Below are 115,343 nucleotides of genomic sequence, written 5' to 3'. Positions count from 1 at the left end.
GCGGCCGAAAAGCGACAGATGCACATAGCGCGCCGGATAGGCTTTGACGTCGGCCAGCAGCGCCGACAGGTTGCCCGTGGCCACGGTCAGCGAATCGTACAGCGCCGGGTCTTCGACGAGTTTGCCCAGCGTTCCCTCGCCCTCGCCGATTTTGCGCATCAGCTCGTCGAGCGTGGCCACCGAAGCCGTCAGCTTGCGGGCGAACTGCTCCTCGTCGAGGGTCGTCGCCACCCGGCCCAGGCTGCCCACGATGCTGTCGACGCGCCCGGCATTGTTGCCCAGCATTTCGGAAAAGCGGGTCAGGTTGTCGACCGTCGACTTGAGGTTCCTGCTCTCCGAAGCAAGCAGGTCGTTCATGTTGCCCGACAGCGAATTCAGGTGGCCGAGCGTCCCGTCGATGTTCGCCTTGTTGTCTTCCAGGAGTCGGCTCACGTCGGTCAGCGTGCGCGACAGGTCGGCCGTCACCTGCGAAATCTTCTGCTTCACGAAATCGAGCTCCGACCCCGCCATGTCCATCAGGTCGCGGTCGCGGCCCGAGCGAATCGTGTCGCCCTGCTCGAAATAGGTCGCGGCCGTGCCGAAATTGATTTCGATGGCCTTGGAACCCATCAGCGAGTTGCTCACAATCTTGGCTTCCGAATCGGTCGGAATGCGGTAGGCACGCTTGATGGTGAATTGCAACACCACTTCGTCGCTGCGCGCCGGGTCGAACGTGATAGCCGACACGGTACCGATTTTCACTCCTTTGACAAGGATGGGCGACGCGGTCTGCACCCCCGTCACCTGGTCGTAGACCGCATAGTATTCCGCATTGCGGCTGAAGATGTCGAATCCTTTCAGAAACCGGATTCCGGCCCACGCCGCACCGATCATCGCCACGGCGAACAACCCGATTTTCACTTCTCTTTTCATATTCTTTTCCTGTTTATTTTCCTATTGCTTTTTCCGCCCCGGCATAGCTCGAACAAGCTCTGCGCCCGGCTTATCCCTATTTTGCTATCTTGTCTCCCTTGCAGCGCACGATGAACGCTCCCGGGAATGTCCTGCGCACTTCTTCGATGCGCTGCTGGGCTTCCGCCTTGGTGTCGCATTCGCAGACGCAATATTTGTAGCGGAATTCCCCGTCGGCGGTGTATTCACGCACCTTGCCGCGGTAGTTCTTGAATTCCGGCGAATCCGAAGCCACCGTCTTCTTGCTCGACAGAATCTGTATGGCAAAATGCGCTCCGGTCTTCTTCTCCGGTTTTGCCGCCGCATCGTCCGACGGTGCCGGTGCCGGCTCCGGCTTCGGAGCGGGTTTCGGGGCCGCCTGCGCCGCTTCCTCCTCCGCGCGCCGCCGCGTCTCCAGCACGTAGTCCGAATAGTTCTTCACCGACACGAACAGCGAGCGGGCAATCTCGTCCTGCCCCGCCTCGGATTTCAGATAGACCGCTTCCTTGGGGTTCGACAGAAACCCTATTTCGGTCAGCACGCCCGGCATGTCCGTCGCATAGAGCACCCGCAGCAGCTGGGGCTTTACCCCGCGCGAACGGCGCCCGGTCTTGACGTAGTTGCTCTGAATGAAGCGCGCCATAGCCAGGCTGTACTCGCCGTAGGTGAACTGCAGGTTCTGAATATAAGCCCGCACGATGGCCGCCGTGCGCTCGTCCGACATGTCGATCAGGTCGTCGCGGTTGTTTTCGTAGAGGGCGTCCTCGTTGTAGCGTTGTTCCTTGGTGCTCTCGCCCATGACCAGCGTCTCCACGCCCCGCGCCGCCGCTTCCTTGGCCGCATTGACATGGATGGAGACGAAAAGGTCGCCGCCCGCCCGGTTGGCGATGTCGGCCCGGGCCTGCAAGTCCTCTATCTTCGTCGGGGCCAGCGCCTTGTCGGTCGTGCGCGTGTAGACCACCTTCACCCCCGGCATCCCTTCCTCGATGAGTTGGCCCAGCTTGAGCGCCACCGTCAGCGTCAGCGTCTTCTCATCGGTCCCGAAATAGTGCGCACCGGGGTCGTCGCCCCCGTGTCCCGGGTCGATGACCACCACCCGGATTCCGCAGGGGGTGTTCTGCGCCGTGGCGGCTTCGGTCAGAAAAGCCGCCACCGTTGCAAGCAGTATCGTGAAATATCGCGCGCGCATACTTTGTTTTCGTACTTCGTCTTCGTCTCAGATACTTCGTTCCGGCATAATCGAACCTCCGGCCTATTTCTGCACTCAACGTATCTTTATAGAAGATACTCCCGCCTTGGCAATGCCCAAATAAATTTGGCATTCCGCTTGGCTTATTCGTATCTTTGACTTGGCCGAAGATACTTCCGCTCGGCAAAATGCAAGTAAACTTGCTTTTGCCCTCGCTTATTCGTATCTTTGCCACGCCCGAAAACGGCGCAGGAAAGCCCTGCCACCACGTTCCGGGCGGTTTTGCCGACTTGTCGGCAAAGTTACGGAAATTTTTCGACATTTTGGTCAAACCGAGGGTAAAATATCTGTTGTCGGCAGCCGCCGTGCTGGTCTTCGCGCAGTCGTTTTTCGGCTCCGCGGCCCCGTACCGGGCGGGCTTCTCCGCGGCCGATACCCTCGCGCCCGCCGAAATGTCAGCCGGCAGCCCCCTTTCGGACGAAAGCCCGGCCGAAACGCTCCGCACCCAAGCCGACAGCACCCTGCGGCTTTCAGAGGGTAACGACCCCGTCCCCTCCCGCCGCGAGCGCAGGGCCGCCCGCGAAGAAGCCCGCCGCCGCGGACGCTTCAACGCCCTGCCGCAAGAAGTGCGCGATTCCATCGCCGGGGCGCAGTTCGATTCGCTCGTGGCGTTCAAGGCCGATTCGCTCCGCTCCGCCGACACGCTCCGCCGCCAGTCTGCCGACACCGCCGCCGGGCCGCGTCCGGCCCAGCCGTTCCTCGACGACCCCATCACGGGCCAGAACACCGATTCGCTGGTCTACGACCTGCGCAGCAAAAAGGTCTACATCTACAACCAAGGCGACGTCACCTACCAGAACAGCAACCTCAAGGCCGACTACATGCAGATCGACATGGATTCCAAGCTGATCTACGCCTACGGCAAGCCCGACACGCTGGAAGGGCGGCCCGTCGTCACGAAGCCCGAGTTCACCGAGGGTTCGGCCACCTACCAGATGGACACCATCACCTACAACCTCACCTCCAAGAAGGCCAAAATCAAGGGCGTGGCCACCCAGCAGGGCGACGGCTGGCTTGTGGGCGGAAGCGTCAAGAAGATGGCCGACAACACCGTCAACATCCAGAACGGCAAATACACCACCTGCGACCACACCGACCATCCCCACTTCTACTTAGCCATGACCAAGGCCAAGGTCATCCCCGGCAAGAAGGTCGTCACCGGGCCCGCCTACTTAGTCATGGAGGACGTGCCCATCTACTTCCTCGGCATCCCCGAGGGTTTCTTCCCCATCAACATGGGTCCCAAGTCGGGTCTGCTGATGCCCACCTACGGCGAGGAGTACACCAAGGGTTTCTTCCTGCGCGGGCTGGGCTATTACTTCACCCTGGGCGATTATGCCGACCTGGCCATCCGGGGCGGCATATACAGTTTGGGGTCGTGGGAGGCTTCCGCCGCATCGCGCTACATCAAGCGCTACAAGTACAGCGGCAACCTCGACATGCAGTACTCCAAGGTCCGCATCGGCAGCAAGGGCGAGGCCGACTACCTGCGTCAGAGCAACTTCCAGATCAAGTGGACCCACTCGCAGGACCCCAAGGCCAACCCCGGGTCGACCTTCTCCGCGTCGGTCAACTTCGCCACCAGCGGCTACAACCGCTATTCGGCCACCAACCTCAACGACATGCTCTCGACCCAGACCAACTCCTCGATTTCCTACTCGAAGAACTGGGCCGGCACGCCGTTCTCGCTCTCGGCCAACATGGCCGTGTCGCAGAACTCGCAGAACAAAACCCTCTCCGTCACCCTGCCGACCGTGGTGTTCAACGTCTCGCGCATCTACCCGTTCAAGCGCAAGGAGCGGCAGGGCAAGGAGCGCTGGTACGAGAAGATTTCGATGCAGTATACGGGTAAGATGACCAACTCGGTGACCACCACCGAAAGCAAGATTTTCACCAAGGAGACGCTCGACAACATGCGCAACGGCATCGAGCACACGCTGCCCGTCTCGGCGTCGTTCAACCTTTTCAACTACATCAACATTTCGCCCTCGGTCAACTACTCCGAGAAATGGTTCTTCAAGCGCACGCTGCTCGACTGGAACCCCGTCACGAACCAGACCGACACCACCAAGCAATACGGGTTCTACCGCCTTTACAACTACGGGGCGAGCGTCTCGGCGTCGACCACCGTCTACGGCATGTACGACTTCACCAAGAAGAACCGCAACCGCAAGATCCAGGCGATCCGCCACACCCTCAGCCCGTCGTTCGGCTTCTCCTACGCGCCCGACTTCGGCCATCAGAAATACGGTTACTACCGCACGCGGCAGGTCGACTCCACGGGCCGTTTCACCACCTATTCGCCCTACTCCGGCAACGCCTATCCGGTCCCCTCGTCGGGCCGTTCCATGGCGCTGAGTTTCTCGCTCTCGCAGAACCTCGAAATGAAGGTGCTCTCCAAGCGCGACACCTCGGGCATCCGGAAAATCAAGCTCATCGACGAGCTGCGCATCAGCGGGTCCTATAACTTCCTCGCCGATTCGATGGGGCTGTCGAACATCTCCGTGTCGCTGCGCACCACGCTGTTCAAGAATTTCGGTCTCAACCTCTCGGCCACGCTCGACCCCTACCGGCTCACTCCGCAGGGACAGCATATCAATAAAATCCGCCTCCCGGGCCGCGTCGTCTCGACCGGGTGGTCGTTCGGCTATACGTTCAGGTCGCGGCAGGACAAGTCGCAGCCCGCCATGAACGACATCACCTCCATCCCGCCCGAGTACCAGAACCCCTTCTACGACCCCTACGGGACCATGGACCCCGTGCTCCGGCGGCAGTATATGGCGCAGACCTACTACGATTTTTCGCTTCCCTGGAATTTCGGGTTCAACTACGCGGTCAACTATTCGAGTTCGCCCTACAACAACGGCACCACGGGTTACCGCCGCAACGTCACTCAGACCATCGGGTTCAACGGTTCGATCAATATCGGCGAGAAGACCGGCATCACGTTCAGCGGCGGTTACGACATCATGAACAACAAGCTCACCACGTCGCAGATTTCCATCACGCGCGACCTCCATTGTTGGCAGATGTCTTTCTCCTGGATTCCTTTCGGGCATTACCGCAGTTGGAGTTTCAACATCGGCGTCAAGGCCGCGTCGCTCTCCGACCTCAAGTACGACAAGTCGCAGTCCATGTACGACAACATGTACTAAGGTGAAAGGGGCAAGGTGAAAAGTGAACTTTGCGGTTAAGCGAGAGCAGAGACTGCTTGCAGGATATGCCGAGCGCGAGCAAAGTCAAAAAACGAGCATCCACAAGCGCCTGTTAAAACGGTTTAGCTGCATGATAAATCGTTTTAATAAGCATTCAGCCCCGTTCCTTTGTTATTCTGCCCCCCTCTCTGTCATTCCGAGCACCTCCCGTTATTCTGTGGAGCCCTCCCCTCTGTCATTCTGAGGAGCCCCCCCTCTGTCATCCTGAGGAGCGTAGCGACGAAGAATCTAATACAAGGTCATTCTTCGCTACGCTCAGAATCTGTTCTCCCCAAAACCTTTGCAAGCAACTCGCAGCTCTATTTTCCTTTTCTTGTACTTTCTTGTGCAAGAAAGTACCAAAGAGCTTTTGCACGGTGAAAATGGCGGCATCCGTCTTCGGTCGTTCGCTGAGCGGGCACGGAAGACTTACGCTGTTCCGAACACCCGCTCCGGGCGCTCAGGCCTTCGACGAACGAAACCCCGCCATTTCCACGAGTACGGGATTTCGCAAGAATCATTCGCGGGCCCGGCCGGGGCGGTCGCGCTGCAAGCGCGAGCCGGGCTCCGCGCAGAATCGTTCTGTCATTCTGAACGAAGTGAAGAATCTAATATCCACAGATGTTTCACTACGTTCAACATGACAAATACCCCATTATTCCCTATCCATTAGGAATAAAAAAAGAGAGACTTCCGCGGAAGTCTCTCTTTTTCTCTGGTTGAGCTACCAGGACTCGAACCTGGAATGACAGGACCAGAATCTGTTGTGTTACCATTACACCATAGCTCAATTTTTGTGAGTGCAAAAGTAGCACATTATTTTGCAACTGCAAAGAATTTGTCCGAAATTTTTCATATATTTGTTTTCACGCAGCTTTCCGCAAGCCGCACGCAACCCGAAAAATACTTATAAAACCAATAGCTCATGGGCATCAAATTCCGTCTCATCGTCATGAACTTCCTCCAGTACGCCATCTGGGGGGCCTACCTCACCTCTATGGGGTCTTACTTGGTCAGCGCCGACCTCTCGTCGCACATCGGCATCTTCTACGCCATGCAGGGTATTGTCTCGATCTTCATGCCCGCCGTCATCGGCATCGTCGCCGACCGTTGGATTCCCGCCCAGCGGCTCCTGGGCATGTGCCACCTGCTCGCCGCCGTCTTCATCGGGGCCGCAGGCTATTACGCCCATTCCGCGGGTGCCGGCGTGCAGTTCGGGCCGCTCTTCGCGCTCTATTCGTTCAGCGTCGCTTTCTACATGCCCACCATCGCGCTCTCCAATTCCGTGGCTTACAGCGTCCTCGAAAGCAAAGGATTCGATACCGTCAAGGCGTTCCCGCCCATCCGCGTGTGGGGAACCGTCGGTTTCATCTGTTCGATGCTCGTCTGCGACGCCGCCGGATTCCAGACCACTTACATGCAGTTCGTGCAGTGCGCCGTGCTGGGGTTGACACTCGCCGTCTACGCCATGACGCTGCCCAATTGCCCCGTCAGCCGCGGCAGCGAGAAGAAAAGCGTCGTCGAGGCGCTCGGGCTGCGGGCTTTCGCATTGTTCAAGCAGAAGAAAATGGCCTTGTTCTTCATCTTCTCCATGCTCCTCGGCGTGTCGCTGCAGATTACCAACGGGTTCGCCAATCCGTTCATCACGTCGTTCCGCGACGTGCCCGAGTTCGCGTCCACGTTCGGCGCCAACCATGCCAATGCCTTGATTTCGTTATCGCAGGTCTCCGAGACGCTCTGCATACTCTTGATTCCGTTCTGTCTCAAGCGTTTCGGCATCAAGAACGTCATGTTGATGGCCATGTTCGCATGGGTGCTGCGCTTCGGGCTGTTCGGGCTCGGCAATCCCGGCGGCGGCGTATGGATGTTCATCCTCTCGATGATCGTCTACGGTGTGGCGTTCGACTTCTTCAACATCTCGGGTTCGCTCTTCGTCAACAACGAGACCGACACCGCCATTCGTTCTTCGGCGCAGGGACTTTTCATGATTATGACCAACGGCATCGGCGCCACCATCGGTACGCTCGGCGCACAGGCCGTCGTCGACCGTTTCGTTTATTCGCAGTCGTCGGTCGAAGCCATGACGGCCGGGTGGTCCGCTTCGTGGCTCATCTTCGCCGGATACGCCCTTTGCGTCGCCATCGTCTTCGCCTTGGTCTTCAAGTACAAGCACAATCCCGAAGCTATCGGAGAAATCGGCCATTAGTGCGGTTCCTCTCCGAAACAAAGGTGCGCCGGGTCCTTTCCCCGGCGCACCTTATTTATTAGGTATCCATCCTATTCATAAAAGCAGCCCCGCAGATGCTGGACGCAGCGCACGGATTTGCCGCCTGCCCGCCACCCGTTGTTCAGCGGGTTCACAAGGCCCGACAAGAAGTCCAGAAAGCCCGCGTTCCGGTCGCCGGCCGCATAGGAGGATGACGACCAGCAGAGACCGCGGTCGCCGACTTCCGTCAAGGCTCCCGTCGCCGTGTGGCGCCAGCCCGCAGCAGGCGTGCATAGCGATCGCTCAGCTGAATATACCGAAGAGGCAAACCCGTTTCGGTTTCCGGCTCCGGCATAGACTGGATTCCACAACTGGCAGCGTGCTTTATCGTTTCAACAGCCTGCTAAAACGTTTTAACATTCCGTAAAACACCGCCAGTGGACCGCTGAATCTGCCGACCGCACCGGCGGAAGCCGTGACCTCCGCCGTTCCGGGTCGTACAAGGCTGCAAAAAACCGCGCAGTCCGAAGACCGCGCGATTTTTGCCGAAGGGGACTATCCCCGACTGTGAACTGTGAAATTCAATTCTCTTTCTTCAATCCCATCTTCTCAATCAGCGCCCGGGTTTCGGGTTTGTGGCCGCGGAAACGGACATACAGGTCCATCGGGTCCTCGGTGCCGCCCTTGGAGAGTACGTTGTCGCGGAACGAGCCCGAGACTTCGCGGTTGAAGATGCCTTTTTCCTTGAAGAGCGAGAACGCGTCGGCTTCCAGCACCTCGGCCCATTTGTAGCCGTAGTAGCCCGCCGCATAGCCGCCCGAGAAGATATGGCTGAACGCCGGGGCCATCGCCGTGCCGTCGACCGCAGGCAGTACCTGCGTCGGAGCCATCGACGCCCGCTCGAAAGCCACCACATCGCCCTCGTAGGGTTCCGCAATCGTGTGCCATGCCATGTCGGTCATGCCGAACGACAGCTGGCGGACATTGCCGTAGGCCGCCAGGAAATTCTTCGCCGCCACGATGCTCTCCACGATTTCGGCCGGGATGGGTTCGCCCGTCCGGTAGTGTACGGCCCACAGGTCGAGGAATTCCTTTTCCGTCGCCCAGTTTTCCATGATTTGCGAGGGCAGTTCCACAAAATCGCGGTAGACGCTCGTGCCCGTCTGCGATTCGTAGCGTCCCTCGGCCAGCATGCCGTGCAGCGAGTGGCCGAATTCGTGGAGGAACGTCTCCACTTCGTCGAACGTCAGCAGCGAGGGTTTCTCCCCGGTGGGCTTCGTGAAATTCATCACCAGCGACACCAGCGGCCGCGTCTCCTCGCCGTCCACGATTTTCGTACCGCGGTATTCGGTCATCCACGCGCCCGAACGCTTCGACGCACGCGGGAAGAAGTCGAGGTAGAGCACCGCCATGAAGCGGCCTTTTTCGTCGGTCACGTCGTAGGCCGTCACATCCGGATGGTAGACGTCGATTTCCGGGTTGGGCGTGAAGTTCAGCCCGTAAAGTTTGTTCGCCAGCAGGAAGACCCCTTTCTTCACGTTTTCGAGTTGGAAATAGGGTTTCACCACTTCGTCGTTGAGCGCATATTCGGCATCGCGGTACTTCTGGCTGTAATAGCCCCAGTCCCACGGCATGAGCTCACCCTCGAAGCCGAGTTTCGCGGCATAGTCGCTGACCGTCCGGCACTCGCGGTCGGCATGTTCCTTGGTCGCCGCCAGCAGTTCTTCCAGGAACGCCTCGACCGTCGGGGTGTCCTTGGCCATGCGGCGTTCCAGCACGTAGTCGGCATAGCACTTGTAGCCCAGCAGGTTGGCTATCTTCAGACGCGTGTTGGCTATCTTTCTGACGATTTCCGTGTTGTCGTATTGGCCGCCCAGCGCGCGCGAGTTGTAGGCGCGCCAAAGTTTTTCCTTGAGCGCACGGTTCGACGAGTAGGTGACGAACGGCACATAGCTCGGTGCCTGCAAGGTCACGGTCCAGCCCTTTTCGCCGCGGGCCTTGGCGTCGGCCGCCATCCCCTCCTTGACGAAAGCAGGCAGTTCGGCCACCTGCTTCGGGTCGGTGATGTTGAGCGCGAACGCGTTGGTCGCCGCCAGCGCATTCTGCCCGAACTGAAGCGTCAGGGCCGAAAGTTCGGAGGTATACTGGCGGTAGAGTTCCTTGTCTGCGTCCGACAGCGCCGCGCCGTTGCGGGCGAAGCTCTTGTAGGTGTCTTCCAGCAGTTTCTTGTCGTCTTTCTTCAGGCAGCAGCCCGGGTGTTCGTAGACCGCCTTTACCCGCGCGAACAATTCGGGATTGAGCGAAATGTCGTTCGACAGCTCCGTCAGCTTGGGCTGCACGCGCAGGGCTATTTCCTGCATCTCGTCCGACGTGTCGGCGCTCAGCAGGTTGTAGAACACCCCCTCGATGCGGCCGAGGAGTTCGCCGCTCCGTTCCAGCGCCGCAATCGTGTTGCCGAACGTCGGCTTGGCCGGGTTGTTCACAATGGCGTCGATTTCGGCACGCTGGCACGCGATGGCCGCCTCGAACGCAGGTTCGTAGTGGGCGAGCTCGATTTTCGAGAACGGCGGCGTGGCATGGGGCGTCTCCCACTGGGCCAGCAGCGGGTTGGTGGTGTCCAGTTCGGGCAGCTGGGCCCGCGGAATCGAGTTGTCGGCGCATCCTGCCGCAAAAGCTGCAAGGGTCATTATCCAAAACGTTTTTTTCATCTTTTCAGCAATATTATTCGGATTTCTTCCATTTGTGTTTTCGAGACTCCATCTCTCCCAACGGGGCCCGCCGAGAGCGGGATCAATGAGAAAGGAAACAAGGGGAAACGCTGTCGACTATCCGTACAACAGATTCTTCACTTCGTTCAGAATGACAGAGGAAGTTCAGAATGACAGAGGAAACCTTTGTTGTGTACAAGAATGATTTTTAATTCTTAATTTTTCATTTTTCATTGCAAAGTCGGTACCGCCAGCGAATCGGCCGCAGGACGGGGCCGTTCCATCAAACCGCGGGCCACGAGCATCGCCGTCTTGTCGGGGTCCTTGCCGCGGAACGTACGGTAGAGGGTCATGCCGTCTTCCGAGCCGCCGCGCGACAGCAGGCGGCGGAAGCGTGCGGCGGTCTGCTTGTCGAACAGGTCGCCGCTCTCGCGGAAGGCCTCGAACGCATCCTTGTCCAGCACCTCGGCCCACGTATAGAAATAATAGCCCGCCGAGTAGCCGCCGTCGAAGATGTGGCTGAAGTAGGGATAGCGGTAGCGGGGTTCGATTTGCGGAATCAGCCCGCGCTTTTCGTTGAGCGCCCGGCGCTCGAATTCCGCCGCGTCGAACGGCTCGTACTCCTCGACCGAATGGATGTCCATGTCCGAGAGCGACGCGGCAATCAGCTCGGTCGTCTGGAACCCTTGGTTGAAAAGCGAGCTGCGGCGCATCTTCTCGACCAGGTGCTGCGGCATCACTTCGTCGCTGCGGTAGTGTACGGCATAGTGGCGCAGCATCTCGGGCTCGAAAGCCCAGTTTTCCATCACCTGCGAGGGCAGTTCCACGAAATCGCCCTCCACTTCGGTCAGCCCGCGGTACTTCACGTCGTGGAACAGGAAGTGCAGCGCATGGCCGAATTCGTGGAAAAGGGTCGCCGCTTCGTCCATCGTCAGCAGGGCCGGGGTGTTGCGCGTCGGGCGGGTGAAGTTTGCCACGATGGAGACCACGGGCGCGATGCGCTTGCCCTCGTCGTCGTAGCTCTGTTCCACATAGTTGCCGCACCACGCGCCCTGGCTCTTGCCCTCGCGGGGAAAGTAGTCGAAATAGAGCACTCCGAGGTGCGATTCGTCGGCATCGAGCACTTCGTAGGCCGTCACCTCCGGATGATAGACCGGCACGGCGATGGGGCGGAACGTGATTCCGTAGAGCCTGTTGGCCAGAAAGAAGACGCCCGTCTGCACGTTCGCCAGCGAGAAATAGGGGGTCAGCATCTCCTCGTCGAGCGCATAGTTTTTCTTGCGCAGTTTCTCAGCATAGTACCACCAGTCCCACGAAGCGAACGTCTCCCCGGGATAATCGGCCTTGAACAGGGTCTCCATTTCGGCCAGTTCCTCCCGGGCCTTTTTCAGCGCCGGGGTCCATATCTCGTCGAGCAGTGCGTAGACCGCCGCCGGGGTCCCGGCCATCTCCCCGTCGGTCACATAGGCCGCATAGGAGGGATAGCCCAGCAGGTGCGCCTTTTCGGTCCGCAGGCGGATGAAGTCGTTGATAAGTTGGTTGTTGTCGTGTTCATCGCCGTTGCTGCCGCGGTTCAGATAGGCTTTGTAGGCCTGTTCGCGCAGGTCGCGGCGCTTCGAGTAGGTCAGCAGCGGAATCAGGCTGGGTTTGTGGAGCGTGAAGACGTACTTGCCGCCGCGGCCCAGTTCCTGCGCCTTGTCGCGCGCCAGTTCGCGGGCGTTGTTCGGAATCCCTTCGAGGTCTTCGGCCGTGAGTTCAAGCACGAACTTGTTGTTCTCGGCCAGCAGGTTGGCGCTGAACTTCACCGACACGAGGGCCAGGTCTTCGTTGATGGCCTTGAGCCGCGCTTTCTCTTCCTCGCCGAGCAGCGCGCCCGAGCGGACGAACGCGCGGTAGGTCTCTTCCAGCAGGCGGGTTTCGTCGGCTCCCAGCCCGAATTCGGCACGGCGGTCGTAGACCGCCTTGACCTTGGCGAAAAGCCGTTCGTTCATCCCTATCTTGTCGTCGTGGGCCGTCAGCAGCGGCATCGCCTGCTCTTGCAGCGCGCGCAGCTGTTCGCTGCTCTCGGCCTCGCACAGCATGCCGAACACCAGCCCCACCTGTTCGAGCATCCGCCCCGAACGGTCGTAGGCCGCGATTACGTTCTCGAACGTCGGTTCGTCGTGGTTCGAGACGATGGCGTCGATTTCGGCGTCGTGCAGCGACATCGCACGCTCGAAAGCGGGCATGAAGTGCTCGGGCCGGATCTTGTCGAAAGGCGGTACGCCGTAGGGCGTCTCCCAGGCGGAGAAAAAGGGATTCTCCGCCGTCTTGTTTTGCGTGTTGCACGATGCGGACATAAGCAGGATGAATGTGAAGAAGAGCATGCGTTTCATCGGGTCGGAAGTTTTATGCGTTTTTTCGTTCCTTATTACCTATATAATGTATACCTTTGCGGCCGCGCGCGGTTATGCGTGCCAAATATACGAAATCCGACAGAGCCATGCAACTTTTTTACGATCCCGATTTCGTTCCGCCCCTCCACACGCTCGGCGAGGAGGAGTCGCGCCATTGCGTGCGGGTGCTGCGGCTCGCCGAGGGCGACTCTCTCCACCTGACCGACGGGCGGGGTACGCTCTACCGCTGCCGCATCGTCAGCGCCGACCCGCGCCGCTGCACGGTCGAGGCGGTCGAAACGGTGCACGATTTCGAGCCCCTGCCCTACCGGCTCGTCATGGGCGTCGCGCCGACCAAGAACGCCGACCGCTTCGAGTGGTTCCTCGAAAAGGCCACCGAGGTGGGGGTCACGGCCATCGTGCCGCTCGAAACCGACCACAGCGAGCGGCGGGTCTTCCGGCCGCAGCGGGGCGAAAAGGTCATCACGGCGGCCATCAAGCAGTCGCTCAAGGCGTTCCGGCCCGAGCTCCGGCCCCTCGCACCCCTGCGGGAGGTGCTTGAAGCGCCGTTCGAGGGGCGCAGGTTCATCGCCCACTGCGACCAGGCTCGCAGCGAAGCAGGCAAACAATATCTGCCCGCGGCGCTGCATCCCGGCGAAGCGGCCTTGGTGCTCATCGGTCCCGAGGGCGATTTCTCGCCCCGCGAAATCGACGCCGCAATAGCCTGCGGGTTCGAGGAGATCACCCTCGGCACCCAGCGCCTGCGCACCGAAACCGCCGCCCTCACGGCCGTGGTCATGGCGTCGGTGGTCAATACAATTCACAATTCATAATTAAGAATTCACAATTGAATGATTTCAACCGGACGCTTTCTCTGCCATATTTGAAAAGACGAGCAGCAATTATGAATTGTGAATTCTGAATTATGCATTGAATAACAAACTTTCACCTCGCAACAGATGTTCTTCCTCTACACCCTTTTCGCCCTCGCAGGCATCGCGGCGGCCATCTGCGCCGCCCCGCTCCGGACCAAGGTCTGGACGGCGCTGGCTTTCACCGCTGCCGGAGCCGTCGCGCTCTCGGCCTGCGCCGTGGGCGTGTTGGCCGGCGGTGAGCCCCGGCCGCTCTGGGCATTCGACAGCTTGGTGCTGGGGCGCGACAGCGGGTCGCTCGACCCCCTGTCGGCGTTCTTCGTGCTCCTCATCGCTGTCGGCGCCGTGGCCGCCGTGCTCTATTCGCGCGGTTATCTGAGCCACGCCCTCGACCGCAAGTCCCCGGCCCACGTCTCGCTCCACTATACCGCTCTGACCGTCATGTCGCTCTCCATGTTGGGCGTCGTGGCTTCCGACGGCGGCTATTCGTTCCTCTTCTTCTGGGAGTTGATGACCGTCGCTTCGTTCATCCTGATTCTTTTCGACGCCGAGCGGCGCGAGGTCCGGCGCGCGGCCTTGTCCTACCTCATCATGATGCACATCGGGTTCGTGCTGCTCGTCGTCGGGTTCGTCCGGCTCCACGCCGCCACCGGGTCTGCTTCGTTCGCCGCGCTGGTTCCCTACTTCGCCGAACATCGGTTTCTGCCGCTCTTTGTGGCCTTCCTCGCCGGGTTCGGCATGAAGGCCGGGCTTTTCCCCATGCACGTCTGGCTGCCCGAAGCGCACCCTGCCGCTCCGTCGCACGTCTCGGCGCTGATGTCGGGCGTCATGATAAAAACGGGGGTCTATGGCATTCTGCGCGTCGTGGCCGCTCTCGATACCTCTGCCGCGCTCCACACCGCGGGAGTGATCGTCCTCGTCGCCGGTATCGCCACCGGGCTGTGGGGCGTCATCCTCGCCGCTTCGCAGAACGATGTCAAGCGCCTGCTGGCCTATTCGTCCATCGAGAACGTCGGCGTCATCCTCATCGGTGCGGGCGTCGCGCTCCTCGGCAAGGCGTCGGGTCACCCCTCCGTCGCCCTCTGCGGCATGGCCGGAGCGCTGCTCCACACCCTCAACCACTCGTTCTTCAAGTCGCTGCTGTTCTTCGGCGCGGGCAACGTGCTGACGCAGACCCACACCACTTCGCTCGACGCGCTGGGCGGGCTCGCCAAGCACATGCCCCTCACGGCCCTGCTCTTTCTGGTCGGCGCCGCCGCCATCTGCGCCCTGCCGCCCCTCAACGGATTCGTCTCCGAGCTGTTGATTTACCTCGGGCTGTTCAAGGGCATCGCCGCAGGCGGCAGCGTCCTCGCATCAGTGGCCGGAGTGGTCGCGCTGGCCCTTATCGGCGGCATCGTCGTGCTCGCCTTCACCAAGCTCTACGGCACCGTCTTTCTCGGGTCGCCCCGCACCCACGAGGTGGCCGAAGCCGCCGAGGCCGACAGCTTCCGCATCGCCGCCATGGCCCTGCCGCTCGCAGGCATCCTTTTCGTGGGTTTCTTCCCCGCGACCGCCGTGGGTATCGTCGGCCGTGCCGCCGGGTTCTTCCTCGCCGCCCCGCCCGCCGTCTCCGATTTTCTCCTCTCGCCCGTCCTCTCGGCCGTAGGCCGCACGGCGTGGCTGCTCGTCGGGGTCATCGGCCTGCTGGCATGGCTCCGCGCCCGCACCCTGCGCAGCCGGACCGTCGCGCAGGGGCCTACCTGGGGCTGCGGCTTCACTTCGCCCAACGTGCGGATGCAGTACACGGGCGAATCCTTTTCCGAGGGACTGCAATCCATCGTTCCGTCGCTCACCCAGCAGAAAGGCGAGGGCGACGCCGTGGCCAAAAGCGAGATTTTCCCCTCCGCCCACCGCTACGACATCCGCCGCAAGGACCGCATCGACCGGCTTTTCGCCGCCTGGTGGGTCGAAGCCCTGCGGCTGCTGAACCAGCGCGCCATGCGTCTGCGCACGGGTAAAATCAACAGCTATATCCTCTTCGCGCTGGCGTTCCTCGTGTTGGTATTCCTCTTGTCCGTTCTTCATCTGCTCTGACCATGACCTTGCTCAATACTTTTCTGCTCTTGGCGGTCGCGCTCGCCACGCCGGGCCTTATCAACCGCATCCGGGCCCGGCTCGCAGGCCGCCGCGGCATCCGTTTCATGCAGCACCTCTACGACCTGCGCCTGCATCTGCGCAAGGGGGCCGTCTATTCGTCCACGACTACCGCGCTGTTCCGCACCGCGCCGTCGGTCTACCTGGGGGCGGCCATCGTCGCCGCGCTGACGATTCCCGTCGGCGACCTCCGGCCCCAGCTCGCGTTCGAGGGCGACCTCGTCTGCATGGCCTACACGCTCGCCCTCGGGCGCTTCGCCCTGATTCTCGCCGCCATGGACACGGGCAGTGCGTTCGAGGGCATGGGCGCCAGCCGCGAAGCGCTCTACGGCGCGTTGGTCGAGCCCGCGCTGATGCTTGCAGGCGGTACGCTCGCCCTCCTGACGGGCTGCACGTCATTCGCCCGCATCTTCGACCCCGCCGTCATGCCCGGCGCGCAGTTCGTCATCGTCCTGCTGCTCACGGCCTACGTCCTCGTCAAAATCGTCTTCACCGAGAGCGGCCGCGTGCCCGTCGACGACCCGCGCACCCACCTCGAACTGACCATGATCCACGAGGTCATGTGTCTGGACTACTGCGGCGTCGACCTGGCGATGATCAAGATGGCCGGCTGGCTCAAAACGGCCCTCTTCTCGCTCCTGGCCGCCGACACGCTCGCCGCGGCGTTCTGCCTGCGCTGGTGGGTCGCCGCTCCGCTGGCTCTCCTGCTGACCGGGGTTTCGGTCGGCGTGGTCGAATCGACGCAGGCGCGCAACAAACTCGTCCGCAACACCACTTTCATACTCACCGTCGCAGCGCTGGCCGCGCTGGCTTTCTTCACGGCCTACCTGCTGCAACTCAACATCGGACTGGCATGATTCTCCCGCTCGTAATCCTCTACGTCGTTTCGCTCGTCTACCTCTCCATCACCGAGCGGTTCCGCAACTTCGCGTCCATCATGATGCTGCAAGGGTGGCTGCTGTTCGCCATCGCCCTGCTGCGGCTGCACACCATCGCGCCCGCCGAGCTCGGGTTCATAGCCCTGGAAACCTTGATTTTCAAGGCCATAGTCGTCCCGGCCATCTTGTTCCGCATCATCCGCAAAACCAAAATCAACCGCGTCCGCACGTCGGGCACCTCGCAGTTCCACGCCCTGCTGCTCTCGCTCGCGGCGCTCGTCGTCAGCGCATCGGTGACCTATTACATCGCCGATTCGACCGTCGACCTCGTCTTCTTCGGCGTGGCGCTCTACGCCCTGCTGAGCGGGTTGATTCTCATCGTCCTGCGGCAGCGGCTCTTCTCGCATCTGGTCGGGTTCCTCGTCATCGAGAACGGCGTGTTCCTCTTTTCCACGGCCATCGGGGTCGAAATGCCGTTCCTTATCGGCATCGCCATCCTGCTCGACATCCTCATGTCGGTGCTCATGTTAGGGGTCTTCTTCACCAAGATCGACGGCAAGATCCACGCCGACGACGCCGACGCCCTCACCCACGTAAAAGACTGACGCCATGACCATTCCCATACTCACGTTTCTGCTTTCGGGGCTCGCCGCCGCTTCGGCGCTGGCAGCCCGCAGCCGCCGCGCCGTCCACTTCGCAGGGCTCGTCTTCTACCTCGTCCAGGCCGCTTTCGCCGCGTGGCTCTTCGCCGCCGGAGGTTACGGTTCGGCGGTCGGGACGCTCTTCGCGTTCGACGCCGCAGGGTCGTTGTTCTACCTGTTGCTCGTCGTCGTTTCGTTCTGGGTCTTCCACCATTCCGAGACTTACCTCTCCGAGTGCGACCTGCGGCAGACCCGCACCTACTTCGCCCTCGTGATGCTGCTCACCGTGGCCATCGCTGGCGCTTACTTCGCCGCCAACATGGCCGTGACCTGGATTTTCCTCGAAGCCACCACCCTCTGTTCGGCAGGCATCATCTACCACCGCCGCACGGCGCAGACGCTCGAAGCGGCCTGGAAATACGTCTTCGTCTGCTCCACGGGCATCGCCATGGCCTACCTCGGCATCCTGCTGCTGGCCGCCGCCACCAAGTGCGAGTCGCTCTCCTACGGGGCGGTCGCCGCCGTCGCCGCGCAGGGCAATCCGCTCTACCTCAAAATCGCGTTCCTGCTCATCCTCTGCGGTTACAGCTGCAAGATGGAGTTTTTCCCGCTCTACACCGTGGGCGTCGACGCCAATTTCGCCGCTCCGGCTCCCGCCGCCGCGCTGATTTCGACCGGGCTCGTCAACGCCGGCTTCCTGGCCATCCTGCGCGTCTACCGCCTGTTGGCCGGAACCGAAGTCTTCGGGTGGGCGAAGTCCGTGCTGCTGTTGGTGGGCGTCCTGTCGCTCGCCATCGGGGCCCTGTTCCTGCGCCGCACCAACAACTACAAGCGCTTCCTCTCCTACTCCACGGTCGAGAACATGGGCATCGCCGCCATCGGACTGGGCATCGGCGGCGCCGGGGTCTGGGCCGCCGTGTTCCATGTAGTCTGCCACACCTTCGTCAAGAGCAGTCTTTTCCTCCAGATGGGGGTCGTGCGACAGGTCTACAACGGCTACCGCATCAACCGCATCGGCGACTACATCCGCATCAACCGCGTCGGGGCCGTCGGGCTGCTCGTCGGCATGGTCGTCGTGATGGCCTTTCCGCCCTCGCCGCTCTTCATCTCGGAGCTGATGATTCTGCGCGAAAGCATCGCCGCCGGCAAATGGTGGCTCGTGGGGTGCATGCTGCTGCTCCTTTGTATCGTCATCTATTCGTTCTGCCTGCGCATGCTGCGGCTCTGCTACCAGCCCAACCAGGACGAGCTGCACCCCTCCAAGGCCGACAAGGCCCTTTCGTGGTCGGCTCTCCTGCTGCTGCTGGCTGCCGTGGTGCTGGGGCTCTGGCAGCCCGAAGCACTGCGCACGCTCATCGACCAAATCGCCCTCCTATGAACTGGCTTATAACCGACAACACCGCTCCGGCCGCAGCCCTCGGCAAGATTCCCGAGGTGAGCTATGCCGACTTTTATAACGACCTGGCCGCCAAACTCGCCGACGTGCGCTACCACGTGGCCCATTATTTTGCCCTGCCGTCCGGCGACCGGCTGCGTTTCTTCTGCCTGCTGCTCGATGACAACACGGGACAGGTGCTCCTCGCTTCGCACGCGATGGGGTATCACGACGAAACGGCATTGCCGTCGCTCACGGCCCTGCACCCGGCGCTCCATCCCTTCGAGCGCGACATCGCCGAGCGCTACGGCGTGCGGTTCGACAGCATGCCGTGGCCCAAGCCGCTGCGTTTTCCGTTCGACCGCTTCGACCGCAGCAGTTCGATGGACAACTATCCGTTCTACACCATGAAGGGCGGTTCGCTCCACGAAGTCAACGTCGGGCCTATCCACGCGGGCATCATCGAGCCCGGAGCGTTCCGCTTCATCTGCAACGGCGAGCAGGTGCTCCACCTCGAAATCGCCTTGGGCTACCAGCACCGCGGCGTCGAACATCTGTTCGAGCACACCGACAACCTCCTGCGCCGGATGTGCCTGGCCGAGACGGTCGCGGGCGACAGCGCCGTAGCACACGCCACCGCTTTCGCCGAGGCCGTCGAAAAGCTCACCAAGCGCGAGCGGCCCGCCGAGCTGGAGCGCGAACGCACCGTAGCCCTCGAACTCGAACGCATGGCCATGCAAATTGCCGACACGGGCGCCCTTTCGATGGACGTCGGCTACCAGCTGGGGCAGGTGGCCTGCGAAGCGCTGCGCACCCTCACCATCAACACCACGCAGGCGTGGTGCGGCAACCGGTTCGGCAAAGGGCTCGTCCGGCCCCACGGCACCGACCACCCGCTCACCCCCGAAAAAGCCCGCATGATTCGCCGCAACGTCGGCGAAATCGCCCGCCGCTACGCCGAGGTGTGCCGCGACATCGAGTCGTCGCCCACCCTTTTGGCGCGGTTCGAGCAGTGCGGCATCGTGCCGCGCGAGGAGATGCAGCGCATCGGCGGCGTGGGCCAGGCCGCCCGCGCCAGCGGCCTCGCGCGCGACATCCGCACCTCCCACCCGTGGGCTTCGTTCGCCAAGTGCCTGCACCACCGGAGCATCGTCCAGCAGCAAGGCGACGTCATGGCCCGCCTGACGGAGCGCTGCCGCGAAGCGGCCCAGTCGGCCGGCTACATCGACCGCCTGCTGGAACTCTACGAACAGAAATACGCCGCAGGGCCCACCCCCTGCCCGGCTCCCGACTACACCGCCGCGCTGGCCCCGTCGTCGCTTTCGTTCGGGCTGGTCGAGGGCTGGCGCGGCGAGACCTGCCACGTCGCCGTCACCGACCCCGAGGGGCGCATCGCCGCCGTCCGCATCAAGGACCCGAGCCTCCACAACTGGCTGGCCCTCGCGCTGGCCGTGCGCGGCGAGGGGATTTCCGATTTCCCCATCTGCAACAAGAGTTTCAACCTCTCCTACTGCGGTCACGACCTATGACAACCCCGGATTTCAGCCGTTGGAACGACGAGCTCGACTGCGCCGTCACCGTGTGCGACACCGAAGGCGTCGTCCTCTATCAGAACCGGCGTTCGCGCGAGGTCAACGGCGATGTGCAGGGCCGCTCGCTCATCCCCTGCCACAACGAACGGTCGCAGGCCATCATCCGCCGGCTTCTGGACGAGGGCGGCCGCAACGTCTACACCATCCAGAAGCGCGGCGTGCGCAAGCTGATCTACCAGACCGCTTGGCGTCAGAACGGTGTCGTGGGCGGATTGGTGGAGTATTCGATGGAGCTTCCCGACCCGATGCCGCACTACGTTCGGGAATGATTCCGAAAGATTCTTCGCTCCGCTCAGAATGACAATGAAAGCGGGGAATAATCGGCCGATTATTCCCCGCTCTTGCTATTGGGCACTCTTCGTTACTCCGTCCACTGGGCTTTCTTGGTGTAGCCGCTCAGCACCGTCGCGCGGTCCTTGTAGTGGCTCTCCACATCTTCGGCCGTCAGTGCGTAGGCACACGACAGACGCGACGTCAGGTCGTAGGCACCGCCGCTGAGCGTCGTTGTGCCGTACTCCTTCAGTCCGTGCTCGGCCGTCATGGGCAACGGCGTGAACTTCAGTTCGTCGTTCTTGTACCAGCCCTCCTTGGCAATATGGTCGTCCATCTTGCAGTCGACGAACGTCACATTGTCGTTGCTCTTGTCCTCGCCGTGACGCGCCAGCCACGAGGAACCCGCGCCCACTCCGGCGTCCTTGGTCAGCCGGCAGCCCAGGAAGACGAATCCTTTGCGGTAACCGTTTGCCTGGTTGACACGCGCGTTGACAATGTAGGCACCGCTGTTCATCACCCGGATTTCGCATTGCTCGAACAGGGCCGCCGTGGCACCGCCCCAGATGAAGTCGACGTCGCCCGCCACCAAGCAGTTGTAGAACCAGCAGTAACCTTTCAGATTGAGCGTGTCCTGATAGCCCAGGAACTTGCAGTTCACGGCCACCAGCCCGCAGTCGCCGCTGTTGTCGTTGTTGTAGAGCGCTTCGGCCTGCGCACCGGCGCCGCGGGTGTTTTCGAGCGTCAGATTCTCGAAGCGCAGGTTGTCGCACGATTCCACGAGCATCACCCCGCGGCCTCCGGCGTAGCCTATCGCGTCGCCGACCTTGGGCTTGTCGGCATCGTTGCCCGCCACGCTGGTCGAACCGCCGACACCGCCGTTGAGGTCGTCGCCGTTGTAATAGAAAATCCGCACGTCATCGGGTCCGGCGCCCATACCCTTGAGCGTGATGTTGTTGTTATAGCGCATGAACAGCTGTTCCTCGTATTGGCCCGGCAGAATCCGGATTTCGAGCGCCGCATCCTTGCCCAGCCCGTAGCCGTAGTCGAGCGCGGCCTGCACCGTGCGGAAATCGGCATTCTCAGCGCCCACGGTAACCACGGCGCCCCGCGGCTTGGCCTTGGTCGAGAAGCTCCATTCCTTGGCCGCGATTCCGGCGAATCCCTCGGCCGTCAGCGCGCCCTTGTCGATGGTCACATAGTACTCCGTGCCGTACTCCAACACGTCGTAGTGGGGACGAATCGTCACGGTGTTGCCGTCGAGCGTCACAGGTTCGTAGTTGACGATGCGGTAGCGCTTCAGCCCCTTGGGACCTATCACGTCGTGCATCGTATTGATGATTTGGTTTTTCTCCATCCGTTCGTGCCCCTTGGCCACTTCCGCCATATCGATGCGGTCAACCTCCGTATCGTCGTCGGCCCGGAAAATCCGGATTTCACCGCTCGTGCCCAGCGTCGGGGCAGCCTCGAATTCGAGCGTCAGATAAGCGTCCTTGAACGCCCCCGCACCTACCGGGGAGACCGTACACGGGCCCAAATCGCCGGGTTCCGTGAGGGGGGGGGTAGCAGGGTCGTCCTTATCGGCGCACGAGACTGCGCCCGCACCGACGAACAACGACAAAAGCAAGGTCAGAAGTTTGAAACGTTTCATGGTTAAATAAGTATTGAATTAGGTTGTCCGATATGGGTTTCGGTTATCGGTTTACAAAATTAAACCCGGCCCGCTCTCCCGACTTGGACAAATTATTAAAAGGCAGGGATTTTTTCTCCGCACGGCCCGTCAATTACCCGCCGTATCGGTTCCGTCTCCAACCAAAAAGGGCGGGACGCCCTGCGCGCCCCGCCCCGACCGGAAATCCAGCCTTTTATTTCACCAGCTCCTGCCAAATCAGCGCCGAAGCGCCGAGGATGGCGGCGTTCTTGCTCTGAATGCCGCTCGGGAGCAGTTTGACCTTGTTCTTGAAGGTGAACATCATATTCTCCTCCATGTACCACTGCGTAGGCTCGAAAATCAGCTTGCCCGCTTTCGACAGACCGCCGAACAGGAAAATCGCTTCGGGCGAAGTGATGGTCACCACGTCGGCCAGCGCCCGGCCCAGCATTTCGCCCGTGTAGCGGAACGCCTCCTTGGCCACGGCATCGCCCTGCTCGGCCGCCACCGAAATCATCGAAGCGTCGAGGTCGGTGAACGCGATGTCGCGCAGCTTGCTCGGCTCGCTCATCGTAGCCATGAGCTCGAAAACCGTGCGCTTGATACCCGTGGCCGACACGTAGGCTTCCAGACAGCCGCGGCGCCCGCAGCCGCACTGACGGCCGTTGCGCTCGACGCACACATGGCCGAACTCTCCGGCAAAACCGTCGTGGCCGTAAATCATCTCGCCGTTGGAGACGAACCCCGACCCCAGACCCGTGCCGAGCGTAATCATGACGAAATCGCGCATGCCCCGGGCGTTGCCGTAGACCATCTCGCCGATAGTCGCGGCGTTCGCATCGTTGGTCATCAGCGTGCGCACCCCGTTGAAGCACTTGGCAATATCGTCGACCAGCGGGAACACGCGGCGGCTCTCGTCGGGGTTCTTCTCGCCCTCGCGGAACTTCCACAGGTTGGCCGGATTCTCGATCGTGCCGCGGTGGTAGTTGGCGTTGGGGGCTCCGATGCCGATACCCGTGAGCTCATATTCGAACGACAGGCTGTCGGCCAGCGCCCGCATCGCTTCGCAGAGGTCGCGCACGTAGGCGGGATAGTCGTCGAAATAAGGGTATTTTTTAGTTGAAATGACCGATTCGGCGTAGAGGTCGCCCTGCTCGTCGACAAGTCCGAAAGCCGTGTTGATGCCCCCGATGTCGATTCCGATAGCCAGTTTTTTCATGGGAAAGATAAGGTTGTGTTTGGATTTGCTATTTCAAAGGTAAGCAAAAATTCGGGAACTTCAAACTTTTTCGCTATTTTTGGAGCCGATTATGAACGTTTTCGATAAGCCGAGGGCAGAGACCGCTGGCGGGCTTTGCCGAGGCGAGAAAACCTGCATGTAAATGAACCTACGGAAACATGTACACGAACGAGCAGCTGCAAACCCTTATCGAGAATTACCTGGCGCAAACCGAGTTTCCCGCCGAACCGGAACTTCTCTACGCCCCCATCGCCTATTCGCTCTCCGGCGGGGGCAAGCGCCTGCGCCCCATGCTGGTGCTGCTGGCGCACGCCGTTTTCGCCGACAACGTCCAGCAGGCCCTCCCGGCCGCAGGGGCCGTCGAGGTGTTCCACAACTTCACCCTGCTGCACGACGACATCATGGACAACGCCGCCATCCGCCGCGGCAAGCCCTCGGTCTTCGCCAGGTGGGGGCAGAACGTGGCCATCCTCTCGGGCGACGCCATGCTGATCTACGCCTACCGGCTGCTGTGCGGACTGCCCGCCGACAAGCTCCCGCAGGTGCTTGCCACGTTCGACGACATGGCGCTCGAAGTATGCGAGGGACAGCAGTACGACATGGATTTCGAGAAGAAGCAGAAAGTTTCGGTCGTCGAATACATGCACATGATCGAACTGAAGACCTCCGCCCTGCTCGCCGGGTCGGTGCTCATCGGGGCCCTGCTGGGCGGCGCTTCGGAGAACGACTGCCGCAAGCTCCGGCGTTTCGCCATCGAGCTGGGACTCGCGTTCCAGCTGCAGGACGACCTGCTGGACAGCTACGGCGACGAACGCCTGGGCAAGGCCATCGGCGGCGACATCCTGGAGGGCAAGAAAACCTATCTGATGGTCACGGCCATGAGCCGCGCCGACGAAGCCACGCGCAACGAGCTGCGCAACCTGCTGGACGACAGCAAGATGCCGGCCGAGCGGAAAATCGCCGCCGTGAAAGCCATCTACGACCGGCTCGACGTGCCCCATCTGACCGAACAGCAAATCGAACTGCGTTTCGAGCGGGCGCTGGCCCAGCTGGAGACCCTTTCGGCCGACCCGGCCCGCACCGCGCCCCTGCGCGAATTCGCCGCCGGACTGATGGGCAGAAACAAATAATTCATAATTAAAAATTCATAATTCACAATCGGAAGCCTGCAATTAAAACGTTTTAGCAAAGTCCGTCCCGCTAAATCATGAATTCTGAATTGTGAATTCCACATTGAACGCAATGCTGCGCAGCGACATCGAAATCATGGCCCCGGTAGGCTCCTACGAGGCCCTGGCGGCCGCCATCCAGGCGGGCGCCGACTCGGTCTACTTCGGCATCGGACAGCTCAACATGCGGTCGGCCTCGGCGGCCAACTTCACCCCCGACGACCTGGCCCGCATCGTCGCTATCGCCCATGAAGCCGGGCTGAAAGCCTATCTGACGGTCAACACCGTCGTCTACGAGGAGGAGATAGCCACCGTCCACGAGGTCATCGACCGCGCCAAGGCCGAGGGGGTCGATGCCATCATCGCCACCGACATGGCCGCCATCCTCTATGCCCGCCGCGTGGGGGTCGAGGTCCACATTTCGACCCAGAGCAACATCTCCAACTCCGAAGCCGTCAAGTTCTTTTCGCAGTGGGCCGACACGGTGGTGCTGGCGCGCGAACTGACGCTGGAGCAGGTGGCGCGCATCCACCGCGAAATCGCCGAGAACGACATCCGCGGCCCGCGGGGCGAACTGGTCGAAATCGAAATGTTCGCCCACGGAGCGCTCTGCATGTCGATTTCGGGCAAGTGCTACCTTTCGCTCTACGAAACGGGCTGCTCGGCCAACCGCGGCGCCTGCCGCCAGCTGTGCCGCCGCAAATATACCGTCACCGACCAGGAGACCGGAGCGGCGCTGGACGTCGACGGGCAATACGTGCTCTCGCCCAAGGACCTCTGCACCATCGACTTCCTCGACCGCTTCGTCGCCGCGGGGGTCCGGGTCCTCAAAATCGAAGGACGCGCCCGCGGCGCCGAATACGTCAAGCGCGTGGTCGAGTACTACGACCGGGCCCTGCGCGCCATCGAAGCAGGAACTTATACGCCCGAATTCGCCGCCGGGCTCAAGGAGCGGCTGCAAACGGTTTTCAACCGCGGATTCTGGGAGGGCTACTACGCCGGGCGCCCCGTCGCCGAACACAGCACCCACTACGGTTCGGCCGCCACACGGCGCAAGGTCTATGTGGGCAAGGTGACGAACTTCTTCAAGAAACTCTCCGTGGCCGAAGTCCTTGTCGAAGCGGCCCCGCTGCATGCAGGCGAAGAAATCTTCTTCATGGGACCGACTACGGGCGTAGCCGAACAGCGGCTCGACGAACTCCACGGCCCCGACGGCACGCCCGTGCCCTCCGTCGTGCAGGGACAGCTGTGCGCCATCCATACGCCCGGACTAATCCGCCGCGGCGACCGGCTCTACAAGTTCGAGAAGTCCGCCGAAGACTGACAATCAGAGAGTAACATAATTTTCCACCTGTCTGCCGACCTCCGCAACCGAAGTTGGCACAAAATTGCCTGTGCCTGCTTGGCGGTTTGAAAAGAAATCACTACTTTTGTAAGATTTCGTACTCCGGAAACTTCCGCAAACAGAACAACCTATGGATATAGTTGCCAGTCTTATCAAGATGGTCTTCGGCTCGAAAGCCGACAAGGACCGCAAGGAAATCGAGCCTTACATTCAGAAAATCAAGGCCGTATACCCCGAAATCGAGGCACTCTCGAACGACGGGCTGCGCGCCCGCAGCGAGGAGCTGAAGCGCCGCATCGCCGACTACATCGCCGCTGACGAAGCCCGCATCGCCGAACTGCGCGCCCAGCTCGAAAAACCGGAGACGACGCTCGGCGAAAAGGAGAAGATTTCCAAGGAAATCGACGAGCTGACCAAGCGCATCGACGCCCGCATCGAAGAGAAGCTCGACGAGATTCTGCCCGAAGCGTTCGCCATCATGAAAGACACGGCGCGCCGCTTCGCCCAGAACGAGACGGTCGAGGTGACGGCCAACGACTTCGACCGCGAACTGGCCGCAACGAAAGATTTCGTGCGCATCGAGGGCGACAAGGCCGTCTATGCGACCCACTGGCTTGCGGGCGGCAACGACGTGAAGTGGGACATGATCCACTACGACGTGCAGCTCTTCGGCGGCGTGGTGCTCCACAAGGGCAAAATCGCCGAGATGGCCACGGGCGAGGGCAAGACCCTTGTCGCGACGCTCCCCGTGTTCCTCAACGCGCTGGCCAAGAAAGGCGTACACTTAGTGACGGTCAACAACTACCTGGCCAAGCGAGACAGCGAGTGGATGGGCCCCATGTACGAGTTCCACGGCCTGTCGGTGGCCTGCATCGACGACACGCAGCCCAACTCCGACGCCCGCCGCGACGCCTACATGGCCGACATCACCTTCGGCACCAACAACGAATACGGCTTCGACTACCTGCGCGACAACATGGCTTCGTCGCCCAAAGACCTCGTGCAGCGCAAGCACCACTTCGCCATTGTCGACGAGGTCGACTCGGTGCTCATCGACGACGCCCGCACGCCGCTCATCATCTCGGGCCCCGTGCCCAAGGGCGAGGACCAGATGTTCGAGCAGTACCGCCCGGCCATCGAGAACCTCTACAACCTCCAGAAGAACTTGGTCACGGCGCTGCTGGCCGAAGCGCGCCAGCTTATCGCCGAGGGCAAGAACGACGAAGGCGGCGTGAAGCTCTACCGCACGCACAAGGGTCTGCCCAAGTACAAGCCGCTCATCAAATACCTCTCGGAACAGGGCATCAAGGCGCTGATGCAGAAGACCGAAAACGTCTACATGCAGGACAACAACCGCCGCATGCCCGAGATCACGGACGACCTCTACTTCGTCATCGACGAGAAGCTCAACTCCGTGGAACTCACCGACAAAGGCCACGAAGCGCTCTCGAAATACTTCAACGAAGACGGGTTCTTCGTCCTGCCCGACATCGGGTCGGAGGTCGCCGAGTTGGAAAAGAGCGACCTCACGGCCGAGGAGCGGGCGCAGAAGCGCGACGCGGTCATCAACGACTACTCGGTCAAGTCCGAACGCGTCCACACCGTCCACCAGCTTCTGAAAGCCTACGCCATGTTCGAGAAGGACATCGAATATGTGGTGATGGACAACAAGGTGAAGATCGTCGACGAACAGACGGGCCGCATTCTCGAAGGGCGCCGCTACTCCGACGGCCTGCACCAGGCCATCGAAGCCAAGGAACATGTCAAGGTCGAAGCCGCGACGCAGACTTTCGCGACCATCACCTTGCAGAACTACTTCCGCATGTACCACAAGCTGGGCGGCATGACGGGTACGGCCGAGACCGAAGCCTCGGAATTCTGGTCCATCTACAAACTCGACGTCGTAGTCATCCCCACGAACCGCCCGGTCATCCGCGACGACCGTGAGGACCTGATCTACAAGACCAAACGCGAAAAGTACAACGCCGTCATCGAAGAAATCGTGCGGCTCGTCGGCGAGGGCCGCCCGGTGCTGGTCGGCACCACCTCGGTCGAAATTTCGGAGCTGCTGAGCCGCATGCTCAAGCTCCGCGGCATCAAACACAACGTACTGAACGCCAAACAACACCAGTTAGAAGCCCAGGTCGTGGCCGAAGCCGGACGCGCCGGGCAGGTGACCATCGCCACCAACATGGCGGGCCGCGGTACCGACATCAAGCTCACGCCCGAAGTCAAGCAGGCCGGAGGTCTGGCCATCATCGGCACCGAACGCCACGAAAGCCGCCGTGTCGACCGCCAGCTGCGCGGACGCGCCGGACGCCAGGGCGACCCGGGTTCGTCGCAGTTCTTCGTCTCGCTCGAAGACGATCTGATGCGTCTGTTCGGCTCGGGCCGCATCGCCGCCATGATGGACCGCATGGGGCTCAAGGAGGGCGAAGTGATCCAGGCGGGCATGATGACGCGCGCCATCGAACGGGCCCAGAAAAAGGTCGAGGAGAACAACTTCGGCATCCGCAAGCGCCTGCTGGAGTACGACGACGTGATGAACTCGCAGCGCGAGGTGATCTACACGCGCCGCCGCCACGCACTCTACGGCGAGCGGGTGGAGATCGACCTGAACAACATCATGTACGACTACGCCGAGAACTTTGTCGAGGAGCACCGCGGCATCGAGTTCGAGGAGTTCCGCTTCGAGCTCATCCGCGAGGTGGCCGTCGAGCCCACGCTGGACGAGGCGGCCTACGCGGCGGCCAAGCCCGAGGAGCTGGTCGAGGCGATCGTCGCCGACCTCAAGGCGGCTTACGCGCGCCGCGCCAAGGCCGTGGCCGACACCGTGCGGCCCGTCATGGAGCGCATCTACGAGGAGCGCAAGGAGCAGCTCGACTCGAACATCTACTTCCCGATCACCGACGGCCACCTGGGCTTCAACGTGCCGGTGAACCTGCGCCGCTGCCAGCAGACCGACGGGGCCGAGATCTACAAGGTCTTCTCCAAGGTGGTGATGTTCACCTCGATCGACGATGCCTGGCGCGAGCACCTGCGCGAGATGGACGACCTGCGCCAGAGCGTGCAGAACGCCTCCTACGAGCAGAAGGACCCGCTGCTGATCTACAAATTCGAGTCGTTCGGGCTCTTCTCGAAAATGCTCGTGAAGGTCAACCGCGAGGTGCTCTCGATCCTGGGCAAGGCCTACATCCCCGTGCGCGACCAGAACGCCGAGGCTGTGCAGCGCCAGCGCGAGCAGCAGGCCAAGGTCGACGTCAACAAGCTCCAGGCTTCGCGCATGCAGGCCGCGGCGCAGGCCGGGCAGGGCGAGCGTCAGAAGCCCATGCCGATGCAGGCCGAGAAGAAGATCGGCCGCAACGACCCCTGCCCCTGCGGTTCGGGCAAGAAGTACAAGAACTGCCACGGAAAAGGGATGTAAGGTGGGTTACAACGAAGAAAAACAGCGGCAGCTGGACATGCGTTACCTGCGCATGGCGCGCATCTGGGCCGAGAATTCCTATTGCGTGCGGCGGCAGGTCGGGGCGCTGATCGTCAAGGACAAGATGATTATCTCCGACGGCTACAACGGCACCCCCTCGGGTTTCGAGAACATCTGCGAAGACGAGGAGGGAAGGACCAAGCCCTATGTCCTCCACGCCGAAGCCAACGCCATCACCAAGGTGGCCAAAAGCGCCAACAACTGCGACGGCTCGACGCTCTACATCACCGCCGCACCGTGTCTCGAATGCTCGAAGCTCATCATTCAGGCCGGCATCCGGCGCGTCGTCTACAGCGAGGATTACCGTTCGGAAGAAGGGTTGAACCTGCTGCGCAAGGTCGGCATCGAATGCGTGCAGTATTCCGCCGACACACTTTGACAAATTCCGCATCCATGAAGCGTATCGTCATCGTCGGGGCTACCTCGGGGCTGGGGCAGGAAGTGGCCCGGCTCTGCATCGGCGCAGGCTGGCGCGTGGGTGCCGCAGGCCGGAACGCCGAGGCCCTCGCACAGCTCAAGGCACTGGCACCCGCCCAGGTCGAAACCACAGTCATCGACATCACACGCGACGATGCCCCGCAGCAGCTCGGTGAACTGGCCGGGCGTTTGGGCGGCATGGACATCTACTTCCACACCTCCGGCATCGGCAAGCGCAACACCGAGCTGACGCCCGACATCGAGCTGGCCACGCTCCGCACCAACGGCGAAGGCTTCGTGCGCATGGTGACTGCCGCGTTCGGCTGGTTCCGCTCGCACGGCGGCGGTCATATCGCCGTCGTCAGTTCGGTCGCAGGCACCCGCGGGCTGGGTTCGGCCCCGGCCTACTCCGCTACCAAACGGATGCAGAACACCTACATCGACGCCCTCGCGCAGCTCGCGCGCATGGAAAAGCTGCCCATCCGTTTCACCGACATCCGCCCCGGATTCGTTGCTACACCGTTGCTTTCGGGCGACGACTATCCGCTGCTCATGCAGCCCGGACCGGTCGCCCGGCGCATTTTCCGCGCCATCCGGCAGCGCCGGCGCCGCATTGTCATCGACAGGCGTTATGCCGTGCTCGTATTTTTCTGGAGGTTGATTCCCGCCTGGCTGTGGGAGCGGCTTCCGGTTCGCAAAAACGCCTGATTTCCGTTGGACGGAAGATAGAAAAACGAGATGTGCCGGAGTACATCTCGTTTTCAGTTGTGCGGCCGGTCCGGATTCAGCCGTTCTTCTCAGCCCATTCGAGCAGCTGCCGCAGCAGCGGCACCAGCGAACCGCCTTTCGGCGTCAGCGCATACTCCACCCGCGGCGGCACCTCGGGATAGACCGTGCGCGCCACCAATCCCGCCTGCTCCAGATCGCGTACCGTGGCGGCCAGCATCCGCTCCGAGATTCCGCCCGGCACGGACCGCGTCAGTTCGCCGAACCGCAGCACTTCATGCTCGTGCAAGGTCAGCAGGACCAGCAATGCCCAGCGGCTACCGAAACGCTCGAACAGCGCGCACGCAGGCGACAATGCAGAATTGTTTTCCATTTTTTTCATCCATGCAACCGCTTCGGATTCAGCGAAACTATCCTCCGCGTAAGTAGCTGATACGCAGGTGCGTTCTTGTTTCGCACGCCAAATCGGCCTATCTTGCAGCCTACAAAATTACAAAAATTATGACCGAATCGGAACAACAGCATTTCACGGGCACCGTCTGGCGTCCGCCCTACGAAGCCCACTCCGTCTTGTTGCAGGCGACGGTCGGCTGCACGCACCACGCCTGCAAATTCTGTTCGCTCTACGGCGACCTGCGTTTCCGCCTTTCGCCCCCGGAGGAAATCGAGGCCGACCTGCGGAGCATCGCACGCTGTCAGCCGCGCGCCCGGCGCGTCTTCCTGGTCGGCGCCAACCCGTTTGTGCTCAGCTACAACCGGCTTGTCCGGCTGGCCGATACCATCCGTGACTACCTGCCCAAGGTGCAGACCATCGGCATGTTCGCCCGAATAACGGACATCAAAACAAAAAGCGACGAGGAACTGCGGGAACTCCGCGCCCGCGGCATCACGGGACTGACGATCGGCACCGAAACGGGCGATGAACCGTCTCTGGAGTTCATGCACAAGGGGCACACGGCGGCCGAAACCATGGCGCAATGCCGGCGGCTCGACGAGGCGGGCATCGAATACTATTTCACCTACATGACGGGGCTGGCGGGCGCCGGAAACGGACTGCGGGCGGCCGATGCAACGGCGGCGCTTTTCAACCGCCTGCATCCTTATATAATAGGCATCGTCTCGCTGACGCTCTTTCCCGAAGCTCCGCTGGCCGCCGACGTCGCCGCTGGGCGGTTCGTCGAAGCCGGAGAGCGGGAGCGGCTCGAAGAACTCCGCGCATTCATCGCCGCCCTCACCATTCCCGCCACCTTGATGGGCCACACCGTGTCGAACACCGTGCCGCTGCTCGGGCGCCTGCCCGAAGACCGTGCCCGCCTGCTGAGCGAGCTCGACGACGCACTCGCCCGCTTCTCCGAAAACGAGCTCGCCGCCTACCGCCGCGGCATCGTTCACCTGTGACCGCGGCACAAAAAGCGCTCCCGACGGTCCGGAGCGCTTTTTCAAACTACATGTTCAGGTATTCCTTCAAGGTCTCCACATACTCCTCGAAAGCCCGGCGCCCGGCCGCGGTCACCCGGCAGAGCGTCCGCGTCTTCTTGCCGACGAATCCTTTTTCCACCTCGATATACCCGGCTGCCGCGAGTTTGTCGAGCTGGACGCTGAGGTTTCCGGCGGTGGCGCCGGTCTTCTCCTTGAGGTACACGAAGTCCGCTTCGGCAAGGTTCATCAGCACGGACATGACCGCCAGCCGCAGCTGCGAATGAAGCAGCGGGTCAAGCTCTTTCATTGCCTTTGCGCGCCAGCCGCCGCATTTCCAGACCGGGAATGATCATCATCAGCACGAAACAATGGATAAAGCACGGCATGACCCACGTCATCGAGAGCTTCACCCCGGAAAAGATGCAGCCCAGCAGCACCATGCCGAAAGCGACGCTGAGGATTCCTCCGGCCACCATGCTGCGGACTTTCAGAGCTGCGCCCGAACCGATAATGCCGAACCCCACCACGAACAGCGCATAAAAGAACATGACCATCCACGGCGAATTGCCCGTTGTCAGATGGAGAATCGCGCAAACGACGACCCCGGCCGCACCGAGAATCCCGACCGACTTCCAGATGGCGGCGCAGAGCTTGTCGGTATAGGAGAGGCAGCCGCGGCTGCTTTGCTTCACGGCCAGCCTGCGATTGAAAAACCAACCGAAGGCCATCAGCGCCCACAGGCCGTTGAATGCAGGATTGCCGGTCGCGGCAACCGCTGCCCACACTATGGTGGCGATGGTCGCCGTGAGGATGCCCCAGCTCAAAAGGATATTGCCGTCGCCGACCTCGAAACGGCTTTTGGTCTCGGAAATCATACGGGCTATCAGCTCGATGCTCTCCTTTTCGTTGAGTTTCCCGCCTTGGCTGAGTTCGTGCAAACTCGGCTCTGCGCTCGGACTCCCTAAAGCGTTTGTTCTACGATCGTTCATAATGATAATTTTTAATCGGTTTATAATATAAACTTCATTCGGAAAAGGAAAGGGCAAACCCGCGCGACGTTGCCCCAGCCCAATCTGTACTGCAAATATAAATCGGTTTATTCAATAAACCAAATATTCCGGCAACTTTTTTCATGCGGATGTCCGTTCCACGCCAGAATAGCAACGGCATAAGAACGAGTTCATAGGGCACAATCCTCCCTTGCGACCGCTCCGGAACGGCTTTTGCCGCTCACACATCAAAAATATCATCCCGAAGTGTCAGTTGCAGCCACTCGAACAGGCGAAATGGTTGTTCCGTACTCGTGGAAATGGCGGGGTTTCGTTCGTCGAGGGAGCGAGCGCCCGAAGCGGGTGTTCGGAACAGCGTAAGTCTTCCGTGCCCGCTCAGCGAACGACCGAAGACGGATGCCGCCATTTTCACCGTGCAAAAGCTCTTTGGTACTTTCTTGCACAAGAAAGTACAAGAAAAAAGAGACTTGCAAGTTGTTCGTAAAGGTTTCGGTGCAGGAATAGATTCTTCGCTACGCTCAGAATGACGGGGATGGGGGGGGGTTGTTCAGATTGCTGCGCTCGTTGTACTCGCTCGCAATGACGATGCTGTGAAACAGATTCTTAACTGCACTGCCTTGTTGACCTCCTCCTTGCATGACATAGCCTGCAAGCACTCTCTGCCCATGCTGCGAGCGTCGGTTCGCTGACGCTCAGAATGACAAAGACTGCACAAAAGGTAAGGCGAGCACATCGGGATGACGCAACAACAACTTTGCGCGGAGCCCGGCTCGCGCTTACAGCGCGACCGCCCCAGCCGGGCCCGCGAATGACTGCCGCATATTTCTTGTTGAACGCAGCGAACCGACGCTCAGAATGACAGAGGAGAGACCCTCGGAATAACAAAGCGGATGCTTGAAATAACAAAATGGGAACAGCCCTGCGATGAAGAAACAAAAGAGCGCTTTTCTGCCCGGCGACGAAGAATCGCTATTGTGAATTGTGAATTATGAATTAATTTTGCCCTATGGATTTCCAACTCGTATCGGACTACGCCCCCACGGGCGACCAGCCGGAGGCCATCGCGCAGCTGCTCGGGGCCATCCGCGACGGGTCGCAGCACAACACGCTGCTGGGCATCACCGGTTCGGGCAAGACGTTCACGGTGGCCAACGTCATCGCCGGGCTCAACCGCCCGACGCTCGTACTGAGCCACAACAAGACCCTCGCGGCGCAACTCTACGGCGAATTCCGCAACTTCTTCCCCCACAACGCCGTCGAGTACTTCGTATCGTACTACGACTATTACCAGCCCGAAGCCTATCTGCCGGCGTCGGACACCTATATAGAAAAGGACCTTTCGATCAACGACGAAATCGAGAAGATGCGGCTTCAGACCGTGGCCACGCTCCTCTCCGGACGCCGCGACGTCATCGTCGTGTCGAGCGTCTCGTGTCTCTACGGCGCGGGCAACCCCGCCGACTTCCACGCCACGGCCATCCACATCGAAGTCGGCCAGACGGTCAACTACAAACAGTTCCTTTACAAGCTCGTCGAAGCGCTCTACACCCGTACCGAGCGCGGGCTGGAACCTGCCACGTTCCGCGTCAACGGCGACACGGTCGACATCATGGCGGCGTTCGGCGAGTTCGGCAACCAGTGTTTCCGGGTCATGTTCTTCGACGACGAGGTGGAGGCCATCTACGCCATCGACCCCGTATCCGGCCAGCGCATCCACGCGCTCGATTCGCTGACGCTCTACCCCACCAGCCTGTTCGTCACCACCAAGGAGCGCATCGCCGCGGCCGTGCAGCAGATTTACCTCGACCTCGGCAAGCAAATCGAGGTCTTCGAGCACGAGGGGCGCACGATGGAGGCGCAACGCATCAAACAGCGAGTCGAGTACGACGTCGAAATGATTAAGGAACTGGGCTACTGCCCTGGCATCGAGAACTATTCGCGCTACTTCGACGGGCGCGCCGCGGGGACCCGGCCGTTCTGCCTGCTGGACTATTTTCCGCAGGATTATCTGATGGTCGTCGACGAAAGCCACGTCACCATTCCGCAGGTACACGCCATGTTCGGCGGTGACCGCGCGCGCAAGGCGAACCTGGTCGAATACGGCTTCCGGCTCCCGGCGGCCAAGGACAACCGGCCGCTGACATTCAACGAATTCGAGCAATTGCAGGGCACGACCATCTACGTCAGCGCCACCCCTGCCGACTGGGAGCTGGCCAAAAGCGAAGGGGTCATCGTCGAACAGCTGATTCGTCCCACGGGGCTGGTCGACCCGCCGCTGGAAGTGCGTGTGACGCTCAACCAGATCGACGACCTCATCGAGGAAATCGACAAGCGGGTCAAGAACGACGACAAGATGCTGGTCACGACCATCACCAAGCGCATGGCCGAGGAGCTCTCCAAATATTTCGACCGCGTGGGGGTCCGCAACCGCTACATCCATTCGGACGTCGATACGCTCGAACGCATCCAGATTCTGGACGACCTGCGCGCCGGCATGTTCGACGTGCTGGTCGGGGTCAACCTCCTGCGCGAGGGGCTCGACCTGCCGGAAGTGGCCCTGGTCGCCATTCTCGACGCCGACAAGGAAGGCTTCCTGCGCAACGTGCGTTCGCTCACCCAGATTGCCGGGCGCGCCGCGCGCCATTCGCAGGGCCATGTCATCCTCTACGCCGACACCTGCACCGAATCCATGCGCACGACCATCGCGCAGAGCAACCGCCGCCGCGAAATCCAAGTGCGCTACAACATGGAGCACGGCATTCTGCCCCACCAGGCCCGGCGGAGCGGCACGGGACAAAGCGCGCTGCTGGCCGCCAAAGCCGCCGCCGAAAGTACCGCCTACCCGTTGGAAGAAAAGTACTACATGATAGCCGCCGACGTCGAGAAACCTTTCAACGCCGACACGGAGCCCTCCCTCGACCAGCAGATCGACCGCGCACGCGAGGATATGGAACGCGCCGCCAAGTCGCTCGACTTCCTCGCCGCCGCCCGTTTCCGCGACCGCATGTACGAACTGCAGAAGCTCCGCGACGGAAAATCCAAGAAATAAAAGCAGCCCGCAGATGCTGGACGCAGCGCACGGAGAAGGCGTTTGCCCGGTTGCTGTTGTCCAAGGGGTTCACGAGGCCCGAGTGGAACCACATGAGCCCCGCGTTGCGGTTGCCTGCGTAGTTGGACGACGAAGACCAAACGTGGCCGCGCTCGCCGACGTAACCCAAGGCTCCCGTCGAATTGGCGCGGTAGCCCGCAGCAGGCATTCCAAAGCAATCGCTGGAATGAATGGCAAAAAAAATGAATAATGAATAGTTAATAAGGAATAATCGGCAAAGACATAAGAAAACCAATTATTCACTATTCATTCTTAATTATTCATTAAACTAAGTTTTCTGCCAGACTGGGATGAATAACTGACGGCGTATTGAAACGTTTTCGATAAGCCGAGTGCAAAGCCAAGTTTACTTGAGCTATGCCGAGGCGAGAAAACCTGCCTGAAAAGGAACGTTTTAGCGGCTTGTTAAAACGTTTTAACATCCGGTAACCGCCGCCAGCGGACTGCTGAATCTGCCTTGCCGCGCTGGCGGGAGCCGTAACCCACCGCCACTCCGGGCCCGGCTGCTTTTATTCCATCGGATAAATATAAGACGTGCGCAGCGCAGCGGCCTTCTGCGGGTCGTCGAAAAGCCCGAACACCGCCGAGCCGCTGCCCGACATCGAAGCGTAGAGCGCCCCGGCGGCCAACAGCTCCTCCTTGGCGGCCCGGACGGACGGATGGGCCGCGAAGACCGTCGGCTCGAAATCGTTGGTCACCAGCCCCTGCCACTCGCTCACGGGCCGCCGAAGCCGTTCGGAGAGCGGCACCGCAGGCACCCGCGGCGTCACTCCGGCGTAGGCTTCGCGGGTCGAAACGCCCTCGGAGGGCTTCACGATGGCCAGCCACAACCCCTGCAAATCGAGGGCGACGGGCGACATGATTTCCCCGCGTCCGGTGCACAGCTGCGGAACGTTCCGCACGAAGAACGCCGTATCGCTGCCCAGCGCGGCGGCGCAGGCAATCCGTTCCTCCTCCGGCAGCCGGAGCCCGAACAGCTCGTCGAGCGCCAGCACGACCGCCGTAGCATCGGACGAACCGCCGCCCAGCCCGGCACCGAACGGCACCCGCTTGTCAAGCCGGATTTCCACCCCGTCGACCCCATAGCGCTCCCGCATCAGCCGGAAAGCCTTGATACACAGATTGTCTTCGGGGTCGCAGTCCACCGCCAGCCCTTCGGCCCGGAACCCGACGCCCGGAACCTCGCGGCACGTCACCTCCACCTCGTCGGCCAGTCCCCTGACCGGGACCATGACCGTCTCCAGCTCGTGGTAGCCGTCATCGCGGCGGCGCAGCACGTCGAGCCCCAGATTTATCTTGCAGTTCGCACGCAGAATCATACTGCAAATTAAAAATTAAAAATCAGAAATTAAAAATTTTCGGCCGAATTTCCCCTACCTTTGCCCCATGAAATTCCGCACCGAAATCAACGTCGCGCCGCTGGGTCTCGGGCTCGGCTACGCCGACACCGTGCTGCTGTTCGGCTCGTGCTTCGCCGACGAAATGCGCCGCCGGATGCAGGAGCTGAAGTTCCGCGCCGAGGGTAACTTCACCGGGCCGCTCTTCAACCCTGCGTCGGTCGCCGCCCTGCTGCGCCGCGCACAGGACCCCGCACCCGCCACCCTCGCCGAACTCCGGCAGGACGCCGACGGCTGGTGGTTCCACTACGACGCCAACACTTTGCTGAGCGGCCCCGACCCGGCCGCGGTTCTCGGGCGTTACAACGACGCGCTCGACCGCCTGCGCAGGCTCCTGCCCGCCGCCCGCTGTCTTGTCGTCACCTTCGGCACGGCATGGGTCTACCGGCTCAGGGAGACCGGCCGCGTCGTCGCCAACTGCCACAAGCAACCTCAGACGCTTTTCGACCGTACACGGCTCTCGGTCGAAGAAATCGCAGCCGAATGGTCGCAGCTCCTCGCCGGGCCGCTGGCCGGCAAAGAAGTCGTCTTCACGGTCAGCCCGGTGCGCCACCTCGGCGACGGCGCGGAGGGCAATTCGCTTAGCAAAGCTACCCTGCGGGTTGCTGTCGGCGAACTGACCGAACGGTTCGGCCATGCGCACTATTTCCCCGCCTGCGAACTGCTCGCCGACGACCTGCGCGACTACCGTTTCTATGCCGACGACCTGGTCCACCCCTCGCCGCAGGCGGTCGGTTACATCTGGGAGAAGTTCGCCGGAGCAGCTCTCTCGGACGAAGCGCAGGCACTCCTGCCCGAAGTGGAACGCCTTGTGGCCCAATCCCTCCATCGTCCCCGCCGCACCGACAGCGACGCGTGGCAGGAACTGTGCCGCCGGACCGTCGGGCGGATGGAGGCCCTGCGACGAAGCGCCGGAATCGACTTTTCGCAGGAAATAGCCCGTCTGAACAGCGGAAATTCCCGTTAAATTTCGTAACTTCGGCCTTTCGGAACGACATCGAACGATGAAAAAACTGCTTCTGCTTCTTTTGGGGGCGCTCTGCTCCCTACCCATACAGGCGGCCCGCCCGCGGCTGATCGTCCAGATCGTCGTGGGGTCGATGCGCGCCGAGGACCTCGACCGCTACGCCGGCCACTTCGGCGAAGGCGGGTTCAAGCGGCTTGCCGAAGGGGGCGTCCGCTACGCCGGGGCGCGCTACGATTTCCAGCAGACCACCACGCCCGTGGCGCTGGCCACCCTCACCACCGGAGCCATGCCCTCGACCCACGGGGTCATCGGCTCGCGCTGGCACGACTACACCGACAACAAGACCGTCTGGCTGACCGAAGGGCGCCAGGGCCCCGGGCCCTACCAGCTCATCGCCCCCACGCTCGGCGAAGCGCTGCTGCGCTGCCTGCCCGGCAGCCGCTGCATGACCGTCGCCGCCGAAGCCGAATCGGCCGTCGTCATGGGCGGCCGCACCGGACAAGTCTACTGGCTCGACCCGCAGCACGCCGGCTGGGCCACCTCCTACCACTATGCGCCCGAACTCCCCGAATGGATCGCCCGCACCAACCGCGAACGCTATAACCTCGCGCTGCTCGCCCCCGAGTGGCGGATGCTCTACGACCGCAACAGCTACCGCAACACCCGCCACTGGGACATTCTCCCGCTGGGCCGCGGCCGCAAGGACGCCGCATCGTCGGGCGCGCGGCGCCTCACGCCCGACAACGACTACGAACGGCTGCTCTACACCCCGGCAGGCAATACGGCGGTGCTGGCTTTCGCCAAGCAGGCCATCGCCCAATGCAAGCTCGGCAGCGACGCGGCGCCCGACCTGCTGAACATCTGTCTCGACGCATCGCGCCGCATCGCGGAGGTCTACGGCCCCGAATCGGTCGAGGTGGAAGACATGTACTGCCGGCTCGACCGCGACCTGGCCGACTTTCTGACCTACCTCTTCGCGCAGGCCGACGAGCAGGAAGTGCTGGTCGTGCTGACCTCCGACCACGGCACGAGCCCGTCCTACGACCTGGCCGCCCCGGCCGCCGACCGCTTCAATGCACGGCAGTTCGAGGTCATTGTCAACGGCTTTCTCAACGTCCGCTACGGCGTGGGCGACTGGGTCTGCGACTACAATGAAAACTGCATCTGGCTCAACCACAATCTGATATACGAACGAGGACTGAACCTGGCCGATGTGCAGAACGAAGTGGCGATTTTCGCCATGCAGTTCGGCGGCGTGTCGCACGCGCTGGCCGCCACGGCCATGCGGACCAGCTACTTCGGCAGCGGCTACGCCCGGCGGCTGCAAAACAGCTTCTCCCCCCGCCGCTCGGGCGACGTGGTGCTCAACCTGATGCCCGGCTGGATCGAGGAACGCAACCGCTGCCACTCGTCGTCGGGCTCGATGTACGGCTACGACACCGAAGTGCCCCTGCTTTTCTACGGCGCCGGGATTCCGCCGCAGCGCATCCGCCGCCCGGTCGACATGACCTGTGTGGCCCCCACCGTGGCACGATTGCTGGAAATTTCCGAACCCGCCGCTTCCGAGGGCGAGGTGCTGGAAGAAATCGCAGAATAAAACGGCCCGACTCCCGGCCGACCCGGCAAAAAAGATTCGATTTCTGTCGGAATATTTGCATTTTTGAACCCAATAAGGTACATTTGCGGCATGAAAAATGAAGAACCGACCCTAAAACCCTTACGCTCCGTTTACCTGACGGAAGAATTCGTGCGGTTCTACGATTCGCTTCCACCGGAAGTGCAGAAGAAATACGACTATACGCTCGACATCGTACAGCGGATTTACGTGCTGCCCACCAAATTCGTCAAGCATCTGGCCGGGACGCGGCTCCACGAAATACGGGTCGCCGTCGGGTCCAATGCCTACCGCACGGTGCTCTTTGCAGCCAATGCCGAAAATATCATGCAGGCGACCGAAATCTACCTGCTGAACAGTTTTCTGAAGAAATCCGAAAAGGACTACCGGAAACAGATAACGATTGCCGAAAAAATACTAAACGCTCTGGAACGATGATGAACAAGACGCAACTGAAGACCGCGGAACAACTTTTCACCGAGAAATACGGCCGGCCCGGCACTCCCGCCCGGGAGGAGTTCCACGCCAAATCGACAGCCTGGTTCTACGGCGAAATCCTGCGCGACCGTCGCAAGGCGCTCAAGATGACCCAACAGCAGCTGGCCGACAGAATGAAAGTGCCGCGCACGTACATCTCCAAAGTCGAACGCGGCGAAAACGACCTGCGGCTGAGCTCGTTCCTTCGTATCGTCAACGAACTGGGACTGAATTTCCAGCTGCGGCAACCGTCGAATTCCATATAGACCCAACAAAAAACATCATGGACAAGATACAAGACGAAATCATCGAAGAATTTTCGGTTTTCGACGACTGGCTCGACCGCTACGACTATCTGATCGGGCTGGGCGAAGGGCTTCCGGCCATCGCCCCGGAACACCGGACCGAACAATACCAGATCGCGGGCTGCCAATCGCGGGTGTGGGTCGATGCCCGGCTCGACGGCCAAGGGCGCGTGCACTTCGCGGCCGACAGCGACGCCATCATCACCAAGGGCATCATCGCCCTGCTGGTACGCGTGCTGAACGGCCGCACGCCGCAGGAGATTCTCGACACCGAACTCTACTTCATCGACGCCATCGGGCTGAGCGCCAACCTCTCGCCCACGCGGGCCAACGGCCTTGCGGCGATGGTCAAGCAGATGCGGCTCTACGCCCTGGCCTACGCCAACCGGACCGAACCCCGAAACGACTGAGCCATGACACCCGAAGAGATATTGAAAGTCGAGCAGGAGATAGTCCTGACGCTCAAAAACATCTACGACCCCGAAATTCCGGTCAACATCTACGACCTGGGGCTTATCTACGAAATCGACTACACGCCCGACGGCACGGCCGAAATCCGCATGACCCTCACGGCGCCCAACTGCCCGATGGCCGACATGCTGGTCGAGGACGTCAACGTCCAGGTGGGCAAGGTTCCGGGAGTGAAGTCGGTCAACGTCGTGCTGACGTTCGACCCCGTGTGGGACCGCAGCATGATGTCGGAAGAAGCGCTTCTGGAACTCAACATGCTGTAGGATGGCGCCACGCATTGCGGAAGCCTTGGAACGGTTGCAGGCGGGCGCCTGCAAATATGCCTGCGGCGGTTATCTGACGGGGCTGGAGCCGCTCGCGCGCCACGAAGTCTGCACGGCGCTGGTCTTCGACCGGCTCGGGCGCAAGATGCGCATGGTCGGCGAACTCCACGCCGCGGCGGGCGAGAACTGGAACGAAACGTTCTACCGGCTCTATTTCCGCACCTTGGGCGACCGGCTCAACCTCAGGGCCTACCTGCGGCTGGCCGGGCTGGTACCCTACAAGGCCATCCTGCGCGAACGGCTGACGCCCCATGCCGTCGAAGCGCTGCTGCTGGGAGCGTCGGGACTGCTGGCACTCTGCCCCGACGACGAATACACCTCGGACCTCCGCGCGACGTTCGCCCATCTGAGCGCCAAATACGGCATCGACGCGATGCAACCCGGCGAATGGACGCTCGACGGTCTGCGTCCCGCCAACCACCCGGTGCTGCGGCTGGCGCAGGCCGCGGCATTCTTCGCGCAGGACCAGTTCGTCATGGCGCGGACCCTGGCCTGCCGCACGGAAGCCGACATCCGCAAACTTTTCTGCATCGACGCCCCCGACTACTGGCAGAAACATTGCGCGACGAACGAGGGGCCCCGACGTCTCGGCGCGTTCAAGGCCCATATCATCGGCATCAACTTGGTGGCGATCCTCCAATTCGCCTACGGCAGCTATACGGGCAAGGAAGCCATGCGCGACAATGCGCTGACGCTGCTGGAACAATTGCCCGCCGAGGAAAACCGCTATGTCTCGGCCTGGAGCAACCGCGGATTCAACCCCCGCAACGCGTTCGAGACGCAGGCGCTGCTGCAACTGGCCACCGAATTCTGCATGCCGGGCGCCAACGACCCTGCCGCCCGCCGTTCCGAACCGCCCCGCTGCAACGTCTGCCCCGTCGGGCGGCGGATTCTTCATGCCGTCCGGCTGTCGCTTCCTACGGAAGTGTAGGTCCGAACAAAGAAACGTCGGCCACCTAACAAACAATCGGCCCTGCCGCCCGCAAAAAAACAATCGGCCCCTTTGGAGCCGACTGCACGATTTTTCATCCGGAAACTACCTGCAAGCCATCTTCCCGATGCGCCGCTCGTGACGCCCGCCCTCGAACGGTGTGCGGAGGAAAAGGTCGAGCATGGCCACGGCCTCGTCGTTGCTGATGAACCGCGCCGGGAAAACGATGACGTTGGCGTCGTTGTGCTGGCGCGTCAGCGTTGCCACCTCCGTATTCCAACACAGCGCGGCCCGGATACCCTGATGCTTGTTGAGCGTCATGGCCATCCCCTCGCCGGAACCGCACAACCCTATGCCGCGCTCCAATTCACCCTTTTCGATGGCTACGGCCAACGGGTGACCGAAATCGGCGTAATCGACGCTCTCGGGCGAATGGGTGCCGAAGTCGAGCACCTCGTAACCCATGGCGTCGAGGTAACCGACCAAAAACTCCTTCATTTCGTAGCCCGCATGGTCGCAGGCGATTCCTATTTTTTTCATAGTTTTCGGTTTTGGTACGAACTACTGCAAAAAACGTTCATTTCAAACAGATTTCCTACGTCTTAGCTACAGGAAACGCTCGGCGACGGCAATCAACAAGCCGAACAACAGCGCATTGAACAGCACCACGGGAGCGGCCTTGCGCTCCTTTCCAGCGAAGGTAAGCACCACCGGAAGCGCCATCATCAGCGTCACGGCCATGCCGTCGGCCCACCAAGGCAGATAAGGCAGGTCGCTGTAAAAGATGATGACAGCGGCGAACAGATAAGTACAGAACGCCGAGAGACACGAGCGGAACGAAAGCCGCCGCGCGACCATCGGGATGACGTCGAGTGCGCCTGCCACGGCGCCGACGCAAAGCGAAAGCATGAAAGTTGTCATAGGTTCGGGTCTATTTGGAGGCTCGTTTGCGGTCGACTTCGTGCAACAGAATCTTGCGCAGGCGCATGGCGTGCGGCGTGACCTCCACGTATTCGTCCTCCTTGATGTATTCGAGCGCCTCTTCGAGCGTGAAGACCTTGGGCGGCACGATGACGGCCTTGTCGTCGGAGCCCGAAGCGCGCATGTTCGTAAGTTGTTTCGACTTGGTCACGTTGACCGTGATGTCGTTCTGGCGCGTATGTTCGCCGATGACCTGCCCCTCGTAGACCTGGTCCATCGGGCTGATGAAGAAACGCCCGCGGTCCTGCAACTTGTCGATCGAATAAGCGTAGGCCGTGCCCGTCTCGCCCGAGATGATCGAACCGTTGGTGCGCATCTCGATTTCGCCGATCCACGGCTCGAAGCCCTTCAGCCGGTGGGTCATGATGGCCTCGCCCGCCGTTGCGGTCAGCATGTTGGAACGCAGACCGATGATGCCGCGCGAGGGAATCGAGAATTCCAGCCGCACGCGGTCGCCGTTGGCTTCCATGTTCGTCAAGGTGCCCTTGCGCTTGGTCGCCAACTCGATGACCGTGCCCGAATGTTCCTCGGGGCAGTCGACGGTCATCTCCTCGATAGGCTCGCACTTCTTGCCGTCGATTTCCTTGACGATGACCCGCGGCTGTCCCACCTGCAACTCGTAGCCCTCGCGGCGCATGGTCTCGATGAGCACCGAGAGGTGCAGCACGCCGCGGCCGAAGACGTTGAAGCTGTCGGCCGACGGTCCGGGCGTCACGCGCAGCGCGAGATTCTTCTCCAGCTCGCGGTCGAGCCGGTCCTTGATATGGCGCGAAGTGACGAACTTGCCGTCCTTGCCGAAGAAAGGCGAATTGTTGATGGTGAAAAGCATCGACATAGTAGGCTCGTCGATGGCGATGGGGGGCAGCGGTTCGGGGTTCTCGTAGTCGCAGACGGTGTCGCCGATCTCGAAACCCTCGATGCCCGTGATGGCGCAGATTTCGCCGCACGGCACTTCGTCGACCTTCTTTTTGCCGAGCCCCTCGAAAATCATCAGCTCCTTGATTTTGGTCTTCTGCATCGTCGCGCCGTCGCGCTTGGCGAGCGTCACGTTCTGCCCGGCCCGCAGCGAACCGCGCGTCACCTTGCCCACGGCTATGCGGCCTGTGTAGGCCGAATATTCGAGCGAGGTGACCAACATCTGCGGCGTTCCCCCGACGATGGCCGGTTCGGGAATCTCGTCGATGATGGCGTCCAGCAGCGGCACGAGCGAATCGGTCGGCTCGTTCCACTTGTGCGACATCCAACCCTGCTTGGCCGAGCCGTAAATCGTCTTGTAATCGAGCTGCTCCTCAGTGGCGTCGAGCGAGAACATCAGGTCGAAGACCTGCTCGTTGACCACCTCGGGGCGGCAGTTGGGCTTGTCGACCTTGTTGACCACCACGATGGGTTTCTTGCCCAGCGCGAGCGCCTTTTGCAGCACGAACCGCGTCTGCGGCATCGTACCCTCGAACGCGTCGACGAGCAGCAGCACGCCGTCGCACATGTTGAGCACGCGCTCCACCTCGCCGCCGAAATCGGCGTGGCCCGGGGTGTCGATGATGTTGATTTTGTAGTCCTTATAGAGGACCGAAACGTTCTTGGAGAGAATCGTGATGCCCCGTTCGCGTTCCAGGTCGTTGTTGTCGAGTATGAGTTCGCCGCTCTGTTTGGCGTTGTCGCGCAGGATGTTGCCTGCCAGAATCATCTTGTCGACGAGCGTGGTTTTGCCATGGTCGACGTGGGCGATGATGGCGATGTTGCGCAGTTTCTGCATGGAATGGATTTTTATTCCGCAAAGGTAGGAAAAACAGAATTAAGAATGGAAAAAATCGGGAACTAAAAATTCGGGCGCCGGATTTCGCTTCCGCCCGAACACCCCATTCGTCCGGCCGTTTGCGCTACGCTCCGGTGTTGCAGATAAGCGCGAATTGTCCTACATTTGTGCATTGCTGTCATTCCGATTCGAGAACCCATGAAACCCGCGTTCACCATCCGCCAACAGAGCCCCATCTATGTCGGCCCGGCGGCCGACCTGCTGCCGGGGCTGCTGCCCGAGGGGCGGGTCGTCGTCGTGTGCGATGCCACCATCGACCGGCTCTACGGCCCGCTGTTCCAGGGCTGCGACCGCATGCTCATCGGTTCGGGCGAGAGTATCAAGACCCTGCAGACGGTCGAGACGCTCTACCGCCGGTTCATCGAAGCGGGCGTCGACCGCCGGACCTTCATCCTGGCCGTCGGCGGGGGCATCGTCACCGACGTCGCCGGATTCGCCGCTTCGACCTACATGCGCGGTCTGTCGTTCGGATTCGTGCCCACGACCCTGCTGGGGCAGGTCGACGCAGCCGTCGGCGGCAAGAACGGCGTCAACGTCGACGGCTACAAGAACATGGCCGGGACTTTCACCCAGCCGCGCTTCGTCATCTGCGACCCCGCCCTGCTCCGGTCATTGCCCGACCGCGAATTCCGCGCCGGGCTCGCCGAGGTGGTCAAAACCGCCGTCATCGAGGATGCCGGGCTCTTCGCGCGGCTGGAGAACACGTCGTTCGGCGCCCTGCGCACCGACACCGACCTGCTTTCCGACGCGATTTCGGCTTCGATTCGTGTCAAGGCGGGCATCGTCGAGCGCGACGAACGCGAAACAGGCGAACGGCGCAAGCTCAACTTAGGCCATACCCTTGCCCACGCCATCGAGAAATGCTCCGCCCGGATGAACCACGGCGAAGCGGTGGCCGTCGGCACGGCCATGATTGCCGACGTCGCCGTGAAGCTGGGGCTGCTCTCGCCCGCCGACCGCGACCGCATCGTAGCCCTGCTGCTCGCCCTCGGGTTCGAGCTGGCCCCTCCCGTCGACGTCCGGCGCCTTTTGAAAGAGGTAGGCAAGGACAAGAAAAGCGAGGACGGCCTGCTCCGCATCGTCCTGCCCGTCGGCATCGGCGACTGCATCGTGCGGCCGATACGGGTCGAAGAGTTCGCGGCGCTGGTTCTGCCATAAAACGCAGCGGCACCTATCGCTGCGGGCGGAGCACGGAGATCAGCTCGGAACGGCTTTCCAATTTACCCCTTTTGTTCAGTTTCTCGGCGCGGACGCTGCCGATGCCCGGTGCATACCATGTTCTGGTCTGCGCCGCAGCTCCGACCACCGACCATTTGACATGGACCGTCTCGGTCAGACACACCGTTTCGTATGTCCCGGCCGGCACGGTCGTCGTTTCCTGCGCCACGACCCGGCGATCGGCAATACGTATCGACACCTGAGTCCTGAATCCGTTTTCGGTGCGGATGTGCAATGTCATCGCCAACTCGGGAAGCAGCTGGCCGGCATGCAGGACGGCAGGTATGAGATATTTGTCGCCCCGACATTCGACCGAAGCCTTCCAATCGTCTCCGGAAACCATATCGAGCCAGTCGTCCGGACGCAGACAGATTCCCTCGGCACTCACGACAAGCCGGTCGGTCTGCAACGCGCTGCGTCCTTCGGCGGGTTCGACCGGCCGACGGTCCGCATCCAACATGACGGTGCGGGTCTCGACGATGAGCCCGTCGGGACCGGATTCGCTCGCAACAACGACCGTCTGCGTGTAACCCGTCAACGCGCCCCGGGAATCGTAGTCGGCATATTCGAGCTGCGTTCCTACTTCGGTGCAGGCAAGCGGAAGCGACTGGGCGCCGGCGGATGCCGCAGCACCGAAGCCGGCGAAAACAAGGCAAAGGATTTTCTTCATGGGACTCGGAAATTGGAACCTTGCAAATATAAGCAAACTTTCCGACCCTGCATCCCTTCGCCTCGATTCGGGGTACGGAAACCCGCCACCCACGCTACATCGGATTCATCCGGCGCAACGCTTCGGCATAAGCATCCCAATCGTCGACAGGCTGCCGGGCCACGCCCGATTCGACGGCAGCCCGGGCCACGGCGGTCGAGACCGTACAGAGCAGCCGCGGGTCGAGCGGCTTGGGTATCAGATACTCGCGGCCGAATTCGAGCCTTTCGAGCCCGTAGGCGCGCAGCACGCTCTCCGACACCGGACGGCGGGCCAGGTCGGCCAGCGCGCGGGCCGCGGCCAGCTTCATGGCATCGTTGATTTGCGCAGCCCGCACATCGAGCGCCCCGCGAAACAGAAACGGGAACCCCAGCACGTTATTGACCTGGTTGGGATAGTCCGACCGCCCCGTGGCGAAGATGATGTCGGGGCGCGAACGCATCGCCGCGCCGTAGGCGATTTCGGGGTCGGGGTTGGCCAGCGCGAGCACCATGGGATTTTCGGCCATCGTGCGGACCATCGAGGGGGTCAGCGCATCGGCGACCGAAACCCCCACGAAGAGGTCGGCGCCGTGCAGCGCTTCGGCCAGCGAGGCCAGCCGCCGCGACGTGGCGAACTCCTCCTTTTGCGGAGTGAGCCCCTCGCGGTAACGGGTGACGACACCCCGGCTGTCGCACAGCACGATCTGGCCGCGCGGAATGCCGAGCGTCAGGAACATGCGCGCGCAGGCGATGGCCGCAGCGCCCGCGCCGTTGACCACCACCCGCAATTTAGCCACCTCCTTGCCTGCGATTTTCGCCCCGTTGATGACCGCCGCCGAGACGATGATGGCCGTGCCGTGCTGGTCGTCGTGAATCACGGGAATATCCAGCTCCTCACGCAAACGGCGGTCTATCTCGAAGCACTCGGGCGCCTTGATGTCCTCCAGGTTGATGCCCCCGAAAGTCGGGGCGATAGCCTTGACCACGCCGATGATTTTTTCGGGGTCGGTCTCGTCGACCTCGATGTCGAAAGCGTCGATTCCGGCGAAGCGCTTGAACAACATGCTCTTGCCCTCCATGACGGGCTTGGCCGCCAGCGGCCCGATATTGCCCAGCCCAAGCACCGCCGACCCGTTGGAGACGACGGCCACCAAATTGCCCTTGCCCGTGTAACGGTAGGCATCGGCCGGGTCGGCCGCAATGGCGCGCGCCGGAGCCGCCACGCCGGGCGAATAGGCCAGCGCCAGGTCCTGCTGGGTCTGTGCGGGTTTGGTGGGTTCTATCCCTATTTTGCCGGGACGCCCCTCGCTGTGATAGCGAAGGGCATCCGAATCGAGTGTATCGAACTGTCGTGCCATCTCTGCATCGGTTTTCGGTGCAGAACGATGCAATTATTACGCCGCGGCCGTTCAGAACAGCGACCCCTCGCCGCCGCCGGGCGACCTGAAACCCAGATGACTGTAAGCCAGCTCGGTAGCCTCCCGGCCCCGGGGCGTGCGCTTGAGAAATCCCTCCTTGATGAGGAACGGTTCGTAGACTTCCTCGACCGTTCCGGCTTCCTCGCCCACGGCCGTGGCAATGGTGTTCAACCCCACAGGGCCGCCGCCGAATTTCTCGATGATCGTGCCCAGAATCTTGTTGTCCATGCGGTCCAGCCCACGCGAGTCGATATTCAGCGCCGCGAGTGCGAAACGCGTGATTTCCAGGTCGATATGACCCTCGCCCTTGACCATGGCGAAATCGCGCACCCGGCGCAGCAGCGCATTGGCGATGCGGGGCGTACCGCGCGAACGCAGCGCCACCTCGTGGGCCGCATCGTCGTCTATCGAGACGTCGAGAATGCGGGCCGAGCGGCGGACTATCCCTGCCAGCACGGGCGCATCGTAATATTCCAAGTGGCACTGTATGCCGAAGCGCGCCCGCAGGGGCGAGGTCAGCAGACCGCTGCGGGTCGTGGCACCGACAAGCGTAAAGGGTGCCAGCTCGATCTGAATCGACCGCGCCGAAGGCCCCTTGTCCAACACGATGTCTATCTTGTAGTCCTCCATCGCCGAATAGAGGTACTCCTCCACGATGGGGCTCAGCCGATGGATTTCGTCGATGAACAGCACGTCGCCCGGACTGAGGTTGGTGAGCAGACCCGCCAGGTCGCCCGGCTTGTCGAGCACCGGACCCGAAGTAACCCGCAGCTGCGCCCCCATCTCGTTGGCGATGATGTTGGCCAGCGTAGTCTTGCCCAGCCCCGGAGGGCCGTGCAGCAGCACGTGGTCGAGCGAATCGCCCCGCATGAGCGCCGCCTTGATGAAGACGCGCAGATTCTCGACGATCTTGTCCTGCCCCGAGAAGTTTTCAAGCTCCTGGGGGCGGATTTTGTTCTCGAATTCGAGGTCGCTCTCGGTATTGCGTACGACAGACATCGGTATTAAGAAAAGAAAGTAACCGCGTGCGTCAGAACGTTTTCTCCGTCTCCGAAGTCATGCGGTCGAGCTTGACGTAGTCGACGTCGGAACCGTCCTTGTAACGGATACGGATGCCCTTTTTCCCGCCGAGCAGCTCTTCGAGGTCCTGCATGTCGAACGACACGTAGCTCTCATAGAGGTTCCACTGGGCATCGCCGCCGTTGTCGTGGCGCAGTTCGACGTCCAGATATTCTCCGTCGGTCTCGGCCGCCTCGCTGACCTTGTTGACGATCATCGCGAACTTGTGTTTCGAGGCGTCCGAAGCGGTATAGCGGACAACGAGCGTCGTCCAGCTGCCCAGCAGACGGCCGTCGCGAACCAGCACGGCATCGTCCTTCAACTCTTCGAGCTCCGTTTCGCTGGTCACCACACGCGCAACCGACGAATAGATATTGGCAATGCCGTAAAGCGCCACGTTGTAATCGTAGCCGGGCGCGGGGTTTTCCAGCACGTTGAACGTTATCAGCGCCCGCTGTCCGTCCTTGGCCACATACGAGCCGACGCGGCTCTTGTCGCCGGGATAGACCCGCTTGTCGGTGTCGGTCACAAAATAATAATCGCTCGTCGACAGCGTACGGACCGTCACGAAGCTCATGTTGCCCGGCTGGTCCACCTTGGTGTCGTTGCACGACGACAGCCCCGCCGCCGCAACCGCTGCAAGCAGCAGCAAACCGATTTTTTTCATCTGTTCGAGTTTTTCAATATATGGTTTTTTCATCTTACAAACGTGCGAAGACAAAAATACGGTATTTATCGTTCAAAAAAAAATAGCGGCCCGCATTTTCTTTCGGACAGCGCCCGAAACGCCGGACGGTCAAGGACCCCGCACTTACTCCCGTGCATGCCGAAAGGTGAAATACTTGGCGGCGAGATAGCTGTATACGGTCGTCATGCAGGTCGTGAGGATTTTGGCCGGAGTGGGCCAGACGCCGCAGAACTCGACGAAGAATTTCAGCCCTGCGTAAGTCAGCACCACCGAGCCCCCCACCGAGAGCGCATAGCGGAACAACTGCGTGCGGGTCCGCAGGGGCGACTGACGGAACGCCACATGGCGGTTGAGCCAGAAGCCGACAAAGAACGTCAGCGGGAACGTCAGCGCCAGCGCCGCAATATGGGGCGAGAGCACGGCAAAGCCCAAGCCGACAAACCGATGGGCGATGATGTAATTATAAACTAAGAAGTAGCACGCCGGGTCGAACAACCCGTAAGTCAACCCTCCGCAAGCCGCATAGCGGAACGTCTGGCGCGGCACCACGGCCGCCACCGGCCCGATGTAGAAGCGGTCTATCGCCCGCCCGATGGCTTCGGCCGGCCGCATCAGCGGGCGGTATAGATCCACGCGTCGCGCCAGCGGACCCGGTGGTCGCGCACGAAGCGCCGGCAGGCTTCCGGGTCGGCCGACTGGAACGGCGAGACCATCAGCTTGCTGCCGAAACGGTAGACCGCGCATTGCAGCGCCGGGTCCTGGCGGTTGATTTCCTCCGCCGTGCGGTCGGCGTTCTCGGGCGAAGCGAAGACCCCGGCTACGACATAATGATGACCCGATACCAGCGAAGCGGGAGCCTGCGCGGTCCCAAGCAGCCCCGGGGCAGGCGCGGCAGGAGCCGCCGTCGGTTCGGGCGTCGGAATCTGACCGACAGCAGGCGCTATCGGCTGTCCGTCGTCCGGAGCGGAGGTCGTCCGGTTATCGGCAGGCTCCGAAACAGCGGGCTGTCCTGCCACCGCCGAATCGTCGCCCAGCGCGGGAGCTGCGACCTCGGAAGCCGCGGGTTCGTATTGTTCTTCGTCCGGATTCAACCCGAAACGTTCCAGGAAAGCAGGCTTCTGCACGAACATCATATAACCAATGCCCAACGCCGCCACAATAGCCAGCAGGCCGACCCACACCGCCCAGTCGCGGCCGCCCGACCTCATCTTGACCGGGGCATGGCCCTGCGGGTTGAGCAGCAGGTCGAATTCTTCGTCGGGCGTGAAGTTGCGGAACCGCAGCTCGCCCACCCCGTCGATAGTCAGCGTATTCTCGCCCAGCACGTTATCGAGCCAGCGGTCGTAAATCGACTGCGCCCGGTCCACGTCGCAGCGGGCCGCTCCGGCGATTTCGTCCACCAACGACGCACCCCGCTCCTGCGGCGTGAAAAGCACCACGCGGCACGGCGGTTCGACCATCCGCTTCGACACACGGCGGGCGCCCCGCTGGTCGGTATAGAGGGAGCCGACGCCCGGCAGAAAAAGTTCGCATCCCGCCGCCAGGCGGTTGCCTATCAGACGGTTGACCTGTTCGGTCATCGGATTCTCGTTCATCGCTTCTGTTTTTTGGTCGTTGCGGCGGGCACGGGAGCCGGAACCTCGGCCGGACGGGTCATGCCGCGCCATATCATATACACGCCCAGCACGATAAAGGGTATGCTGAGCCACTGGCCCATGTCGAGCGCCCATCCTATCTCGAACGCCTCCTGCTCGGTCTTGATGAACTCGATCAGGAAACGCGTGAGGAATATCCCCTCCAAACCGATGCCGAACAGCACGCCGGGCCTGCGACGCGCGAGGTCACGACCGAAGTAGAGCCAGCACAACACGCCGAAAGTGGCCAAGTAGCACAGCGCTTCGTAAATCTGCGTCGGGTGGACCGCCGCCGGAGCGAATTCATGCAGCCACTTGTACGACCGCACGAACTCGAAGCCCCACGGCAGGGTTGTCGCCATACCGAAGATTTCCGAGTTGAACAGGTTGCCTAAACGCACGAACGCACCGCCGATACCGACGGCGATCATGATACGGTCCAGCGACCAGATGTAGGGCAGCTTGTTCTTGCGCGAAAAGAGCCACAGCCCGATCAGCAGGCCGATGGCAGCGCCGTGGCTGGCCAATCCACCGTCGCGGAATCCGGTAATGATGGTCCACGGGGCGCGCAGGTATTCCATCGTATCGTAGAACAGGCAATGACCCAGCCGCGCACCGATGATGGTGGCCAGCGTACCGTAGACGAAGATGGACTCCGACACCTTTTCGGGCAATCCCTCGCGCTTGCAGAAGCAGTCGAAAAGTTTGGCGCCGACGAAAATCGCCAGCACCCACATGAGCCCGTAGTAGCGGATGTCGAGCGACCCGATGCTGAAAAGCACGGGGTCGAAATTCCAGACGATGCTGAGCGGTCGTATCATTTGTCGGGATAGGGTTTACTTGATTTCCTGCAAGGGTACTTTCTTGAGCGTGAACGAGAAAGTGCTGCCCACGCCCGGCTCGCTGCGCACGCTGATGCGCTCGCCGTGGGCCTCGACGATGTGCTTCACGATGGCCAGACCCAGCCCTGTGCCGCCCTGCTCGCGCGAACGGCCCTTGTCGGTGCGGTAGAAACGCTCGAAGACGCGCGGCAGATCCTCCTTGCCGATGCCCTGTCCGTTGTCCTCGATTTCGACGAGTATCTTGTCCAACATGTCGCGGAAGCGCAGACGGGTCGTCCCGCCCTCCTTGCCGTAGCGTATCGAATTGATAATCAGATTGACGAATACTTGGCCGATGAAATGCTTGTCGGCCAACACCCAGAACTGCGACGGCAGGTTCTCCGCCCCCTTGACCGAAATCTTGATGCCTTTCCTGTCGGCCTCCATCTCGGCCTGCTCGGCGATTTCCTTGGCCAGCGCCACCACGTCGAACTTCTCCATGTCGAGCCGGTTCATGTTGCTTTCGAGCTTGGAAATCGTGTCGAGGTCGTTGACTATGTTTATCAGCCGGTCGATGCTCTTTTCGGCCCGTTCGAGGAACTTGCGGTTGATGAGTTCGTCCTCCAGCCCTCCGTCCAACAGGGTCGAAATATAACCCTGGATATTGAAAATCGGCGTCTTCAACTCGTGCGCCACGTTGCCCAGGTATTGTTTGCGGAAGTGTTCCGCCTCCTTGAGCCGGGCGATTTCCTTGTCGTTGGTGTCGGCCCACGCCGTGAGCTCCTCGCCGATGTTCTCGACCCGCTTGTCGCGCAGTTCCGAGAAGATTTCGTTGGTATGGACGTCGCGCGACAGCACAATCGAGTAGATGGGCTTGAGCTTGTAGGCCACATACTTGCGGATGATGAAGAGCGCCGCGAGCGCCATCACGACGAACACCCCGCCGGCCACGCTCAGCGTCAGCCACCACACCGCGCGGAACAGCCACATGCCCACCGCAACGATGACCGCCGCCAACAATGCTATCCACAGCGAAGCCCCTTCCTTGGTCTTGATATTTACCATAAAAACTACCTATATTGCTCCATCAGCCGGGCGATGTACTTGCCCACAATGTCGAATTCCAGGTTGACCACCGAACCCGTTTCCAGGCGGCAGAAATTGGTGTGCTCCATCGTGTAGGGGATGATGGCCACCCGAAAACTGCCCGCTTTCGAGTCGCAGACCGTCAGGCTCACGCCGTTCACCGCCACCGAACCCTTCTCGACCGTGCAAAGCCCGCCGCCCTGGGGTTCGTACTCGAACGTGAAGTACCAACTGCCGTCGGCGTCTTCCTTGGCCGTGCACCGGGCCGTCTGGTCCACATGCCCCTGCACGATATGGCCGTCCAACAGCGCATCGGGCTTCATGGACCGTTCGAGGTTGACCAGGTCGCCGACCTTGAGCAACCCCAAATTACTCCGGTCGAGGGTCTCTTTCATAGCCGTCACCGTGTAGGTGTCGCCCTCGATGCCCACGACCGTCAGACATACGCCGTTATGGGCTATGCTCTGGTCGATTTTCAACTCCTGCGCGAAGTCCGCGCGGAGTGTGAAGTCCCTGTTCTGACGGTCCGTGCGGATTCCTACGACTTCCGCCGTCCGCTCCACGATGCCTGAAAACATCCCTGCTACCTGTTGATTATCAACTTGCCATTCACTTTGTAGACCGCCATTATGTCGCTGACATTGAGAATCATATCGTCGAACTTCTCCTTATCTCCCGGCACCAGGCGGAACTGTGCCTCGTTCTCCGTGGCACGAACTATACGCAAAGTTACAATTTTTCGGCTGACAATTACATATTCTCCACCCGGAATAATTGCATCCAGGTCAATATTTTTCAGCAGCACCACCGTACCCGGAGGCACCAGCGCACCCATGGCACGCCCTTCGTAGACCATCGCCAGGTCGCACTGGGCCACCCGGGGAACAATCATATCGTCGTCAGGCTGAAGACGTTCGAGGTCGGAGATTCCCTGCTCCACGTCCACGTCGTAAAACGGAATCCGCGTCCCCTGCGGCCGGTCTTCCGCCAGCATCTTGCCCTCGCCTGTGAGCAGCCACAGCAGGTCGATCTGCGGAAATTTCGTTACGATCCGCCGCGCCACGTCGCGCGAAATACCGTTGTTGCCCCGCTTGATCTGGTAGAGGTTTTCGCCCCGCGCCAAACCGATATGGCGGGCAAAATAGTTGGTGGACATGTGCGCCCACTTGATTACGGCCTCGAGCCGCTGCCAATTATTCTGCTTTTCTCGCATTTCGGTTTCAAAGTTAAAAAAAATTCGTATATTTGCACTCCCGGTCCCGTAGTTCAATGGATAGAATATAAGATTCCGGTTCTTACGATATGGGTTCGATTCCCGTCGGGACTACTTCGGCAGGCACTGCGCAAGCGGCGCCTGTCTTTTTTTTGCGATGCCCGTGCCTTTCGCCGCATTGAGTTCGTTTTTCGTCGTTATCCTTTCTCCACGGCCGTTTTCCGGCGGCCGACTGCGCTGCAACCTTCTCCCCGCCGCACGTTCCGGCGCGCTTACAATAGGACAAAAATAATAACAAAATTCTTGACGGCAACAAAAAATAACATTTTTAAGCCTTTTCATAGCAGATTCGGGTTTCGGCAGCTTTTCCACGCTCGCTCAACGCACACCTTGCGCCTTTGCGAAGACTTTGCCACTCCGGGTGTGTCGGCTGTCTTTTATCCGTGTTGTTCCGCGATACCTATATTATATATAAGGACACAAAAAAGTGTGCGGCGTCATCGAAACCCCGCACACTATCCATCGACGCCCCGCAAAGGCTACTCCTCCTGCGGGCTCTTTTCGTTGAAATTACGGACGAAATCGCGGACACCGAGAATCCACCCCGAAGCCAGCACGCCGCCCAGGAAAATGAATCCCGCCAATATCAGCATCTTCGAGGGCTTCGCCGCCCGCAACGGTACTGTGGCAGGCTGTACCACCGCATAGACCGGCGTGCTCTCCTGCACCTTGGCCTTGGCCAACTGAAGCTGCTGGGCCATCTGGTTATAGACGTTGTAAGCCAGCGTCACTTCGTTTTGCAGCCGCTCCTGTTCGGTCCGCACCGAACGCCGCACCACATTCTGGTTGGCGTCCATATAGCGGGCGTAGCGCTGCTGGGCGTGGTAGTACTTCTGCTGTGCTTCGTCGAAAAGTTGCTGCGTGAACGCCAGGTCGAGCCGCGCCTTGTTCGTGCGGTAGTCGGTCACGTAGTTCTGCAAGTTGCGCATCACCGTATCGGCCAGCGTCGCCGAAATCAGCGGGTCCTGCATCGTCACCGAGAGGGTCACCAGCGACGTTTTCTTGTCGATGACCACGACCACGCGCTTCGCGAGATTCTCCGCCACCCTGCTTTGGTCGGGCGTCAGCCGGAACGGGTCCACCGGACCCTCCGTTTCCGCATCGCCGCGCAGCCGCTCAGCCACCCAGCCCAGCGCCTTGAACGGAGCCGAAAGCACCGCGCTCCACCACGGCGCACGCTGGTGGTCGAGCAGATAGTCGTAGAGGTCGGTCCGCAGCTTGCCGTTCCTGGTCTCCACCACCACCGGGAAAAGTTCCGTCACGAACGGCAGCGATTCCACGATTTCGGGGTATACGTCGGGATTGATGGCGTCCGCATCGGTCATGTTGCCCATGTTGATTCCCGCCAGGCTCGCCAGCGAACTCAACCCGCCCAACGACCCTTTGCCCGACGAGGTTTCGGGCGCCAGCACAGTCTCCGTAGTGTACTCCTTGGGAATGCTGAATCCGATCACCAGCCCTGCGAGCGCCGCCATGGCGCACCAGCGCATGATGAGTTTGCGTTCGGCCCACAGCTTCCGGGCCACGGCCAGCAGGTCGATCTGCTCGTCGTCCGGCCGTGCGGGTGTTTCCTGCATGTCGTTTTTCATCTTCAAAGTTACTTCGCCAGGTTGGCTATCGTCGCGGCCATCGTGCCCAGCGACGCGGCCGAAGTGGCAAGGCCCATTATCTGCGTCACGCCCAGCGGAGTGCGCTCGCGCTTGCGGGGCACGATGATTTCGCAGCCCGGCTCGATGCGGTTCTTCTTGCGCGAAATCGTGCCGTTCATGTAAATGATATAGGTCCGGCAGCGCTTGGCCCGGTTGGCATAGCCGCCCGCCTGGTCGATATAGTCCTTGTATTTCTTGCCCTGCGAGTAGAGCACCGTATTGGGGCGCATGACTTCGCCCATGATGCGTACCGTGCTCACATATTCCGGCACGAACAACTCGTCGCCCTCACGCAGGACCATGTCGTAGTCCGAACCCGGATTGGCCAGCGCCTTGTCCAACTCGATACCCACCGTGTAGGTTTCGTTCTGACGCAGTTTCTCCACCGACACCGAATCGGTCCCGCCGTCGAGCTGGGCCATGCGGATCACATCTTCCAGCACGGCCTTTTCCTCCTTGTTCATCCGGCGGATCAGTCGGCCGCCACGCACATAGGCATCGCGGGTCACGCCCCCGGCCCGGTTCACCAGGTCCGAGATGCGTTCGTTCTTGTGCAACAGAGCATAGCCGCCCGAAAAAACTACCTCGCCCGACACCGAGACCATGCGCTGCTCCTGGTAGCCCGGGCTCTTGCGCACGGCCACCACGTCGAACGGTTCCAGCACGAACCGCTCCTCGCCGTCGACCACGAATCCGTCCTTGAGCGAGAAGGTGTAGACCTTGCCCAATTGGTTGTCGGCCGTCGTGCTCTTGGGGTCCTTCAGCCGGCGGGCCACTTCCACGCGCACCACCGAAGCTCCGTCAAGCAGGCCGCCCGCTTGCAGAATGAGGTCTTCGAGCGTCATGTTCTCGACATAGGGATAGGTGCCCGGCCGGGCCACCTGTCCGTTGATGGTGAAGTCGCCCATCTCCGTCAGGTCATGACGGCTCGGGATGACCAGCACGTCGTTGCGCTGCAACACCACGTCGGGCGAAGTGCCCGCCACGATGCCCGCCAGGTCGACCGAGACCATCCGCAGCAGCAGGTCGTCGCATTCGCGGTAGAGGAGCGCCCGGGCCAGGAACGCATCGTCCTTGAGCCCCTCGGCGCGGGCCACTAACTGCCCCACGGTATTCATGTCGTCGCTCAGTTCGTACATCCCGGGGCGATAGACCGCACCGCGCACTTCCACCCGGTTGGCGAATCGGTCCAGCACCGGGTCGGCTTCGATCACGTCGCCGTCTTTAAGCACGAACGTATCGAACTTGGCGGCCGGAACGCTGAAAAATTCGTGTTCGCGGCCCGAACGGCGCGTCACCCGCACTTCGCGGTCGTAGGCGTCGCCCGCAAATCCGCCCGCATAGCCGAGCAGCTGCTGCATCGTCTCGCCCTCCCTGAGCTCGTAGAGCATCGGGCGTTTGAACGAACCCTTCACCTCGACCATCGTCCGGTAGGGATGCACCAAGATGACATCGCCCTCCTCCAGCCGCAAATCCTTGTCCGACCGGCCCGAGAACAGATAGTCGTAGAGGTCCAACACCGCGTGGCGGCGGCCGCCGCGCAAGATTTCGACGTTGCGGAGCGTACCGATGTCGGTCACGCCGCCCGCCCGGTAGAGGGCATGGAACAGCGACGCGAACGACGAGAGCCGATAGGTACCCGGCACCTCCACTTCGCCCATGACATTGATAAGTATCGTGCGTATCTGGCCCAGCGTCACACGCACCTGTGAAGCGGGCTCCTCGCCCGAAATCCCCGCATACTTGCGGGCGATGGCTCCGCGGATGCGGCGCTCGGCTTCGGCGACGGTCAGTCCGTTCAGATAGACCGGACCTATCTCCTCCACCATGATGCTCCCCTCGGGCGAAATCAAGGCGTTCACCGTGTCTTCGTTGGCACCCCATACCTCGACGATCACTTCGTCGCCCGGGCCCAGGCGATAGTCTTTCGGCGTAGCCATGTTGCCGTTGGGCTCGAAAGTGAGGGTCCGGCCCGTGAACACGCTCCGGCCGAAAACCCGGCGGCGGCCCACGGTATCGCGGATTTCACCGTAATAACCGGGATTCATCTGCCCATAGGGGCCGTTCATCGTGGGAGCGGCCATGCCGTTCTGCATGGGCATCTGCCCCGCCACCGCGGCCGCATCGCCCGTCACGCCGTTCGGCTGGCTGTCGGTTCCCCGGCCCGTGGCCGCGGTTCCCTCGCCGTCCGATACGTCGCGGAAGACGTCGCTGCGCGACGAAGTGCTGTAAGCCGACCGTCCCTTGGCCGACTGCGAACCTTTGGCTCCCGTGGCCGACATGTCCAGTTCGCCTTGTTCGTACTGCGTTTTGAGCCGCAGAAGCTGCTGCTGCGTAGCTCCGCGCAACAGCAGCTCCCGGCCCAGCTGCTGCTGGTTCTTGCCCGAGGAGACACCCTGCTGCACATACTCGATGATCTGCTCGTCGGTCATCTGCGCCTGCACGGGTCCGCACAGGGCCACCAGCGCCGCCAGAACAATCAGAAACTTATGGTTCATCGTCCGAATGATTTTTCTCGTGTCGTACCGCAGCGTCCCGGCGGCGCATCCGCACCCCGGAACGCACGTATTCCGAATTTCACAAAAATAGGTCAATTTCTCTTTCCGGCCAAATATTTCCCCACAATTTGCGACCCGGCGACCTTCGGGAAAACGTTTCTGCCGTTCCTACCCGGAGAACCCGCCCTCAAAAAGATAAAAAGCAGCCGCAGATGCTGGACGCAGCGCACGGAGAGGGCGTTCGCCCGGTTCGCGCTGTTCAAGGGGTTCACCTCGCCCGAACCGAATGCCAAGTGGCTGGCGTTCGGATTGCCGGCAGCGAAAGACGACGAACCGTAGTAGGCGCCCCACGTGCCGACGTTAGTCAAGGCTCCCGACGAGGGGTGGCGGAGACCCGTAGCAACAGCCATAATGAGCAATCGCTGGAATGAATGGCAGAAAAAAAATACTCAATGAATAATTGATAATGAACAGTGAATAATTGGTTTTCCGAATCTCGGATAACTATTCCCCATTAACTATTCATTATTCACTAAAGTTTGTTTTCTGTCAGACTGGGGTACACAGCCGACGGCAGTTAAAACGTTTCAGCATGTTGCTAAAACGTTTTAGCACTCCGGTGGAAATTCCGAAGCGCCACTGCGCCGGCGGATTGCTGAATCTGCGGCCGCACTGGCGGGAACCGTAATCCACCGCCACTCCGGACCGAAGCTGCCTTTTATCTATAACTTGATGTCGTAAATCTGAATCACGCCCTGCAACTTTCCGGCGTCGTCGGTCACCAGCAACGAAGTCACCTTGTTGCCGGTCATCATCTTCTCGGCTTCGATGAGCTTCTCGGACGCGGCAATGGTCTTGGGGTTCGGCGTCGCGATGTCGGCCGCCACGATTCCGAAGAAGTCGGCACGGCGGCGCTCCATGGCGCGGCGCACGTCGCCGTCGGTGACGATTCCTTCGATGCGGTCGCCGTCGCACACCACGATCAGCCCCAGGCCGCCTTTCGAGATGGCGTGTATCATCTCGACCGCCGGGCAGTCGGGCGCCACCACCGGCAGGTCGTGCGAACGCATCACGTTACCCACGGTCATGAGCAGCCGCCGGCCCAGGCTGCCGCCCGGGTGCAGGCGCGCGAAGTCCACGCTCGTGAAACCGCGCATGCGCATCAGCGACACGGCCAACGCATCGCCCATGGCAATCTGCGCCGTGGTCGAAGTCGTGGGCGCCAGGTGCAGGATGCAGGCCTCCTCTTTCACGCCGACGTCCAGATGCACGTCCGAATTTTTGGCCAGCGCCGATTCGGGATTGCCCGTCATCGAAATCAGCTTGTTGCCGTTGGCGTGGATGAACGGCACGATTTTGAGTATCTCGTCCGTCTCGCCCGAATAGGAGAGCGCCACCACCACGTCGTCGGGCGAAATCATCCCCAAGTCGCCGTGGAACGCTTCGCCCGGATGCAGAAAGAAACTCGGGGTTCCGGTCGAAGCCAGCGTCGCCGCGATTTTGCGGCCCACCAACCCCGATTTGCCCATGCCCGTGACGATGCACTTGCCGCGGCAGGCCAGCACCGTCTCCACGGCGCGCGCGAATTCGTCGCCCAAAGTCTCCTCCATGCGGCCCAGGGCCAGCATTTCGGTGTGAATCGCCTTGCGGGCGGCTTCCAGGATTTGCGTTTTTTGGGATTCGCTCATAACTCCTAAAATTTACAGCAGGCTTTCTATCAGGGATTCCAGGTCGTCGAGCCGCAGCATGTTGGGGCCGTCGCTCTTGGCATGGTCGGGGTCGGGATGCACCTCGAAGAAGTAACCGTTCGCACCGAACGCCTTGGCGGCACGGGCCATCGCAGGCACGAACTCGCGGTTGCCGCCCGTCGTGCCGTTGGCTGCCCCGGGGCGCTGGACCGAGTGGGTGCAGTCCATGATGACCGTCGGGGCGATTTGCAACATGTCGGGGATGTTCCGGAAGTCGACCACCAAATTATTGTAACCGAAGCTGTTGCCACGCTCGGTAAGCCAGATTTCCGGTGCGCCCGATTCGCGCGCCTTGTCGTAGGGATAGCGCATGTCGGCGCCCGACAGGAACTGCGCTTTCTTGATATTCACCGTCTTGCCCGTCTTCGCCGCGGCGACCAACAAATCGGTCTGACGGCACAGGAACGCCGGAATTTGCAGCACGTCGACCACTTGGCCCGCAGGCGCGGCCTGCCACGCTTCGTGGATGTCGGTCAGCAGGTTCAACCCCCACTTCGACCGCACGTCGGCGAGCATTTGCAACCCCCTGTCGATACCCGGTCCGCGGAACGACCCCAGCGACGTGCGGTTGGCCTTGTCGAACGAAGCCTTGAAGATAATCTCCGTACCCAACCGGCGGTTGATGGCCGCCAGGCGTTCGGCCACGGCGTCGAGCAACTCGACCGATTCGATGACGCAGGGACCAGCGATGAACTTCATAAAATCGAGAATTAAAAATTAAGAATTAAAAATCGCTCTCTGACAGATTCTTCGCTACGCTCAGAATGACGCTCTTTCAAATAAGGAACCGACCGGATCGCAGAAACGAATCCCGCAAAAAAACGATTTTTAATTTTTCATTCTTCATTTTTCATTAACCATCTTTCGGCCCGCGCGAGGTCCTCGGGGGTGTCGATGCCGATGGTTTCCAACTCGGAAATCCCCACGCCGATCCGATAACCGTTTTCGAGCCAGCGAAGCTGTTCGAGCGATTCGGCCTGTTCGAGCGGCGACTGCGGCAACGCTGTCACGGCCCGCAGCACTTCGGTCCGAAAAGCATAGAGACCGATGTGTTTATAATAGGTATGGCGCGAGAGCCATTCTTCGCGCGGCACGCCCCGCAGGTAGGGAATCACCGAACGCGAAAAGTAGAGCGCCCGCATCTGCGTGTCGACCACGACCTTGGGCGAATTGGGATTCTCCAGCGCAGCCAGTCCGTCGGCCGGCACAAAAGGTTTCACCAGCGTCGCGATGTCGGTCGCCGGGTCGTCGAAACAGCGTTTCACGGTCTCGATCTGCGCCGGGTGGATGAAAGGCTCGTCGCCCTGCACGTTCACCACCACGTCGTATTCCCGACCTTCGCGCGCACAAACCTTCTCGTAGGCTTCCCGGCAACGGTCCGTGCCGCTCCGGTGGTCGGGCGAGGTCATTTCGACCTTGCCGCCGAACGCCAGCACGGCATCGCGGATACGCTCGTCGTCCGTAGCGACCACAGCGTCGTCCAACACTCCGGCGACCTGCTCGTACACGCGCTGAACGACGGGCTTACCGCCCAGCAGGGCCAGCGGTTTGCCCGGGAAGCGCGTCGAAGCATAACGCGCAGGAATGACTGCTAAAAAATTCATAATTCAGAATTCACGATTCAGAATTGCGGCTTTTCCATGGCTCCGGCGAATGCCTTTCACTTTTCACCTTTCACCTTTCACTTTTCACCTTTCACCTTTCACCTTGGTTCCAGCGCCAGGTCCAGCACCTCGTCGTTGCTGCGGATATAGTGGAACGTCAGCCCCTCGATGTACTCGGGCTTGATGTCGGCGATTTCCTTGCGGTTTTCCTCCGAGAGAATCAGCGTTTCGATACCGGCGCGCTTGGCGGCCAGAATCTTCTCCTTGATACCGCCCACGGGCATTACCCGACCGCGGAGCGTCGTCTCGCCCGTCATCGCCACCCGCTCGCGGACCTTGCGGCCCGTGTAGGTCGAGACGATGGAGGTGACCATCGTGATACCCGCCGAAGGTCCGTCCTTGGGGATGGCACCCTCGGGCACGTGGATGTTGATGTCGTTCTTCTCGAAGACGGCCGGGTCGATGCCCAGCTCCTTATAATGGGCCATGACCCACTCGTGGGCGATGGTCGCCGATTCCTTCATCACGTCGCCCAGGTTGCCCGTCAGGCTCACCTTGCCCTTGCCGGGCGTCAGGCACGACTCGATATAGAGGATGTCGCCGCCCACTTCGGTCCACGCCAGTCCTGTCACCACGCCTGTCAGCCCGCTGACGTCGTACTCCTCGCGCAGGAACTTCGGGATGCCCAGCATCTTCTCGACATCGGCTTCCGTGAGCTGAGGTGCGAACGCCTCCTCGAAAGCAATCTGCTTGGCCCGCGCACGGGCAATCTTGGCCAGCTGTTTGTCGAGCGTGCGGACGCCCGCTTCGCGCGTGTAGCCCGTGATGATTTTCTCCACCAGCTCGGGGCTCAGTATCAACTCCTGCTCGCGGATTCCGTGCGCTTCGCACTGCTTGGGCAGCAGGTGTTCGAGCGCGATGCGGACCTTCTCCTCGGGCAGATAGCCCGGGATGTTGATCATCTCCATGCGGTCGCGCAGCGCCGGGGCGATGTTGGCGATGTTGTTGGCCGTGGCGATGAACAACACTTTCGAGAGGTCGTACTCCATGTCGAGGTAGTTGTCATGGAACGTGGTGTTCTGCTCGGGGTCGAGCACTTCCAGCAAGGCGCTCGACGGGTCGCCGTGGTTCGAGGCCGTCACCTTGTCGACCTCGTCGAGGATAATGACGGGATTCGACGAACCGCAACGACGGATGGTCTGGATAATCCGGCCCGGCATCGCGCCGATGTAGGTGCGGCGGTGTCCGCGGATTTCCGACTCGTCGTGCAGACCTCCCAGCGAAATGCGGCCGAACTTGCGGTCCAAGGCGGCGGCCACCGACTTGCCCAACGAGGTCTTGCCCACACCCGGAGGGCCGTACAGACAGAGTATCGGCGACTTGAGGTCGCCCTTGAGTTTGATGACAGCCAGGTGTTCCAGGATGCGCTCCTTGACTTCGTCGAGCCCGAAATGGTCGTGGTCGAGCTGCTCGCGGGCGCACCGCATGTCGAGGTTGTCGGAGGTGAGGGTGTTCCACGGCAACTCCAGCAACAGCTGCAGATAATTCATCTGGACCGAGTATTCGGCGACCGAGGGGCTCAACCGCTCGATTTTCTGCAACTCCTTCTCGAAGGTCTCGGCCACTTCGCGGGGCCAGTTCTTCTTCTTGGCCGTTTCGCGCATCTTGTCCACATCGGCGTCCGAACCGTCGCCCAGCTCGTCCTGGATGGTGCGCATCTGCTGCTGGAGATAATAGTCGCGCTGCTGCTTGTCGATCTCCTGCTTCACACGCTCCTGAATCTGGTTCTTCAGGTCGACGAGCTGCTGCTCGCGGATGAGGATTTCGAGCAGCTTGCGGGCCCGGGCCAACAGGCCGGGAGCTTCGAGCAACGACTGGCGGTCTTCGTCGGTGAGCTCCATGTTGGAGCAGATGAAGTTGATGATGCCGCGGCGCGAGTCGATGTTCTTGATGGCGAACGCCGCCTCCTTGGGCATCGTCGGCGAGACATTGATGATGTTGAGCGCCACGTCGCGAATCGAATCGACCAACGCCTCGAACTCGATGGTCGTCATGTCGGGCGGAGTGTCGCGCAGGGCCGTCACCCGGGCCTTGAAATAAGGCTCGGTGGCCACGTACTCGCAGATTTCGATCTTCTCCAACCCGTTCAGTATCACGGTCAGATTGCCGTTGGGCATCTCGAGTATCTTGATGATGCGCGCCGCCGTACCGACCTTGTACATGTCCGAGGGCGAAGGGTCCTCCACCTCGCTCTCGCGCTGAAGCACGGCGCCCAGGATACCGCCCTCGGCGTTGACCGCCCGCACGAGCGATATGCTCTTGTCGCGGCCCACCGTAATGGGCGTGATGGCCCCCGGAAAGAGCACCGACGAACGCAGCGTCAGAATCGGAATGACCTCCGGAACTTCGGTTTCCTCCTGCGGCTCGTCGCCGCCTGTCACAATGGGGATGACCTTGTGCTTGCCGTCGAAAATTTCGGGAAAGAGGCCGGCATCGTCCGCCTCGCCCGTCAGGTTCTTATCTTTTTCGTCCATGATTCCGTTGTTTCGTATGTGTATATCGGTGCAAAGGTAACGATTTTTTACGAATATTTATTTCATTTTAACGGATTCTTAATAACTTTGCGCTTCCCGATAACACTGTCAAATATCCGCATCATGCAAATCGCAGACAAATACGCCCCGCAGCAAATCGAGGCCAAATGGTACGACTACTGGACCGCCCGCCGGCTATTCCACTCGGAGCCCGATGCCCGCGAACCCTATACGATTGTCATCCCCCCGCCCAACGTCACGGGCATGCTCCACATGGGCCACATGCTCAACAACACGCTGCAGGACGTGCTGGTGCGCCGCGCCCGCATGTCGGGCCGCAACGCCTGCTGGGTGCCGGGCATGGACCACGCGTCGATCGCCACGGAGGCCAAGGTGGTGGCCATGCTCCGCGAGCGGGGCATCGAGAAGTCGCAGCTCACGCGCGAGGAGTTCCTCCGCTACGCCTGGGAGTGGAAGGAGCAGTACGGCGGCGTGATCCTCCGCCAGCTGCGCAAGCTGGGCGCCTCGTGCGACTGGGAGCGCACCTGCTTCACCATGGACGAGGCGCGCACCGAGAGCGTGCTGCGCGTCTTCTGCGACCTCTACGACAAGGGCAAGATCTACCGCGGCGTGAGGATGGTCAACTGGGACCCCGCGGCTCAGACCGCCCTCTCGGACGAGGAGGTGATCTTCAAGGAGTCGCACGGCAAGCTCTACTACCTGCGCTACAAGGTCGAGGGCACCGAGAAGCACATCATCGTGGCCACGACGCGCCCCGAGACGATCCTGGGCGACACGGCGCTCTGCGTCAACCCCGAGGACCCGCGCTACGCCGATCTGCCGGCCGACGCGCGCGTCATCGTGCCGCTCGTGGGCCGCTCGATCCCGGTCATCCGCGACACCTACGTCGACATCGAGTTCGGCACGGGCGCCCTGAAGGTGACCCCGGCCCACGACGTGAACGACTACATGCTGGGCGAAAAGTACGGCCTGGAGACCATCGACATCTTCAACGACGACGGCACGATCAACGACAAGGTGGGCATGTACGTGGGCGAGGACCGCTTCGACGTGCGCCGCCGCATCGAGGGCGACCTGGCGGCCGCCGGCCTTCTGGAGAAGACCGAGGAGTACACCAACAACGTGGGCTACTCCGAGCGCACGGGCGTGGCGATCGAGCCCAAGCTCTCGATGCAGTGGTTCCTCTCGATGCAGGAGCTCGCCGAGCCCGCCACGCGGGCCGTCATGGAGGACACGATCCGCTTCGTGCCCGAGAAATACAAGAACACCTACCGCCACTGGATGGAGAACATCAAGGACTGGTGCATCTCGCGCCAGCTGTGGTGGGGCCAGCGCATCCCGGCCTACTACCTGCCCAAGGGCGGTTTCGTCGTGGCGCTCACGCCCGAAGAAGCGCTCGAAAAGGCGCGCGCCAAGTCGGGCGACGCGTCGCTGCAACTCAGCGACCTGCGGCAGGACGACGACGTGCTGGACACGTGGTTCTCGTCGTGGCTGTGGCCGATCTCGGTGTTCGACGGCATCCGCAACCCCGACAACGACGAAATCCGCTACTACTACCCCACCGACGATCTGGTGACGGGCCCCGACATCATCTTCTTCTGGGTGGCCCGCATGATTATGGCGGGCTACGAATACCGCGGCGACAAACCGTTCGCCAACGTCTACTTCACGGGCATCGTGCGCGACAAAATCGGCCGCAAGATGTCCAAACAGCTGGGCAACTCGCCCGACCCGCTCGACCTGATCGACAAATACGGCGCCGACGGCGTGCGGCTGGCGATGCTGATGTCCTCGTCGGCGGGCAACGACGTGATGTTCGACGAAGCGCTCTGCGAACAGGGCCGCAACTTCGGCAACAAGATATGGAACGCCTACCGCCTGGTCAACGGCTGGACGGCCGACGAAACTGCCCCGCAGAGCGAGAACAACCGCCTTGCCGCCCAATGGTTCCGGCAGGTGCTCGGCCGCACGCTCCGCGAAGTGGCCGACGACTTCCGCTCGTACCGCATTTCGGAAGCCTGCACCACGGTTTACCGCCTTTTCTGGGACGACTTCAGCGCCCAGTACCTCGAAATGGTCAAGCCCGCGTTCGGACAGCCCGTCGACCGCCGCACGCTGGACGAGACGCGCGGGTTCTTCGACGCCCTGATGCGGATGCTCCACCCCTACATGCCGTTCATCACGGAGGAGATATGGCAGGACCTCGCGCCCCGTGCCGAGGGCGAATCCATCTGCGTGGCTCCGATGCCCGAAGCCGAAGCCGCCGACAGCGCCCTGCTGGCCCGCTTCGAGCTGGTCCGCGAAATCGTCTCGGCCGTGCGCAACATCCGCAATCAGAAGAACCTGCCGCAGAAAGAACAACTGACGCTGCAAGTCATCGCCGACGACAACTACCCGGCCGAATATGCCCCCGTGCTGATGAAGATGGCCAACCTTTCGGCCATCGAAACCGTTGCCGGGAAAGACCCGGCCGCGGCGGCGTTCATCGTCAAGACGACGCAGTACTTCGTACCGCTGGCCGGAATGATCGACACCGACGCCGAACGCAAGAAACTCACCGACGACCTGGCCTACTACGAAGGATTCCTTGCGTCGGTGATGAAAAAGCTCTCCAACGAACGGTTCGTCAGCTCCGCGCCCGAAAAGGTCGTTGCCAACGAACGCGCCAAGCAGGCCGACGCCGAAGCGAAGATCGCGGCTATCAAGGAACAACTGAAAGCCTTGGGCAATTAAGAATTAAAAATGAAAAATTAAGAATTTTGCGATTAAGCGAAAGCAGAGACTGCCTGCAAGCTCCGCCCATGCAGCGAGTAAAGGAAACAAACGCATCGAAGAAACGATTTTTAATTCTTCATTCTTAATTTTTCATTGATTGGAATTGTGCCGACAATTACAATATATACCGACGGCTCGTCGCTCGGCAATCCCGGGCCGGGAGGCTATGGCGTCGTCATGATTTCGGGGCCCCACCGCAAGGAGATGTCGCAGGGGTTCCGGCTCACGACCAACAACCGCATGGAACTGCTGGCCGTGTGCGTCGCCCTCGAGGCCCTCAAATTCCCGGGGTCCGAAGTCACCGTCTTCTCCGACTCGCGCTATGTGGTCGACGCCGTCGCGAAAGGCTGGGTCTTCGGGTGGGAGAAGAAAGGGTTCGCCAACAAGAAGAACCCCGACCTCTGGATGCGGTTCCTGCGCGTCTTCCGCCGCCACCGCGTCCGTTTCGTCTGGGTCAAGGGCCACGCCGAGACGGCCGAGAACAACCGCTGCGACATGCTGGCCGTCGCCGCCGCCAACGGCACCGATCTGCCCGACGACGCGGGCTATCAGCCCGAATAACAAACCGAAGCGATAATTCCACGGATTCCGTACCCGGCGCCGGACCCTCCATTGCGGCCCGAACGCGGCATTTGCTTTTGCGCTTGGCTTTTCGTACCTTCGCGTCGGCTTAAACATTCGTCTGCATGTTCAAAACATACCTCCGGCTCCTGGGTTTCGCCCGGCCCATCGGGCGCTATGCCGTCCCCTACTTCTTCTACTCGCTGCTTTACGCGCTGTTCAATTCCTGCACGTTCCTGCTCATCATACCCATCCTCAACACCATGTTCCGGCCCGACTTCACGTTCCGGACCGTGGAGAAGCTGCCGCCCCTGACCTTCGACGCGGCCTACCTCGAAACCCTGTTCAACTACGGCTATTCACACATTTTCAACGAATACCGCATCGAGAACGTGCTGATTCTGCTGGCCGCCATCGCCATTGTGTCGAGCCTGCTGAGCAACCTGTTCCGCTACCTGGGCGCATGGACCGTCGAGAAACTCCGCACCACGACCCTCCAACGCATCCGCAACGAGATGTTCACGCGCGTGGTCGACATGCACGCCGCCTACTTCAGCGACCAGCGCAAGGGCGACATCATTTCCAAAATCACCTCCGACGTCAACGTCGTGCAGTTCTGCATAACCAACACCTTGCAGGTGGCGTTCCGCGAACCGTTCCTTATCATCTTCTACCTCATCATGATGGTCGGCATTTCGTGGGAGCTGTCGCTTTTTTCGCTTTTCTACCTCCCCATCGTCGCCCTGCTGATAGGCAGCATCGTCAAGCGGCTGCGCCACCCCGCGCTCACGAACCAACAACGCATGGGCGAACTGGTCTCGGCCCTCGACGAATCGCTCGCAGGCATCAAGGTCATCAAGAGCTACAACGCCACCGGCTACGTCAAACGCAAGTTCTACGAACTCAATGCCGACCTCTCGCGCATCACGCTGTCGATGGCGCGGCGCCAGCAACTGGCTTCGCCTATGAGCGAATTTCTCGGCATCACGGCCGTCGGCATCATGCTTGTGTTCGGCGGCGCACTCGTCGTGCGGGGCTCGCTCAACCCCGGCGGATTCATCGCCTTCATCGCCATGTTCTCGCAGATTACGCGTCCGGTCCGCACCTTCATCGACCAGTTCGCCAACATCAACCAGGGTATCGCCGCAGGCGAACGCATCTTCTCCATCATCGACACCCGCAGCGAAATCGAAGACAAGCCCGAAGCCCTCACGCTCAGCGGTCTGAAAGAGAAAATCGAATTCCGCGACACCCATTTCTCCTACGACGGCAGCCGCGAGGTCATCGACGGCGTGTCGTTCGAGATCCGGCGCGGCGAGACCGTCGCGCTGGTGGGTCCCTCGGGCGGCGGCAAATCGACCCTCAGCGAACTGATTCCCCGCTTCTACGACCCCACGGCAGGCGACGTGCTGATCGACGGCGTATCGCTGCGCGACTACTCGCAGGAGAGCCTCCGGGCCCACATGAGCGTCGTTTCGCAGGACACGGTCCTGTTCAACGACACCATCGAGGGCAACATCGCCATGGGACGCCCCGGCGCCACGCACGAAGAAATCGTCGAAGCGGCCCGCATCGCCAACGCCGACGACTTCATCCTCGAAGCCCCCGAGGGCTACGCGACCAACATCGGCGACCGCGGCGCCAAACTCTCCGGCGGACAGCGCCAACGGCTCTCCATTGCCCGCGCCGTGCTGAAAAACCCCGACATCCTCATCCTCGACGAAGCGACTTCGGCCCTCGACACCGAGAGCGAAAAGCTCGTGCAGGAAGCCCTCAACAAACTGCTCGTCGGGCGCACCTCCATCGTCATCGCCCATCGGCTTTCGACCATTCACAACGCCGACCGCATCGTTGTCATCGACCACGGGCGTGTCGCCGAACAAGGCACCCATGCCGAACTGATGGCCAAGGGCGGCATCTACGCGAAACTTATCGAAATGCAGTCGTTCGAGTAAATTCACAATGCACAATTCAGAATTCACAATTATTCAAGGAGGGTCATGCTCTCCTTTTTTTGTACCGACTTTTGCGATGCTTGCGAAACGTTTGTCATCCGAAAAGAACGCGAATCTATCGCCCGCTCCGACAAGAAATTGTGAATTGTGCATTGTGAATTCTGAATTCCTTTTCCTATCTTTGCATTTTCGAGCAAAACAGCAACACGCGATATGAAGTTCAAGGAGTACAAGGGTCTCGACCTGGCAGGGCTGGCCGCCGAGGTCCTGGGCGAATGGGACGCCCGCGACACATTCCACAAAAGCATCTCCACGCGCGAGGGACATCCTACGTTCGTCTTCTACGAAGGTCCCCCGTCGGCCAACGGCCTGCCGGGCATCCACCACGTCATGGCCCGCACGATCAAGGACGTATTCTGCCGCTACAAGACGCAGCAGGGCTACCTCGTCCACCGCAAGGCCGGGTGGGACACCCACGGACTTCCCGTCGAACTGGGCGTCGAAAAGAAATTAGGCATCACCAAGGAAGACATCGGGCGCAAGATTTCCATCGAGGAATACAACCGCACTTGCCGCGAAGCCGTCATGGAGTTCACGGGCGTGTGGGAGAACCTCACCCGCAAGATGGGCTACTGGGTCAACATGGACCACCCCTACATCACCTACGACAACAAGTACATCGAAACCCTTTGGTGGCTTCTCAAACAGCTGTTCGACAAAGGGCTGCTTTACAAGGGCTACACCATTCAGCCCTATTCGCCCGCAGCAGGCACCGGGCTTTCGACCCACGAACTGAACCAGCCCGGGTGCTACCGCGACGTCAAGGACACGACCTGCACGGCCCAGTTCGCCGTCGTCCGCGACAAACTGAGCGAAAAACTCTTCGGCAACGACGACTGCCCGCTCTACTTCCTGGCCTGGACCACCACTCCGTGGACCCTGCCCTCCAACACCGCGCTTGCCGTCGGTCCGTCGGTCGAATACGTCAAGGTGCTGTGCACCAACCCCTATACCGAGACGCAGCAAGCCGTCATTCTCGCCCGCGACCTCGTTCCCGCCTACTTCACCAAGAAGATGGAAGGCACCTACGAAGTCACCGGACAGAGCTGGCGCGGCGACGAACTCGTCGGCATCCGCTACGAACAGCTGATTCCATGGGTCCGCCCCGACGGCGATGCGTTCCGCGTCATCGCGGGCGACTACGTCACCACCTCCGACGGTACGGGCATCGTACACATCGCCCCCACGTTCGGTGCCGACGACGCACGCGTGGCCCGCGCCGCTGACATTCCGCCGCTGTTCATGGTCGACAAGGCCGGCAAGAACCAGCCGATGGTCGACAGGCAGGGCCGCTTCTTCCTCCTCGAAGACCTCGACCCCGAATTCGTCCGCACGCACGTCGACCGGAAGCACTACACCGAATATGCCGGCCGCTATGTCAAGAACGCTTACGACGACAAACTCACCGACGCCGATTCGACCCTCGACATCGACCTTTCCGTCATGCTCAAGGCCGAAAACAAGGTCTTCAAAATCGAGAAGCACACCCACTCCTACCCCCACTGCTGGCGTACCGACAAACCCGTGCTTTACTACCCGCTCGACTCGTGGTTCATCCGCACCACGGCCCTGCGCGACCGGATGATCGAACTGAACAAGACCATCCGCTGGCGTCCCGAATCCACCGGGTCGGGGCGTTTCGGCAAGTGGCTCGAAGGGCTGGTCGACTGGAACCTGTCGCGCTCGCGCTTCTGGGGCACGCCGCTGCCCGTATGGGCCACGGAGGACCACGCCGAACTGAAGTGCATCGGTTCGGTCGCCGAACTGATGGCCGAAATCGACAAGTCCATCGCCGCAGGGCTGATGCAGGAAAACCCCTACAAGAATTTCAAGGTCGGCGACATGTCGGCCGAGAACTATTCGACGGCCAACATCGACCTCCACCGTCCCTACGTCGACCAAATCGTACTTGTCGCGCCCGACGGACGGCCCATGTACCGCGAACCCGACCTCATCGACGTGTGGTTCGATTCGGGCGCGATGCCCTATGCGCAGGTCCACTACCCGTTCGAGCACAAGGAAGAATTCGGCCAGGTCTACCCCGCCGACTTCATCGCCGAGGGAGTCGACCAGACGCGCGGCTGGTTCTTCACGCTGCACGCCATCGCTTCGATGCTCTTCGATTCGGTTGCGTTCAAGAACATCATCTCCAACGGGCTGGTACTCGACAAGAACGGCAACAAGATGTCCAAGCGACTGGGCAACGCCGTCGACCCATTCGAGATTCTCGACACCTACGGCGCCGACGCCACGCGCTGGTACATGATTTCCAACTCGCAGCCGTGGGACAACCTCAAGTTCGACCGCGAGGGGGTGGACGAAGTGCGCCGCAAGTTCTTCGGCACGCTCTACAACACCTATTCGTTCTTCGCCCTCTATGCCAACGTTGACGGCTTCACCGGCCGCGAAGAGACGATACCCGTCGAGAAACGGCCCGAAATCGACCGCTGGATCATTTCGCTCCTGAACACGCTTGTCGCCGACGTCACCCGCTGCCTGGAGGACTACGACCCGACGCCGGCAGCACGCGCCATCCAGGAGTTCGTCTGCGAGAACCTCTCCAACTGGTACGTGCGGCTGAACCGCAAACGTTTCTGGGGCGGTGAAATGACCGCCAACAAACTGGCCGCCTACCAGACGCTCTACACCTGCCTGGAAACCGTGGCCTTGCTCGCCGCACCGTTCGCACCGTTCATCGCCGACCGGATTTTCTGCGACCTGAACGCCGTCAGCGGCCGCCACAGCGACGAATCGGTCCACCTCGCGGCATTCCCCAAAGCCAGCCCCGCCGACATCGACACCGGGCTGGAGGAGATGATGGCACTGGCCCAGCAACTCTCGTCGATGGTCCTGGCACTGCGCCGCAAGGTCTCCATCAAGGTGCGCCAGCCGCTGCAAAAAATCGTCGTTCCCGTCCTCGACCCCGCCATGGCCGCCCATATCGAAGCGGTCCGCGAACTGGTCATGGGCGAAGTCAACGTCAAGGAAATCGAACTTATCCAAAACACCGCCGGCGTCATCACCAAGCGTATCAAACCCAATTTCAAGACCCTCGGGCCCCGCTACGGCAAGTACATGAAACAGATTGCCGCCATGACCGCGGAATTCACGCAGGAACAGATCGCCGCCATCGAGACCTCGCCCGAAACGGTGCTCGACATGGGCGGCGAACGCATCAGCGTCACCGCGGCCGACTTCGAGATTTCGTCGGAGGACATGCCCGGGTGGCTCGTAGCGTCCGAAGGCAAGCTGACCGTGGCGCTCGACATCACGCTCACCGACGACCTGCGCGCCGAGGGCGTGGCACGCGAGTTGATAAACCGCATCCAGAATATCCGCAAGGATTCGGGATTCGAGGTCACCGACCGCATCCGGGTCGAAATCGCCGACTGCGAGTTGGTGGCCGACGCCGTGGCCCGGCACGCGGGTTACATCGCCTCGCAGACGCTGGCCGTGGAGGTCCGCACCGCCGCCGAACCCGCAGGAGCCGTTGTCGCCGATGCCGAAATCGACGAACAGCCCCTGCGCATCGCCGTGACCCGAGTGTAGGCGGATGCAGTTTCGGTGCGAAATGCTTGCATTATCGGAATATAATGCTTAATTTTACACTAAACCTAACGCGAAAAGCCATGGCAGACGAAAGAAGCAGATACAGCGACGCCGAATTGGAGGAGTTCAAACAGGTAATCCTCAAGAAGTTGGAAAACGCACGGGCCGACTACGAGCTTCTGCGCGCCACCATCACCCACACGGCCGACAACGACACGGAAGACACTTCGCCCACCTACAAGGTGCTCGAAGAAGGCGCCGCCACCCTCTCCAAGGAGGAGAACGGACGGCTGGCCACCCACCAGATGAAGTTCATCCGCAACCTCGAAATGGCCTTGGTCCGCATCGAGAACAAGACCTACGGCATCTGCAAGACCACCGGGAAACTGATTCCCAAGGAACGGCTGATGAAAGTTCCCCACGCCACCGAGTGTATCGAGGCCAAGGAAAGCCGCCGCTGAGCCGCAGGCCCCTGTCTTAGGAAATTCCTTGGTCGGGAACTCTGGTCCATATTTGCCGCGCTTTTGCGCGGCTTTTTTTGTTACGTCGGGCTCTTCTTGGTACCGCCGGTATGCCCGCTATCAACTCTTCGGCAGCCTTTGAAACCCCGTCCGGCGCGGCTTGGCATACGATTTTCAAGGAAAAAATCGTTATATTCGCGGAATATTATACCATTTTTCGACCCATGTCCGGCCGGCTGTGCATCTTGTTGTTCGTGCTTGCGGCAGTGCTGCCCCTCACCCGGGCGACAGCCGCATGGCCCGGCACGTACCACCCCGACCGCATCCCACGCGACAGCCTGTCGAAAATCAGCGAACAGCGCAACCAACGCCTCTATGACAGCATCCGCGTGAAATCGAGCCGCCGCGCCGTGCCACGTCTGCTTTACGGCTGGTTCTTCGTGCGGCCGCGCACCGACACGGCGCAAAACGGCCGCGTGCTCGACGAAAACCGCGCGCTGGCCGCCTACGCGGGCAAAACCATCGGCGATATCCACGTCGAACGGCAGCAGGTGTTCCGCTCCGACGGCAACTGGCTCCGGCGCACCGGCAACAAGCTCCACGCCCTGACCGAAGAACGCGTCGTGCGCCGCGACCTGCTTTTCAAATCGGGCAACACGTTCGACCCGCAACTTATCGTCCGGACTAAACAACTGCTGCGCTCGCGCCGCTACATCTCGGGCGTAGAAATCGCCGTGCGCCCCGACACGCTCGACACCACGCGTGTCGACCTGCTTATCCGCACCCGCGACAGCTGGACGATCACTGTCGACGGCGGCGCCTATTCGGAGGGCCGCACGATGGTGGCGCTCGAAGACGCCAACATTCTCGGCACGGGCAACATGCTCAAGGTCAAGACCAACTTCAGCCGCCGCGACTTCTCCTACGGCGGCAACGAAGTGGAGTACGAAATTCCCAACGTGCTGGGAACGTTCTTCACGGCGGAATTCGCCGCAGGGCGCGCATTCTACAACTCGACCCTCGATGCGAAGCTGTGCAAGGAATTTCTGCGGCCCACGGACTACGAAGCGGGCGTGAGCTACAACAATCTGAAGTTCAAGGAATACATGATCGAACAGGACACGTCGCTGCTGGTACGCGCCCGCAATTTCGATGCGTGGGGCGGCTACTCGCACTTCCTGCCCTCGGTCTCGTCAAGCGTATACCTCACGGGCCGCTACAACCACCGCCGTTTCCTCCTGCGCCCGAACGACGTGACCGCCAACCATCACCCGTCGCTGCACGGCCACGACGCGGCGCTTTTCGGAGCGGGCATCTACCGCGAAAAATTCCTCACGGCCAACATGATATACGGATTCGGCTCGGACGAGTATCTGGCGACGGGCTACAAGGCCGAAATCGTCAGCGGCTACTCGTGGGGCGAATTCAACGACGAAGTCTACCTCGGTCTGAGCTACCGCACCGGCGGATTCCGGCGAGCGGGCTACATCATGGGCGGCCTCACCCTGGGCAGCTACATCGAACCCCTCACCGGCAAATGGAACCACAGCGCCGTCGACATCGACCTGCGGTGGTTCTCCCACCTGTTCATCGCCGGACGCAGCCGCCTGCGCCAATTCCTGATGCTCAACTACACCCACGGCTGGAACCGCGGCACGGGCAACGACGAAAGCATCCGCTTCACGCGCCGCAACGGCTTACAGGCGCTCAAGGAACGGGTTCTGGGCACCAACCGCGCGGTGCTGAACACCGAAACGGTGCTCTTCACCCCGTGGCAGCCGCTGGGTTTCCGCATCGCCTTTTTCGGATTCGCCGACCTGGGGCTGATCGGCTACTCGCCCAACGCGTTCAAGAACGACTTCTTCGCGTCGCTCGGCGGCGGCATCCGCATCAAGAACGAACGGCTTATCTTCAGCACCGTACAGATTCGGCTGGGCGTTGCGTTCAACAAGAACGGACTTGCCGACAGCGAATATTTCCGGCTGTCGAATTCCACCCGCCTGGAACAATACCGCTATCGCCCCACCCGCCCCGAAATCGTAGGATTCGAGTAAGTGTCAGCCGATACGCTGCACCTCGGTCGATTGCTGTCCCTGCGTATAGCGCTGTTTATGACCGCCGTTCGTCCTCCGCAGCAGGTCGTGCCCGAACAGCGAGAGCTGCAACCGCCCTATATTGCGCGATTCCGACCTACGGGACGGCGACACGAAAATAAACCACGAACCGGGAAAAAATTTTGCAGAACGGCGCGAACGCACTAATTTTGTAAAGAAGACGCGAAAATTTATCAAGAGAAATGAAACCGCTGTTCACGGAGAGGGAGATACGAGGAGTGGCGATATTCCTGCCGCTGGCCCTGCTGGCACTGGGAGTGGCTCTGCTTGCGCGCCCAAGAACGGACGCGGGCGCGGCACGGGAAGCGGAAACGAACCAACGCCACGCAACCCGGCGGGACACGCTGCGCCCGAAACCTTTCGACCCGAACACGGTGAGCTACGAACAACTGCGCGAAATGGGCCTGACGCAAACCGAAGCGGCGAGCCTGGTCCGCTACCGCTCCTATGACAAGATATTCCGCATACCGGAAGACGTGGCGGCATGCTACGGAATCGACGATTCGCTCTACCGGGTGCTGAAACCCCACATCCGCATAGCCCGCCGCTACACCACTGCGCCGCAGGGATACCGCCCGGGCCGGATGGTGGCGGAACCGCTGCCGCCGGAACAATTCCGCATAGACACGGTGAGCGCCCGCTACCTGGAAGCCATCGGCGCGCTGACGCGCCAACAAGCCCGGACCTTCGTGAAGTGGCGCGACACCCACCCCATCTGCGACATGGCGGAACTGCGCAAATGCTATGCGGTGAGCGATTCGGTAGCGACGGCGCTGGAACCCTACATCATTTTCAGCGAACGCGAACCGGCCGCCCCGCGCTATCCGATCGAGCTGAACGACGCGGATTCGGCGACCCTGCTGCTGGTAAACGGCATCGGCGAAAAGACCGCGGGCCGGATTGTCCGCTACCGCGAACGCCTGGGCGGCTACTGGCGGACGGAACAGCTGACCGAAGTGGAAGGCGTGACGGAGAGCAACTACGAAAAGATTTCGGCACAAATTTGCTGCGACAGTTGCAGAATTCGGAAAATTCATATTAACTTTGCGCCCGCTCCGGAGTTGCAGCGGCATCCCTATCTGACGCCGCAGCTGCTACGGAGAATACTCAAAACAAGGCAGTTGAAAGGAGGTTGGAGCACCCCGGAAGCATTTAACGAAGACAACAGACTCAAACCCGGAGAAGCCGCGAGGCTGGCTCCCTACCTGAGTTTTGCGCCTCCCGGCGGTGACGACGACGAGTAAACGACCGACGAAAGGGACGCGGAGGAACGCAGATTCCCCGGCCCGAAGAACCCCACGGCGGGAAGACCCGCAAAAAACAAAAGAACGAAAGTTCTCGATAAACCGAGAGCAGAGCCGAATTTATTCGGGCTATGCCGAGGCGAGAAAAGGTAAAAAAATTGAACTAAAAAAAACGAATATCATGATTATCATGCAGGTAAAAGAGGGCGAAAACATCGAACGCGCCCTGAAGAAATTCAAACGCAAATACGAACGCACGGGCGTACTGAAAGAACTGCGCCGCCGCCAGTATTTCACCAAGCCGTCGGTACAGAAGCGCGAGGCGATGATGCACGCCGTCTATGTAGCCCACATGGACCGCGACGACGACTAAAAACCGCATGCGCAACAACGCAAAGGGACCCTTGCAAGGGTCCCTTTTTCGTTACGAAAACGTCCCGAAACCAAAGAAATTCCTTACAATATGATATGGCAACGAATGTCCCGGGGCGAAAACTGAAAGCGAAAGCCCGGACGGAATATTTGGAAAACTCGAATATATTTCATTTCTTTGCAACCTAACTATGTTCTAAGAATCGCACTAATGCAAAAAACCAAACTTTTACTCACGGTTCTTGCTCTTGCACTGTGCTTCGGCCCGGTAACGGCCGCCGCGCAGGGGGGGGGTAAAATCCAGGTGAGCGGCACGGTCACTGCGGCCGAGGACAAACAGCCTCTGATCGGAGTGAACGTGATCGCAGGAGCCACGACGGGCGTCTCGACGCTTATCGACGGCACCTACACCATTTCCGTGCCCGCAGGAACCCGACTGCTGTTCCAGTACATCGGCTACAAGGACGTAGAATTCGTGGTACCCGGCGGAAGCCCGGCCGTCCGCTACGACGTAGCGATGGAAAACGATTCGCAGGCTCTTGAAGACGTGGTGGTGATCGCCTACGGCGTCCGCAAGAAAGGCACGGTAGCGGGCTCGGTCGCGACCATCAAGGCCGAGAACATCGAAAACACGCCGACGGCGGCTTTCGACCAAGCGCTGCAAGGCCAGGTACCGGGTCTGTCGGTGATGGCCGTATCGGGCGAACCGAGCGAATCGACGATCATGAAAATCCGCGGCGTGAACTCGATAAACTCGGGCACGGCACCGCTCTATATTCTTGACGGCGTAGCGATTTCGAGCGCCGACTTCAACACGGTCAATCCGGCCGACATCGAATCGCTGTCGGTACTCAAGGACGCCTCGTCGACCTCGATCTACGGCGCCCGCGCCGCGAACGGCGTAATCGTCATCACGACCAAACGCGGCCGCATGGCCGACCATCCGACCATCAACTACCGGATGCAACTGGGTTTCTCGCAGATAAACCAGCAAAACTGGAATATCATGAACACCGAGGAACGCATCCGCTATGAAAAGGAAATCGGCCAGACGGCGGGCAAGAACTACGACCTGCTGAGCAAGACCGACATAAACTGGCTGGATGCGGTCTACAACGATGCGGCACTGCTCCAGAACTACGAACTCTCGGTATCGGGCGCCACGGAAAAGACCAACTACTATGTTTCGGGCGGCTACTACAACCAGGAAGGTACGGCCATCGGCTCGGGATTCGAGCGCTACTCGATACGTGCGAACGTAGAACAGCGCGCGGCGAAGTGGCTGAAAATCGGCACCAACACGGCACTGAACTACCAGGAAATACAACGTGCCGACGACGGGGTGATGACCTTGGTGACGCCGATTTCGGCGGCGCAGTTCATGATGCCCTACTGGAACCCCTACCGCAAAGACGGCTCGGTGGCCTCCATCGAAGACGGCAGCTGGAAAGGCCAGGGACAGAACCCGCTGGAATGGACGGCGAACAACCCGCTGACATTCAAGAAATACAAAATATTCTCGTCGCTCTTTGCCGAAGCGACCATCATCGAAGGACTGACCGTCCGCTCGCAATTCGGCATCGACTACTCCCACACGACGGGATTCGGCGTATCGTACCCCGAATACTCGCCCAATCTGAACGACGGCACGGCGCAGCGCAGCTCGACCGACGGACTGAACCTCCAAATCACCAACACGATCAACTACGCACTGAAGCTGAACGACAAACACTCGTTCAACTTCCTGCTGGGACACGAGGGAATCAACTACCACTACGAAGATTTCTCGCTGATAGCCAAAGGCCAGACGAACAACAAACTGACCAACATCAGCAACGCGACGCGAGTGACGAGCTGGAACGACATGACGGACGACGACTACGGCTACCTGTCGTTCTTCGCCCGTGCGGAATACAACTATGACAACCGCTACATGGTCGAACTGGCGGCCCGTACCGACGCCTCGTCGCGCTTCGGCAAGGACAACCGCTGGGGCCGCTTCTGGTCGGTGGGCTTCATGTGGAACATGCGCAACGAACGCTTCATGGACAACGTGGGCCACTGGCTGACGAACGCCCAAATCCAATTCTCGACCGGAACCTCGGGCAACTCGGCCATACCCAACTACGAACATCTGGCCCTTATCGGCGGCGGTGCGAACTACGCGGGCAATGCGGGCGTAGCGCCCATCCAACAAAGCACCGACGGACTGAAGTGGGAAAAACCCTGGACGACGAACCTGGGTCTGCACTTCGGATTCTGGAACCGCCTGGAAGTAGACCTCGAACTCTACAACAAGAAGACCACGGACATGCTGATGGAAGTACCCCAGTCGTACTCGGACAACGGCTACGGATTCCGCTGGGACAACGTAGGCGGCATGGTGAACCGAGGTGTGGAACTTACCCTCTCGGGAACGCTGATTGCCCACAAGGACTTCCTGTGGACGGCCAACGCGACGGTCTCTTACACGAAGAACAAAATCACGGAACTCTACAACGGAGTACGGGAATACGAACTCGCCAACACGAGCAAGAAACTGGTGGTGGGCCACGACGTAGGCGAATTCTACATCAACCGCTTTGCGGGTGTGAACCCTGCGAACGGCGACGCCCTGTGGTACACGAAAGACGGCGCGCTGACGACCGAACTGCGCGACGAAGACAAGGTGATGATCGGCAAGAGCATGTATGCCCCGTGGGAAGGCGGCTTCGGCACGTCGCTCTCGTGGAAAGGGCTCTCGCTGACGGCCCAGTTCAGCTGGGTGGCCGACCGCTGGATGATCAACAACGACCGCTACTTCAACGAATCGAACGGCCGCTTTGCGTCGAACAACCAGTCGCGCCGCCTGCTGGAACGCTGGAAAAAACCGGGCGACGTGACCGACATCCCGCGCCACGGAGTATACACCGAATTCGACTCGCGCCTGCTGGAAGATGCGTCGTTCCTGCGACTGAAGAACCTGATGCTGAGCTACTCGCTGCCGAAGAACCTGCTACAGAAGACGCGCGTACTGAACGGAGTGAGAATCTATGCGCAGGCGCAGAACCTTTTCACTTTCACGAAATTCTCGGGTCTGGACCCCGAAAGCCCGTCGAACATCTACATCGCCCAATACCCTGCGGCGCGCCAGTTCACGTTCGGGCTCGACCTAACTTTCTAAACAGCGGACCACAACAAGATAATGAAAAGAATAGAACACCATATCAAAATCTGCTTCGCGGCGTTCGCTCTGCTGATGGGTGCGGTCTCCTGCCTGGACAAGTTTCCGGGGCAGTCGATACCCGAAAACGGCGGGATGCAGAACTACAACGATGCCGAACAGCACGTGGTCGGCATCTACTCCAGTCTGAAGAGCGCGGCCCTCTACACGGGCTATCTGACGCTGCTGCCGGACATCCAGAGCGACCTGGTATATGCGGTGGAAGGCAACAGCAACATCTACGGCAACCACTACCTGTGGACCGTGCGCTCGACCAACTCCGAAATCGAAGCGGTCTACGGCTCGCTCTACACGACCATCGGCGACTGCAACTTCTATCTGGACCGCATCGACGCGGTGAAAGCCAAGGAAACCGACGACGAGAAACTCGACGAACTGGACATCTACACGGGCGAAGTGTACGCCATCCGTGCGCTCTGCTACTCGGAACTGCTGAAATGCTTCTGCAAAGCCTACGACCCGGCGACGGCCGAAAATGAACTGGGAGTGGTACTCCGCACGAAATACTTCGAGAAAGAACCCGTGCGCCGTGCATCGCTCTACGATTCGTATGCGCTTGTGCTGGAAGACCTGGCGAAAGCCGAAGCCCTGCTCTCCGATGAAGAAAAGAACAACGAAGCCAACTCGATCTACTTCACCCTTGCGGCGGCCCAAGCGCTCCATGCGCGTGTAGCCCTCTACATGCAGGACTGGGAGACGGCCATCGAATACTCGTCGAAACTTATCGACGAACACAACTTCACGCTGGCCAATGCGAAAACCGCCATCACGTCGGACGGCTTGACATGGTTCGACTACATGTGGTTCTACGACCAAAGCCCCGAAGTGATTTTCCGCATAGGTCTTCTCGTAACCGACAAGACGGGCGACCTGGGTGCAGCGTTTCTGAACTTCACCCGCGACTACCGCTACTTCTACCCGGACTTCGCTCCGGCGCAATGGGTACTCAGCGCCTACGGCCAAAACGACCTGCGCTATGCGAGTTACTTTGCCGACAAGAGCAACGGCATTGTCATCGGCTATGACAACGGCATGAATTCACCGGTGCTGGTGAAGTACTACGGCAACCGGACGTTCGTGGAAAGCAACATATTCCACCGCTGCATGCCCAAACCGTTCCGGCTGGCAGAACAATATCTGATTCGTGCGGAAGCCTACTGCAACCTGCCGACGCCCAACTACTCGGCGGCGAGCAAGGACCTGACGACTCTGAGCCAGAGCCGCCACCAGACAGGCGGCACGCTGAACGTCACGCAGGCCAACTGGAAAGAACAAATCTCCAACGAACGGGTGCGCGAACTCTACATGGAGGGATTCCGCCTGCACGACCTCAAACGCTGGAAGATGGGTTTCGAGCGCAAGAAACAGAGCTACGCGATGGAAGAAGGAAGCACGCTGAAAATCGAGGGCGACGACCCGCGCATGGTCTGGCCGATTCCGCAGCACGAACTGGACGCCCCAGGCTCGGAAATCCTGCCCAACGAAAGCAACAAATAAAAGAAGACGAAACATGAAACGAATCATAACGGTCATATCGGCTGCCACGCTCCTTGCTGCACTCGTACCGGGCTGCAACCAGGAACGCACGACCTACTCCGACGCCGAATATGTGATGTTCGCCGACACGATGTCGCTGCACATGATACCCGACGATGCGGAACACTACTTTGCGGTGCAAGTAGCCTCGACGAAGTCGTGCGACTACGACCGCACGTTCGGCGTAGAGGTAATCGACAAGGGAAGCAAAGCCATCGAAGGGCTACACTACCGACTGAAGAGCAACACGATAACCATACCGGCGGGCAAGCTGGCGACGGAAATCCTGGTCCACGGCAACTATGCGGCGCTGGAAATCGCCGACACGGTGAACTTCAACCTGCGCCTGGTGATGCCGGAACAACTGGAATGGGAATTCTACGGCAACGGCACGAACGTGAAGATGGTCAAGAGCTGCCCCTTTGCATTGGAAAACTACACGGGCTGGTGTGTGGTCACCTCGACGTTCCTGCAAGACTACCCGGGAGTGGACAACAAGAGCATACAGAGACTGATCCGCACAGAAAAACACCCGACGGAAGAAAACCTTGTCATTCTGCATGACTGGCTGTTCAACGGCTACGACGTAACTCTGCGCTTCGACCCCACGGACCCTGCCGAACCGAAAGTGTCGATGGATTCGGACCAGGTGATCTCCGACGAAGCATCGGTATTCGGAATCATCCGCGGCGACAACAAAATCCTGACGGAAAGCGCCCAGAACTATGTATCGTACTACAGCGCGTGCGAAAACTTCGCAACGCTCTGGTCCCACATGTATGTGGAGAACCTGGGCACGCCTGTGGGCTCGGTAGGCAACTTCTACACGATACTGGAATGGGTCAGCGACGAAGAAGCGGACCGTCTGCAACGAGAAGAAGGCATGTAATACGGGAAACGGCGAAAAGCGTTCTCTTTAATTATAGCGTTTAACGAAAAGTCAAAAATCATGAAAAAGAACTTTTTGCATTGGGCGATGCTTCTGACCGCAGGTCTGAGCCTTGCACTGGTGTCCTGCTCGGAGACGGGTGAAGACGGCCCCGCAGGAACCCCCGTATTCCCCGAAGCCATAGAAACCGCGATCATACCCGGCGAAAGCCATACCCTCGCATTCGAGGCCAACATGAAATGGGAAGTCTCGATTCCGGAAAACGCGTCCCAGTCGTTCTACATTGCGGACGGCGAACACAAGGTGCTGACGCAATACGGCGAAGCCGGAAAGGCGGAAGTGACTATCGGAACCTATGAAATAGAGAACTTCGACGACGCACCCAAGTGCGAAGTGACGCTGACCATGGGCGGCCAGTCGAAAGTAATTGCGACGCTGAGCATCGAACAACAAGAACGCGCTCTGACGCTCTACACGAGCAAGATGGAAGACGGCAGCTTTGTTTATGCTTCGGAAGGAGAACTGGGCTACATATACAATGAAACCCCGGCGCAGACCATCGAACTGGCATGGCCGTCGGGGCTCTCGGGCTACATGTACCCGATTCTGGTGGAAGCCAACTTCGCATGGCGCCTGGCCGAGAAATCGGAATGGCTGTCCGAAGCCGACTACAAAGGCGAAGCGGGCGAACAAGTGGAAATCCTGCTGAAAGCCGACCCGACGAAATACCCGCTGGACGGTGACCAGGAAGGCAAATTCGTATTGTGCGCCCGCAACAACCCGGACCTGAAATACGCCTACACGGTCAAGATACCCGCCTGCCGCAACCACTACGAAATGACGGGATTCGTGGCCGAAAGCCGCTTCAACGCCAAAGGACAATTCTTCAATAGCGGCAATTCGTCTTGGGTTGACCAAGGGATGCATGGCTACATTGTGAGCATAGACGAACCCAAGATTTTCAAGTTCGCAGAAGTGGCGGGAACGCTGAGCGCAGCCGCATCCCAAACCGGGTGGATCAAAGTCGAAACCCCGGAACCCGAATCGGATAGCAACAATGTACTCAAAGAACGCCGCTATTCGATTTCGGTAACAGAAAACGCAGGCGAAGCCCGCAAAGGTGTAGTTGTGGCTCTGCTTGCCTCGGTCGCAATCAACGACCCCGTCGAACTGCTGGCAGAGAACGAAATCAAGGAAGAATACAAAAAATATATTGTTACGACACTGAGCCAGTCGTCTGACGCAGCCGGAGAATTTGTAGAATTCTATGAACCGTCCATGGCCGACTACACGCTTACCAAAATGCCGAAGGGCACATTCCCCTACGAAGACAAGTGGGCTGCTGTACCTGCAATCTACAACCTCACCTACACGACGGAGCAGGACGGAGATATGGCCGAACTGAAATTCAACACGGCATACGATTCCTACGAAGTCTATGGAGAGGACGGCCCCTATGCCGAATCGCAACTGACGCCGCGCTGGGTCGATCTGGCCAACGGCTACAATGAAAACTGCAAACTGATCAAGATTGCCGGCTCCTACGAAAAAGACGGCTCGTTCACCTGGACCTATGAAAAACCCGTCAACCCGACGGCCTACTTCGTATTCAAGAACGGAACCGAAATCGTAGGCATCATCGAATTCAAGTTCGAGGGAAAACAACAGGGCGGCGGCACGGACATCTCGCTGGCACAAGAAAGCGAGGGTGTTACGCTTGTTCAGCTTGCCAACGGAGACACCGACTACGATAATGATTTCGGTTCGATGGGCGTTCCGCAGTACAAACTGACGCTCACCGGAACGACCATGGCATACTTGAATCTGCCGGAATACGATGAATCCACATATTATGAAAACCAAAGCTTAATCAACATATTTCCAGCAGGCACCTCGTACATTTTGATGTATAGTGCTGAGGAAGCGGGAAAAACTCAAATTGTATTCAAGAGCAACTGGTCGAACAAAGCCAGTCTTATAGTCGAATACAAACCGGAATAACCGACCTGCGAAACGAAGGCCCCGTCCCACGGGGCGGGGCCTTTATACCGAAAGAACGATAATTAACAGAGAACACAGCACAAGGTTTTGAACATGAAACTTTTCAAACTCATCCTGCTTGCGACGGCGACGTGCATGGCGATGACCCTGCTGGGCGGATGCTCCGAAGACGGCACCGACAACCGGGAACTCGACTACGGCCATGTACAGTTCAAACTCTACAAGGAGGCCTCCTACGAAAAAACGACGCTGGCGGGCCGTGCGGTACAAACGCAGCTGGACTACCTGTCGGACGCGACGAAAGTGACGGTACGTCTGGACTACAACGGCACCATGCTTGCCCAGACCCTGACGCTGGATGCGGCGGACAAGGACGCGGCGGAATACGGCCTGCGAAGCACCAAACTCAAACTACTGACGGGAAACTACCGGGTAGTGGCGTTCTCGCTCTATGACAAGCACGACGAACTGCTCTACAACGGCCTGCCGCAACAGAACGAACTGACCGTGGCAGCGGGCGGACTGACGACCCACGACCTGACGGTGAACGTGACGCCGCGCGGCAAAGTACGCGTCACGCTGCTGAAAGACATGTCGGACTTTGTCCGGACCCGCGCCGGCAACGTAAACCGCCAATACACGTTCGACGAAATCAAACACACGGACCTGACGGTACAGAACACCGAAACGAACGACCTGACGACGTTCGAGAAACTGCCGATGGAATTTGCCATCCACTTCGACGAACAGAACGAAGCAAACGGCACGTTCGGCTACCAGACCTCGTCGAGCAAATGCGACTCGCTGCTGTCGCTGCCTGCGGGCGAATACCGCATAGTCTCGTATGTGACCTACGACAAGAACAAGACCGCCCTTGAGACGAACGACCGGCCTGCCGCGGCGAACTTCACGGTGGAAGACAACGAAACGACCGAAATCAAAGCCAAAATCGCGCTCTACGAAAGCGACGAATATATCAAGGACTACTACGCACTGAAAGCCATTTGGGAAGCCCTCGACGGCCCGCGCTGGTCCTATGCGGGCGAAAGCTACAACCCGGGAGCCAACTGGGACTTCAACAAAGACCCCGACCTGTGGGGCGCCCAACCGGGCGTGCAGCTCCACGACAACGGCCGCGTAGCGCGTCTGGACCTGAGCGGATTCGGATTCCGCGGCGACATGCCTGCGGCCATCGGCCAACTGACGGAAATGATCGAACTCTACTTAGGTACGCAGAACGACAAAAACTACTATGACCCGACGGAAGACCTGGCGACGAGCATGGCGAACCGTGCGCGCAACCGGATGGCCAACCACAAGGCATACTACGAAAAACACCACCCGGCGACGCAGATGTCGTGGCCCTGTGCCCTTGCCCTGCGCGAACACGACATCCACACGCCCTCGACGGCACTCTATGATGAGGGCTACACGGAAAACCAGATATTCGACACCCAGGGCAACCAACTCAACATCCGCCCGGCGGCCAACCTCCACGGCAAAATCTGCAACGGTCTCAAATCGCTGCCCAAGGAGATCGGCAACCTGAAGAAACTGGAAATCCTCAACATAGCCAACAGCGAAATCAAGGAACTGCCGGCCGAAATGGTCCAACTGGAGAGCTGCACCGACCTGGAACTCTACAACTGCCCGAAGATGGAACAATTCCCGCAAGTGCTGGCCGAAATGCCGAAACTTGTGTCGCTGAACATCTCGGAAAACAAACAATGGAGCGAACACGACCCGGACGGACTGGCCGCGGGCCTGGAAGCGATAGGCAACGGAAAATCGCAGAACGTACTGCAACTCTTCTACTGCCGCAACAACAACGTGACGGCCATACCGGACTCGTTCCGCAATCTGAAGAAACTGGGCGCGCTGGACATGTGCGAAAACAAAATCAGCAAACTGCCCGCGGGAGGTCTGGGAGAAGTGGCCCCGACGGAGATACGCCTGGACCACAACCTGATCGAAGAATTCCCGACGACGAACGGAAAATTCTGCCCGATGGAAGACATGGAGACCTTCTCGGCGACCTACAACAAACTGAAGGTATTCCCCAACATCTTCTCCTCGAAAGGCAAGTATGTGATAAAGACCGTAGACTTCTCCTACAACGAAATCGAAAAACTGCCGGACGACTTCAACGGAATTCTGGTCAACACGCTGACGCTGGCGAACAACAAGATAAAGGTATTCCCCAAGGAACTGCTGAGCGGAACGAACTCCTATGTGAGCTACATCATCCTGCGCGGAAACGGCATGACCGAGATACCGGAAGGCTCGTTCAAAGGCGAATTCGCGGCCTCGCTGGCCTCGCTGGACCTGACCTACAACCGACTGAAGGAACTGCCGAAGGACTTCACGGCTGAAGATCTGCCCTATCTGTACGGAGTGGACCTGTCGTACAACGCCTTTGCGTCGTTCCCCTACAAACCGCTCAACTCATCGGGACTGACGGTATTCGCCGTACGCGGACAACGCGACGACAACGGAGCCCGCTGCCTGCGCGAATGGCCGACGGGAATCTACAAACACACGGGACTGCGAGGGCTGTTTCTGGGGTCGAACGACCTGCGCAAGGTAGACGACAAGATTTCGTATCTGATCTACAACCTTGACATCAGCGACAACCCGAACATAGTATTCGATGCGTCGGACATCTGCATCTACTGGCGGAACGGAGCCTACATGCTTGTGTACGACAAGACGCAGAAGATCATCAACTGCGACGAAATGCTGCAATAAACAGAGCGACGAACATGAAACATCTGACATACATAAGCATCCTGCTCGGAACGATGGCCCTGGCCGCCTGTACCGACGACAAGACGAACGCCCCGTTCGGACCGGACAGCAAGGAAATAACCATCGGAGCCGACGGAGGAACCCGCACGGTCCGCATAGCGTCGGACGATGCGTGGATCGCCACGACCGACGCGCCGTGGATCACCGTATCGCCTGCCAACGGCCGCGGAACAACGACCTGCCAACTGCTCATCGACTCGGCGCTGGTGGAGACGCCGCGCCAGGGCGTCATCCGCTTTCAGAACCAACAATCGCGCGACAACCAGGAAATAACGGTGAAGCAAGACGGCTACGCCTATGCCATCACGCTGGAAGAACCGGAAATATCGGTCGAAAACTTCGCGACGCTGGACGAACGCTACTTCGACGTGAAGGTGAAAACCAACGTAGACTTCAATGTAGCCATCCCCGACACGACGGGCTGGCTCCAATATGACAGCTACAAGGTGAACATCGACCGCGGAATCCGCCCGCGCGAAGTGACCGTACGCTTCAAATGGAACATCAGCTCGATTCCGAGAATCCGCAAAGCCGAAATCTCGTTCCTGCCGAAAGGGAACGTGACGCTCGACCAACAGGACAAACTGCGCGTAGAACAGAAAGCGGCGGAGAAAATCAAAGAAAACACCCGCGAAGGCGACTCGGTGGCGCTGCTGGGCGTAAACCGCTCGCTGAACTCGTGGCGCAACGTATGGGACGCCTCCGAAAGCATGGACAACTGGGAAGGCGTGGTCCTGTGGGAAGAAAACATGGAAGGCTACACTCCTGAAAAAGCCGGACGTGTAAAATCGGCCTCTTTCTCGTTCTTCACCACCAAGGAAGGCATACCGTTTGAAATACAATACCTGACGGCGGCCGAAGAAATCACCTTCTTCAGCAACTCTAACACCCACATGCTGAGCCTGAACACGGGCGATGCGATTACGAAACTGCCGCAACTCAAACGCCTGACCATCTCGGGCTACGGATTGACGGAGCTGCACCCGGACTTCAAGAACCTGAAGAGCCTTGAATATCTGGACCTGAGCAGCAACTCCTTCCAAAAACTGCCCTCGATACTGACGAAAGAAAACATGCCCAAGCTGCATACGCTGATCATGAACGCCAATCAACGCAGCTTGGTTTACGACCTGAGCAACTCGGTGACGACCGACATCGGAGGTCTGATCGAAGAACCGGGATTCCCGCGCCATCTGCTTGAATGGGAACTCGACACGCTGAGGCTGTCGGTAAACTACCTGCAAGGCTCGCTCCCGTCGTTCGGCACGGCCGACGCACCACAGAACGGCTGGACGGAATTCTACACGGAAGCCGACATCGACAACTCGGCCAACGACAAAGGTGTGGACACGCTGCCGAGAAGCCTGATAGGCACTCCGAAAGTGATGGCCCGCACGAAATTCTTTGCCATCAACCTGAACCGCATGACCGGAGAACTGCCCTACTGGCTGCTCTACCATCCGGCGCTGAACTGGTGGGTGCCTGAAATCCTGATATTCAACCAGGAAGGAATCGACGCGAACGGCCGGACCGCCGGATTCAGCAACGAACCGGTCAACATGAACTACTACTATGATTTCTACCCGACGAAAACCCGGCCCTCGGACGAACGGGAAGAAACAAACACGACACGATGATGAAAAACACGCTATACGGAATGATGGCGGGCCTGCTGCTGGTGCTGGCGGCCTGCACGACCGACCCGCATACGGACCCGAACACGCAAGGCCCGGGAACACAACCGGCGACGGCGGGCGAACTGCTGGTCAAATTCGACCCCTATGTGAGCGAAATCCTGGAACGCGCGACGGCGAAAACCCGCAACGGCGAAGCCGCGACGCGCTCGGGAATCCTCACGGTAGACGAAGTGCTGGAGCTCGCGGGCGGCTATGAAATCGAACGCGTATTCCCGGTGAACGCACGCACCGAAGCCAAGACCCGGAATGCGGGCCTGCATCTGTGGTACGTAATCCGCTTCGACGGCGACCGCACGGAGAAAGAAGTGGCGGAACAACTCGCGCAACTGGGCGAAGTGCAGAAAGTGAGCCTGAACCACACGATCAAACGAGCCTACGACGCCAAGAAAAAAGCCAAGCCGCTGGACCTTGAAACCCTCCGCGCGATGGCGCTGAAGACCCGGGCGGCGGACTTCCCCTACAACGACCCGCAGCTGCCGGCCCAATGGCACCTGATAAACCATGGCGACCTGTTCCAGAAAGACGGCGTGAGCAAGTCGATAGCGGGAGCCGACGTACAATGCGAAGAAGCGTGGGACCTCTCGACGGGCGACCCGTCGATCATCGTCGCGATACTGGACGAAGGAGTATGTCTGACCCACCCCGACCTGAAGGAGAACCTGTGGGTGAACGAAGACGAAATCGAAAACTCCAACGAAGACAACGACGGCAACGGCTATGCGGGAGACCGCCACGGCTACAACTTTGTGACTGGCTCGGGCCGCATCACGTGGGACGACGCCTATGACACGGGCCACGGCTCGCATGTGGCGGGCGTAATAGCGGCCCGGAACAACAACGGCGAAGGCATCAGCTCGATAGCGGGCGGCACGGCCGAAAAACCGGGCGTGAAAATCATGAGCTGCCAGATATTCTCGGGCAACACGGAACCCAACGCCCTGGCGACGGTACGCGCAATCAAATACGCCGCCGACAACGGAGCCGTCATCCTGCAATGCAGCTGGGGCTACACCTCGGGCCTTGCCAACGGCTACGAATGGCAGCCGGCCTTCACGACCGAAGAACAATGGGCCGAAAACCGCCCCCTGGAACAAGAAGCCCTGGACTACTTCGTCCACAACGCGGGCTCGCCCAACGGCCCCATCGACGGAGGTCTTGCGATTTTTGCGGGCGGCAACGAAACCGCACCGATGGCGGGATTCCCGGGAGCGGCCGAAATGTGTATCGCCGTATCGGCCACGGCGGCCGACTACACCCCGGCTGTCTACACGAACTACGGCCCCGGCACCACGATAGCAGCCCCGGGCGGCGACCAAGACTACTACTATGAATACGGCGAGGGCGCAGACCGCGGAAAAACGGGCAGCGTACTGTCGGCGCTCCCCTACACCGTGAGCGAAAGCGGCTACGGCTACATGGAAGGCACCTCGATGGCCTGCCCCCATGTGTCGGGCGTAGCGGCGCTGGGCCTGTCGTATGCGTTCCAACTGCGCAAACATTTCACGGCCGAAGAATTCAAGCAGCTGCTCTACGAAACGGTGACCCCCATCGACCAATACATGACGGGCCGCAAGCTCTACTGCCGCTACACGACGGACTTGGGCACGGTACACCCCAGCCAGATGCTCCTCTCGGACTACCACAAACAAATGGGAGCCGGGCAAGTCAACGCCACGAAACTGCTGAACGCGATTAACGGCAAAGGCACGCAGGTGAAGTTCCCCAACCTTTATGTACCGCTGGACGGAAACGTGACGGTAACACCGGGCAACTACTTCATAGGCGGCGAACAACTGACCTACACGGTGACCATCGACGACACGACGGTGGCGACGGCGACCGCAGAGGGCAACAAACTGGTTGTCAAAGGAACGAAAGCAGGCGCGACGACGGCGAAGATTGCTACGTCGAACGGCGAAACGCAGACTTTCCGCATCACGGTCCGCAAGGGCGCGAACGGCAACGGCTGGCTCTAAAAACGAAGATGCTCCGGAACGGCCGCATAATGTATCTGTGTCTGGCGACACTCTGGCTGGCACTGCCGGCGCAGCTGCAAGCCCAATGGGTGACGCACCTTACGCGGGAAAAACTGGACAGCCTGGCGAACCCGGCAACGGCGGCGGGCGGCGAGACGATGCGCTTCGACACGCGCCGAATCGAAACGCCCGAACTGCACGAAGACGGCGCGCCGACGACCTACACCTACCGCTGGCGCAACGACGGAAAAGAGCCGTTGGTGGTGACGCGGATACAGACGAGCTGCGGCTGCGCGAAAGCGAAGCACGACAAACGCCCCGTACCGGCGGGCGGGCAAGGCGAAATAAAAGTAACCTACCACCCCAAAGGCCACCCGGGCGACTTCCAACGGAAGATATTCGTTTACACGCAACTTTCGGACACCCGGCCGACGGCCGTACTGGAACTGACGGGCCATGTGGAACCCTCGGCGCTGCCGACCCACGACTATGCCCATGCGATGGGCCCGCTGCTGCTGAAGCAACGGACGGTGCGGCTGGCGGGAGACCGGAAACAGACGGAACGGATAGAATGTCTCAATGCGGGCGAAAAACCGCTGAGACCGAGAGCCGACGGAGGACTGCTGCCGAAATACCTGACGTTCGGATGCGAACCGGAAATACTGGAACCCGGCAAAACGGGAGACCTGGTAATCCGGCTCGACCCGGAACAAGCCCCGAAAACGCTGCCGGAACGGATTCCGATACTGCTTGAGGGACTGACGCTGCCGCCGAGCCAACGGATGCTTGAGGTAAGAATCGGAACGGGCACGGCGGAGTGAGCCGCGGGAAATCGGTATCGAATGCCGACGAACCGAAACGGGAATGAAACCGGAAACAGATTCTTCGCTTCGCTCAGAATGACAAGGCTTTGAGCGACGAGACTTGCTCGAAATGGGAGACATGCGAATGAACGGCAGTCGAAGCGGGAAGAAGACGTTCAGACGAAGTTTGGTGCAGAAAGAGAGAATAGAATGACGGAACTCTGCCCGAAATGGCAAGGCTTCGTTTTGAATGACGACCCTCCGACGGACAATCGGGCACCCTACCGAGCAACCGGACATCGGCCCCGGGCAAAAGGAAACGACAAAAACAAAAAACAGATAGAAGACAAATGAAAAATCTTTGGAAAATCGCCCTCCTCTCGCTGGCGCTGGCCATCTGCGGAGCCTGCAACGATGACGACGAGGCAGACACCCCGCTGACACCCAATGCCAACAACATAGCAGGAACGTGGCAACTGACGCAATTCGACGGCGCGACGCTGGCCGAAGGGAGTTACGTCTATATCGAATTCATCCGCAAGGACACGAAGTTCGAGATGTATGACAATTTGGACGCTTTCCAATTGCGCGTGCGAACGGGCGAATTCAACATCCTGGAAGAAGAAGGCCAAGGCACGGTTATCCGCGGCAAATACGACCACGCTGTGGGCGACTGGCAACATGTCTACCGAATCGACGAATTCACGGCCGAACGGATGGTTTGGACGGCGGTGGACGACCCGCAAGATGTATCGGTATACGAACGGTGCGCGGGAATACCGGAAGACCTGGAATAACAAACGAAAACCGTCCATATACAAAACTTCATCCGGCATTTTGTTGAGAGCTTCCTCTTAAATGCCGGATGAAGTTTTGACTATTTTACTTGGACTATTACTATCAATTCTACGTGATTGCCCTCCAGGGCGGCAATGGCACTTTCATAGTACCCGTCGTCCGTAAAATCTCGGGTTGCTCAAGATAGTGTAACCGTCCACCGCTCTTAATCGCTACTTGCCGTTTCCCTCCAGCCATTGAGCCCTGCGCAAATCGGGCAAATGCCTGATCGAAAAACTCTCGAAATCAGCGTCGAAGCCGTCGCCGTCGGGGCTGGCTCCCATTACCCCGACCATGACAGGGCGATTGTCCTGCAACCAAGCGTTGCGCATCATTGCGTACTCCTTGTCATCAAAAGAATAGAAAATTTCCACCGCATCGAGCCTACGGACAGCCTTTATCCATACGAACGGCACGGGCTTGTCCAAAGGTATGATGCTCCAGTCGCTCGTGTGATGCGTCACGACGGTGCTGAGGTTGTATTTGCCGTCCACGAACTCGATACCGGCCTTGATATAATTTTCGTGGTCGATACGCAACATCAGCCCCGACTGGTCGAAACGGGTCTTATAGTCACCCGATATTTTCACCTTGACCTCAAACTCCCCGCCGCGCAAGGTGTACAAAAACGGGGCATCGTCCACGGTAAACCCATAATGGGATATGCGCCAGTAATCGGTTCGGGGAGTGACACGCATCGAAAGCGAACCGTCTTCGATTTCCCATTGTTCCGGCTCATTGAACCACTGCATTTTTTCCAATGACTGCGCCATGCAGGCGGCCGAAGCGGCAATCATCGCTCCGCTCAAAAACAACTTTTTCATTTCCAAATATTTAATAACACCCAAAGGACCCGGCAGGAATTTCCGACAACCAACGAACCGGCCGGAATATCTATGTTCACGACGCTTTCAACCCGGGCTTCGGACGGCATTTTACTTTTCGCTTATGATGAATAACCATTCCCAATATTTATCTTTGCAAAGCTAAAGTATTGTTGCATACCATGCAATGATTACAAATAACCATTTTATTGCCGGCGAATGGACCCCAAAGATAGATTGAACAAGGAATTTTCCGCCCAGAACTTTGCGGCAAAACACCCCTATGCGGAAATGCTGGACCGATACAAGGAAATGGCTCGCAACTATGCGCGCATGGAAAATGCCGTTGCCGTATTGAGCGATTTACGCACCGATGCAAGCTACATCTATTACGGCGGATTTTCACGAATGCTGAGAACGGGCAAATGCGAAAAAGAAGGCGAAGTACCTTCCATCTGGGAAGAGGAAATCTTCAAACTTATTCATCCAGATGACCTGGCCGACAAACACTTGCAAGAACTCCGCTTTTTCCATTTTGTCAAACGCCAGCCCAAAAAGAAACGCAGCGACTATTATTTGACAAGCAAACTCCGCATGAAAAACGATACGAATAACTATATACCCGTACTGCATCGAATGTTCTATGTTCCTGCACCCTCCGACGAGACTTTGTGGCTGGCTTTATGCCTTTATAGCCCTCTGCCATTCGACATTCCATCCAAATGTCTGATAATCAATTCTGTCAATGGACAGACGACCGCACTGGGCAAACAACATGACACAAAAATACTGTCCGTCAGAGAAAAACAAGTTTTGAACCTCATAGACAAAGGTTCGACGAGCAAAGAAATAGCCGGAACGCTCTCTATCAGCATCCATACGGTCAGCCGGCATCGACAAGGGATTTTAGCCAAATTACAGGTGAAGAACTCCATCGAAGCCTGTCGGATAGCAAAAGATTTGAAACTGATATGACAGGCCGACAAAAAAAGGAAAGACTTCGCTGAAAGTCTTTCCTTAATATATAGGTATAAGCGCAACCGAATCAGAACGGCAAATCGTCGGGATCGTCGGCAGGCATGGACGGAGCCGGAGCAGGCTGGGGCTGAGGTGCGGCCTGCGGAGCGGTGGACTGAACCGGAGCCGCTGCGGCGGGAGCGGCCTGCGACTGAGTGTAGGGTGCGGACGCGGGAGCCTGCCCGTAAGAAGCGCTGTCGGAAGCGGAATTGTCGCTGCGCCGCCCGAGCAGATTCATGGTATCGGCGAGAATCTCGGTAGTGAACCGCTTGTTATTGTCCTTGTCCATCCAATCGCGGGTACGCAAACGCCCCTCGATATAAATCTGAGACCCCTTGTGGACGTAACGGTCGACGACGTCGGCCAAACCGCGCCACAAAGTGACGGTATGCCACTCGGTATGCTCGCGCGTCTCGTTGGCCTGGCGGTCGAAGAGCCGCTCGGTGGTGGCGAGCCGCAAACGGGCGACCTTGACACCGCCCTCCGTAGTACGGACCTCGGGGTCCATACCGACGTTACCGATAAGAATGACCTTATTGACCATGGCTACAACTCTTTAATCATACGACGGAACAACAACTGCATCTTGACCCCGGCCTTCTTGCCCTGCAACTGCACGTCCTCGTGGTCGCCGATCTCGTCGGAGAGCCCGCAATTGGTGATGACGGAGACACCGAAGACGGGGATGGACATGTGCCGGGCGACGATGACTTCGGGCACGGTGGACATACCGGCAGCATCGCCGCCGATGGCCTTGAAATAACGATACTCGGCCTGGGTCTCGAACGTAGGACCCGTGCCGCCGACGTAGACGCCGTACTGGAGCTTGATACCCTCCTGCTCGGCGATGGCGGTGGCGCGGGCGATGAGCCCCTTGTCGTAACAATTGTGCATATCGGGAAAACGCGGCCCGAGCTCGGCGAGGTTAGGCCCGATGAGAGGGTTGGGCATGAGGTTGATATGGTCGGTGATGACCATCAAATCGCCGACGCGGAACGAAGTGTTGATACCGCCGGAAGCGTTGGAGACGAACAACACGCGGATACCCAACTGCTGCATGACGCGCACGGGAAAGGTGACCTGCTGCATGGAATACCCCTCGTAAAAATGGAACCTGCCCTGCATGGCGACGACGCGCCGCCCCTCGAGCAAGCCGAAAATCATCCGCCCCTTGTGCCCCTCGACCGTAGAGACGGGAAAACCGGGAATCTGCTTGTAATCGAGCGAAAACCGAGCGTCGATCTGCTCGGCGAAATCCCCGAGTCCGGTACCCAGAATAATCCCTGCCTCGGGCTGGAAACCGGAAGTCTGCTCCCGGATCCAAGCGGCTGTCTGTTTAATTTCCTCGAACATCTTCTTCTAACTTTTGGAGAAAATCCGTTGCCGAATCCTCTATGAATGAAATATTGATAGGCTGGTAATAAAGAGCGCAACGCACCTCGGACGGAATCTTGGCCCGGTTGACCAACTTGACGGCATCTTTCTCGGTGGTGACGATGACGGCGCCGGGATGCTTGGCGAGCAACGACGCGAGCAACCGGATGTCGCGGACACGATAGACATGGTGGTCGTCGAGCGTGACCTCGGCGACGACCTTATAACGCTCGTGGAGCGTCTTGAGGAACGGCTCGGGGTTGCCGATACCCGACAAAGCAATAACCTTGCAACCCTGCACCAAAGGCTCGCGCGAAGCCTCGTCGGCGAAAAGGGGCTGGGGAATGAAACTCTCGAAACGGGTATAGTAGACCTGCTGGTAAGCGATCTGAATCAAGACCTTACGCAAGATACGTCTGTCGATGGGCGCCATCTTCTCGGGACACTTGGTGACGATGAAATAATGGGCCCGGTAAATCTGAGACGGCAAATCGCGCAGAGAACCGACGGGCAACATCCTATCGTGCTGGATAGGCCGCGTAGCGTCGATCATGAGGACATTGATTTTAGGCTCGACGTAACGATGCTGGAACCCGTCGTCCATGACGATGAGGTCGACCTCGGGATGCTCGGAACGAATCCGCCGGATGGCCTCGGACCGCTTCTCGCAGACCACGACGACCGTATCGGGAAACTTGAGCTTGATCTGGAGCGGCTCGTCGCCGACCTCGCGGTAATGCGACGAAAGCGAAACCTCGCGGTAACCCTTGGTTTTACGCCCGTACCCGCGCGAGAGGAGCGCGATATTATGCTTCTGGGACATGTAGGCGATAATCATCTCGGCCATAGGGGTCTTGCCGGTACCGCCGACGGTGATGTTGCCGATGCAGATGATGGGGATGTCGAACCGCTCGCTTTTGAGGAAGCCCCAATCGAAGAGGCGGTGACGGAATGTCACCCCCATCTTGTAGAAAAAGGCTATCGGAGCAAGCAACGCTTTCGACATGGCAATCAACCGCAAGTATATGGAATTTCCAAAGATAACGAAATTTTTCGACCCTCCAAAATAAAACACGAAAAACCCCGAACACGAGGGAAAACACACCCAACCGAGAGACCGAGCCGGACCACGGAGCGGGCATGACGAAAAAAAACGGCACAAAGCGTTCCAAACGGGAATTTCGGGGCGGAAAGGAACATATCCGAACCCGGATACAGGAGGGAACAAATCGGGGAAAGGGAGGAACTACACAACAAAAAAGCCGCCCGCTTTTCGCGGACGGCCTACAAACAGACAAGAACTGCGGGAACTACTCCTCGGCAGTCTCCTCTTTCTTGGACTTCTTGGCGGGAGCCTTCTTGGCCTCGGCGGCCTCCATAGCGCTCTTGAGAGCAGCGAGACCGGCGATGTCACCGAGCGTAGTTTTCTCGACAGAAGCGTTGATCTTCTTGACGGTCGACTTGGTAGCGTCGGCAGCGGCACGCTTTTCAGCCTTCTCGGCAGCGGCCTCGGCCTTACGCACATCGTCGTAAGTACGCAAGTGCGACAGAGTGATACGCTTCGTAGCCTTGGAGAACTCAAGAATCTTGAACTCGATCTTGTCGCCGACCTTCGGCACGGAACCGTCCTCCTTGGTGAGCTGACGCGTGGGGCAGAAACCCTCGACGTTCTCGTCGAGCGAAACGACAGCACCCTTGTCGGTCATCTCGGTGATGGTACCCTCGTGTACGGAATCGAGCGGGAACTTGCTTTCGATACCGGCCCAGGGATTCTCCTCCAACTGCTTGTGACCCAACGACAGACGACGGTTGTCCTTGTCGATTTCGAGCACGACGACCTCGATGTCGGCACCCACCTGCGTGAACTCGCCGGGATGCTTGACCTTCTTGGTCCAAGAGAGGTCGGAAATATGGATCAGACCGTCGATGCCCTCCTCGATTTCGACGAAGACGCCGAAATTGGTGAAGTTGCGCACCTTGGCCGTGGTCTTGGTACCGACGGGATACTTGGTCTCGATTTCAGCCCACGGATCGGCCGAAAGCTGCTTGATACCGAGCGACATCTTGCGCTCGTCGCGGTCGAGCGTGAGGATGACGGCCTCGACCTCGTCGCCGACCTTCATGAACTCCTGAGCCGAACGCAGGTGCTGGCTCCACGACATTTCGGAAACGTGGATGAGACCCTCGACACCGGTGGCAATCTCGACGAAAGCACCGTAATCGGCCATGACAACGACCTTACCCTTGACCTTGTCACCGACCTTGAGGTTCTGGTCGAGCGCTTCCCAGGGATGGGGCGTAAGCTGCTTGAGACCCAAGGCGATGCGCTTCTTGGCATCGTCGAAGTCGAGGATGACGACCTGAATCTTCTGGTCGAGAGCGACGACCTCTTCGGGATGGCTGACGCGGCCCCACGAAAGGTCGGTGATGTGGATCAGACCGTCGACACCGCCCAAATCGACGAAGACGCCGTAGGAAGTGATGTTCTTGACCGTACCCTCGAGAATCTGGCCCTTTTCGAGCTTGGACATGATGACCTGCTTCTGGGCCTCGAGTTCGGCCTCGATGAGTGCCTTATGCGACACGACGACGTTGCGGAACTCCTGGTTGATTTTGACGACCTTGAACTCCATGGTCTTGTCGACGTAGACGTCGTAATCGCGGATGGGCTTGACGTCGATTTGCGAACCGGGCAGGAACGCCTCGATACCGAAGACATCGACGATCATACCGCCCTTGGTGCGGCACTTGATGTAACCCTTGATGATTTCGTCGTTCTCCAACGCCTCGTTGACGCGGTCCCACGACTTGAGCTGGCGCGCCTTCTTGTGCGAAAGGGCCAGCTGACCGTTGCGGTCCTCGGCGGATTCGACGTAAACCTCGATTTTGTCGCCGACCTTGAGGTCGGGATTGTAACGGAACTCGGAGACGGGGATGATAGCCTCGCTCTTGTAACCGACGTTGACGATGACCTCGCGCTTGGAAAGGCCCGTCACCGTACCCTCGACGACCTCGCCCACGTTGACGTTGGACAAAGTCTTGTCATAAGCCGCAGCGATTTCGTCCTTGGACTGGCTGTAAACACCCAAATCGTTCTCGAATGCGTTCCAATCGAAATTCTCGTTGGCGACCACGTTGTTGTTTGCTTCCATAGATGGAATGATGTGCGATACAATCGCTCGTTAAAAGGTTGATAATGTTATACATCCGCCGCTACGCGCACAAAGCGCCCGCGCGAAATGCCTGCAAAGATACGAAAAGCCGAGCGCAATGCCAAATTTATTTTGAGCATGCCGAGGGGGGGGGTATCTAAGACGAAGTCAGAGTACGTACTTTCCCGAAAAAAACAAAATCAATCGGTCACAACGAGAATCTGGTGGCGCAAACGGTTGTCGGGACGCAACGGGCTGTCGTCCTCCAACTCGTCGATGAGGACGTCGGCGACCTCGTCGTCGAGGATGGCCCCGCCGTCATATTCGAGCCCCTGGTAATTCTTGAAAATATAATCGCTCGAAGCGAGCCTGTAAACCCTGCCCTCGCGCAGCTCGGGAAACCGCACGTCGAAAGCCCGGTCGGATTCGTCGACGAGGATGGTGTAAGGCGTGGTGAGAATCAAATCGAGCCGGTGCCCCTCGCGGGTGGGCTCGTTATACTTGGTGACGATCATGCGCCGAATCTGCCCGGGGGTCATCTTCATGGTGGCGATGCGGGTGCCGAAAGGCTCCAAATCGTAGATACGCGCCCGGCTGACGTCGCCCGCGGGAATGGCGTCGAGCCGCACGCCGCCGACATGGTACACGCCTATGTCGGCGTCGGCCTCGTCGGCAATGGCTTCGGCCATCCAGTTGGCAAGCCCGGCCTTGTCGGCCCTGGCAGCGAAACTGCCGATGGACCTGTTGAGTTCGGCATCGGCGTAATAACCCTCGACTTGGGCAGCGAACGCAGCGTCGGGCGCATAATCGTCCAGCGACACCACGCGGAAATCAACACTCTGGACCTTATGTCCCCGCAGCCGGACGGTGGAGACGCCGAGGTTCTTCAGATTCTTGCCGGTCTGGGTGAGCAAAGTACCGTTGATAAGCGTATCGAGAACGACGTGGGTATGACCTCCTATAACCAAATCGAACAACTGGGTCTTGCCGAGCAGTTCCATGTCGCGGTCGTCGCCCATATGGGAAAGGAGAATCAGCACATCGACCTTGGGCCGCAGGATAGCGGCATACTTGACGGCTTCGGCCTGCGGGTCAGGAAAGGCGAGCCCGACGAACGACGAACGGTTGCCGGCAGGATGGCCGGGCCCCTCGTAATTGGTGACGGCGCCGATGACCCCGATACGGACCCCGCCGCGCCGGAAAACGGCATAGGGAGCGGGCTGGGGAAAAGTGAGGGTATCGGAGAAGATGTTGGCGCTGACGACCTCGAACTCCATACTGTCGAGCATCCGGCCGAGGTAAGCCTGCCCGTGGTCGAACTCGTGGTTGCCGAACGTAGCGACGTCATAATGCAGGCGGTTCATCAACTCGATGATAGGCTTGCCGGGAGCGGGAACCTTATCGACGAAAGCGTTGCCGGTCCAACGGTCGCCCGCGTCGACGAGCAAAACCAAATCGGTCGTATCGCGGCATGCCTGGACGGCGGCGGCCAACAACGGGAAACGCTGGATTTTGGCGTGCATGTCGTTGGTAGAGAGGACGACGAGCGTCCGCTCGCGCGGAGCGCAAGCCGCCGCGAAAAAGAAGACCGCGAAAAAAACCGAACGGAAGAAATGTCTCATATTTGCAGTATTGTGGTCAATATTGGTTTGCGATGGCCAAAATTACGAAATAATTTCTATCTTTACATGCTGTAACAATGAATAATCCGCACCCACCCATGGCCGACACCATCCGCATAGTCTGCGACAACCTCGGCGGCGAAACCGAAGTCGCGGCGGGCACCCCGCTCTCGGAACTGGCCGCACGCCTCGCCCCGGGCCGCCACCCGTTTCTGGCGGCCGAAGTGAACAACCGCATCAAGGAACTCGACTACCGGATATACACCCCGGTGACGGTGCGGTTCGTAGACGTCACATCGTTCGCAGGCATAAGGGTCTACCAACGCACGGCGTGGTTCATCCTGCAAAAAGCCGTGGGCGACCTCTACCCGGGCCGCACGCTCCACATCCGCCACTCGCTGGGCCGCAGCGGATTCTACTGCGAAATCGAAGGCACGGACGAAATCGGGACGGAAGAAGCCGAAGCGCTGCGCCGCCGGATGCACGAAATCGTCAGGGCCGACCTGCCGATACGCCGCACGCGGGCCCTGACGACGGAAGTGCGCAACCGCTATGCCGAATCGGGCTATGCGGACAAAATAGAACTGCTGGACACGCGCCCGCGGCTTTACAGCGAATACTACACGCTGGACGAAACGGTGGGCTACTTCTACGGAGCGCTGGCCCCCTCGACGGGCTACATAGGCCTGTTCGGGATAGAACCCTACTACAACGGATTCTACCTGGCGCTGCCGCTCCGCACGGCCCCGGACCGCATACACACGGACTACTACCAGGAAAAGATGTTCGGCATATTCCGCGAGTACCAATCGTGGGTGGAAATCATGGGCGTGCCGACCGTGGGAGCCGTGAACTCGAAAGTACTGGCGGGCGATGCGGGAGGCATGATCAAACTGGCCGAAGCGTTCCATGAACGCAAATTTGCGTGGGTGGCCGACGAAATCTACGAAGCGAACCTAAGGCGCGGAACGCGGATGGTACTGATTTCGGGCCCCTCGTCGAGCGGCAAGACGACCTCGGCCAAGCGGCTGGGCATCCAATTAGGCGTACTGGGACTGAAACCGGTAATGATTTCGCTGGACGACTACTTTGTGGAACGCGAAAAGACCCCGCGCGACGAAAACGGCGAATACGACTACGAAGCGCTGGAAGCCATCGACCTGGGACTCTTCAACAACCATCTGCGCCGTCTGATGGCGGGCGAGAGCATCGACATTCCGCGCTACGACTTCATCACGGGCAAGCGGACGAAACACGAAACGCCGCTGACGCTGGACGAGAGGTCGATACTGATTATCGAAGGCATACACGGACTGAACCCGCGGCTGACCCCCTCGATACCGGACGCGCAGAAATTCCGCATCTACATCTCGTGCTTCACGTCGGTGGCGATGGACAACCTGACGCGCATATCGACGACGGACAACCGCCTGCTGCGCCGCCTGGTCCGTGACCACGAACAACGCGGCGCCGACGCGCTGGCGACCCTGGGCCGCTGGGCGAGCGTGAGACGCGGCGAAGAAAAACACATATTCCCGTACCAAGAAAACGCGGACGTGATGCTGAACTCGTCGCTGTTCTACGAAATATCGGTTCTGCGCCCCTATGCGGAGAAGATGCTGCGCGAAGTACCGGACACGGTGGCGGAATACGACGAAGCACGGCGGATGCTGAAATTCCTGGACAACTTCATCCCGATACCGCCCGACGAAATCCCGCCGACGTCGATTCTGCGGGAATTCATCGGCGGGAGCAGCTTCAAATACTAAGCGAAACATGCAAAGCGAAAGGTGAAAAGTATGGCAAGCGCCGATGAAAGCCCTCCCACCTTTCACCTTTAACTTTTCACCTTGATTATGACATCAAACCCTTGCTAAAATATGTTCGACAATTTTTCCGCACGCCACATCGGCGTCAGCAATGAAAAGGAACTGAGCGAAATGCTCCGGACCATAGGAGTGAAGACGGTAGACGAACTGATCGGACAGGTCATACCCTCCTCGATCCGCCTGAAGAAACCGCTGGCCCTGCCCGAGGGGATGAGCGAATACGAATTTGCGGCCCACATCCGGGCGCTGGCCGACCGCAACCGCCCGCTGCGCTCGTTCATCGGCATGGGCTACTACCCGACGGCCGTGCCGGCGGCGATAACGCGCAACGTATTCGAGAACCCGGCGTGGTACACCTCGTACACCCCCTATCAAGCGGAAATCTCGCAGGGCCGCTTAGAAGCGCTGCTGAACTTCCAAACCGCGGTCATCTCGCTGACGGGCATGGAAATCGGCAACTGCTCGCTGCTGGACGAAGGCACGGCGGCGGCCGAAGCGATGGCGATGATGTACTCGCTGCGCACGCGCGAAGCGGTGAAAGAAGGCCGCAACCAACTGTTCGTAGACCGCAACATATTCCCGCAGACGCTGGACCTGCTGCTGACGCGCAGCGAACCGTTCGGCATCGAACTGATCGTAGACGACTACGACCAATATGAATTCACGGGCCGCGAATTCGGCGCGATAATACAATACCCTGCGGCCGACGGTTCGCTGCGCGATTACACGGACTTCGCGGCGGCGGCCCATGCCAAGGGAGCGCTGGTGACGGCCGTGGCGGACCTGCTGGCGCTGGCGCTGCTGAAAGCCCCGGGCGAATGGGGCGCCGACATCGCGGTAGGCTCGGCCCAGAGACTGGGACTGCCGATGGGGCTGGGCGGCCCGGGCGCGGGCTACATGACCACGCGCGAAGCCTACAAGCGCAACATGCCGGGCCGGATAATCGGCGTATCGGTAGACCGCCTGGGCAACAAGGCCCTGCGCATGGCGCTCCAGATGCGCGAACAGCACATCAAACGCGAACGCGCGACGTCGAACATCTGCACGGCGTCGGCGCTGATGGCCTCGATGGCGGGCTTCTACTGCGTGTACAACGGACCGGAGGGACTGCGCCGAGCAGCGGAAACGGCCCACCGGGCCGCGGTGACGGCAGCCCGGGCGCTGGAAGCGCTGGACTACAAACTGACGTCGCAGGAATTCTTCGACACGCTGGAAACGGAAGCGGAAGCGGCCGTAGTACAATCGCTGGCGCTGGAATGCGGCATCAACTTCTACTATCCGACGGAAGGAACGGTGCGCATGTCGTTCGACGAAGTGACGACGGCGGCGGAAATCGAGGAAGTGGTGCGCATCTTTGCCGCAGCCAAGGGCAAACGGATCAAGGCGGTAAAACCCGCCACGGATAACGCCCTGCCGCCGACGCTGCGCCGCGCGACCGCCTATCTGCAAGAACCCGTCTTCAACAGCTACCGCTCGGAGAGCGCACTGATGCGCTACATCAAGAAGCTGGAACTGCGCGACATATCGCTGGCGAACTCGATGATTTCGCTGGGCTCGTGCACGATGAAACTCAACGCGGCGGCGCTGATGCAACCGCTGTCGCTGGCGGGATTCCAGAACATGCACCCATTTGCCCCGGCGGACCAAGCCGAGGGCTACATGCAGCTGATCCGCGAACTGGAACAAGACCTGGCGACGATAACGGGGCTGGCGGCCTGCTCGCTGCAGCCCAACTCGGGCGCGGCGGGCGAATACGCGGGACTGATGGTCATCCGGGCCTACCACCAAAGCCGCGGCCAAGGCTACCGCAACATCGTACTCATACCGGCCTCGGCCCACGGCACGAACCCGGCGTCGGCGGCGATGGCGGGAATGAAAATAGTGACGGTAGCTTGCGACGAAAAAGGCAACATCGACGTAACGGACCTGGAAGCCAAGGCGAAAGAACACGCCTCGGAACTATGCGGCCTGATGGTGACCTACCCCTCGACGCACGGCGTATTCGAGAGCCGCATCCGCGACATCGTGGAAATCGTACACGATGCGGGCGGCCAAGTTTACATGGACGGGGCGAACATGAACGCGCAGGTGGGTCTGACGAACCCGGGCTACATAGGCGCAGACGTGTGCCACCTGAACCTGCACAAGACCTTTGCGATGCCCCACGGCGGCGGCGGACCGGGCGTAGGCCCGATCTGCGTGGCGGAACACCTGCGGACGTTCCTGCCCTCGCACCCGGTGATGCCGACGGGCGGCGAAGAAGGCATCACGGCGGTGGCGTCGGCACCGTGGGGTTCGGCGCTGCTGCTGCCCATCACCTACGGCTACATCCGCATGCTGGGCGAAGCGGGTTTGCGCCGCGCCACGGAGATGGCGATCGTCAATGCCAACTACATGTCGTCGGCGCTGGCGCCCGAATACCGGACCTACTACACGGGCGAAACGGGCCGTGTGGGCCACGAAATGATCCTTGACCTGACCAACTTCAAGAAAGACTACAACATCGACTGCGGCGACATAGCCCACCGCCTGATGGACTACGGATTCCATGCCCCGACCCTCTCGTTCCCGGTACACGAGACGCTGATGGTGGAACCTACGGAATCGGAACCCAAGGCGGAGATGGACCGCTTCGTGGAAGCGCTGGTACGAATCAAACGCGAATGCGAAGCGGCGGCGGACGAAGCGGACAACGTAGTGGTGAACGCTCCGCACACGGCCGAAGAACTGGCGGGCGACTGGACCCACCCCTACACGCGCGAAGAAGCGGCCTACCCGCTGGCGTGGGTGCGCGAAGCGAAATTCTATCCCCATGTGACGAAGATAGACAACGGCTACGGAGACCGGAACCTGTGCTGTGTGAATGTGGAATAAATTTTGAAAGCGGAGGAATTTGGACTACCTTTGCGACCTAAAAAACCGAAAAGCAATGAAAGCAGAACAAAACAAGATGGTCGGTGTGGACTACAAACTGACCGTAGACGGACAAATCGCCGACCAGTCGCGCCCGGGACAACCCCTCGAATTCATCTTCGGGACGGGGATGCTGCTGCCGAAATTCGAGGCGGCGATCGAAGGCAAGGAACCGGGCGAGAAAGTGACGTTCACGCTGGAACCCAAGGACGGATACGGCGAATACATGGCCGAAGCGGTAGTGGACCTGCCGAAAAACATATTCATGGTGGACGGAAAGGTAGCCGAAGACATCCTGTTCGAGGGCTCGCAGGTACCGATGAGCGACGCCCAGGGCAACCGCATGATGGGCGTGGTGAAAGAAGTGGGCGACGAAACGGTGAAGATGGACTTCAACCACCCGATGGCGGGCAAGACGCTGAACTTCGAGGTGGAAGTGGTGACCGTGCGCGACGTGACGCCCGAAGACCTGCAAGGCCACTGCTCCTGCGGCTCGTGCGGAGGAGACCACGACTGCGGCGGCGAATGCGGCCATGACGACTGCGGCTGCGGCAGCCACGAACACGACGGCCACTGCAACTGCCACTAAACACACGAAGACGGGCCGGAGCCCGGAAGAAAAAGATGAGAGGAAAAACCTTTCATCTTTTTTTATTGACGACGAATCGCTATATTTGCACGAATCAAACCACACGAATGTCCCGACTGAGAAAGATGACCGCGGCGGAAATCGCGGCAGCGGAAAAAAACGGCACGACGGCCGAAGACTGGTCGCAAATCGCTGTAAGCGAAGGCTTCGACCCGGCGCAAGTAGAACGGAGCCGACTGGAAGGGCGTGTGGAAATCGGAGAGGGAGCCCGCATTGTCCGCTCGCGGGTGAAGAACTACCGGATAGGCCCGGGCACGCTGGTCGAAGACGTGACGGCGCTGGAATGCCGCCGCCGGACGACGTTCGGAAACGGAGTGAAAGCGGCGACGATGAACGAATGCGGCGGCCGGGCGGTAGCCATCTGCGACCGGCTGTCGGCGCAAACCGCCTACCTGCTGGCAGTCTACCGCCATCGGCCGAAACTTATAGAAACGCTGGAAAAAATCATCGGCGACTACGCCGAAACCCGGGCGTCGGAGACGGGCGAGACGGGCCGCGACTGCCGCATAAGAGGCGCCCGGTTCATCCGCGAAACCCGGCTGGGCGACGGCGTGGAAATAGACGGGGCGTCGATACTGGAAAACGGGACGCTGTGCGACGGAACGCGGATAGGCCCGGACGTGAAAGCCTACGACTTCATAGCGGCGGAAAACGCGCGAATAGACAACGGAACGACGCTGGAACGCTGCTTTGTGGGCGAAAGCTGCCGCCTCGACAAGGGATTCACGGCGGCGGAATCGCTGTTCTTCGCCAACTGCCACTGCGAAAACGGCGAAGCGGCGTCGATATTCGCAGGCCCCTACACGGTATCGCACCACAAATCGTCGCTGCTGATAGCGGGCATGTTCTCGTTCTTCAACGCGGGCAGCGGCTCGAACCAAAGCAACCACCTGTTCAAGAGCGGAGCCGTACACCAGGCGGTACACCTGCGCGGCTGCAAATTTGCAAGCGGCGCCTATATCATGTCGCCCGCCATCGAAGGAGCCTTCACGATGGTCAAAGGAAACCACGCCGACCACCACGACACGGCGATATTCCCCTACTCCTACCTGATGGAAAAGGAGGGCCGCTCCTACCTGCTGCCGGGAGCCAACCTGACGAGCTACGGCACGGTGCGCGACCTGGAAAAATGGCCCGCCCGCGACCGCCGAACGGTAGGCCGCGACGTGATAAACTTTGAAGAACACAACCCCTGCGTGACGGGAACGATGCTGCGGGCCGTAGACACGCTCCACATGCTGCGCGACCAAGACCCGGCGGCGGGACAATACGCCTACGGCAAGACGGTGGTCCGCGCGACGGCCCTGCAACGCGGCATCAAACTCTATGACAAAGCCATCGTAGCGGCGCTGGGCGCGATGCTGGACGGCGGAACGTCCGACCCCCGCTACGACGGAACGGGCCGCTGGATAGACGTGGCGGGCCAATACATCACCAAACGCGAGACGGAAGCGATAGCGGACGACATAGAAACGGGCGCGCTGCGGACCCTGGAAGAAATCGACAACCGGTTCCGGGTATTCCATGTACACTATGGAACATACGCCCGCAGCTGGGCCGAACAGATCTATGCGTCGCTGCTGGGCCACACCCCCACGGCCGAAGAGATCCGGGAAGCCATCGAAGCGGGCCGCAACGCCCACGCCGCGATGCGCCGCACGACCGACGCCGACCGCGACCGCGACTGCTCCCTGGCGCTGGCGGTGAGCTACGGAGCCGACAGCGAAGACGAAACGGAAATCCGGGCGGACTACCGGGCGGTGAGAGGGCTGAAATAGGAAACGTTTGCGGTACGCGGAGTGCAGAACCGAACCTATTCGGGCTGCCGTGACGGAAAAACCTGCGAAAATCGAACACAAAACAAAACGACGAAAATATGGAACCCGAAAGAATCAAGGTACTGATAATAGGCAGCGGCCCTGCGGGCTACACCGCGGCCATCTACACGTCGCGGGCCAACCTCGGACCGGTGCTCTACGAAGGCATCGAACCGGGCGGCCAACTGACGACGACGACCGAAGTGGAGAACTTCCCGGGCTATCCGGAGGGAGTGGACGGCAACCAGCTGATGGCCGACCTGCGCAAACAAGCCGAACGCTTCGGAACCGAAATCCGCACGGGCACGATAACGACGGCGGACCTGTCGTCGCGGCCGTTCCACATCGTAGTGGACGGGACGAAAGAAATCGAAGCCGAAAGCATCATCATAGCGACGGGTGCCACGGCGAAATACCTGGGGCTCCCCTCGGAGACGAAATACCGCGGCCAAGGGGTGAGCGCCTGCGCGACGTGCGACGGCTTTTTCTACCGCAAGAAAGACGTGGCGGTAGTGGGCGGCGGCGACACGGCCTGCGAAGAAGCGACCTACCTGGCATCGCTCTGCCGCAAAGTCTACATGATAGTCCGCAAACCCTATCTGCGGGCCTCGAAAGCGATGCAGGAACGGGTATTCAACACCCCCAACATCGAAGTGCTCTTCGAGCACAACACGGCCGAAGTGCTGGGCGACGAAACGGGCGTAACGGGAGCCCTGCTGCGCAAGAACGACGGCACGGAGACGAAGATAGACATAGCGGGATTCTTCCTGGCGATAGGCCACCATCCGAACACGGAACTTTTTGCGGACCAGCTGGAACTGGATGCCGAGGGATATATAAAGGTAGAAGCCGGAACGTCGAAGACGAACATCGAAGGAGTATTCGCGGCGGGCGACGTGAAAGACCCCCACTACCGCCAAGCCATCACGGCGGCGGGCTCGGGCTGTGTGGCTGCGCTGGACTGCGAACGGTTCCTGCTGAGATAAACGCGACGGAGTGAGCTTCGCAGTCACCATACTGGGGTCGTCGTCGGCCAAACCGACCGCCACGCGCCACCCGTCGGCGCAGGTGGTGAACATACACGAACAGCACTACCTGGTCGATGCGGGCGAAGGGACCCAACAACAGATGGCGCGCGCGGGCATCAACCCGCTGAAACTGCGGGCCGTATTCATATCGCACCTGCACGGCGACCATGTGTACGGGCTGTTCCCGCTGCTCTCAACGCTGGGCCTCTACGGCCGCCGCACGCCGCTGCCGATTTATGCCCCGGCGCCGCTGGGCGAAATACTGACCGCCCACCTGCGCTATTTCGACAGCGACCTGCCCTACGAAACGGAGTGGCACGAAGTACGGACGACGGAGCACACGCTGCTGCTGGAAAACCGGACGCTCGAAGTGTGGAGCATTCCGCTGCGCCACCGGATAGCGACGGCGGGCTATCTGTTCCGCGAGAAAACGCCGCCGCTGAACGTCGACAAATTCAAGATTGCGAAATACGGCCTTACGATTGCGCAGATTGCGGCAGCGAAACGGGGCGAAGCGGTGACGCTCGACACGGGCGAGACGATTCCGAACGAAGAACTGACCTACCTGCCCTACCGGCCGCGAACCTATGCCTATCTGTCGGACACGGCCTACTCGGCCAAGGCGGCAGAACTGGCGGCGGGAGCGGACCTGATGTACCACGAAGCGACCTATGCGGCGGCCGAACGCAAGACGGCCCGGCAACGGGGCCACTCGACGACGGAAGATGCGGCCAAAGCAGCGCTGCGGGCGGGAGCCGGACGGCTGATAATCGGCCACTACTCGTCGCGCTACAAGGACGAACAGGTGCTGGTCGACGAAGCCCGCGAACTATTCCCGGAGACCTACCCGGCCGTCGAGGGAAGCACGTTCATGATAAAAAAGAGACGCCCCGACAGCGGGGCTGACAAAAACCGATGACGAAAGCAGAGATACAACTGGTCCGGGCGCTGGCCGACAAACGGGGTCGGACGGAACACGGGCTGTTCGTGGCCGAGGGCGAAAAACTCGTAAGCGAACTGCGCGCCTCGCACCTGCGAATCCGCAAGATATTTGCGCTGGAAGGAGTGTTCGAGGGACCGGAAGTGGAGACGGTAAGCCCGCGCGAAATGGAACGGCTGTCGCTGCTGAAGACGGCCAACAACTCGCTGGCGCTGGTGGAGATACCCCGCCATGACCTCGGAACGGCAGATGCGGACGAAGAACTGGTGCTGGCGCTGGACGAAGTGCAGAACCCCGGCAATTTGGGGACCATCGTCCGGCTGGCGGACTGGTTCGGGATAACCGACATCGTCTGCTCGGAAAACTCGGCCGACTGCTTCAACCCCAAGGTGGTGCAGGCGACGATGGGGGCGATTCTGCGGGTACGGGTACACTACACGAACCTGCCGCAGTTCCTGAGCGAAGCAGCGAAACGGGGCACGGAAATCTATGGCACCTTCCTGGAGGGCGAAAACCTCTACGACACGCCGCTGACGCCGACGGGAATCATTGTGATGGGCAACGAAGGCCGAGGAGTAACGGAAGCGACGGCCCGGACGGTGACCCGCAAACTGTTCATCCCACCCTACCCGGCCGACCGCCGGGGCTCGGAATCGCTCAATGTGGCGATGGCGACGGGAGTGGTATGCGCCGAATTCAGAAGAAGAACCGCGAAACCGAAACAGACTTAGATTCTTCGCTCCGCTCAGAATGACACGAGGGGACAAGGTTGTGCGGAGATGAGAAAACCAGCACGAAAACAAGCCGATAAATTTGGCATTGCGAGCGGGTTATCGTATATTTGTTGAGAAAAACGAACGACCATGTCGGAACACAAACTCAAGATAGGAATCACCCAGGGCGACCCGAACGGAATCGGCTGGGAAATCATACTCAAAGCGCTGGCGGACACCCGCATGACCGAAGTCTGCACTCCGGTCGTCTACGGCTCGGCCAAAGCGGCGGACTATTACCGCAAGACGCTGGCGGAACCGACCGAGACGACGTTTCACGCGGTCGCATCGGCCCATGAAGCCCGCCGCGGCAAAATCAGCATAGTGGACTGCGGAGAAACGGAACGCATAGAACCGGGGCAGGCGACGCCCGAAGCAGGCCGGGCAGCAGTGGAAGCACTGCGCCGTGCGATGCAAGACCTCAAGGACGGCTATCTGGACGCCTTGGTGACAGCGCCGTTCGACAAGGAGACGGTACAGAGCGACGAATTCCGCCACACGGGCCACACGGAATATCTGGGTGCCGAACTGGGCGGGGAACCGCTGATGATCATGTGCAGCGAAATACTGCGCATCGGACTGGTGACCAAGCACATCCCGGTCTCGGAAATCAGCCGCAACATCACGAAAGAAAAAATCGTCCGCGACCTGGAGACGATGCGCCGCACGCTTATCGAAGATTTCGGGATAGTAGAACCCCGGATAGCGGTCATGGCGCTGAACCCCCATGCGGGAGACGGCGGTCTGCTGGGCACGGAAGAGACGGAAATCATCAAACCGGCGATAATAGAAGCCTACGGCAAAGGCATATTGGCATTCGGTCCGTTTGCGGCCGACGGTCTGTTTGCGGGAGGCGGCTACACGCGCTATGACGGCATCTTGGCGATGTACCACGACCAAGGGCTGGCGCCGTTCAAGAGCCTGTCGCCGGACGGAGTGAACTTCACGGCGGGCCTTGGAGCGATCCGCACGTCGCCCGACCACGGGACGGCGTTCGACATAGCTGGACAAGACAAAGCCGACCCGCAGTCGATGCGCAACGCGATTTACACGGCCATCGACATCACAGAACACCGCCGAGCCTGGGCTGCCTGGACGGCGAACCCGCTGCCCCATGCGGAACGCGAACGCGGCCACCGCGACAACCCGGGGCGGGAAACGGGCCGGGCGGAACGCGAAGAATAAGACGCTACATGTTCGGGCGATGCTAAGAAGAAAAGCAGCGCGAACATGAACGATTCAAAAAACCGAACCGAATTCAAGCCCAACCGAGGCGAGAAAAAGCGCGCGAACGTGCCCGAAATCGGAAGAATATTATAACTTTGCAACGTAAAAACGGACAACCCAAGGCGTATTCCGTCTCGTAATTGTGGAAGCGCCGACGGCCCGAAACCAAACCGATACGAAAATGATCAAAATCACCTTTCCCGACGGCTCGGCGCGCGAGTACGAAAAGGGAACGACGGCCTACCGAATCGCGGAGAGCATCAGCCCTCGTTTAGCTGCCGACTCTCTGGCCGCCTCGGTAAACGGCGCGACGGTCGACATGACGCGCCCGATCGAAGAAGACGCTTCGGTCCGATTCTACAAATGGGACGACGCCGAAGGCAAACACGCATTCTGGCACACGTCGTCGCACCTGCTGGCCGAAGCGCTGGAAGCCCTCTATCCGGGCATCAAATTCGGCATAGGCCCGGCCATCGAAAACGGCTTCTACTACGACGTGGACAGCCCGACGCCGATAACGGAAGCCGACCTGGAAAAGATAGAACAAAAGATGCAGGAACTTGCGCGCAACAAGGAAGAACTGGTGCGCCGCGAAGTTCCGAAAGCCGAAGCCCTGAAAAATTTCACGGCAAAAGGCGACCCCTATAAAGTCGAACTGATAACCGACCTGGAAGACGGCACGATTTCGTTCTACACGAACGGCTCGTTCACCGACCTGTGCCGCGGCCCGCACATCCCGAACACGGGCTACATCAAGGCGATAAAACTGACCTCGGTGGCGGGAGCCTACTGGCGCGGAAACGAAAAGAACAAGATGCTGACCCGCATCTACGGCATTGCGTTCCCGAAGAAGTCGATGCTGGACGAATACCTTGCGATGATGGAGGAAGCGAAGAAACGCGACCACCGCAAACTGGGCAAGGACCTGGAACTGTTCACGTTCTCGCAACGGGTGGGCCAAGGCCTGCCGCTGTGGCTGCCGAAAGGAGCCGCCCTGCGCGACCGTCTGGAACAATTCCTGCGCGGAGTACAGAAAGAATACGGCTACCAGCAAGTAATCACGCCGCACATAGGAAACAAGGAACTCTATGTGACGTCGGGCCACTACGCGAAATACGGCAAAGACTCGTTCCAACCGATTCATACTCCGATTGAGGGCGAAGAATACCTGCTCAAACCGATGAACTGCCCGCACCACTGCGAAATCTACCGCTCGAAACCCCGCTCGTACAAGGAACTGCCTGTGAGACTGGCGGAATTCGGAACGGTATACCGCTATGAACAATCGGGCGAACTGCACGGACTGACGCGCGTACGCGGATTCACGCAAGACGATGCGCACCTGTTCGTACGGCCGGACCAACTGCTGGAAGAATTCGAGCGCGTAATCGACATTGTACTCTACATATTCAAGACGCTGAAATTCGACAACTATACGGCACAGATTTCGCTACGCGACCCGAACAACACGGAAAAATACATCGGCTCGGACGAAAACTGGGAAAAAGCCGAATCGGCGATCATGCAAGCGACCAAGGAAAAAGGACTGAACACGGTAGTGGAATATGGCGAAGCTGCTTTCTACGGCCCGAAACTGGACTTCATGGTCAAAGACGCCATAGGCCGCAAATGGCAGCTGGGCACGATTCAGGTAGACTACAACCTGCCGGAACGCTTCGACCTGACGTACAAGGGAGCGGACGACAAACTACATCGCCCGATTATGATTCACCGTGCGCCGTTCGGCTCGATGGAACGCTTCGTAGCCGTACTGCTGGAACACACGGGCGGCAAATTCCCGCTGTGGCTGTCACCGGACCAAGTAGTGGTACTGCCGATTTCGGAGAAGTTCAACGACTACGCGCAAAAGGTAACCGACTATCTGAACGCCCACGACATCCGTGCGCAGATAGACGACCGCAACGAAAAAATCGGCCGCAAAATCCGCGACAACGAACTTAAACGAATCCCCTATCTACTGATCGTAGGCGAAAAAGAAGCGGCGGAAAACCTGGTATCGGTCCGTGCCCAAGGCGAAGGAGACCAAGGCCAGATGCCGCTGGAAACCTTCAAAGACCGCATAACCGACCAGGTGAAAGC

At 60.0% G+C, this 115,343-nt stretch carries 88 protein-coding genes and 2 tRNA genes (2 of these 90 cut by a window edge); 53 read left to right on the top strand and 37 right to left on the bottom strand.

The genetic code is table 11. From position 1 onward, the window contains the following. Positions 1-912, bottom strand: partial view of an MlaD family protein gene (locus QVG21_RS02175; RefSeq protein ID WP_287921732.1) — the 5' portion only. Its footprint begins 99 nt before the window's first position; the window shows 912 of its 1,011 coding nt (coding positions 1-912); it begins with the start codon at positions 910-912; its stop codon lies beyond the left edge, outside the window. Positions 913-988: 76 nt separating this feature from the next. After that, positions 989-2,119, bottom strand: a complete 1,131-nt coding sequence (locus QVG21_RS02170) for an N-acetylmuramoyl-L-alanine amidase family protein (protein ID WP_287921729.1) — start codon at positions 2,117-2,119, stop codon at positions 989-991. Between the two features lie 323 nt (positions 2,120-2,442). Between QVG21_RS02170 and QVG21_RS02165 the strand changes: the two genes are divergently transcribed. Further along, positions 2,443-5,334: a putative LPS assembly protein LptD gene (locus QVG21_RS02165; RefSeq protein WP_251215139.1), complete on the top strand. Its 2,892-nt coding sequence runs from the start codon at positions 2,443-2,445 to the stop codon at positions 5,332-5,334. Between the two features lie 755 nt (positions 5,335-6,089). On the opposite strand, the gene QVG21_RS02160 is transcribed toward QVG21_RS02165, so the two are convergent. Next, positions 6,090-6,163, bottom strand: a tRNA-Gln gene (locus tag QVG21_RS02160). Between the two features lie 135 nt (positions 6,164-6,298). Here QVG21_RS02160 and QVG21_RS02155 point away from each other — a divergent pair. Then, positions 6,299-7,579 (top strand): MFS transporter, encoded by a 1,281-nt coding sequence (locus QVG21_RS02155; RefSeq protein ID WP_251214776.1) that lies wholly within the window; start codon positions 6,299-6,301, stop codon positions 7,577-7,579. 581 nt (positions 7,580-8,160) lie between these two features. On the opposite strand, the gene QVG21_RS02150 is transcribed toward QVG21_RS02155, so the two are convergent. Together QVG21_RS02150 and QVG21_RS02145 are read right to left on the bottom strand one after the other, a co-directional pair. Further along, entirely contained in the window at positions 8,161-10,287 is a 2,127-nt protein-coding gene (locus QVG21_RS02150) for a M3 family metallopeptidase (protein WP_287921722.1), read from the bottom strand. 230 nt (positions 10,288-10,517) lie between these two features. Beyond that, positions 10,518-12,662, bottom strand: coding sequence for a M3 family metallopeptidase (locus QVG21_RS02145; RefSeq protein ID WP_287921720.1), 2,145 nt, complete (start codon positions 12,660-12,662; stop codon positions 10,518-10,520). A 107-nt stretch (positions 12,663-12,769) separates the two neighbouring features. Here QVG21_RS02145 and QVG21_RS02140 point away from each other — a divergent pair, with 107 nt between their 5' ends. From QVG21_RS02140 to QVG21_RS02110, 7 genes are all read left to right on the top strand, one after another. Continuing rightward, positions 12,770-13,495, top strand: coding sequence for a 16S rRNA (uracil(1498)-N(3))-methyltransferase (locus QVG21_RS02140; RefSeq protein WP_287921718.1), 726 nt, complete (start codon positions 12,770-12,772; stop codon positions 13,493-13,495). 126 nt (positions 13,496-13,621) lie between these two features. Then, positions 13,622-15,610, top strand: a complete 1,989-nt coding sequence (locus QVG21_RS02135) for a proton-conducting transporter transmembrane domain-containing protein (RefSeq protein WP_287921715.1) — start codon at positions 13,622-13,624, stop codon at positions 15,608-15,610. Positions 15,611-15,612: 2 nt separating this feature from the next. After that, on the top strand, positions 15,613-16,527 hold the full coding sequence (locus QVG21_RS02130) for a respiratory chain complex I subunit 1 family protein (protein WP_287921713.1): 915 nt from the start codon (positions 15,613-15,615) through the stop codon (positions 16,525-16,527). Further along, complete coding sequence (locus tag QVG21_RS02125) at positions 16,524-17,153, top strand: hypothetical protein (protein ID WP_251214782.1); 630 nt, start codon at positions 16,524-16,526, stop codon at positions 17,151-17,153. The genes QVG21_RS02130 and QVG21_RS02125 overlap by 4 nt, the downstream gene beginning before the upstream one ends. 4 nt (positions 17,154-17,157) lie before the next feature. After that, a complete protein-coding gene (locus tag QVG21_RS02120) occupies positions 17,158-18,567 on the top strand; it encodes a complex I subunit 5 family protein (protein ID WP_287921710.1) in 1,410 nt (469 codons plus the stop codon). Further along, entirely contained in the window at positions 18,564-20,093 is a 1,530-nt protein-coding gene (locus QVG21_RS02115) for a hydrogenase large subunit (RefSeq protein WP_287921707.1), read from the top strand. The genes QVG21_RS02120 and QVG21_RS02115 overlap by 4 nt, the downstream gene beginning before the upstream one ends. Continuing rightward, positions 20,090-20,425: a PAS domain-containing protein gene (locus QVG21_RS02110; RefSeq protein WP_251214785.1), complete on the top strand. Its 336-nt coding sequence runs from the start codon at positions 20,090-20,092 to the stop codon at positions 20,423-20,425. The genes QVG21_RS02115 and QVG21_RS02110 overlap by 4 nt, the downstream gene beginning before the upstream one ends. A gap of 92 nt (positions 20,426-20,517) precedes the next feature. Here QVG21_RS02110 and QVG21_RS02105 read toward each other — a convergent pair whose 3' ends face one another. Together QVG21_RS02105 and QVG21_RS02100 are read right to left on the bottom strand one after the other, a co-directional pair. Further along, complete coding sequence (locus QVG21_RS02105) at positions 20,518-22,077, bottom strand: pectinesterase family protein (RefSeq protein WP_287921703.1); 1,560 nt, start codon at positions 22,075-22,077, stop codon at positions 20,518-20,520. 214 nt (positions 22,078-22,291) lie between these two features. Continuing rightward, positions 22,292-23,296 (bottom strand): ROK family protein, encoded by a 1,005-nt coding sequence (locus QVG21_RS02100; RefSeq protein ID WP_287921701.1) that lies wholly within the window; start codon positions 23,294-23,296, stop codon positions 22,292-22,294. 179 nt (positions 23,297-23,475) lie between these two features. Here QVG21_RS02100 and QVG21_RS02095 point away from each other — a divergent pair, with 179 nt between their 5' ends. The 5 genes from QVG21_RS02095 (at position 23,476) to QVG21_RS02075 (ending at position 30,440) form a co-directional block, all read left to right on the top strand. After that, on the top strand, positions 23,476-24,447 hold the full coding sequence (locus QVG21_RS02095; protein WP_287921698.1) for a polyprenyl synthetase family protein: 972 nt from the start codon (positions 23,476-23,478) through the stop codon (positions 24,445-24,447). 112 nt (positions 24,448-24,559) lie between these two features. Next, complete coding sequence (locus QVG21_RS02090; RefSeq protein ID WP_287921849.1) at positions 24,560-25,810, top strand: peptidase U32 family protein; 1,251 nt, start codon at positions 24,560-24,562, stop codon at positions 25,808-25,810. A gap of 151 nt (positions 25,811-25,961) precedes the next feature. Beyond that, positions 25,962-29,255, top strand: a complete 3,294-nt coding sequence (gene secA / locus QVG21_RS02085) for a preprotein translocase subunit SecA (RefSeq protein ID WP_287921695.1) — start codon at positions 25,962-25,964, stop codon at positions 29,253-29,255. A 1-nt stretch (position 29,256) separates the two neighbouring features. Next, complete coding sequence (locus QVG21_RS02080) at positions 29,257-29,694, top strand: deoxycytidylate deaminase (protein ID WP_287921692.1); 438 nt, start codon at positions 29,257-29,259, stop codon at positions 29,692-29,694. A 14-nt stretch (positions 29,695-29,708) separates the two neighbouring features. Further along, positions 29,709-30,440, top strand: coding sequence for an SDR family NAD(P)-dependent oxidoreductase (locus QVG21_RS02075; protein WP_287921689.1), 732 nt, complete (start codon positions 29,709-29,711; stop codon positions 30,438-30,440). A 76-nt stretch (positions 30,441-30,516) separates the two neighbouring features. Here QVG21_RS02075 and QVG21_RS02070 read toward each other — a convergent pair whose 3' ends face one another. Next, positions 30,517-30,831, bottom strand: a complete 315-nt coding sequence (locus QVG21_RS02070; RefSeq protein WP_287921686.1) for a winged helix-turn-helix transcriptional regulator — start codon at positions 30,829-30,831, stop codon at positions 30,517-30,519. A 128-nt stretch (positions 30,832-30,959) separates the two neighbouring features. On the opposite strand from QVG21_RS02070, the gene QVG21_RS02065 reads away from it, so the two are divergent. Next, entirely contained in the window at positions 30,960-31,856 is an 897-nt protein-coding gene (locus QVG21_RS02065; RefSeq protein WP_287921683.1) for a radical SAM protein, read from the top strand. Between the two features lie 46 nt (positions 31,857-31,902). On the opposite strand, the gene QVG21_RS02060 is transcribed toward QVG21_RS02065, so the two are convergent. Continuing rightward, the gene (locus QVG21_RS02060; RefSeq protein WP_287921680.1) at positions 31,903-32,184 is read right to left on the bottom strand and encodes a winged helix-turn-helix domain-containing protein; all 282 of its coding nucleotides are present in this window, start codon (positions 32,182-32,184) and stop codon (positions 31,903-31,905) included. Further along, the gene (locus QVG21_RS02055; protein ID WP_287921678.1) at positions 32,171-32,815 is read right to left on the bottom strand and encodes a hypothetical protein; all 645 of its coding nucleotides are present in this window, start codon (positions 32,813-32,815) and stop codon (positions 32,171-32,173) included. Before QVG21_RS02055 ends, QVG21_RS02060 begins: the two co-directional genes overlap by 14 nt. Positions 32,816-33,893: 1,078 nt before the next feature. Here QVG21_RS02055 and uvrB point away from each other — a divergent pair. Next, complete coding sequence (gene uvrB / locus QVG21_RS02050; RefSeq protein WP_287921675.1) at positions 33,894-35,936, top strand: excinuclease ABC subunit UvrB; 2,043 nt, start codon at positions 33,894-33,896, stop codon at positions 35,934-35,936. Between the two features lie 569 nt (positions 35,937-36,505). Here the strand turns inward: uvrB and ispE are convergent. Next, a complete protein-coding gene (ispE, locus tag QVG21_RS02045) occupies positions 36,506-37,315 on the bottom strand; it encodes a 4-(cytidine 5'-diphospho)-2-C-methyl-D-erythritol kinase (RefSeq protein ID WP_287921672.1) in 810 nt (269 codons plus the stop codon). A gap of 67 nt (positions 37,316-37,382) precedes the next feature. On the opposite strand from ispE, the gene QVG21_RS02040 reads away from it, so the two are divergent. The 7 genes from QVG21_RS02040 to QVG21_RS02010 all read left to right on the top strand — a co-directional run bounded on the left by QVG21_RS02040 (position 37,383) and on the right by QVG21_RS02010 (position 42,482). Continuing rightward, entirely contained in the window at positions 37,383-38,360 is a 978-nt protein-coding gene (locus QVG21_RS02040) for a GSCFA domain-containing protein (RefSeq protein ID WP_287921669.1), read from the top strand. A 37-nt stretch (positions 38,361-38,397) separates the two neighbouring features. Then, positions 38,398-39,957, top strand: a complete 1,560-nt coding sequence (locus QVG21_RS02035; RefSeq protein ID WP_287921667.1) for an alkaline phosphatase family protein — start codon at positions 38,398-38,400, stop codon at positions 39,955-39,957. A 90-nt stretch (positions 39,958-40,047) separates the two neighbouring features. Continuing rightward, positions 40,048-40,413, top strand: coding sequence for a type II toxin-antitoxin system RelE/ParE family toxin (locus QVG21_RS02030; protein WP_287921664.1), 366 nt, complete (start codon positions 40,048-40,050; stop codon positions 40,411-40,413). After that, on the top strand, positions 40,410-40,718 hold the full coding sequence (locus tag QVG21_RS02025; RefSeq protein ID WP_287921660.1) for a helix-turn-helix domain-containing protein: 309 nt from the start codon (positions 40,410-40,412) through the stop codon (positions 40,716-40,718). Before QVG21_RS02030 ends, QVG21_RS02025 begins: the two co-directional genes overlap by 4 nt. 17 nt (positions 40,719-40,735) lie before the next feature. Further along, positions 40,736-41,167, top strand: coding sequence for a SufE family protein (locus tag QVG21_RS02020; RefSeq protein ID WP_287921657.1), 432 nt, complete (start codon positions 40,736-40,738; stop codon positions 41,165-41,167). A gap of 3 nt (positions 41,168-41,170) precedes the next feature. Continuing rightward, positions 41,171-41,491 (top strand): iron-sulfur cluster assembly protein, encoded by a 321-nt coding sequence (locus tag QVG21_RS02015; protein ID WP_251214801.1) that lies wholly within the window; start codon positions 41,171-41,173, stop codon positions 41,489-41,491. 1 nt (position 41,492) lies between these two features. After that, positions 41,493-42,482, top strand: a complete 990-nt coding sequence (locus tag QVG21_RS02010) for a DUF2851 family protein (protein WP_287921654.1) — start codon at positions 41,493-41,495, stop codon at positions 42,480-42,482. 105 nt (positions 42,483-42,587) lie between these two features. On the opposite strand, the gene rpiB is transcribed toward QVG21_RS02010, so the two are convergent. The 3 genes from rpiB to typA all read right to left on the bottom strand — a co-directional run bounded on the left by rpiB (position 42,588) and on the right by typA (position 45,216). Then, positions 42,588-43,022 carry a ribose 5-phosphate isomerase B gene (gene rpiB / locus QVG21_RS02005; RefSeq protein WP_287921653.1) on the bottom strand — a complete coding sequence of 145 codons (435 nt, stop codon included), beginning with the start codon at positions 43,020-43,022 and terminating at the stop codon, positions 42,588-42,590. A gap of 66 nt (positions 43,023-43,088) precedes the next feature. Next, positions 43,089-43,403 (bottom strand): hypothetical protein, encoded by a 315-nt coding sequence (locus QVG21_RS02000; protein ID WP_251214804.1) that lies wholly within the window; start codon positions 43,401-43,403, stop codon positions 43,089-43,091. Positions 43,404-43,413: 10 nt separating this feature from the next. After that, on the bottom strand, positions 43,414-45,216 hold the full coding sequence (typA, locus tag QVG21_RS01995) for a translational GTPase TypA (protein WP_251214805.1): 1,803 nt from the start codon (positions 45,214-45,216) through the stop codon (positions 43,414-43,416). A 198-nt stretch (positions 45,217-45,414) separates the two neighbouring features. On the opposite strand from typA, the gene aroB reads away from it, so the two are divergent. Next, entirely contained in the window at positions 45,415-46,434 is a 1,020-nt protein-coding gene (gene aroB / locus QVG21_RS01990) for a 3-dehydroquinate synthase (protein ID WP_287921650.1), read from the top strand. A gap of 13 nt (positions 46,435-46,447) precedes the next feature. Here aroB and QVG21_RS01985 read toward each other — a convergent pair whose 3' ends face one another. The 10 genes from QVG21_RS01985 to QVG21_RS01940 all read right to left on the bottom strand — a co-directional run bounded on the left by QVG21_RS01985 (position 46,448) and on the right by QVG21_RS01940 (position 55,103). Further along, positions 46,448-47,164, bottom strand: coding sequence for a TapB family protein (locus QVG21_RS01985; RefSeq protein ID WP_287921647.1), 717 nt, complete (start codon positions 47,162-47,164; stop codon positions 46,448-46,450). A gap of 94 nt (positions 47,165-47,258) precedes the next feature. After that, on the bottom strand, positions 47,259-48,542 hold the full coding sequence (locus QVG21_RS01980; RefSeq protein WP_287921644.1) for a malic enzyme-like NAD(P)-binding protein: 1,284 nt from the start codon (positions 48,540-48,542) through the stop codon (positions 47,259-47,261). Between the two features lie 51 nt (positions 48,543-48,593). Next, on the bottom strand, positions 48,594-49,601 hold the full coding sequence (gene ruvB, locus QVG21_RS01975; RefSeq protein WP_251214809.1) for a Holliday junction branch migration DNA helicase RuvB: 1,008 nt from the start codon (positions 49,599-49,601) through the stop codon (positions 48,594-48,596). A gap of 31 nt (positions 49,602-49,632) precedes the next feature. After that, on the bottom strand, positions 49,633-50,328 hold the full coding sequence (locus QVG21_RS01970; RefSeq protein WP_287921639.1) for a NigD1/NigD2 family lipoprotein: 696 nt from the start codon (positions 50,326-50,328) through the stop codon (positions 49,633-49,635). A 144-nt stretch (positions 50,329-50,472) separates the two neighbouring features. Beyond that, entirely contained in the window at positions 50,473-50,961 is a 489-nt protein-coding gene (locus tag QVG21_RS01965) for a GtrA family protein (protein ID WP_251214811.1), read from the bottom strand. Further along, the gene (locus tag QVG21_RS01960; RefSeq protein ID WP_287921636.1) at positions 50,961-51,944 is read right to left on the bottom strand and encodes an SPOR domain-containing protein; all 984 of its coding nucleotides are present in this window, start codon (positions 51,942-51,944) and stop codon (positions 50,961-50,963) included. Before QVG21_RS01960 ends, QVG21_RS01965 begins: the two co-directional genes overlap by 1 nt. Next, the gene (gene lgt / locus QVG21_RS01955; protein WP_251214813.1) at positions 51,941-52,804 is read right to left on the bottom strand and encodes a prolipoprotein diacylglyceryl transferase; all 864 of its coding nucleotides are present in this window, start codon (positions 52,802-52,804) and stop codon (positions 51,941-51,943) included. The genes QVG21_RS01960 and lgt overlap by 4 nt, the downstream gene beginning before the upstream one ends. Before the next feature lie 15 nt (positions 52,805-52,819). After that, a complete protein-coding gene (locus tag QVG21_RS01950) occupies positions 52,820-53,869 on the bottom strand; it encodes a sensor histidine kinase (protein WP_251214814.1) in 1,050 nt (349 codons plus the stop codon). A 5-nt stretch (positions 53,870-53,874) separates the two neighbouring features. Further along, on the bottom strand, positions 53,875-54,468 hold the full coding sequence (locus tag QVG21_RS01945; protein WP_251214815.1) for a riboflavin synthase: 594 nt from the start codon (positions 54,466-54,468) through the stop codon (positions 53,875-53,877). A 5-nt stretch (positions 54,469-54,473) separates the two neighbouring features. Continuing rightward, positions 54,474-55,103 carry a hypothetical protein gene (locus QVG21_RS01940; RefSeq protein WP_287921631.1) on the bottom strand — a complete coding sequence of 210 codons (630 nt, stop codon included), beginning with the start codon at positions 55,101-55,103 and terminating at the stop codon, positions 54,474-54,476. A 42-nt stretch (positions 55,104-55,145) separates the two neighbouring features. Between QVG21_RS01940 and QVG21_RS01935 the strand changes: the two genes are divergently transcribed. Next, positions 55,146-55,217 (top strand) — tRNA-Arg (locus QVG21_RS01935). Here QVG21_RS01935 and QVG21_RS01930 read toward each other — a convergent pair. From QVG21_RS01930 to QVG21_RS01920, 3 genes are all read right to left on the bottom strand, one after another. Further along, positions 55,215-55,445 (bottom strand): hypothetical protein, encoded by a 231-nt coding sequence (locus QVG21_RS01930; RefSeq protein WP_287921629.1) that lies wholly within the window; start codon positions 55,443-55,445, stop codon positions 55,215-55,217. The two genes, QVG21_RS01935 and QVG21_RS01930, sit on opposite strands and share 3 nt — an antisense overlap. A 197-nt stretch (positions 55,446-55,642) precedes the next feature. After that, positions 55,643-56,758 carry a Wzz/FepE/Etk N-terminal domain-containing protein gene (locus QVG21_RS01925; RefSeq protein ID WP_502871755.1) on the bottom strand — a complete coding sequence of 372 codons (1,116 nt, stop codon included), beginning with the start codon at positions 56,756-56,758 and terminating at the stop codon, positions 55,643-55,645. A gap of 2 nt (positions 56,759-56,760) precedes the next feature. Then, the gene (locus QVG21_RS01920; RefSeq protein WP_251214819.1) at positions 56,761-59,310 is read right to left on the bottom strand and encodes an SLBB domain-containing protein; all 2,550 of its coding nucleotides are present in this window, start codon (positions 59,308-59,310) and stop codon (positions 56,761-56,763) included. Between QVG21_RS01920 and QVG21_RS01915 the strand changes: the two genes are divergently transcribed. After that, positions 59,302-59,649, top strand: coding sequence for a hypothetical protein (locus tag QVG21_RS01915; protein ID WP_287921623.1), 348 nt, complete (start codon positions 59,302-59,304; stop codon positions 59,647-59,649). The two genes, QVG21_RS01920 and QVG21_RS01915, sit on opposite strands and share 9 nt — an antisense overlap. A gap of 383 nt (positions 59,650-60,032) precedes the next feature. Here the strand turns inward: QVG21_RS01915 and QVG21_RS01910 are convergent, their stop codons facing one another. From QVG21_RS01910 to lon, 4 genes are all read right to left on the bottom strand, one after another. Then, complete coding sequence (locus QVG21_RS01910) at positions 60,033-60,998, bottom strand: KpsF/GutQ family sugar-phosphate isomerase (protein ID WP_251214821.1); 966 nt, start codon at positions 60,996-60,998, stop codon at positions 60,033-60,035. 12 nt (positions 60,999-61,010) lie between these two features. Further along, positions 61,011-61,757, bottom strand: coding sequence for a 3-deoxy-8-phosphooctulonate synthase (kdsA, locus tag QVG21_RS01905; RefSeq protein WP_287921618.1), 747 nt, complete (start codon positions 61,755-61,757; stop codon positions 61,011-61,013). Between the two features lie 137 nt (positions 61,758-61,894). Further along, positions 61,895-62,662 carry a 3-deoxy-manno-octulosonate cytidylyltransferase gene (gene kdsB / locus QVG21_RS01900; protein ID WP_287921615.1) on the bottom strand — a complete coding sequence of 256 codons (768 nt, stop codon included), beginning with the start codon at positions 62,660-62,662 and terminating at the stop codon, positions 61,895-61,897. A 98-nt stretch (positions 62,663-62,760) separates the two neighbouring features. Continuing rightward, entirely contained in the window at positions 62,761-65,196 is a 2,436-nt protein-coding gene (lon, locus tag QVG21_RS01895) for an endopeptidase La (RefSeq protein ID WP_287921613.1), read from the bottom strand. Between the two features lie 123 nt (positions 65,197-65,319). On the opposite strand from lon, the gene QVG21_RS01890 reads away from it, so the two are divergent. The 17 genes from QVG21_RS01890 (at position 65,320) to QVG21_RS01810 (ending at position 94,038) form a co-directional block, all read left to right on the top strand. After that, entirely contained in the window at positions 65,320-67,950 is a 2,631-nt protein-coding gene (locus QVG21_RS01890) for a valine--tRNA ligase (protein WP_287921611.1), read from the top strand. Positions 67,951-68,097: 147 nt separating this feature from the next. After that, complete coding sequence (gene rnhA / locus QVG21_RS01885; RefSeq protein ID WP_287921608.1) at positions 68,098-68,553, top strand: ribonuclease HI; 456 nt, start codon at positions 68,098-68,100, stop codon at positions 68,551-68,553. A 125-nt stretch (positions 68,554-68,678) separates the two neighbouring features. Beyond that, complete coding sequence (locus QVG21_RS01880; protein ID WP_287921605.1) at positions 68,679-70,508, top strand: ABC transporter ATP-binding protein; 1,830 nt, start codon at positions 68,679-68,681, stop codon at positions 70,506-70,508. Between the two features lie 213 nt (positions 70,509-70,721). Beyond that, positions 70,722-74,117: an isoleucine--tRNA ligase gene (ileS, locus tag QVG21_RS01875; RefSeq protein ID WP_287921602.1), complete on the top strand. Its 3,396-nt coding sequence runs from the start codon at positions 70,722-70,724 to the stop codon at positions 74,115-74,117. An 80-nt stretch (positions 74,118-74,197) separates the two neighbouring features. Then, positions 74,198-74,578, top strand: coding sequence for a TraR/DksA family transcriptional regulator (locus tag QVG21_RS01870; RefSeq protein WP_251214829.1), 381 nt, complete (start codon positions 74,198-74,200; stop codon positions 74,576-74,578). Between the two features lie 224 nt (positions 74,579-74,802). Beyond that, on the top strand, positions 74,803-76,632 hold the full coding sequence (locus QVG21_RS01865) for a BamA/TamA family outer membrane protein (protein ID WP_287921598.1): 1,830 nt from the start codon (positions 74,803-74,805) through the stop codon (positions 76,630-76,632). 242 nt (positions 76,633-76,874) lie between these two features. Then, a complete protein-coding gene (locus tag QVG21_RS01860; protein ID WP_287921595.1) occupies positions 76,875-77,936 on the top strand; it encodes a helix-hairpin-helix domain-containing protein in 1,062 nt (353 codons plus the stop codon). A 181-nt stretch (positions 77,937-78,117) separates the two neighbouring features. Continuing rightward, positions 78,118-78,309, top strand: coding sequence for a 30S ribosomal protein S21 (gene rpsU, locus QVG21_RS01855; RefSeq protein ID WP_251214832.1), 192 nt, complete (start codon positions 78,118-78,120; stop codon positions 78,307-78,309). Positions 78,310-78,519: 210 nt separating this feature from the next. Then, a complete protein-coding gene (locus QVG21_RS01850) occupies positions 78,520-81,471 on the top strand; it encodes a SusC/RagA family TonB-linked outer membrane protein (protein WP_287921592.1) in 2,952 nt (983 codons plus the stop codon). Between the two features lie 21 nt (positions 81,472-81,492). Further along, positions 81,493-83,028, top strand: coding sequence for a RagB/SusD family nutrient uptake outer membrane protein (locus QVG21_RS01845; RefSeq protein WP_287921590.1), 1,536 nt, complete (start codon positions 81,493-81,495; stop codon positions 83,026-83,028). 13 nt (positions 83,029-83,041) lie between these two features. Beyond that, the gene (locus QVG21_RS01840; protein ID WP_287921587.1) at positions 83,042-83,956 is read left to right on the top strand and encodes a DUF4984 domain-containing protein; all 915 of its coding nucleotides are present in this window, start codon (positions 83,042-83,044) and stop codon (positions 83,954-83,956) included. Positions 83,957-84,016: 60 nt separating this feature from the next. Beyond that, entirely contained in the window at positions 84,017-85,957 is a 1,941-nt protein-coding gene (locus tag QVG21_RS01835) for a DUF8477 domain-containing protein (RefSeq protein WP_287921585.1), read from the top strand. Between the two features lie 93 nt (positions 85,958-86,050). Next, the gene (locus QVG21_RS01830) at positions 86,051-88,705 is read left to right on the top strand and encodes a DUF4458 domain-containing protein (protein WP_287921583.1); all 2,655 of its coding nucleotides are present in this window, start codon (positions 86,051-86,053) and stop codon (positions 88,703-88,705) included. Between the two features lie 14 nt (positions 88,706-88,719). Continuing rightward, a complete protein-coding gene (locus QVG21_RS01825; RefSeq protein WP_287921580.1) occupies positions 88,720-90,402 on the top strand; it encodes a BACON domain-containing protein in 1,683 nt (560 codons plus the stop codon). After that, on the top strand, positions 90,402-92,438 hold the full coding sequence (locus QVG21_RS01820) for a S8 family peptidase (RefSeq protein ID WP_287921577.1): 2,037 nt from the start codon (positions 90,402-90,404) through the stop codon (positions 92,436-92,438). The genes QVG21_RS01825 and QVG21_RS01820 overlap by 1 nt, the downstream gene beginning before the upstream one ends. 29 nt (positions 92,439-92,467) lie before the next feature. Continuing rightward, positions 92,468-93,259: a DUF1573 domain-containing protein gene (locus QVG21_RS01815; protein ID WP_287921574.1), complete on the top strand. Its 792-nt coding sequence runs from the start codon at positions 92,468-92,470 to the stop codon at positions 93,257-93,259. 332 nt (positions 93,260-93,591) lie between these two features. Beyond that, on the top strand, positions 93,592-94,038 hold the full coding sequence (locus tag QVG21_RS01810; protein ID WP_287921571.1) for a lipocalin-like domain-containing protein: 447 nt from the start codon (positions 93,592-93,594) through the stop codon (positions 94,036-94,038). Positions 94,039-94,251: 213 nt separating this feature from the next. Here the strand turns inward: QVG21_RS01810 and QVG21_RS01805 are convergent, their stop codons facing one another. Further along, the gene (locus QVG21_RS01805) at positions 94,252-94,902 is read right to left on the bottom strand and encodes a DUF1349 domain-containing protein (RefSeq protein WP_287921568.1); all 651 of its coding nucleotides are present in this window, start codon (positions 94,900-94,902) and stop codon (positions 94,252-94,254) included. Positions 94,903-95,121: 219 nt separating this feature from the next. Here QVG21_RS01805 and QVG21_RS01800 point away from each other — a divergent pair, with 219 nt between their 5' ends. Beyond that, the gene (locus tag QVG21_RS01800; protein WP_287921565.1) at positions 95,122-95,877 is read left to right on the top strand and encodes a response regulator transcription factor; all 756 of its coding nucleotides are present in this window, start codon (positions 95,122-95,124) and stop codon (positions 95,875-95,877) included. Positions 95,878-95,947: 70 nt separating this feature from the next. On the opposite strand, the gene QVG21_RS01795 is transcribed toward QVG21_RS01800, so the two are convergent. From QVG21_RS01795 to QVG21_RS01775, 5 genes are all read right to left on the bottom strand, one after another. Next, complete coding sequence (locus tag QVG21_RS01795; RefSeq protein ID WP_287921562.1) at positions 95,948-96,463, bottom strand: single-stranded DNA-binding protein; 516 nt, start codon at positions 96,461-96,463, stop codon at positions 95,948-95,950. A 2-nt stretch (positions 96,464-96,465) separates the two neighbouring features. Beyond that, positions 96,466-97,272: a purine-nucleoside phosphorylase gene (locus QVG21_RS01790; protein WP_251214845.1), complete on the bottom strand. Its 807-nt coding sequence runs from the start codon at positions 97,270-97,272 to the stop codon at positions 96,466-96,468. Then, entirely contained in the window at positions 97,256-98,299 is a 1,044-nt protein-coding gene (lpxK, locus tag QVG21_RS01785) for a tetraacyldisaccharide 4'-kinase (RefSeq protein ID WP_287921559.1), read from the bottom strand. The genes QVG21_RS01790 and lpxK overlap by 17 nt, the downstream gene beginning before the upstream one ends. Before the next feature lie 304 nt (positions 98,300-98,603). Further along, complete coding sequence (rpsA, locus tag QVG21_RS01780) at positions 98,604-100,445, bottom strand: 30S ribosomal protein S1 (protein ID WP_251214847.1); 1,842 nt, start codon at positions 100,443-100,445, stop codon at positions 98,604-98,606. Positions 100,446-100,645: 200 nt separating this feature from the next. After that, complete coding sequence (locus QVG21_RS01775; protein WP_287921554.1) at positions 100,646-102,067, bottom strand: bifunctional metallophosphatase/5'-nucleotidase; 1,422 nt, start codon at positions 102,065-102,067, stop codon at positions 100,646-100,648. Between the two features lie 98 nt (positions 102,068-102,165). Between QVG21_RS01775 and QVG21_RS01770 the strand changes: the two genes are divergently transcribed. The 9 genes from QVG21_RS01770 to thrS form a co-directional block, all read left to right on the top strand. Continuing rightward, complete coding sequence (locus QVG21_RS01770) at positions 102,166-103,836, top strand: nucleoside kinase (RefSeq protein WP_287921551.1); 1,671 nt, start codon at positions 102,166-102,168, stop codon at positions 103,834-103,836. A gap of 111 nt (positions 103,837-103,947) precedes the next feature. Continuing rightward, complete coding sequence (gene gcvP / locus QVG21_RS01765; protein WP_287921549.1) at positions 103,948-106,770, top strand: aminomethyl-transferring glycine dehydrogenase; 2,823 nt, start codon at positions 103,948-103,950, stop codon at positions 106,768-106,770. 55 nt (positions 106,771-106,825) lie between these two features. Next, positions 106,826-107,398 (top strand): FKBP-type peptidyl-prolyl cis-trans isomerase, encoded by a 573-nt coding sequence (locus QVG21_RS01760; RefSeq protein WP_287921545.1) that lies wholly within the window; start codon positions 106,826-106,828, stop codon positions 107,396-107,398. 107 nt (positions 107,399-107,505) lie between these two features. Further along, a complete protein-coding gene (locus tag QVG21_RS01755; RefSeq protein WP_287921542.1) occupies positions 107,506-109,236 on the top strand; it encodes a DUF4954 family protein in 1,731 nt (576 codons plus the stop codon). Between the two features lie 98 nt (positions 109,237-109,334). Continuing rightward, positions 109,335-110,261: a thioredoxin-disulfide reductase gene (gene trxB, locus QVG21_RS01750; RefSeq protein ID WP_287921539.1), complete on the top strand. Its 927-nt coding sequence runs from the start codon at positions 109,335-109,337 to the stop codon at positions 110,259-110,261. 10 nt (positions 110,262-110,271) lie between these two features. Next, complete coding sequence (locus tag QVG21_RS01745; RefSeq protein ID WP_287921536.1) at positions 110,272-111,222, top strand: ribonuclease Z; 951 nt, start codon at positions 110,272-110,274, stop codon at positions 111,220-111,222. After that, positions 111,219-111,974, top strand: coding sequence for a TrmH family RNA methyltransferase (locus QVG21_RS01740; protein ID WP_287921533.1), 756 nt, complete (start codon positions 111,219-111,221; stop codon positions 111,972-111,974). The genes QVG21_RS01745 and QVG21_RS01740 overlap by 4 nt, the downstream gene beginning before the upstream one ends. Positions 111,975-112,106: 132 nt before the next feature. Beyond that, positions 112,107-113,201, top strand: a complete 1,095-nt coding sequence (gene pdxA, locus QVG21_RS01735) for a 4-hydroxythreonine-4-phosphate dehydrogenase PdxA (RefSeq protein ID WP_287921530.1) — start codon at positions 112,107-112,109, stop codon at positions 113,199-113,201. Between the two features lie 223 nt (positions 113,202-113,424). Continuing rightward, positions 113,425-115,343, top strand: the 5' portion of a protein-coding gene (thrS, locus tag QVG21_RS01730) for a threonine--tRNA ligase (RefSeq protein WP_287921527.1). The gene runs 34 nt beyond the window's last position; only the first 1,919 of its 1,953 coding nucleotides appear in the window; it begins with the start codon at positions 113,425-113,427; its stop codon lies beyond the right edge, outside the window.

Origin of the sequence: Alistipes sp. UBA6068, assembly GCF_949428155.1 — a bacterium.
Classification (GTDB): Bacteria; Bacteroidota; Bacteroidia; order Bacteroidales; family Rikenellaceae; genus Alistipes; species Alistipes muris.
This window is presented reverse-complemented; position numbering and strand designations above follow the sequence as displayed.

Excerpts from the sequence above, each read along its gene's own strand:
- QVG21_RS02170 (WP_287921729.1), bottom strand. The coding sequence starts at position 2,119 with ATGCGCGCGCGATATTTCACGATACTGCTTGCAACGGTGGCGGCTTTT.
- QVG21_RS02155 (WP_251214776.1), top strand. The coding sequence starts at position 6,299 with ATGGGCATCAAATTCCGTCTCATCGTCATGAACTTCCTCCAGTACGCC.
- QVG21_RS02150 (WP_287921722.1), bottom strand. The coding sequence starts at position 10,287 with ATGAAAAAAACGTTTTGGATAATGACCCTTGCAGCTTTTGCGGCAGGA.
- QVG21_RS02145 (WP_287921720.1), bottom strand. The coding sequence starts at position 12,662 with ATGAAACGCATGCTCTTCTTCACATTCATCCTGCTTATGTCCGCATCG.
- QVG21_RS02140 (WP_287921718.1), top strand. The coding sequence starts at position 12,770 with ATGCAACTTTTTTACGATCCCGATTTCGTTCCGCCCCTCCACACGCTC.
- QVG21_RS02135 (WP_287921715.1), top strand. The coding sequence starts at position 13,622 with ATGTTCTTCCTCTACACCCTTTTCGCCCTCGCAGGCATCGCGGCGGCC.
- QVG21_RS02130 (WP_287921713.1), top strand. The coding sequence starts at position 15,613 with ATGACCTTGCTCAATACTTTTCTGCTCTTGGCGGTCGCGCTCGCCACG.
- QVG21_RS02125 (WP_251214782.1), top strand. The coding sequence starts at position 16,524 with ATGATTCTCCCGCTCGTAATCCTCTACGTCGTTTCGCTCGTCTACCTC.
- QVG21_RS02120 (WP_287921710.1), top strand. The coding sequence starts at position 17,158 with ATGACCATTCCCATACTCACGTTTCTGCTTTCGGGGCTCGCCGCCGCT.
- QVG21_RS02115 (WP_287921707.1), top strand. The coding sequence starts at position 18,564 with ATGAACTGGCTTATAACCGACAACACCGCTCCGGCCGCAGCCCTCGGC.
- QVG21_RS02110 (WP_251214785.1), top strand. The coding sequence starts at position 20,090 with ATGACAACCCCGGATTTCAGCCGTTGGAACGACGAGCTCGACTGCGCC.
- QVG21_RS02105 (WP_287921703.1), bottom strand. The coding sequence starts at position 22,077 with ATGAAACGTTTCAAACTTCTGACCTTGCTTTTGTCGTTGTTCGTCGGT.
- QVG21_RS02100 (WP_287921701.1), bottom strand. The coding sequence starts at position 23,296 with ATGAAAAAACTGGCTATCGGAATCGACATCGGGGGCATCAACACGGCT.
- QVG21_RS02095 (WP_287921698.1), top strand. The coding sequence starts at position 23,476 with ATGTACACGAACGAGCAGCTGCAAACCCTTATCGAGAATTACCTGGCG.
- QVG21_RS02090 (WP_287921849.1), top strand. The coding sequence starts at position 24,560 with ATGCTGCGCAGCGACATCGAAATCATGGCCCCGGTAGGCTCCTACGAG.
- secA (WP_287921695.1), top strand. The coding sequence starts at position 25,962 with ATGGATATAGTTGCCAGTCTTATCAAGATGGTCTTCGGCTCGAAAGCC.
- QVG21_RS02075 (WP_287921689.1), top strand. The coding sequence starts at position 29,709 with ATGAAGCGTATCGTCATCGTCGGGGCTACCTCGGGGCTGGGGCAGGAA.
- QVG21_RS02070 (WP_287921686.1), bottom strand. The coding sequence starts at position 30,831 with ATGGAAAACAATTCTGCATTGTCGCCTGCGTGCGCGCTGTTCGAGCGT.
- QVG21_RS02065 (WP_287921683.1), top strand. The coding sequence starts at position 30,960 with ATGACCGAATCGGAACAACAGCATTTCACGGGCACCGTCTGGCGTCCG.
- QVG21_RS02060 (WP_287921680.1), bottom strand. The coding sequence starts at position 32,184 with ATGAAAGAGCTTGACCCGCTGCTTCATTCGCAGCTGCGGCTGGCGGTC.
- uvrB (WP_287921675.1), top strand. The coding sequence starts at position 33,894 with ATGGATTTCCAACTCGTATCGGACTACGCCCCCACGGGCGACCAGCCG.
- ispE (WP_287921672.1), bottom strand. The coding sequence starts at position 37,315 with ATGATTCTGCGTGCGAACTGCAAGATAAATCTGGGGCTCGACGTGCTG.
- QVG21_RS02040 (WP_287921669.1), top strand. The coding sequence starts at position 37,383 with ATGAAATTCCGCACCGAAATCAACGTCGCGCCGCTGGGTCTCGGGCTC.
- QVG21_RS02035 (WP_287921667.1), top strand. The coding sequence starts at position 38,398 with ATGAAAAAACTGCTTCTGCTTCTTTTGGGGGCGCTCTGCTCCCTACCC.
- QVG21_RS02030 (WP_287921664.1), top strand. The coding sequence starts at position 40,048 with ATGAAAAATGAAGAACCGACCCTAAAACCCTTACGCTCCGTTTACCTG.
- QVG21_RS02025 (WP_287921660.1), top strand. The coding sequence starts at position 40,410 with ATGATGAACAAGACGCAACTGAAGACCGCGGAACAACTTTTCACCGAG.
- QVG21_RS02020 (WP_287921657.1), top strand. The coding sequence starts at position 40,736 with ATGGACAAGATACAAGACGAAATCATCGAAGAATTTTCGGTTTTCGAC.
- QVG21_RS02015 (WP_251214801.1), top strand. The coding sequence starts at position 41,171 with ATGACACCCGAAGAGATATTGAAAGTCGAGCAGGAGATAGTCCTGACG.
- QVG21_RS02010 (WP_287921654.1), top strand. The coding sequence starts at position 41,493 with ATGGCGCCACGCATTGCGGAAGCCTTGGAACGGTTGCAGGCGGGCGCC.
- rpiB (WP_287921653.1), bottom strand. The coding sequence starts at position 43,022 with ATGAAAAAAATAGGAATCGCCTGCGACCATGCGGGCTACGAAATGAAG.
- QVG21_RS02000 (WP_251214804.1), bottom strand. The coding sequence starts at position 43,403 with ATGACAACTTTCATGCTTTCGCTTTGCGTCGGCGCCGTGGCAGGCGCA.
- typA (WP_251214805.1), bottom strand. The coding sequence starts at position 45,216 with ATGCAGAAACTGCGCAACATCGCCATCATCGCCCACGTCGACCATGGC.
- aroB (WP_287921650.1), top strand. The coding sequence starts at position 45,415 with ATGAAACCCGCGTTCACCATCCGCCAACAGAGCCCCATCTATGTCGGC.
- QVG21_RS01985 (WP_287921647.1), bottom strand. The coding sequence starts at position 47,164 with ATGAAGAAAATCCTTTGCCTTGTTTTCGCCGGCTTCGGTGCTGCGGCA.
- QVG21_RS01980 (WP_287921644.1), bottom strand. The coding sequence starts at position 48,542 with ATGGCACGACAGTTCGATACACTCGATTCGGATGCCCTTCGCTATCAC.
- ruvB (WP_251214809.1), bottom strand. The coding sequence starts at position 49,601 with ATGTCTGTCGTACGCAATACCGAGAGCGACCTCGAATTCGAGAACAAA.
- QVG21_RS01970 (WP_287921639.1), bottom strand. The coding sequence starts at position 50,328 with ATGAAAAAAATCGGTTTGCTGCTGCTTGCAGCGGTTGCGGCGGCGGGG.
- QVG21_RS01965 (WP_251214811.1), bottom strand. The coding sequence starts at position 50,961 with ATGCGGCCGGCCGAAGCCATCGGGCGGGCGATAGACCGCTTCTACATC.
- QVG21_RS01960 (WP_287921636.1), bottom strand. The coding sequence starts at position 51,944 with ATGAACGAGAATCCGATGACCGAACAGGTCAACCGTCTGATAGGCAAC.
- lgt (WP_251214813.1), bottom strand. The coding sequence starts at position 52,804 with ATGATACGACCGCTCAGCATCGTCTGGAATTTCGACCCCGTGCTTTTC.
- QVG21_RS01950 (WP_251214814.1), bottom strand. The coding sequence starts at position 53,869 with ATGGTAAATATCAAGACCAAGGAAGGGGCTTCGCTGTGGATAGCATTG.
- QVG21_RS01945 (WP_251214815.1), bottom strand. The coding sequence starts at position 54,468 with ATGTTTTCAGGCATCGTGGAGCGGACGGCGGAAGTCGTAGGAATCCGC.
- QVG21_RS01940 (WP_287921631.1), bottom strand. The coding sequence starts at position 55,103 with ATGCGAGAAAAGCAGAATAATTGGCAGCGGCTCGAGGCCGTAATCAAG.
- QVG21_RS01930 (WP_287921629.1), bottom strand. The coding sequence starts at position 55,445 with ATGAAAAGGCTTAAAAATGTTATTTTTTGTTGCCGTCAAGAATTTTGT.
- QVG21_RS01915 (WP_287921623.1), top strand. The coding sequence starts at position 59,302 with ATGGTTCATCGTCCGAATGATTTTTCTCGTGTCGTACCGCAGCGTCCC.
- QVG21_RS01920 (WP_251214819.1), bottom strand. The coding sequence starts at position 59,310 with ATGAACCATAAGTTTCTGATTGTTCTGGCGGCGCTGGTGGCCCTGTGC.
- QVG21_RS01910 (WP_251214821.1), bottom strand. The coding sequence starts at position 60,998 with ATGAGCGAATCCCAAAAAACGCAAATCCTGGAAGCCGCCCGCAAGGCG.
- kdsA (WP_287921618.1), bottom strand. The coding sequence starts at position 61,757 with ATGAAGTTCATCGCTGGTCCCTGCGTCATCGAATCGGTCGAGTTGCTC.
- kdsB (WP_287921615.1), bottom strand. The coding sequence starts at position 62,662 with ATGAATTTTTTAGCAGTCATTCCTGCGCGTTATGCTTCGACGCGCTTC.
- lon (WP_287921613.1), bottom strand. The coding sequence starts at position 65,196 with ATGGACGAAAAAGATAAGAACCTGACGGGCGAGGCGGACGATGCCGGC.
- QVG21_RS01890 (WP_287921611.1), top strand. The coding sequence starts at position 65,320 with ATGCAAATCGCAGACAAATACGCCCCGCAGCAAATCGAGGCCAAATGG.
- QVG21_RS01880 (WP_287921605.1), top strand. The coding sequence starts at position 68,679 with ATGTTCAAAACATACCTCCGGCTCCTGGGTTTCGCCCGGCCCATCGGG.
- ileS (WP_287921602.1), top strand. The coding sequence starts at position 70,722 with ATGAAGTTCAAGGAGTACAAGGGTCTCGACCTGGCAGGGCTGGCCGCC.
- QVG21_RS01870 (WP_251214829.1), top strand. The coding sequence starts at position 74,198 with ATGGCAGACGAAAGAAGCAGATACAGCGACGCCGAATTGGAGGAGTTC.
- QVG21_RS01865 (WP_287921598.1), top strand. The coding sequence starts at position 74,803 with ATGTCCGGCCGGCTGTGCATCTTGTTGTTCGTGCTTGCGGCAGTGCTG.
- QVG21_RS01860 (WP_287921595.1), top strand. The coding sequence starts at position 76,875 with ATGAAACCGCTGTTCACGGAGAGGGAGATACGAGGAGTGGCGATATTC.
- rpsU (WP_251214832.1), top strand. The coding sequence starts at position 78,118 with ATGATTATCATGCAGGTAAAAGAGGGCGAAAACATCGAACGCGCCCTG.
- QVG21_RS01850 (WP_287921592.1), top strand. The coding sequence starts at position 78,520 with ATGCAAAAAACCAAACTTTTACTCACGGTTCTTGCTCTTGCACTGTGC.
- QVG21_RS01845 (WP_287921590.1), top strand. The coding sequence starts at position 81,493 with ATGAAAAGAATAGAACACCATATCAAAATCTGCTTCGCGGCGTTCGCT.
- QVG21_RS01840 (WP_287921587.1), top strand. The coding sequence starts at position 83,042 with ATGAAACGAATCATAACGGTCATATCGGCTGCCACGCTCCTTGCTGCA.
- QVG21_RS01835 (WP_287921585.1), top strand. The coding sequence starts at position 84,017 with ATGAAAAAGAACTTTTTGCATTGGGCGATGCTTCTGACCGCAGGTCTG.
- QVG21_RS01830 (WP_287921583.1), top strand. The coding sequence starts at position 86,051 with ATGAAACTTTTCAAACTCATCCTGCTTGCGACGGCGACGTGCATGGCG.
- QVG21_RS01825 (WP_287921580.1), top strand. The coding sequence starts at position 88,720 with ATGAAACATCTGACATACATAAGCATCCTGCTCGGAACGATGGCCCTG.
- QVG21_RS01820 (WP_287921577.1), top strand. The coding sequence starts at position 90,402 with ATGAAAAACACGCTATACGGAATGATGGCGGGCCTGCTGCTGGTGCTG.
- QVG21_RS01815 (WP_287921574.1), top strand. The coding sequence starts at position 92,468 with ATGTATCTGTGTCTGGCGACACTCTGGCTGGCACTGCCGGCGCAGCTG.
- QVG21_RS01810 (WP_287921571.1), top strand. The coding sequence starts at position 93,592 with ATGAAAAATCTTTGGAAAATCGCCCTCCTCTCGCTGGCGCTGGCCATC.
- QVG21_RS01805 (WP_287921568.1), bottom strand. The coding sequence starts at position 94,902 with ATGAAAAAGTTGTTTTTGAGCGGAGCGATGATTGCCGCTTCGGCCGCC.
- QVG21_RS01800 (WP_287921565.1), top strand. The coding sequence starts at position 95,122 with ATGGACCCCAAAGATAGATTGAACAAGGAATTTTCCGCCCAGAACTTT.
- QVG21_RS01795 (WP_287921562.1), bottom strand. The coding sequence starts at position 96,463 with ATGGTCAATAAGGTCATTCTTATCGGTAACGTCGGTATGGACCCCGAG.
- QVG21_RS01790 (WP_251214845.1), bottom strand. The coding sequence starts at position 97,272 with ATGTTCGAGGAAATTAAACAGACAGCCGCTTGGATCCGGGAGCAGACT.
- lpxK (WP_287921559.1), bottom strand. The coding sequence starts at position 98,299 with ATGTCGAAAGCGTTGCTTGCTCCGATAGCCTTTTTCTACAAGATGGGG.
- rpsA (WP_251214847.1), bottom strand. The coding sequence starts at position 100,445 with ATGGAAGCAAACAACAACGTGGTCGCCAACGAGAATTTCGATTGGAAC.
- QVG21_RS01775 (WP_287921554.1), bottom strand. The coding sequence starts at position 102,067 with ATGAGACATTTCTTCCGTTCGGTTTTTTTCGCGGTCTTCTTTTTCGCG.
- QVG21_RS01770 (WP_287921551.1), top strand. The coding sequence starts at position 102,166 with ATGGCCGACACCATCCGCATAGTCTGCGACAACCTCGGCGGCGAAACC.
- gcvP (WP_287921549.1), top strand. The coding sequence starts at position 103,948 with ATGTTCGACAATTTTTCCGCACGCCACATCGGCGTCAGCAATGAAAAG.
- QVG21_RS01760 (WP_287921545.1), top strand. The coding sequence starts at position 106,826 with ATGAAAGCAGAACAAAACAAGATGGTCGGTGTGGACTACAAACTGACC.
- QVG21_RS01755 (WP_287921542.1), top strand. The coding sequence starts at position 107,506 with ATGTCCCGACTGAGAAAGATGACCGCGGCGGAAATCGCGGCAGCGGAA.
- trxB (WP_287921539.1), top strand. The coding sequence starts at position 109,335 with ATGGAACCCGAAAGAATCAAGGTACTGATAATAGGCAGCGGCCCTGCG.
- QVG21_RS01740 (WP_287921533.1), top strand. The coding sequence starts at position 111,219 with ATGACGAAAGCAGAGATACAACTGGTCCGGGCGCTGGCCGACAAACGG.
- pdxA (WP_287921530.1), top strand. The coding sequence starts at position 112,107 with ATGTCGGAACACAAACTCAAGATAGGAATCACCCAGGGCGACCCGAAC.